Annotated in this window: 100 protein-coding genes, 5 tRNA genes and 1 other annotated feature (2 of these 106 cut by a window edge); of the genes, 5 read left to right on the top strand and 100 right to left on the bottom strand. The window is 50.0% G+C overall.

What is annotated here, in order from left to right:
- The 3 genes from argB to argC all read right to left on the bottom strand — a co-directional run.
- A protein-coding gene (gene argB / locus ACX4JR_RS15030; RefSeq protein ID WP_476058818.1) for an acetylglutamate kinase crosses the window boundary here: on the bottom strand, positions 1–723 show its 5' portion. It extends 162 nt beyond the left edge of the window; the window shows 723 of its 885 coding nt (coding positions 1–723); its start codon is at positions 721–723; its stop codon lies off the left edge, out of view.
- 12 nt (positions 724–735) lie between these two features.
- Positions 736–1,956 (bottom strand): bifunctional glutamate N-acetyltransferase/amino-acid acetyltransferase ArgJ, encoded by a 1,221-nt coding sequence (gene argJ / locus ACX4JR_RS15035; protein ID WP_476058819.1) that lies wholly within the window; start codon positions 1,954–1,956, stop codon positions 736–738.
- A 153-nt stretch (positions 1,957–2,109) separates the two neighbouring features.
- Complete coding sequence (gene argC / locus ACX4JR_RS15040) at positions 2,110–3,150, bottom strand: N-acetyl-gamma-glutamyl-phosphate reductase (RefSeq protein ID WP_476058820.1); 1,041 nt, start codon at positions 3,148–3,150, stop codon at positions 2,110–2,112.
- A 151-nt stretch (positions 3,151–3,301) separates the two neighbouring features.
- On the opposite strand from argC, the gene ACX4JR_RS15045 reads away from it, so the two are divergent.
- Positions 3,302–3,511, top strand: coding sequence for a hypothetical protein (locus tag ACX4JR_RS15045; protein WP_476058821.1), 210 nt, complete (start codon positions 3,302–3,304; stop codon positions 3,509–3,511).
- Positions 3,512–3,541: 30 nt separating this feature from the next.
- Here the strand turns inward: ACX4JR_RS15045 and sfsA are convergent, their stop codons facing one another.
- The 20 genes from sfsA to amrA all read right to left on the bottom strand — a co-directional run bounded on the left by sfsA (position 3,542) and on the right by amrA (position 26,787).
- Positions 3,542–4,243: a DNA/RNA nuclease SfsA gene (gene sfsA / locus ACX4JR_RS15050; protein ID WP_476058822.1), complete on the bottom strand. Its 702-nt coding sequence runs from the start codon at positions 4,241–4,243 to the stop codon at positions 3,542–3,544.
- Between the two features lie 20 nt (positions 4,244–4,263).
- Positions 4,264–5,007: an SIR2 family NAD-dependent protein deacylase gene (locus ACX4JR_RS15055; RefSeq protein ID WP_476058823.1), complete on the bottom strand. Its 744-nt coding sequence runs from the start codon at positions 5,005–5,007 to the stop codon at positions 4,264–4,266.
- Between the two features lie 178 nt (positions 5,008–5,185).
- Positions 5,186–5,515 carry a hypothetical protein gene (locus ACX4JR_RS15060; protein ID WP_476058824.1) on the bottom strand — a complete coding sequence of 110 codons (330 nt, stop codon included), beginning with the start codon at positions 5,513–5,515 and terminating at the stop codon, positions 5,186–5,188.
- 44 nt (positions 5,516–5,559) lie between these two features.
- On the bottom strand, positions 5,560–6,324 hold the full coding sequence (locus ACX4JR_RS15065) for an ABC transporter permease (protein ID WP_476060585.1): 765 nt from the start codon (positions 6,322–6,324) through the stop codon (positions 5,560–5,562).
- On the bottom strand, positions 6,314–7,087 hold the full coding sequence (locus tag ACX4JR_RS15070; RefSeq protein ID WP_476058825.1) for an ABC transporter ATP-binding protein: 774 nt from the start codon (positions 7,085–7,087) through the stop codon (positions 6,314–6,316). The genes ACX4JR_RS15065 and ACX4JR_RS15070 overlap by 11 nt, the downstream gene beginning before the upstream one ends.
- Before the next feature lie 6 nt (positions 7,088–7,093).
- A complete protein-coding gene (locus ACX4JR_RS15075) occupies positions 7,094–8,068 on the bottom strand; it encodes an ABC transporter substrate-binding protein (protein WP_476058826.1) in 975 nt (324 codons plus the stop codon).
- Positions 8,069–8,249: 181 nt separating this feature from the next.
- A complete protein-coding gene (locus ACX4JR_RS15080) occupies positions 8,250–9,809 on the bottom strand; it encodes an L-aspartate oxidase (protein ID WP_476058827.1) in 1,560 nt (519 codons plus the stop codon).
- 21 nt (positions 9,810–9,830) lie between these two features.
- On the bottom strand, positions 9,831–11,750 hold the full coding sequence (locus ACX4JR_RS15085; protein ID WP_476058828.1) for a sigma 54-interacting transcriptional regulator: 1,920 nt from the start codon (positions 11,748–11,750) through the stop codon (positions 9,831–9,833).
- Between the two features lie 56 nt (positions 11,751–11,806).
- Entirely contained in the window at positions 11,807–12,397 is a 591-nt protein-coding gene (locus ACX4JR_RS15090) for a DUF1847 domain-containing protein (RefSeq protein ID WP_476058829.1), read from the bottom strand.
- 6 nt (positions 12,398–12,403) lie between these two features.
- Positions 12,404–13,054: a succinate dehydrogenase/fumarate reductase iron-sulfur subunit gene (locus ACX4JR_RS15095; protein WP_476058830.1), complete on the bottom strand. Its 651-nt coding sequence runs from the start codon at positions 13,052–13,054 to the stop codon at positions 12,404–12,406.
- Positions 13,055–13,057: 3 nt separating this feature from the next.
- Positions 13,058–14,740 (bottom strand): FAD-dependent oxidoreductase, encoded by a 1,683-nt coding sequence (locus ACX4JR_RS15100; RefSeq protein WP_476058831.1) that lies wholly within the window; start codon positions 14,738–14,740, stop codon positions 13,058–13,060.
- 26 nt (positions 14,741–14,766) lie between these two features.
- Positions 14,767–16,131 (bottom strand): MmgE/PrpD family protein, encoded by a 1,365-nt coding sequence (locus ACX4JR_RS15105; RefSeq protein ID WP_476058832.1) that lies wholly within the window; start codon positions 16,129–16,131, stop codon positions 14,767–14,769.
- Positions 16,132–16,137: 6 nt separating this feature from the next.
- A complete protein-coding gene (locus tag ACX4JR_RS15110) occupies positions 16,138–17,034 on the bottom strand; it encodes a succinate--CoA ligase subunit alpha (protein ID WP_476058833.1) in 897 nt (298 codons plus the stop codon).
- Positions 17,035–17,039: 5 nt separating this feature from the next.
- On the bottom strand, positions 17,040–18,269 hold the full coding sequence (locus ACX4JR_RS15115; protein WP_476058834.1) for an ATP-grasp domain-containing protein: 1,230 nt from the start codon (positions 18,267–18,269) through the stop codon (positions 17,040–17,042).
- A 91-nt stretch (positions 18,270–18,360) separates the two neighbouring features.
- Complete coding sequence (locus ACX4JR_RS15120; protein WP_476058835.1) at positions 18,361–19,242, bottom strand: HpcH/HpaI aldolase/citrate lyase family protein; 882 nt, start codon at positions 19,240–19,242, stop codon at positions 18,361–18,363.
- A 237-nt stretch (positions 19,243–19,479) separates the two neighbouring features.
- Positions 19,480–21,024, bottom strand: a complete 1,545-nt coding sequence (locus tag ACX4JR_RS15125) for a helicase-related protein (protein WP_476058836.1) — start codon at positions 21,022–21,024, stop codon at positions 19,480–19,482.
- Positions 21,025–21,133: 109 nt separating this feature from the next.
- Entirely contained in the window at positions 21,134–23,383 is a 2,250-nt protein-coding gene (locus tag ACX4JR_RS15130) for a DEAD/DEAH box helicase (protein WP_476058837.1), read from the bottom strand.
- An 87-nt stretch (positions 23,384–23,470) separates the two neighbouring features.
- The gene (locus ACX4JR_RS15135; RefSeq protein WP_476058838.1) at positions 23,471–24,232 is read right to left on the bottom strand and encodes an SIR2 family NAD-dependent protein deacylase; all 762 of its coding nucleotides are present in this window, start codon (positions 24,230–24,232) and stop codon (positions 23,471–23,473) included.
- Positions 24,233–24,379: 147 nt separating this feature from the next.
- A complete protein-coding gene (gene amrS / locus ACX4JR_RS15140; protein ID WP_476058839.1) occupies positions 24,380–25,375 on the bottom strand; it encodes an AmmeMemoRadiSam system radical SAM enzyme in 996 nt (331 codons plus the stop codon).
- 11 nt (positions 25,376–25,386) lie between these two features.
- Positions 25,387–26,787: an AmmeMemoRadiSam system protein A gene (gene amrA, locus ACX4JR_RS15145; protein ID WP_476058840.1), complete on the bottom strand. Its 1,401-nt coding sequence runs from the start codon at positions 26,785–26,787 to the stop codon at positions 25,387–25,389.
- A 228-nt stretch (positions 26,788–27,015) separates the two neighbouring features.
- Between amrA and fliK the strand changes: the two genes are divergently transcribed.
- Complete coding sequence (gene fliK, locus ACX4JR_RS15150) at positions 27,016–27,648, top strand: flagellar hook-length control protein FliK (protein WP_476058841.1); 633 nt, start codon at positions 27,016–27,018, stop codon at positions 27,646–27,648.
- Positions 27,649–27,712: 64 nt separating this feature from the next.
- On the opposite strand, the gene ACX4JR_RS15155 is transcribed toward fliK, so the two are convergent.
- Positions 27,713–28,990, bottom strand: coding sequence for an MFS transporter (locus ACX4JR_RS15155; RefSeq protein WP_476058842.1), 1,278 nt, complete (start codon positions 28,988–28,990; stop codon positions 27,713–27,715).
- A gap of 166 nt (positions 28,991–29,156) precedes the next feature.
- Between ACX4JR_RS15155 and ACX4JR_RS15160 the strand changes: the two genes are divergently transcribed.
- Together ACX4JR_RS15160 and ACX4JR_RS15165 are read left to right on the top strand one after the other, a co-directional pair.
- Positions 29,157–29,468, top strand: coding sequence for an EscU/YscU/HrcU family type III secretion system export apparatus switch protein (locus ACX4JR_RS15160; protein WP_476058843.1), 312 nt, complete (start codon positions 29,157–29,159; stop codon positions 29,466–29,468).
- Between the two features lie 201 nt (positions 29,469–29,669).
- Positions 29,670–29,909 (top strand): hypothetical protein, encoded by a 240-nt coding sequence (locus ACX4JR_RS15165; protein WP_476058844.1) that lies wholly within the window; start codon positions 29,670–29,672, stop codon positions 29,907–29,909.
- 53 nt (positions 29,910–29,962) lie between these two features.
- Here ACX4JR_RS15165 and ACX4JR_RS15170 read toward each other — a convergent pair whose 3' ends face one another.
- From ACX4JR_RS15170 to ACX4JR_RS15515, 70 genes are all read right to left on the bottom strand, one after another.
- On the bottom strand, positions 29,963–30,094 hold the full coding sequence (locus ACX4JR_RS15170; RefSeq protein ID WP_476058845.1) for a DUF5678 domain-containing protein: 132 nt from the start codon (positions 30,092–30,094) through the stop codon (positions 29,963–29,965).
- Positions 30,095–30,401: 307 nt separating this feature from the next.
- Complete coding sequence (locus tag ACX4JR_RS15175) at positions 30,402–31,211, bottom strand: N-acetylmuramoyl-L-alanine amidase (protein ID WP_476058846.1); 810 nt, start codon at positions 31,209–31,211, stop codon at positions 30,402–30,404.
- A gap of 97 nt (positions 31,212–31,308) precedes the next feature.
- Positions 31,309–31,701 carry a 30S ribosomal protein S9 gene (rpsI, locus tag ACX4JR_RS15180; protein ID WP_476058847.1) on the bottom strand — a complete coding sequence of 131 codons (393 nt, stop codon included), beginning with the start codon at positions 31,699–31,701 and terminating at the stop codon, positions 31,309–31,311.
- Positions 31,702–31,715: 14 nt separating this feature from the next.
- Positions 31,716–32,147 carry a 50S ribosomal protein L13 gene (gene rplM / locus ACX4JR_RS15185; protein WP_476058848.1) on the bottom strand — a complete coding sequence of 144 codons (432 nt, stop codon included), beginning with the start codon at positions 32,145–32,147 and terminating at the stop codon, positions 31,716–31,718.
- Between the two features lie 128 nt (positions 32,148–32,275).
- Complete coding sequence (gene truA, locus ACX4JR_RS15190; protein WP_476058849.1) at positions 32,276–33,034, bottom strand: tRNA pseudouridine(38-40) synthase TruA; 759 nt, start codon at positions 33,032–33,034, stop codon at positions 32,276–32,278.
- A 100-nt stretch (positions 33,035–33,134) separates the two neighbouring features.
- Complete coding sequence (locus tag ACX4JR_RS15195) at positions 33,135–33,950, bottom strand: energy-coupling factor transporter transmembrane component T family protein (RefSeq protein WP_476058850.1); 816 nt, start codon at positions 33,948–33,950, stop codon at positions 33,135–33,137.
- Positions 33,943–34,779 (bottom strand): energy-coupling factor transporter ATPase, encoded by an 837-nt coding sequence (locus ACX4JR_RS15200; RefSeq protein ID WP_476058851.1) that lies wholly within the window; start codon positions 34,777–34,779, stop codon positions 33,943–33,945. The genes ACX4JR_RS15195 and ACX4JR_RS15200 overlap by 8 nt, the downstream gene beginning before the upstream one ends.
- A 5-nt stretch (positions 34,780–34,784) precedes the next feature.
- Positions 34,785–35,657: an energy-coupling factor transporter ATPase gene (locus ACX4JR_RS15205; protein ID WP_476058852.1), complete on the bottom strand. Its 873-nt coding sequence runs from the start codon at positions 35,655–35,657 to the stop codon at positions 34,785–34,787.
- A 70-nt stretch (positions 35,658–35,727) separates the two neighbouring features.
- Positions 35,728–36,066, bottom strand: coding sequence for a 50S ribosomal protein L17 (gene rplQ, locus ACX4JR_RS15210; RefSeq protein ID WP_476058853.1), 339 nt, complete (start codon positions 36,064–36,066; stop codon positions 35,728–35,730).
- Between the two features lie 14 nt (positions 36,067–36,080).
- Positions 36,081–37,028, bottom strand: a complete 948-nt coding sequence (locus tag ACX4JR_RS15215) for a DNA-directed RNA polymerase subunit alpha (protein WP_476058854.1) — start codon at positions 37,026–37,028, stop codon at positions 36,081–36,083.
- Positions 37,029–37,073: 45 nt separating this feature from the next.
- The gene (gene rpsD / locus ACX4JR_RS15220) at positions 37,074–37,700 is read right to left on the bottom strand and encodes a 30S ribosomal protein S4 (RefSeq protein WP_476058855.1); all 627 of its coding nucleotides are present in this window, start codon (positions 37,698–37,700) and stop codon (positions 37,074–37,076) included.
- A 21-nt stretch (positions 37,701–37,721) separates the two neighbouring features.
- The gene (gene rpsK / locus ACX4JR_RS15225; RefSeq protein ID WP_476058856.1) at positions 37,722–38,117 is read right to left on the bottom strand and encodes a 30S ribosomal protein S11; all 396 of its coding nucleotides are present in this window, start codon (positions 38,115–38,117) and stop codon (positions 37,722–37,724) included.
- A gap of 16 nt (positions 38,118–38,133) precedes the next feature.
- On the bottom strand, positions 38,134–38,505 hold the full coding sequence (rpsM, locus tag ACX4JR_RS15230; RefSeq protein ID WP_476058857.1) for a 30S ribosomal protein S13: 372 nt from the start codon (positions 38,503–38,505) through the stop codon (positions 38,134–38,136).
- A gap of 20 nt (positions 38,506–38,525) precedes the next feature.
- A complete protein-coding gene (rpmJ, locus tag ACX4JR_RS15235; RefSeq protein ID WP_476058858.1) occupies positions 38,526–38,639 on the bottom strand; it encodes a 50S ribosomal protein L36 in 114 nt (37 codons plus the stop codon).
- A gap of 35 nt (positions 38,640–38,674) precedes the next feature.
- On the bottom strand, positions 38,675–38,893 hold the full coding sequence (infA, locus tag ACX4JR_RS15240; protein ID WP_476058859.1) for a translation initiation factor IF-1: 219 nt from the start codon (positions 38,891–38,893) through the stop codon (positions 38,675–38,677).
- A gap of 28 nt (positions 38,894–38,921) precedes the next feature.
- Positions 38,922–39,200, bottom strand: a complete 279-nt coding sequence (locus ACX4JR_RS15245; RefSeq protein ID WP_476058860.1) for a KOW domain-containing RNA-binding protein — start codon at positions 39,198–39,200, stop codon at positions 38,922–38,924.
- A gap of 31 nt (positions 39,201–39,231) precedes the next feature.
- On the bottom strand, positions 39,232–39,978 hold the full coding sequence (gene map, locus ACX4JR_RS15250; protein WP_476058861.1) for a type I methionyl aminopeptidase: 747 nt from the start codon (positions 39,976–39,978) through the stop codon (positions 39,232–39,234).
- Positions 39,979–39,999: 21 nt separating this feature from the next.
- The gene (gene secY, locus ACX4JR_RS15255) at positions 40,000–41,265 is read right to left on the bottom strand and encodes a preprotein translocase subunit SecY (RefSeq protein ID WP_476058862.1); all 1,266 of its coding nucleotides are present in this window, start codon (positions 41,263–41,265) and stop codon (positions 40,000–40,002) included.
- Positions 41,266–41,709 carry a 50S ribosomal protein L15 gene (gene rplO, locus ACX4JR_RS15260; RefSeq protein ID WP_476058863.1) on the bottom strand — a complete coding sequence of 148 codons (444 nt, stop codon included), beginning with the start codon at positions 41,707–41,709 and terminating at the stop codon, positions 41,266–41,268.
- Positions 41,710–41,721: 12 nt separating this feature from the next.
- Positions 41,722–41,901 carry a 50S ribosomal protein L30 gene (gene rpmD / locus ACX4JR_RS15265; RefSeq protein ID WP_476058864.1) on the bottom strand — a complete coding sequence of 60 codons (180 nt, stop codon included), beginning with the start codon at positions 41,899–41,901 and terminating at the stop codon, positions 41,722–41,724.
- An 11-nt stretch (positions 41,902–41,912) separates the two neighbouring features.
- On the bottom strand, positions 41,913–42,404 hold the full coding sequence (gene rpsE / locus ACX4JR_RS15270; protein WP_476060586.1) for a 30S ribosomal protein S5: 492 nt from the start codon (positions 42,402–42,404) through the stop codon (positions 41,913–41,915).
- Between the two features lie 35 nt (positions 42,405–42,439).
- Complete coding sequence (gene rplR / locus ACX4JR_RS15275) at positions 42,440–42,808, bottom strand: 50S ribosomal protein L18 (protein ID WP_476058865.1); 369 nt, start codon at positions 42,806–42,808, stop codon at positions 42,440–42,442.
- A gap of 34 nt (positions 42,809–42,842) precedes the next feature.
- Positions 42,843–43,382 (bottom strand): 50S ribosomal protein L6, encoded by a 540-nt coding sequence (rplF, locus tag ACX4JR_RS15280; RefSeq protein WP_476058866.1) that lies wholly within the window; start codon positions 43,380–43,382, stop codon positions 42,843–42,845.
- 22 nt (positions 43,383–43,404) lie between these two features.
- Positions 43,405–43,800: a 30S ribosomal protein S8 gene (gene rpsH, locus ACX4JR_RS15285; protein ID WP_476058867.1), complete on the bottom strand. Its 396-nt coding sequence runs from the start codon at positions 43,798–43,800 to the stop codon at positions 43,405–43,407.
- 21 nt (positions 43,801–43,821) lie between these two features.
- Positions 43,822–44,007 carry a type Z 30S ribosomal protein S14 gene (locus tag ACX4JR_RS15290; protein WP_476058868.1) on the bottom strand — a complete coding sequence of 62 codons (186 nt, stop codon included), beginning with the start codon at positions 44,005–44,007 and terminating at the stop codon, positions 43,822–43,824.
- 42 nt (positions 44,008–44,049) lie between these two features.
- Positions 44,050–44,592: a 50S ribosomal protein L5 gene (gene rplE / locus ACX4JR_RS15295; protein ID WP_476058869.1), complete on the bottom strand. Its 543-nt coding sequence runs from the start codon at positions 44,590–44,592 to the stop codon at positions 44,050–44,052.
- Between the two features lie 26 nt (positions 44,593–44,618).
- Positions 44,619–44,945: a 50S ribosomal protein L24 gene (rplX, locus tag ACX4JR_RS15300; RefSeq protein ID WP_476058870.1), complete on the bottom strand. Its 327-nt coding sequence runs from the start codon at positions 44,943–44,945 to the stop codon at positions 44,619–44,621.
- 67 nt (positions 44,946–45,012) lie between these two features.
- Positions 45,013–45,381 (bottom strand): 50S ribosomal protein L14, encoded by a 369-nt coding sequence (rplN, locus tag ACX4JR_RS15305; RefSeq protein WP_476058871.1) that lies wholly within the window; start codon positions 45,379–45,381, stop codon positions 45,013–45,015.
- A 42-nt stretch (positions 45,382–45,423) separates the two neighbouring features.
- Entirely contained in the window at positions 45,424–45,687 is a 264-nt protein-coding gene (gene rpsQ / locus ACX4JR_RS15310) for a 30S ribosomal protein S17 (protein ID WP_476058872.1), read from the bottom strand.
- A 35-nt stretch (positions 45,688–45,722) separates the two neighbouring features.
- Complete coding sequence (gene rpmC, locus ACX4JR_RS15315) at positions 45,723–45,932, bottom strand: 50S ribosomal protein L29 (RefSeq protein ID WP_476058873.1); 210 nt, start codon at positions 45,930–45,932, stop codon at positions 45,723–45,725.
- Complete coding sequence (rplP, locus tag ACX4JR_RS15320; RefSeq protein WP_476058874.1) at positions 45,922–46,356, bottom strand: 50S ribosomal protein L16; 435 nt, start codon at positions 46,354–46,356, stop codon at positions 45,922–45,924. The genes rpmC and rplP overlap by 11 nt, the downstream gene beginning before the upstream one ends.
- 3 nt (positions 46,357–46,359) lie before the next feature.
- Complete coding sequence (gene rpsC / locus ACX4JR_RS15325) at positions 46,360–47,022, bottom strand: 30S ribosomal protein S3 (RefSeq protein WP_476058875.1); 663 nt, start codon at positions 47,020–47,022, stop codon at positions 46,360–46,362.
- 1 nt (position 47,023) lies between these two features.
- Positions 47,024–47,365: a 50S ribosomal protein L22 gene (rplV, locus tag ACX4JR_RS15330; RefSeq protein ID WP_476058876.1), complete on the bottom strand. Its 342-nt coding sequence runs from the start codon at positions 47,363–47,365 to the stop codon at positions 47,024–47,026.
- A gap of 34 nt (positions 47,366–47,399) precedes the next feature.
- On the bottom strand, positions 47,400–47,684 hold the full coding sequence (rpsS, locus tag ACX4JR_RS15335; protein WP_476058877.1) for a 30S ribosomal protein S19: 285 nt from the start codon (positions 47,682–47,684) through the stop codon (positions 47,400–47,402).
- Positions 47,685–47,742: 58 nt separating this feature from the next.
- Complete coding sequence (rplB, locus tag ACX4JR_RS15340; protein WP_476058878.1) at positions 47,743–48,564, bottom strand: 50S ribosomal protein L2; 822 nt, start codon at positions 48,562–48,564, stop codon at positions 47,743–47,745.
- A 41-nt stretch (positions 48,565–48,605) separates the two neighbouring features.
- The gene (rplW, locus tag ACX4JR_RS15345) at positions 48,606–48,890 is read right to left on the bottom strand and encodes a 50S ribosomal protein L23 (RefSeq protein WP_476058879.1); all 285 of its coding nucleotides are present in this window, start codon (positions 48,888–48,890) and stop codon (positions 48,606–48,608) included.
- Positions 48,887–49,513: a 50S ribosomal protein L4 gene (gene rplD, locus ACX4JR_RS15350; RefSeq protein ID WP_476058880.1), complete on the bottom strand. Its 627-nt coding sequence runs from the start codon at positions 49,511–49,513 to the stop codon at positions 48,887–48,889. The genes rplW and rplD overlap by 4 nt, the downstream gene beginning before the upstream one ends.
- A gap of 26 nt (positions 49,514–49,539) precedes the next feature.
- A complete protein-coding gene (rplC, locus tag ACX4JR_RS15355; RefSeq protein ID WP_476058881.1) occupies positions 49,540–50,169 on the bottom strand; it encodes a 50S ribosomal protein L3 in 630 nt (209 codons plus the stop codon).
- 114 nt (positions 50,170–50,283) lie between these two features.
- A complete protein-coding gene (rpsJ, locus tag ACX4JR_RS15360; protein ID WP_476058882.1) occupies positions 50,284–50,592 on the bottom strand; it encodes a 30S ribosomal protein S10 in 309 nt (102 codons plus the stop codon).
- 139 nt (positions 50,593–50,731) lie between these two features.
- Positions 50,732–51,934 (bottom strand): elongation factor Tu, encoded by a 1,203-nt coding sequence (gene tuf, locus ACX4JR_RS15365; RefSeq protein WP_476058883.1) that lies wholly within the window; start codon positions 51,932–51,934, stop codon positions 50,732–50,734.
- 38 nt (positions 51,935–51,972) lie between these two features.
- Positions 51,973–54,042, bottom strand: a complete 2,070-nt coding sequence (fusA, locus tag ACX4JR_RS15370) for an elongation factor G (protein ID WP_476058884.1) — start codon at positions 54,040–54,042, stop codon at positions 51,973–51,975.
- A 15-nt stretch (positions 54,043–54,057) separates the two neighbouring features.
- Complete coding sequence (gene rpsG / locus ACX4JR_RS15375; protein ID WP_476058885.1) at positions 54,058–54,528, bottom strand: 30S ribosomal protein S7; 471 nt, start codon at positions 54,526–54,528, stop codon at positions 54,058–54,060.
- Between the two features lie 39 nt (positions 54,529–54,567).
- Positions 54,568–54,942 (bottom strand): 30S ribosomal protein S12, encoded by a 375-nt coding sequence (gene rpsL, locus ACX4JR_RS15380; RefSeq protein ID WP_476058886.1) that lies wholly within the window; start codon positions 54,940–54,942, stop codon positions 54,568–54,570.
- 45 nt (positions 54,943–54,987) lie between these two features.
- Positions 54,988–55,239 (bottom strand): ribosomal L7Ae/L30e/S12e/Gadd45 family protein, encoded by a 252-nt coding sequence (locus tag ACX4JR_RS15385; RefSeq protein ID WP_476058887.1) that lies wholly within the window; start codon positions 55,237–55,239, stop codon positions 54,988–54,990.
- Between the two features lie 229 nt (positions 55,240–55,468).
- A complete protein-coding gene (rpoC, locus tag ACX4JR_RS15390; protein ID WP_476060587.1) occupies positions 55,469–59,035 on the bottom strand; it encodes a DNA-directed RNA polymerase subunit beta' in 3,567 nt (1,188 codons plus the stop codon).
- A gap of 64 nt (positions 59,036–59,099) precedes the next feature.
- On the bottom strand, positions 59,100–62,495 hold the full coding sequence (gene rpoB, locus ACX4JR_RS15395) for a DNA-directed RNA polymerase subunit beta (RefSeq protein ID WP_476058888.1): 3,396 nt from the start codon (positions 62,493–62,495) through the stop codon (positions 59,100–59,102).
- A gap of 545 nt (positions 62,496–63,040) precedes the next feature.
- Positions 63,041–63,427: a 50S ribosomal protein L7/L12 gene (gene rplL, locus ACX4JR_RS15400; protein ID WP_476058889.1), complete on the bottom strand. Its 387-nt coding sequence runs from the start codon at positions 63,425–63,427 to the stop codon at positions 63,041–63,043.
- Positions 63,428–63,493: 66 nt separating this feature from the next.
- Positions 63,494–64,030, bottom strand: a complete 537-nt coding sequence (gene rplJ, locus ACX4JR_RS15405; protein ID WP_476058890.1) for a 50S ribosomal protein L10 — start codon at positions 64,028–64,030, stop codon at positions 63,494–63,496.
- Positions 64,031–64,091: 61 nt separating this feature from the next.
- Positions 64,092–64,234, bottom strand: a sequence feature (ribosomal protein L10 leader region).
- 76 nt (positions 64,235–64,310) lie between these two features.
- Positions 64,311–65,009: a 50S ribosomal protein L1 gene (rplA, locus tag ACX4JR_RS15410; protein ID WP_476058891.1), complete on the bottom strand. Its 699-nt coding sequence runs from the start codon at positions 65,007–65,009 to the stop codon at positions 64,311–64,313.
- A gap of 202 nt (positions 65,010–65,211) precedes the next feature.
- A complete protein-coding gene (rplK, locus tag ACX4JR_RS15415; protein ID WP_476058892.1) occupies positions 65,212–65,634 on the bottom strand; it encodes a 50S ribosomal protein L11 in 423 nt (140 codons plus the stop codon).
- Between the two features lie 50 nt (positions 65,635–65,684).
- Positions 65,685–66,212 (bottom strand): transcription termination/antitermination protein NusG, encoded by a 528-nt coding sequence (gene nusG / locus ACX4JR_RS15420; RefSeq protein ID WP_476058893.1) that lies wholly within the window; start codon positions 66,210–66,212, stop codon positions 65,685–65,687.
- Between the two features lie 50 nt (positions 66,213–66,262).
- Positions 66,263–66,592 (bottom strand): preprotein translocase subunit SecE, encoded by a 330-nt coding sequence (gene secE, locus ACX4JR_RS15425; protein WP_476058894.1) that lies wholly within the window; start codon positions 66,590–66,592, stop codon positions 66,263–66,265.
- Between the two features lie 96 nt (positions 66,593–66,688).
- Positions 66,689–66,838, bottom strand: coding sequence for a 50S ribosomal protein L33 (rpmG, locus tag ACX4JR_RS15430; protein WP_476058895.1), 150 nt, complete (start codon positions 66,836–66,838; stop codon positions 66,689–66,691).
- A gap of 320 nt (positions 66,839–67,158) precedes the next feature.
- Positions 67,159–68,361, bottom strand: a complete 1,203-nt coding sequence (tuf, locus tag ACX4JR_RS15435) for an elongation factor Tu (protein ID WP_476058883.1) — start codon at positions 68,359–68,361, stop codon at positions 67,159–67,161.
- Between the two features lie 192 nt (positions 68,362–68,553).
- Positions 68,554–68,630: transfer RNA gene (locus ACX4JR_RS15440), tRNA-Met, on the bottom strand.
- Between the two features lie 110 nt (positions 68,631–68,740).
- Positions 68,741–68,816: transfer RNA gene (locus tag ACX4JR_RS15445), tRNA-Thr, on the bottom strand.
- Positions 68,817–68,819: 3 nt separating this feature from the next.
- Positions 68,820–68,895 (bottom strand) — tRNA-Met (locus tag ACX4JR_RS15450).
- Between the two features lie 66 nt (positions 68,896–68,961).
- Positions 68,962–69,047 (bottom strand) — tRNA-Tyr (locus tag ACX4JR_RS15455).
- A gap of 147 nt (positions 69,048–69,194) precedes the next feature.
- Positions 69,195–69,270: transfer RNA gene (locus ACX4JR_RS15460), tRNA-Thr, on the bottom strand.
- A 179-nt stretch (positions 69,271–69,449) separates the two neighbouring features.
- Complete coding sequence (gene sigH, locus ACX4JR_RS15465) at positions 69,450–70,094, bottom strand: RNA polymerase sporulation sigma factor SigH (protein ID WP_476058896.1); 645 nt, start codon at positions 70,092–70,094, stop codon at positions 69,450–69,452.
- Between the two features lie 118 nt (positions 70,095–70,212).
- Positions 70,213–70,722: an NYN domain-containing protein gene (locus tag ACX4JR_RS15470; RefSeq protein ID WP_476058897.1), complete on the bottom strand. Its 510-nt coding sequence runs from the start codon at positions 70,720–70,722 to the stop codon at positions 70,213–70,215.
- A gap of 1 nt (position 70,723) precedes the next feature.
- A complete protein-coding gene (gene rlmB, locus ACX4JR_RS15475) occupies positions 70,724–71,458 on the bottom strand; it encodes a 23S rRNA (guanosine(2251)-2'-O)-methyltransferase RlmB (protein WP_476058898.1) in 735 nt (244 codons plus the stop codon).
- An 84-nt stretch (positions 71,459–71,542) separates the two neighbouring features.
- Positions 71,543–71,944, bottom strand: a complete 402-nt coding sequence (locus ACX4JR_RS15480; protein ID WP_476058899.1) for a Mini-ribonuclease 3 — start codon at positions 71,942–71,944, stop codon at positions 71,543–71,545.
- 2 nt (positions 71,945–71,946) lie between these two features.
- Positions 71,947–73,377 carry a cysteine--tRNA ligase gene (gene cysS / locus ACX4JR_RS15485; RefSeq protein WP_476058900.1) on the bottom strand — a complete coding sequence of 477 codons (1,431 nt, stop codon included), beginning with the start codon at positions 73,375–73,377 and terminating at the stop codon, positions 71,947–71,949.
- A gap of 17 nt (positions 73,378–73,394) precedes the next feature.
- Positions 73,395–74,060 (bottom strand): serine O-acetyltransferase, encoded by a 666-nt coding sequence (gene cysE / locus ACX4JR_RS15490; protein ID WP_476058901.1) that lies wholly within the window; start codon positions 74,058–74,060, stop codon positions 73,395–73,397.
- Between the two features lie 39 nt (positions 74,061–74,099).
- Entirely contained in the window at positions 74,100–75,569 is a 1,470-nt protein-coding gene (gene gltX / locus ACX4JR_RS15495; RefSeq protein WP_476058902.1) for a glutamate--tRNA ligase, read from the bottom strand.
- Positions 75,570–75,649: 80 nt separating this feature from the next.
- Positions 75,650–76,123, bottom strand: coding sequence for a 2-C-methyl-D-erythritol 2,4-cyclodiphosphate synthase (gene ispF, locus ACX4JR_RS15500; RefSeq protein WP_476058903.1), 474 nt, complete (start codon positions 76,121–76,123; stop codon positions 75,650–75,652).
- 2 nt (positions 76,124–76,125) lie between these two features.
- Positions 76,126–76,824 (bottom strand): 2-C-methyl-D-erythritol 4-phosphate cytidylyltransferase, encoded by a 699-nt coding sequence (gene ispD / locus ACX4JR_RS15505; RefSeq protein WP_476058904.1) that lies wholly within the window; start codon positions 76,822–76,824, stop codon positions 76,126–76,128.
- A complete protein-coding gene (locus ACX4JR_RS15510; RefSeq protein WP_476058905.1) occupies positions 76,817–77,956 on the bottom strand; it encodes a PIN/TRAM domain-containing protein in 1,140 nt (379 codons plus the stop codon). Before ACX4JR_RS15510 ends, ispD begins: the two co-directional genes overlap by 8 nt.
- 130 nt (positions 77,957–78,086) lie before the next feature.
- Positions 78,087–78,557, bottom strand: coding sequence for a CarD family transcriptional regulator (locus tag ACX4JR_RS15515; protein ID WP_476058906.1), 471 nt, complete (start codon positions 78,555–78,557; stop codon positions 78,087–78,089).
- A 205-nt stretch (positions 78,558–78,762) separates the two neighbouring features.
- Between ACX4JR_RS15515 and ACX4JR_RS15520 the strand changes: the two genes are divergently transcribed.
- Positions 78,763–79,161 (top strand): nucleoside triphosphate pyrophosphohydrolase family protein, encoded by a 399-nt coding sequence (locus ACX4JR_RS15520; RefSeq protein ID WP_476058907.1) that lies wholly within the window; start codon positions 78,763–78,765, stop codon positions 79,159–79,161.
- Positions 79,162–79,283: 122 nt separating this feature from the next.
- Here the strand turns inward: ACX4JR_RS15520 and disA are convergent, their stop codons facing one another.
- The 6 genes from disA to ACX4JR_RS15550 all read right to left on the bottom strand — a co-directional run.
- Positions 79,284–80,360 (bottom strand): DNA integrity scanning diadenylate cyclase DisA, encoded by a 1,077-nt coding sequence (gene disA, locus ACX4JR_RS15525; protein WP_476060588.1) that lies wholly within the window; start codon positions 80,358–80,360, stop codon positions 79,284–79,286.
- Between the two features lie 10 nt (positions 80,361–80,370).
- Positions 80,371–81,729: a DNA repair protein RadA gene (gene radA / locus ACX4JR_RS15530; protein WP_476058908.1), complete on the bottom strand. Its 1,359-nt coding sequence runs from the start codon at positions 81,727–81,729 to the stop codon at positions 80,371–80,373.
- Between the two features lie 179 nt (positions 81,730–81,908).
- Complete coding sequence (locus ACX4JR_RS15535; RefSeq protein ID WP_476058909.1) at positions 81,909–84,359, bottom strand: ATP-dependent Clp protease ATP-binding subunit; 2,451 nt, start codon at positions 84,357–84,359, stop codon at positions 81,909–81,911.
- 44 nt (positions 84,360–84,403) lie between these two features.
- On the bottom strand, positions 84,404–85,474 hold the full coding sequence (locus ACX4JR_RS15540) for a protein arginine kinase (RefSeq protein WP_476058910.1): 1,071 nt from the start codon (positions 85,472–85,474) through the stop codon (positions 84,404–84,406).
- Positions 85,475–85,477: 3 nt separating this feature from the next.
- Positions 85,478–85,999: a UvrB/UvrC motif-containing protein gene (locus ACX4JR_RS15545; protein WP_476058911.1), complete on the bottom strand. Its 522-nt coding sequence runs from the start codon at positions 85,997–85,999 to the stop codon at positions 85,478–85,480.
- A 15-nt stretch (positions 86,000–86,014) separates the two neighbouring features.
- Positions 86,015–86,302 carry the 3' portion of a CtsR family transcriptional regulator gene (locus ACX4JR_RS15550; RefSeq protein ID WP_476058912.1) on the bottom strand. The gene runs 183 nt beyond the window's last position, so the window shows 288 of its 471 coding nt (coding positions 184–471); its start codon lies off the right edge, out of view; the stop codon is at positions 86,015–86,017.

Here is an 86,302-nt window from a genome sequence, read left to right on the forward strand (position 1 = left end):
TATTAGTTCCGGAACCTGATCCACCTTTATGGTGGAAATTAAAGAATTGGGGTCGTTTTTATCTTCCAGGATTCCTTCCACGTCGGTAAGGATAATCAATTTATCCGCCCGCAGGGCCTCCGCCAGGGCCCCGGCAGCGCTGTCGGCGTTGACGTTATAACTTTCGCCGCCTTCCCCCACTGCCACCGGCGCCACCACCGGTATATAGCCCTCCCGGATGACGGTGTTTATTATCTCGGGGTTTACCCGCTCAATTTCCCCGACCCGGCCTATGTCCACTTTCTTCTCTTCTCCGTTTTCCCCCGTCACCCGGCCGTACTTCTTGCGGGCCACCAGTAAATCCGCATCCTTTCCGGAAAGGCCCACCGCCCTTCCTCCAATACTGTTGATCATGCTCACAATTCCCTTGTTTATTTTGCCCACCAGCACCATTTCCACTATTTCCATGGTTTCTTCATCGGTTACCCGCAGGCCCCCCACAAACTCGCTTTTTTTACCCAGCCGCCGGAGCATGCCCGTTATATCGGGGCCGCCGCCGTGCACTATAACCGGGTGCATCCCCACATATTTCATTAAAACGGCATCGGTAAGAACGGCCTGCTTTAGCTGGCAGTTAATCATGGCATTTCCGCCGTACTTTATAACCACCGTTTTACCGTAAAACTTTTTTATGTAAGGCAGGGCCTCCACCAGGATGGCAGCCTTTTCCTGAGCGCTGAGCACCGTCTCTCCCCCTCATGTGCGGTAACTGGCGTTAATCTTTACGTAATCGTAAGTAAGGTCGCAGCCCCAGGCCGTTGCCCCGTACTGCCCGGCTTTCATGTCCACCAGTACCGTAACGTGACCGGCGGACAATATTTCAGCGGCCTTTTCTTCACTGAAATCAAGGGCCCCGCCGTCTCTTGCCACCTGTTCATCACCGATAAATATATCTACCCTTTCCGGATCGAAATCAGCCCCTGAATAGCCTATTGCGCAAAGAATACGTCCCCAATTGGCGTCCTCTCCAAATACGGCGGACTTCACCAGGCTGGAGGCGGCCACGGCCCGGGCGGCCAGGCGGGCATCCTTCTCCGTGGGCGCATTTATTACTTTCACTTCCAAAAGTTTGGTAGCCCCTTCACCATCCCTGGCGATCATAACGGCCAGCCTGGTGCAAACTTGCAGCAGAGCTTCCCGGAAAACAGGAAATTCCTTATCCCCCTCATTTATCTCCCTGCCGCCCGCCGCGCCGTTGGCCATTACCAGTACCATATCATTGGTACTGGTGTCCCCGTCAACGGTAATCATATTGAAACTCCGGTCCACAGCGTAACGCAGCGCCGGCTGCAGCGCTCCGGGGGAAACGGCGGCATCGGTGGTGATAAATGCAAGCATAGTGGCCATATTGGGGTGAATCATTCCCGACCCCTTGGCCATCCCGCCCACGGTAACGGAAATACCCCCCAACTCCAGGGAGACCGCCGCCTCCTTGGTCACCGTGTCAGTGGTCATAATGGCCTCGGCAGCATCCCTTCCCCCGCCGGAACTTAATTCCGCCACTGCCCGGCCAATTCCGGGAATAATTTTGTCCACGGGCAGGGGCTGGCCGATAACACCGGTGGAGGACACCAGCACCCCGTCCTCCGGGATATCCAAGAGTTTGCTTACTTCCGCCGTCATTCTTCGGGCATCCTCCACGCCCCTGGCGCCGGTACAGGCATTGGCATTACCGGAATTGATTACCACAGCCCGTGCCCTTCCCCCTCTGACCCGCTCCCTGGTTAAAACTACGGGGGCGGCTTTAACTTTATTCTGCGTAAAAACTCCCGCCACGCTGGCCGGCTTTTCGGAATATAAAAGGGCCAGGTCCCGCTTGCCGTTTTTCAAGCCGCACCTGACTCCGGATGCTAGAAATCCCGCCGGGGCCGTAACGCCCCCGGCCACACCCGTTAATTTAAGCTCTGCTTTATTCAAAAATAACACCCTCCAAAATATCAACAAATTTTTAGACGGGATTTACAGGATAAAACGGAATTTTAAAATAACCTGTCTTCCGACATAAAAATCAAGTTTAATGAAAAAATTTATCCTGAATAATCCCGTTAATCCTGTCAAATATTTTTTGCCTTACGGGTACATGCCGGGCCTGTCGAGGCCCGCGGTTTCATCCAGGCCGAACATGATGTTCATGTTTTGTACGGCCTGCCCCGCCGCCCCTTTGATTAAGTTATCTATGGCTGAGAGCACCACTACCCGCCCGGTGCGCGGATCCGCCGTAACCGCCAGGTCACAGCAGTTCGAGCCCGTTACCGCCTTGGTTTGCGGCAGCATCCCGGGGGGCAGAATCCTGACAAAGGGCTCATTTTCGTAAAACTTAACATATAAATCCCTGAGAGTACCGGTATCCATACTCTCATTCAACTTGCCGTACATGGTACTTAAAATGCCCCTGGTCATGGGGGTGAGATGGGGAGTAAAGGATATCTTCAAGTCCTGCCCGCAAAGAGCCCCCAGTTCTTGTTCTATTTCCGGAGTATGCCTGTGGGCCGCCACATTATAGGCCCTGATGTTTTCGTTAACCTCGCAGTAGTGGGTGCCCAGGGAAAGTCCCCTGCCGGCCCCGGAAACCCCGGACTTGCTGTCAATAACCAGGGTTCCCGGGTCTAAAAGCCCTTCGGCCATTAGAGGCGCCAGGCCTAAAATGGCACTGGTGGGATAGCACCCCGGATTTCCCACAATGGATGCCTCCTTAATTTTCCCCCGGTGCAGTTCCGGAAGGCCGTAAACGGCTTGTTCCAGCAGTTCCCGGGCAGTATGTTCCACCTTGTACCAGGTTTCATATTCCTCATAATTCTTAAACCTGAAGTCGGCCCCCAGGTCTATCAGCCTTTTACCCTGCCGGGCCACCTCAATCCCCACCGGCATGGCATGACCGTGGGGAAGGGCAGTAAAGACCACGTCCACCTTCTCAACCAGGGCAGGCAGATCCAATTCTTCACAGGTCAGCCCTACATATTTATACAGGTACGGGTAAACCTCCCAGAAGGATTTGCCCGCGTAGCTCTGGGTGGTTAACACAGTTAGCCTTGCTTCGGGGTGGCCGGATATAAGCCTTACCAATTCTGAGCCGGCATACCCGGTAGCCCCAATTATGCCAACTTTGATCAAGTTGTCACCTCCGGCTATGACTTCAACTAACGAATACGATAATTATACAATTCTATGCATAAAAATACAATAATTGATTTCTAAAACCCAGTAACAGACCGGCATATAAAAACATATTCTGGATAAAAACATTTTTTAAGGAGGATAGCCAATGCCCGAAAAACCCGAATTTCTTAAAAACCCTCTGGCCGCCATAGTTTTATTGATGGCCGCCCATACCCCGGACCCCGTAGAAAGGATTAATAATTTCAACCAGGCAATCAACAGCATGAAGGAAGCCATCAATCAAATAAATGCAGGCCTGACGGCCTTTAATACGGAGGTCCTCCCTATGTTCGTGCGGCCTAAAGAACAAAAATAAACCGGGGTCTTCCCGGTTTTTATCCTTTTCTCAGATACAGACCGGAATCCTGCGATCCAATTTTACTTTCTCCCTGGAAACTTTGCAAATATAGGCATACACATCCACCCCGGCATAAGCGGCCTGTCTGAGGGCCGCGGCAAAAGCCGGGTCACAGCCTTCATTAGGGGCGAAATAACGCCCGTCATCCCGCTGAATTACAAAAATTACCGCTGCCCTGAATCCTTCTTCCCGGGCCTTTTGCAATTCTTCCAGGTGTTTTACTCCTCGCGGGGAAGGGGCATCGGGAAACATAGCTATACCCTTATCAACCAGGGTAACGGACTTCACCTCAACCAGGCAATTTCCCCGGGCCCCGGTCAAAAGGAAATCAAAGCGGCTATTGTTATAGTTATATTCCCGGCAAACCCCGGTATATTGTTCCAGCCCCTCCAACATGCCCTTTTCCAGCGCCGCCCCTATCAACCTGTTGGGCAGCAGTGAATCTACTGATACCAGGGTATCCCCAAAACAGGCCAGAAGCAAACTGTAGCGGGTCTTTCTTTGGCTTTGCCGGGCAGGGGCCAGAAAAACAGCTGCACCGGGTACCAGCAATTCACGCATGCGCCCCGAGCTGGGCACATGGGCAAGTTCTTCCCTGTTATCCACCTTTACCCGGGCCACAAACCTGTTAAGCCTCTCAAGAAAAATGCCCGGCAGCAAGTTATTTGGAAGCTGCTCAAAAACAGCCAAAACAACACCTGCTCGTAATTTCACTCTTCTAAGTATTTTATCAAATCGCTTAAGGTTTTGCTTATGGAATCATTGATAACAACCGCTGCTTTACTGTCCCACGGTGTGGGCTGTTTATTTATAATAGCAACTTTATTCACCAGGGACGGCAAGGAAGCTGCCGGCTGCACCCTTAAACTGCTGCCTGCCACAATTAACAAATCGGCGCCCTTCAATTCTGTGCGGCATTCGAAAAAATCCGGGCTCATTAAATCTTCAAAAAGAACCACACTGGGCCTGACAATACCCTTGCATTTCTCACACAGGGGAGGATTTTCCCCCTGTTCAACACTTTTCATGATGTCGGCAAAGAAGTAACTGGAATTACATTTCATACAATATCCCGTACGCAAATGCCCGTGTACTTCCCAAACCCTTTTAGACCCGGCCATTTGGTGCAAGTTGTCTATATTTTGCGTAATCACGCCCTCCAGGTAGCCCTTTTCTTCCATGCGGGCCAGGGCAATGTGCCCGGCATTGGGGCGGACACCGGTAAAGGCCTTCCAAAAATCAAGAAAGTTTTCGTAAAATGCTGCCGGGTCCCTGCAAAAGGCAGTAAGGCTCAACACCTTCATGGGATCCATCTTTTCCCATAATCCCGTTCCAGGACTCCGGAAATCGGGAATGCCGCTTTCCGTACTGATACCGGCCCCGGTCAGGGCATACACTCTCCTGCACCCTTTGACCAGGTCAGCTAATTCTTTAACCTTTTTTGAATAAGACATGACTCCCCTCCCCTTTTTAACAATATGACCAATACCATATTATTGCCTTAAAATTTTGCGAATTATGGAAGTTGTTCTACGTATCGTTATGTTTTTCCTTCCTGTTCCTTAATAAAAGCCCGACTTTAAAAATAAAAATACCCGGATCGCCTAGGCAACCCGGGCAAGGAAACATGAATCACGTAATGTATTCAAAAAAATTGACCAGTTGTTCCCCCTTCTTCGCCAAAAATTCTTCCAGCTGCGGTTCAGTCAAACTTCTGGCAATCTCCGGATCTTCCTCATCTGTCATGGCAAAGATGACTCTTTGTATTTTCCCCAGCTCCGTGGCAACCGTAATTATAATATTGTTTTGCCCGCCGAAATCCGTCCTGAACTCAAACTCATCAAACTCTTCCGGCGGGTCCGGCAAATAGGTGCAGGTAACTCCAAAAACATTTAATTGGTTAGAATTTTTTACTTTATCTAAAATGATTTCTTTGCCGATAAATTGGCGGAATCGCTTCACGGACCTCCCTCCTTTCCTTAAGATTAATTCAGGCAGCTGAGCACTTAAACATACATCCAGGGGCAAAGTTTCCTTTCCAAAAAATCAAGAACACTGTAAATTATAAAACCCAAAAGCCCCATACCGATAATGCCGGCAAACATTTTACCGTACATAAAACTGGACCACGCGTTGAGAAGGTAATACCCCAATCCTGCCTGGCTGCTCCAGGTTTCGGCAATAAAAAGTATGGCAATGGCCGTTCCGGAACCGATACGCAGGGCCGTCAGCACCTTGGGAAGACAGGCCGGCCAAACCACATGCAGGTATATCTGCCAGCGGCTTGCCCCCAGGGACTGCATAGAATGAATAGCAGCCTTGTTCACACCCTTAGCGGCGTCCCGGGTAGTCATGAAAATTTGGAAAAATACCACCAGGGTAATTAAAAATATCTTGGATAAGTCTCCCAATCCAAATAATACCATGACTATGGGCAGGAAAACCACTTTAGGAATGGGATAAATAAGGTATATAAAGGGGGAAAAGAATTTATCCAGTTTTTCTTCCCGCCCCAGTATCAGCCCGAGGGGCACCCCCACCACAAAAGATACCGCTATGGCAGTAAGCACCCGGTAGGTGCTGATTAGAAAATGAATCCCCAGCTCCCTTTTAAATTCCGCAAAGAAAATGCGAAAGGCTTCCACCGGGCCGGGTAGGGCTGCAATTTGAAGGTGCACCGCCAGTAATTGCCAGAGAATCAGCAGCACCGCAACGGACCCTGCCCGGGGAAATATATTTTTACAGCTTTCCAGGGAAAAATTAATCATCATTATACTCATCACTCATCCCCCATCCCCCGGCCAGGGTCCCCCTTATTTCGGTGGCCATTGAATGGAATTCAGCCGTTTTCCTCGCGTTAACATCCCCGGCCAGGGGATTGTTAATTAGACTAACCACCTGCCCCGGGCGCGGGGAAAGTATTATTACCTGCTGCCCCAAGAAAACGGCCTCCTCTATGTTGTGGGTGACCAGGACCATGGTCAGGGATTTTTTCTTCCATATCTCCAGTACCAGGTCCTGCAACTTTTCCCGGGTCAGGGCATCCAGGGAGGAAAAAGGCTCGTCCATCAACAGAAGTTCAGGCTCCAGGCTCAAGGAGCGGGCAATGGCCACCCTCTGCCGCTGCCCGCCGCTGAGCTGGGCGGGGTAAAGGTGGCGCAACTCCCACAGTCCCATTTGCTTTAAAACTTCTTCCCCGCGCGCCCGCATTTTTCTGGGGGAAACGCCCCTGATTTTAAGACCGAGCACGGTATTTTGCCAAACCGTCTTCCAGGGTAGAAGGCCGTAATCCTGAAGAATCAGGGAAATTTCCCTTCTTCCCGCGGCGGGCGGGCGCCCGCCCACGGACACCCGCCCGCTCCACTGTCTGATGAGGCCGGCCAGCACATACAGGAGAGTTGATTTTCCGCACCCGGAGGGGCCGATTATGGCACAGCTCTCCCCTTTTTTTATGTGCATTGAAACCTCCCGAAGGGCCTCTACCTCCCCGTTATCCCCACGGTAAGTTACACTTAACCTTTCTATTTTCACCATATTAAATTACCGCAGCACCTCTTCGGACACCAATTCCTGATAATTTAACTCCCTGTCCAGGAGGTCACGCCCCCGCATCCATTCCATTACTTCCCGCACATCTTTTTCAGCAGGAAGTTCCGGCTTGGAGAATATTACTTTCATCCCGGTTTTCCCGGGTTGTTCCAGGACCTCCCGGGGCACCCGGGCCTTTTCAACCAGTAAATCGTTGAAAGCGCCAGGCTGATTTTGAATATCCTCTACGGCGTGTGCATAAGCCTTCATCAGTCCCTTTACTTCTTCCAGCTTATTTTCCAGGGTATCCTGGCGGAAATAAATTACTGTCTGGGATATATTCTTAGAAGTGTCATCCAAAACCACTTTGGCCCCTTTCAGCTCCGCTACCGCCGCAGGGGGATCTGGAAGTACCGCCGCCTGTACCTGCCCGCTTAAAAGGGCCTCCAGGCGGGCCGGTATTTTAGAAATGGCGGTTTTCTTAATCTCCTCCGGCCTGAACCCCTGTTCCAGCAAAAGTTTATCCGTTACGTACTCAACTATGGAATTTAAAGATACCGCTATTTTTATATTTTTCAGTTGTTCGGGCCGGCTTATACCCGAACCGGGCGCGGATAAAAGGGCGAAGCGGCCTTCTTCCGCCGTAACCCCTTGCCCGACGGCCACTATTTTTACGGGCGTTCCCCCGTTGTTCAGAGACGCCACGGCCAGAATGTCACCCAGCGCGCCGTCCACCTGCTTTGAAGATATGGCGCTGTCCCTTATCATGGCGCTGTCAAAGGGCACCAATTCCACATCAACGCCCTCTTCGGCAAAGTAACCCTTTTCCGCGGCCACCCAGAACGGAAGGTTGTCCACAATGGGAAGGACGCCGAATCTTATCCTGGCATTTTGTTCTTTGGACCGCCCGGTGCAGCCGGCGGCAAGCCCTGCCATCAGGATTAAAACCAGGACCATGGTAAATAAAGTACACTTTCTTTCCCTCAATGTTTTCCCCTCTTTCCCCAATAAATTACCCCCTTTTTTATATAATTCAACCGGTTCCCCGGTTTTCCTCGTTGATTTGGCTTTTTCACTCGTTTAAAAAATGAACCTATACCAATAAAAAGCAGAATCCGGGCAACAAAAATCCCGTGCTTAAAAGCGCGGGACTGCGGTAGATGTATTTTTAAGTATCTTCCCTGTAATGCGCACCCAGGCTCTCTTTTCTCGCCAGGGCGGCTTCGGCAATTGCCTCCCCCGTCTCAAGCATCAGTAGCACCTGGTGATATTCTATGAGCTCGTGCCAATCTTCGATTTTTAAACAGGAAAGCTGTCTCTTCAGATCCTTTATTGCCTGCACGGCATCTTCCAATTCAGCACCCCGGCGCACCAAGGCCACTTTTTCACCCATTATTTTTCTTAAAGTCTTCCTTATCGCGCCTGCGGTAAGGGCCTCACCATCACTGTTGTTAACGTTCCCGGGCAAAACCGGCTCCAAAGGTATCTCCGGCATGCTTCCGGCCCTTTTTGCCTCCAGGGCGGCCTCCCTGCCGGCAATCATCCCAAATACGGCTGCCTCCGTTAGGGCGTTACCTGCCAGGCGGTTGGCGCCGTGAAGGCCCCCGGCCGTCTCTCCCGCCGCGTACAGGCCGGCAAGGGTGGTGCGGCCCGCCTCATCCACTGCCACGCCCCCCATCATAAAATGCATGGCGGGGGCCACTTCAATCACCTGTCTGTCCTCAAGATAATCCTTTAAATCACCGTACTTTTTCCGCATAACCTCCGCCGGAATAGAGGTAAAATCCATGAATACGCCCCCGCGTTCAGTACCCCTTCCCGCATTTATTTCGACAAAACTTGCCCTGGCCACGACGTCCCTGGTGACCATCTCCATGTGTGGGGAATAGCGGGCCATATATCTTTCCCCGTTTTTATTCCGCAAAACGGCACCGTCTGCAAAGGGGGCGGTAGACATTACCATCCTCGGCGGCCCCAGGGCCACAGCCGGATGAAACTGGACGAATTCCATATCCCTGAGCCGGGCCCCGGCCATACGGGCCAGGGCATAACCGTCACCGGTCACATCAGCGGTGTTGGTGGTCAGGGGATAAAGCCCTCCTGCACCGCCACAGGCAAGGATTACGGCAGGGGCCCGGAATACCCATACTTTTCTTTCTTTTCTATCCAAACCCCGGGCACCGGCAACCCTGCCCCCATATTTTACCAGGTCAGTTATAATTACCCCTTCAACGGGACGAACCCCCAGCCTGACAACCTCCCGGGCAAGGGGAAGGGTCAGGGCCAGCCCCCGTATTTGGGGAGACTTGATTGAACTGCCGTCAACGGTAAGAAATCGCCTGCAGGAATGCCCCGGCGAACCCTTCCTGAGCAGGCTCCCGTTTTCCCGCAAAAAAGGTACCCCGAGGTCCAGCAGGCGCCTGACGGCCTCACCTGCCTTTTCGGCAAAAACTTTAACCATGCCCGGATTATTTATATATCCCCCTGCCGCAAGGGTATCTGCCGCGTGCCGCTGCGCGGAATCCCCGTCAAAACCCTCTTCCAGTACGGCGGCCATTCCATTGCGGGCCATAATGGTGTTCCCGCTTTTTCCCACTCTCCCCTTTGTCACCACTACAACCCTTCTGGCTGTGCGCGCCGCCTCAATGGCAGACATCAAGCCCGCCAGGCCCCCTCCTATAACCAGCACATCGGCATCCACTTCCACCTGCTGTACTGAAAAACCCACCTAAATCTCCTCCAGGGTAAATCAAACTTCCGGATTAAAGTCCAGGTCGTTTAACTTTTTCCACAGGGTGGTTCTGCTGATTCCCAGCCTCTTGGCCAGCTTATTTTTCTTAAAGCCCATTTTTTTATCCATCTTTTTGATAATTTCCCTTTCCATTTCTTCCAGTGTGCCAACCTGTACGGTAATAAAATCTTCCGAACTGGATAACAAAATCCCTTCATCTGCATCTTCTATGAGCTTACAAGCGAGTTCACGATTTATAGACTGGCCATCTGAAAGTATAACCAGCCTTTCTATAAAATTTTCCAGCTCACGCACGTTTCCCGGCCAGTGATATGAATTTATCCAGTTTCTTATTTCACGGGGAATGCTCTTCAGTTTTTTTCTAAATTTTCGGTTAAAGCGCATTATAAAATAATCCGTTAACAGATCGACATCGCCGTCCCTTTCCCGGAGCGGCGGCAGCTTGAGCTTTAACACATTTAGCCGGTAATAAAGGTCCGCGCGGAAATCCCCCTTTTGCACGGCATCACGCAGGTCCAGGTTGGTGGCGGCAATCACTCTGACATCCACCGGTATTACCCTGCTCCCACCGAGCCGCATAACCTCCTTTTCCTGAAGAACACGCAGCAGCCTGCCCTGCAGGGAAATCGGTATTTTGCCTATCTCATCGAGAAAAATGGTCCCCCTGTGGGCCAGCTCAAACAACCCCGGCTTGCCACCCTTTCTGGCACCGGTAAAAGCACCCTCTTCATAGCCGAACAACTCGCTCTCCAGCAGGTTCTCGGGCAGGGCGGCACAGTTTACGGCAACAAAGGGCCCGTCCTTGCGCGGGCTTATCCGGTGGATACCCTGAGCGAATAACTCTTTGCCGGTTCCGCTTTCACCGGTAATTAAAACGGTGGAATCGGTACAACCGTACTTTTTTGCGGTTTCCAGCGCTTCCTTTATTGCCCTGCTCTCACCTATAATATCTTGAAAGGATAACCTGGCCACCAGGCCCTTGTGGTATATCTCCCGGCGCATTTTCTGTTCAAGCTGCTGCAGCCGGCTCAGTTCCTGAAAAGTAACCACAACTCCAAAATTTTCCCTTTCGGACTTGACAGGAATGCGGTTGACAACCACTTTCAAACCGTCCAATTCCTGCAGGTCCCCGTCACAGGTATTCCCGTCGCCGTACACCTTCTCCAGCCGCAAATTTTTTAGATCCTTTACCTTTTTATTAACCACGCTGCTGCCGTCGAGGCCTAAAATTCTCCCGGCCACCTCGTTTACAAACATTACCCGTTCCTGCTCATCCACCAAAACCACAGCTTCTTCCACGGAATTTACCACCGTCCGCAAGCGCTGGGTATATTCCCGGTCGTGCCTGCGAATTCTGATTACTTCCTTGGCCCTTTCAATAGCCTGAATAATGCTGCGCCGGCTGGAATATATGAGCACCCCGCGCATGCCCATGGCCTGAGCCAGGTTTACGCCGGGCTGGCCCCCTCCCACCACAACATCCATGCCGTCCTCATAGGCGCGCAAAACCTGGCTCTCAAGTTCTTTGAAGTTGCGGTAAAGATACTGCCCGACACTTACGCCCAGAATATTCTCAAGGCTCTCAAAATCATATCCTCCCTGGTGGTAATAAGAACCTAAAAAGGCAATCCTGGAGCTTATTTTTTTTGCTTCCCACAGGGCCTGTAAAATATCAAAGTCGCTTGCCTCGGCTGTTATTACGGGAACGGGCGCTGTGCTCTTGAGAGCAGCAGCGGTGCCGCCGCGGCTTACCACAACTTCGATATCCTCCCGCTCAACCACTTCCAGCACCCGCCGCACAGCATCCTCAAGCACGGCTTCTATTATAACGGGTTCCACTGAAAGTTCGTGACAGATATTTTCTGCCAGCCTGGTAAAGCCGGGGTAAGGCGAAGTGATAAGAACACGCGGCAGCACAGAATCACCCTCCCAATTAGTAAATATTTTTTATAATTGGCCAGGCACAAATTCAGTTATATAATGCCCGGCACTTTGAATTTATTTTTTAAATAATAACGGGAGTAAATTGCCCCCAGGGGATTGTGGGCCAAAACACGGTCCTTGACCACCAGCGTGGTAACCGGGGCCTCGGAATATTTAGTAAACAAAATGTCGTGCCCCACGCAGAGGCCCACAAGTAAATTTAAGTCCGTTTTTTGCTTATTGAGGTAAACAGCCTGCCCCACCGGATTGCACATGGATTCATAGCGGTCTTCTTTAATTTGGGGCAGCTCCATTTCTTTCTTATTTTTGCCGCATATCTTGCAACATACCACCTTAACCTCAAACCATTCTTCTAATATGCCGGCAATAACCGCGGCCTCCCCGGCCAGCCCGATGCAGTGAGCGATACCGATGGTACCGTAGCCCATTTCCTGCGCAAATTTGATAACTTCCTCCACCCTGGTAAGCTGCATGTAATGATTGGCTTCCAGTGCCGTGGCAGTGGATAACAATTTTTTGTTCACCGGATCGCTGTAAGCTTTTTCCATTTCTTCAGTCCATGGAAAGCAACGTTTACCCTCAGTATAGCACTTTCTGTCCTTGCAATCTTTACAATCCATCTACCTTCATACCTCCTTTAACTCCGGCAGCTCAATCTTTTTAGGACAGCACTTTTTCAATTTTTCCCGGAAAGCAGCTATTTCCCGAGAGTGTTTTTGATTTAACCGCAGGCGTAAAAGGCCCAGCATGTCCCTGGTATCCAGGGCCAGCCGGATATTTTTGACTACGGCTGCAGGGCCTATCCCCCGACCGTCACCCAGCTGGGAATCACACAGCCCGCACAAAATGCACGTAGCCGGGTTTTCAATTTTGGCAGCATCTTCAGGCGACATGAGGCCGTTATAATCGGCCCTGGTTAACACCCAGGGTATTATATCCTTCAGGGAGTTAAAAAAAGGCTGGAGGTCAACCACCAAATCCTTTATGCGCCGGAACCCGGGCATGGGTTCCAGGGACAAACTGTCGTCAGGACCAACTACGTCCTTAAGTAAGGTCTGGCAGGCCAGCCGGGGCTCGCCGTTAATCAGCATGGCACAGGACCCGCATATGGCACTGCGGCACGAGCGGCGAAAGGAAATGCCGGGATCCTGCTGCCAGGCCTTGATTAAAGCATCCAGAACGGTTCCGCTTTCCTCGATCTCAACCTTAAGCTGTTGCTTATAACCGGTCCGGTCACGGTTGGGGTCAAAACGGTCTATTAATAAATTAATTAGCATAAATCAATACCCCCTCTCAACAGGCTGGTATTTGGTTATGGAAACGGGTTCCGAACTGAATTCCGGGCCTGCTTCCCCGCGCCGGATAATGGTGTGGTGCAGCCACTCCCGGTCGTTACGGGCGGGGTAGTCCGTGCGGTAGTGCGCCCCCCGGCTCTCAGTCCGGCGCAGGGCGGCCCGGGCAATTATTTCACTCAGGTCAAGCAGGTAACCTACTTCAATAAATTCAATCAACCCGTAGTTAAACGGGCCTTCCCCGTGACCCGCCCTCAGGGTGCTATAGCGCTCCTTCAAGCCGGCAATAATATCCACCGCCTGCTTCAATTCGGTCCCCGTGCGGAAAACCCCTACAAATTCAGTCATGGTCCGGGTCAATTCCTCCCTGACCTTAAATACATTATCTCCCGGTATAAGGGGCTTGTTGGTGCCAAAATGATTTCTCCAGTTTTCCCGGGCCTGCTCCAGTGCCGCGCGGGGAATTTCCGGCCATTCCGTTCCCCGTACCGTCTCCACCACCCGGCGTCCAGCCCTCCGCCCGAACACCACTGTTTCCAGCAGCGAATTACCTCCAAGGCGGTTTGCGCCGTGTACGCTTACATTGGCCGCCTCCCCTGCGGCCAGCAGGCCTTTTATGTTGGTTTCGCAGTTCAAGTCGGTGCGGATACCGCCCATGCTGTAGTGCTGGGCCGGCTCAATGGGTATAGGTTTGTCCACCGGGTCCACCCCGGCATACCGCCGGGAGAGGTCGCGTACCTGGGGCAAGCGCTCCTTGATTTTGGCTTCCCCCAGGTGGGTCAAATCCAGGTGCACGTATTTACCCTCAATTCCCCGGCCTTCCTTGATTTCATTGAAAATGGCCCGAGAAACCACGTCCCGGGGGGCAAGTTCCATTTTTTGGGGAGCATAGCGGGCCATAAATCTCTCGCCCAGGTTGTTAAACAGGTAACCTCCCTCACCCCGTGCCGCTTCGGATATTAAGATATTTGTCCCGTACAAGGTGGTGGGATGAAACTGCACGAATTCCATATCTGCCAGTTTCGCCCCGGCCCGGTAGGCAATGGCCATGCCGTCGCCGGTACTGGCAAAGGCATTGGTGGTTTTGGCAAAAGCCCGCCCGTACCCGCCGGTGGCCAAAATGGCGGCTTTACATCTAATGACTTCCGTCCGACCCGAGGCCAGGTCGTAAACAAAAAGGCCCCTTAGCTGCCCGTCTTCTACCAGCAGTTCCAGCAAGTACCACTCGGGATATATTTTTACTCCCAGCTGCAGCACGCGCTCGTAAAGGGTATGCAAAACCACGTGACCGGAGAGATCCGCGGCAAAACACGCCCTGGGAAAGCCCGCTCCGCCCAGGGAACGCTGGGCCACCCTGCCGTCTTCGGTGCGGGACCAGGGTACACCCATCCACTCCAGCTCCCTGATCACTTCCGGGCCCTCGGAACAAAGAACCTCTATGGCATCCTGGTCGCCCAGGTAATCACTGCCTTTTACCGTATCAAAAACGTGTGCCCCTACACTGTCGTCTTTACCGAGGGCAGCGTTAAATCCCCCCTGCGCCGCCCCGCTGTGAGAGCGGGTGGGATAGAGTTTGCTCAAAACAGCCACATCCAGGCTGCCTGCCGCCGTGGCTGCGGCCATAAGGCCGGCCAGGCCGCCGCCCACCACTACCACGTCGTGGGTAATCATGTTATTCCCCTCCTAAATAATCTTAATTAAATAAGCCACTTCATTACTTCCTCCGGAGAACGGATCCCCGGCAGACCAGCGACAGCGCTAATAATGCCCCTAGCCCTTTTATCGCCCAGTACCGGTTGTACCAGTGTATAAAACTTCTTTTCCAGTTCCTCCCTGGAAACCGGGTTTTCCGGGTCACCCCTGGGATAATCCGTCTCTCCTTTAAAAATACCCCTGCTGGTTTCTATGGTTACCCTTGCCGGCCAGCGGTCCGGGTGCATTGCATCCAGCTCCGGGTCAACGTAAACTTGTATTTTTTTCATAACCTCCCTGACAACCGGGTCGTTCAAAGTTTCCGGGCTGAAATCTTTCAGCCCGGCGCTGCGCCTGACCAGCCCCAGCGCCACGCAGAAGGGCAAGCTGAATTTGGCGGCATATACGGTTTCAGGGTCGGGGTTGCCCGCAATATCAAGAGCTACACGATAAACTCCCACCTTTACCGAGACAATCTCCTCCGGTGTTATATCTTCTACTTCGGCTAGACCGGTGACTACATCCAGGGACGAGTGCGTGTGGCGGCAGGAGGAATGAATTTTAAAACAATTTTCCTCAATTTTAAACCTGCCTCCAAGGTCTGCCGTAACCTTACCGGCATCGTATTCCGGCGCCATGCTTTTGAAAAATCCCCTGTCCCCTTCCAAAATGCGCTTTGCTCCCGTAAACCCCCTTAAAGCCAAAAGCGCCGCCAGCAACCCGTTCATGGCCGCCTTTCCGGGATGCAGGTGCTTGGTCATGGCCCCGTCCACGATAAATTCCCACAGCCCGGCAGCCTGGGAGCCCGCATTGCCCAGAGCATTAACCATTTCCCCAACACCCAGGTCCAGTATTTTGCCGGCAGCCGCGGCGGCCCCGAAAGTACCGCACGTACCGGTAGTATGCCAGTACCTGTAGTGGCTTGGGGTTACAGCTTCGCCTATGCGAATCCCCACTTCGTAGCCGGCAACGATCCCTTCTATCAGTTTTTTCCCGCCCGCCTTGACCAGTTCGGCCGCAGCCAGGGCCGCCGGCATAACAGCTGCGGCAGGGTGCAGGATAGATGCTTTATGAACATCGTCCAGCTCGAGAATGTGGGAACTTATACCGTTGACCAGGGCGGCCCCCAGGGCAGACGTCTTCTCTCCCGTTGTAAGCAGGGTGGCCTGGGGCCTGCCGCCCGCTTCATCAACCACTTCCCCTGCAATCTGTCCCGGCAGTTCCCTTCCGCCGGCTATTCCCGACCCCAGCCAGTCAAGAAAACTTAAAACAGCCAGCCGTACCGTACTTGCAGGTAAACTTTCATATTCCAGATTTACCGTAAATTCAGCCAGTTGACGGGATAATGTTGTTTCCTTTCCCATAGGCATCCCCTTTTAACCCAGTACCTTTTGCAGCAAAGGTATTATGTCGTCAAATTCATCGGCAACCAGAGCCCCGGCTTCCCTGAGCCTTTCAATTTTTTGCGACGGCTTTCCGGCCCCGCCGGAGATAATTGCCCCTGCATGCCCGAACACAGTTTCCTCGGGCAGGCTTTCGGTGAACCGCCCGGCCACAAAGGAGATTAAAGGCTTGGTAAATTTACCGCTCTTTATGAAGTCGGCCATGTCTTCTTCAAAAGTGGTACCCGGCTCGGAGAAAGTAACCACGGCGCGGGTTTCGGGATCGGCCTCAAATAACTTCAATAAGTCAACGGGGGGTGAGCCAATCAGCGGGTCCCCGCCGATGCTGACGGCGGTACTGATGCCGTAACCGGCGCGCTTTACCATCCACGACGTCTCCGCTGTCATACCGCCGCTCCTGGAGATAACGCCCACGCTTCCGGGTATAAAACACCGCTCCACGTTATCGCCGCCGATTGCCCCCACTTTCACCCTTTCCGCCGGGCTGATTATGCCCACCGAATTTGGTCCCACAATCCTGACACCCTTCTGTCTGGCAAGGTAAAGAAACTTAATTACGTCTTTCTGGGGCACATTTTCCGTGGCGATAAAGATGAATTTAATACCGTTATCCACGGCCTCAACCACGGCATCGTAAACAAAAGCGGGCGGTACATATACCACGGCCGTATTGATATCGTGCCTTTTTAAAGCTTCCCTGACGGTATTATAAACGGGAACACCATGAACGTCAGTGCCGCCTTTGCCCGGGGTAACCCCCGCAATTACCGGAGAACCGTAATCCAAGGTATGCCTGGTAACCATGGACGCCTCGCGCCCGGTTATGCCCTGAATTAAAATCTTTGAATTTCTGTCGATAAGAATGGCCATTTAACCTACCTCCTGTCTCCGTATCCCGGATAAAACTCCCGCATTTTTTCCACCATGCGCTTGGCCGCCTGGGTCATGGTAATTTCATCTCCATAATACTCAATACCGGCCCTGGCAAATATTTCCCTGGCTTCGGCTTCATTAACCCCCGCTTCCCTTACTACAACCGGGAATTTTTGCGGGTCTATGTTCATTTCTTTTAATGCCCTTGTTACCCCCAGGGCCACTAGGTCCACCTGGGTATTGTTGGTGATATTTTGCGCCACAAATAGTCCCTTAACCCCGGGCTTGGAGAGAATTCCCTTGGTTAGCCCGCAAACCTTTTCGGCCGAAGGATTTCCCCCAAACTCCGAATAATTGGCCGGTCTGCCCCCTGCCCTGACCAGGGCGTCAAACAACAGCAGGCTGCCGCCCCCGCCGCCGCACATGAAGCCTATGTCGCCCCCGTCCATTTCCGTATACCGGGCCGTGCCCCGGTATGGCTCGGATTCATTTACGGCCACCATTTGCTTCTCCAGTTCCGTAAGGGGGCGCCATGCCCTTTCAGTGCCCATTTGGACTTTCCCGGAAAGTTCCGGGTGCCTGTACAGCGCGCTGTCGTCAACCGCCATGACCGCCGCGGCGGCCACCACATCACCGGACTTGGTAATCACCAGCGGGTTAATCTCCAAGAGGTAGGCATCAAACCGGTCGAATATATTGTAAAGCCGGAAAGTTATTCCTCCCAGGCTCTGTATTCCTTTTCCCTTAATGCCCAGTTCCGCCCATATTTCCCTGGCCTGGTAATTTTCAAGGCCGCGAATGGGATCCACCGGGTAGGTCTTCAATTTTTCAGGGTACTGCCTGCTGATTTCCTTCACATCAATACCGCCCTCAGTACCGGCGATAACAACCGGCTGCCCGCATGCCTTGTCTACGGTAACGGAAAGGTAAAGCTCCCTGGCTATATCGAGCTTTTCTTCCACCAGCACCGCTTCCACGGGATAATTGTGCACCGTCATGCCCAGGAGTTCCGCGGCCTGTTCTTCGGCCTCCCGGGCTGTGGCGGCAAATTTTACAGCACCTGCTTTACCCCTCTTACCTGCTGGGACCAGGGCCTTTAATACCACTTCCCCGCTGAATTCGCCGAATAACCGCCCGGCTTCTTCCGGTGTTTTGGCTACCGCGAACCGGGGAACAGCCACGCCCCCTTCCTTTAACAATTCCTTGCTGAGATTTTCCAACAACCTTGCCATCTAGCTCCCTCCCTTTCCTTTAAAACTCAATATTTGTTATTATTTTTTCGGTTTGAGGTAATTTTTCCACGGAAAAATTACCTTTTCCAAGCTACACTTGGCTTGGAAAATTTCCCCCAAATTGTTCGCCGGCCTGGCTTAAAATTCTCCTGGCCCTGTCAGCCACCGGGTAATCAACCATCTTGCCGTCAACCTGGACAACCCCCTGCCCGGCGGCCTCTGCCTCCTCAAAGGCCGACAGGACGCGGCGCGCCCATGCAATCTCTTCTTCCGAAGGGGTAAATGCCCGGTTGGCCGGTTCAATCTGGCTGGGGTGTATTACCAGTTTGCCAAACATGCCCAGCTGCTTGGCCAGGGAAAGATCCCTTTCAAACCCCTCTATATCCTTGATGCCCGGGTAGACGGTATCCACCGGGGGCAGGATTCCCGCGGCCCGCGAGGCATTCACCAGGTGCGACCTGGCGTAAAATAATTCGGTGCCTTCGCCAGAAAAGGAAGTACCGATGTCCACGGTATAATCCAGGGCCCCGAAGGCCAGCCTGGATACCCTTTTTGCCGCGCAGGCAATGTTAAAAGCAAATATTACCCCCCGCGCGCTCTCTACCAGTGGAATAAGGTCAAGGACGAGCTTCCCCGATTTAGCCTCAAGGCTGGCAAGAAACTTATCAATGAACTTGATTTGTTCTTCACTTTCCGCTTTAGGCAGCATAACGCCGTCCGCGCCGCCTTCAACCGCCGTTATTAAATCCTCGTGCCAGAGGTCTGTATCAAGGCCGTTGATCCGCACATAAACATTACATTTCCGGGGCAACTTCAAGGAATTGGCAATATTACTGCGCGCATTTGCCTTTTCGGAAAGAGCCACACCGTCCTCCAGGTCGAATATTACGGCATCCGCCCCGGCCGAAAGGGCCTTCTCCATGCGCCCGGAATTACTGCCGGGCGTAAAAAGCATTGTCCTGTAGGGAACCAACGTTTATTCCTCCTTTCATTAAATTGCAAATAATCAGATAAATCTAATCTATAATTTTTTGCGAGCAATTTTTATGCCAGGCAAAAAGGCAGAAAAAAACAGGCCTTATCTCGCTGGCCCGTTCAATAATTAAACAAGTGTTTAATTTTTAAAGCCCGGATTCCTGAAAGCCCTGCGGGTTCTTCCGGGGAAAAGCCCCGGGCGGGCAGGCGCCCGGGGCATTCAATACGTTAACCATTACAGCAGTACCGCCACCTCGTCCCTGTCCAGGGCCCGGCGAATGTTGCGCAGCTTTTCTTTCAACTCCCTGTCTTCCCCGGCGGCCCGCTCCATTTGGCGCAGCAGGTCTATTTCCCGCCGCAGGAGGGAAAATATATCCCCTTCGTGCAGATTGCACTTCTCCATGAGCTGTTCAAAGGTGGCGCCGTTGTACCACGCTTCAGCCAGGGGCCCGGGAACCGGCGACCACACGCGCAAGTACTCCGGGACACCCATTTCTTCCAGTTCGCTCAGTAAAACCCCCACCTCTTCCATTTCATACTCTCCCGGCAGCACCACTTCATCCCGGCCGGGATAATAATCCACCCCGGCCAGAATGGCGGCCGCCTCCGCCGGCGACGCTTCGTGAATAATGCCCGTAAAAACCAGTTCCGTTACCAGGATCTCCTGCACATGCACAAAAAGGGCGAACTTGCCCCGGGGCAAAAGCTCCCTTCCCTCAATGTAGCCCAGCCTGTTGAGCAACCGGACCATTTTGTCAAATTCCTTGGGATAATCCGTGGTCATTCGCTCCAATGTTTTATTGCGCCGCATTAGGTAGGATTTCTGCTCTTTAAGCGCCCTTATCTCCTCCCGGGCATCGCTGCATACATGATGCATGCAGTTTCTGGCCTTTTCCGCCAGCATGGACTTTATCTGCCCTATCCTGCCGGGAAATTCATTTTCTTTTTTATTTTTTTTCCGGCGCAATTTTCTTAACTCCTTTTTAAGCTGCTTGCGAAACATGGGGCAGGTGGGAGTATCTCTATCCCGGCAAAAACGTTCATTAAGTTCCTTCACACGGGAATCTATAGCTTCAATATCCTTTTTCAATTTCTGGATTTCTCTGCGGTTCTGATATACCGCAAGGTTTTTGGATAAAAACTTTTGTATTTCCTCGCCGGTTTTCCAACATAAAAGACTTAAAACCGTATTGGGAGAAATGATAAGCCTTCCCCGTACCGGCTCCACCCGGCTTTCATCAAAAAAGCCCGTCTGCTCGGGGAACTTATCATCTATATGTATGTATACCCTGCCTACTTTGTCATAACCCCGGCGGCCAGCTCTTCCCGCCATCTGGAAAAATTCTCTGTTCATAAGATTGCGGTGATTCTCGCCGTCCCACTTCCGGCACGAATCAAAGACCGTGCTGGCAGCGGGAAAGTTAATACCCACGGCAAAGGTTTCGGTACAGAAGAGCACGAATATCAGGCGGGACTCGTAAAGGTTTTCCACTACCTCCTTTAAGGCCGGGGAAAGCCCGGCATGGTGGTATCCTATCCCCTGAAGTAACAGCCGGCGCAAGCCTCTGCGCCGGCCGCCGAACAGGTTTTGATTCTCTTGCTCGGCCTCGCGGAGTATTTGTTCCACCCTCTGCTTTTCTCCGGGCAGCAAAAAATCCCACTCCCGGCCCAGTTCCTCGGCAAGCCCTTCGGCTTTACCCCTGCTGAAGACAAAATACAGGGTGGGTAAATTTTCTTGTATGGCATCTATTATTTCAACACAAGGTGCAGTATCCTTCAAATGGGGTCTCTCCTTTGTCCTGAAAATAGGTTGCCAGCTGACCGGTACTTACTTACCACAGCACTCAGGTCGTTTCGCACCGCCGGGAAGCGGCATAGTCGGTATACTTTTATCGTATACAATAGTTTTTCTTAAAGCCCTTTTCGTCGTTCTCCAGCCTTATTTCTATTTCCTCCCGGGCCTCCCTCTCATTTAGTATTTCACCGTCGGAAGTAATCCACCGCACCGATAGGGGAACCGCCCTTTCCCTTTCTTCCACCACAACCACCGGATATTGCCTTACCTCGGACATCCAGGCGGCCAATTCATGGACATTGGGTACGGTGGCCGACAGCCCCAGTATTTTAATGTGCGGAGGCGCGAAAATGATACTTTCCTCCCAGGCCGTTCCCCGGTGCGGGTCATCCAGGTAATGTACTTCATCAAAAATTACAAAGGAAATGTTGGACATCCACTCCGGATTGGAAAAGCACCAGTTCCTGAAAATTTCCGTAGTCATTACCAGCAAGGGGGCTCTCTCGTTAATGGACACGTCTCCGGTTATCAAGCCCACCTTTTCCCGGCCGTAAAGCCTGGAAAAATCCCTGAACTTCTGGTTGGAAAGGGCTTTGATGGGAGAGGTGTAAATGACCTCCCGCCCCTCGGCCAGTACTTTTTCCACAATTTTTTCTGCAATCACGGTTTTACCGGTACCGGTGGGAGCGGCCACCAGCACGGAGTTGCCGGCCTCCAGTGCCTCAATGGCCTCCACCTGGAACCTGTCAAGGGTAATTGGCCCCCCTTCAGGGCAGGCAGGCTCTTCTTTTCTGCGATAGGGTTTTCTCTTCTCCCCCACTCCCCTGGTGCGGCGGGCCCGGGCAGCATCCCACTTCTCTTTGAGGCGGGGCACCACCCCCAGCAAATCTTCCACGTCACCCCGCCGGAATACCAGCCCCGGGCGCCTCCCCGCCCCGGCCCTCTGTACAGGGGTAAGATACCCTTCACGCGCGAGCCTGCGCACCATTTCCGGGGGAATGCCCAGCAGCCGGGCGGCATCCGGCAATCCTATTTCCTCCGTTCTTCTGAGGGCCCTCTCCAGGCCGGCCCCCGCCTGCAGAAATTTTAAGGGAGGCTCCCAGATCCTAAAAGCGCCTTCCAGGTGAAACCCGGGCAAATATCCCGAATGATATAAATTGATAACCTGGTTGGGTTTTATGTTAAGTTTCCGGGCCACTTCACCGGGCTTTAAAGAATTTTCCATAAGATAGATAACGGGTACTGCAGGGTTGCCCTTAGCGGGAAATTCTATTCCGGTTAAGGCTTCCAATTCCCGGGCCATCTGCCCGGGTGTAAATTCACGGGGAGAACACCAAAAAATCCGCCCCTCGCACTCAATCCAGGGACAACCTTCTTTCGTCGCCTCCTCTCCGGCCATTTCCCTCTGATCAGCGGTAAAATCATCCAGGGTAAAAAATGCCTGATTCTGCATTAAGTTACCCAATTTACGCTGTATTTCAGCTGCGGCTTTCCGGCGGCGCAGTTCCTTTTGCCCCGCGGGGTGTTGCTCCACGGTTATCCGCCCGTCGGGCAATATCAAAAAGGGCTCTGTTTCTTCGCCCCTGCGAATTGCAGAAACCAGCTTTTTATGGGACTTGAACATCCGGATAAATTCCTTACGGCCCACGGGCCCCCGCCTGGCAATATAAGAAGCTATATCTTCCAGGGCGGCAGGGCTGTCCGGCAGGGCATACCTTCCCCCTGCAAGGAGTACCAGATTGCGGGCGACCTCAGGTTCCAGGGGCTCATTAAGGGCCTTTTGCAGCTCCTCTTCGGAAACCGGCCCGCCGTCCTTTAACAAGTCATCCAACACTTCCTTTTGCCGGCGTATTTTTTCAGCCTTCAGGGCGGCTTCCCTGTTCCTGCGCTCCAGCTCTGCCTTTCCCGCCTCCACGGTTCGCAGGGTGTACCTTTCGCCGGGCAAAACAATCACATCCGGCACAGATTCAGGTTTTACCCCGTGCAAGGGGACAATTTCCGCCAGCTCTTCTTCCGAGCGGGGCACCCCGTCGGAAAGAACTTCCCTGATTTTTTCGCGAACCTCCTGGCGCAGGTGCGACCTGCAGGCCGCCACCCGCAAAGCCACAAACCGCCCGTCAGGTAACTGGCTTTTATCTGTCTCCCCGCCGGCCAGCTCAATTAGTTCTTTTCCCCCTTCCCGGCCAATTTTTATTTCACCCTTCGCCGACATGGACTGAAGGGCACCAGTTAAAAGCTCGGTAGGGGCATCAAGCCGGTAACATAGCTCGTACAGACTGACAGGCCCGCTTTCCAAAAGATTATATATTTGTTTTTTGACTCTTTTGGTTTTTGCACTGGCCAAAAATAACTACTCCCCCGGCAAAAAAGTTTGGTATATGCATAGTATTATACAATTATATCTTTAAAACAAGCAAATACCGTGCAAGTATCAATTCCAGGTGGCAGCCAATAAGCCGCGGGACTCCAGTTCCTTCTCCAAAGCAGTAAAAACTTCCCCGCTTCTGCCGTAAATAACCAGTTCCGCCAGGTCATCCAGTTCCGTAGGTTCCAGGTTAATTATTGCCACCCGGCCGCAAAGCTGGGGCAAAAGATTGGCCGGGGCCACCTCCAGGCTGGAACCGATAACCAGCATGAGTTCACTTCCCCTGGCTTCCCGAATTGCCTTTTCAAAATCCGGGGTCAGGTCATCACCGAAAAATACCGCATCGGGCTTGTATACCCCACCGCACTCCCCGCACCGGGCAGGCACCTGCCCGGCATTTACTGCTTTAATCAGGGTTTCCCAATTTATCTGGTTTCCGCAGGCCATACAGCTGGCTGAACGAAGATGCCCGTGCACTTCCAGGACGCCGGTAGAGCCCGCCTTTTGGTGCAAGCTGTCCACATTCTGGGTTATTATGCCGTGCAAGAGGCCGCTTTTTTCCAACCGGGCCAGTACATAATGGGCCTTATTGGGCTCGGCATTAGTCATACTTTCCAGATAAGGCAGCCCTATCCGGTAAAATACCTCGGGCCGGTAAATAAAAGTTTCACTGGAAAAAGCATACATGGGATCTATCTTTGACCACAATCCTCCGGGACTGCGAAAATCCGGAATGCCGCTTTCCGTTGAAATACCGGCGCCGGTAAGGGCAACGGTTTTTTTACTGCTAACCAGCATGTCAGCCAATTGTTTAATTTTTTGTTCCATTATATCCCCCTTTCAATCATAAAAAGGTAGTAAATTACCGAATATGGTAAATATTAAAAAGTTCTTCCCGGGTGGTCATCACTCCTTTTTTGTAAACATTCCCCAGCAACAAATTTACGGCACCCGTGCTTCCGGGTGCCGCCGCTGTCAGACCACCAAATTGATATTTTTGCCGCAATTGGCGCAAGTTTCCCCTTCCAGGGCCCCAATGCGCGTATGGTAGCCCGTGCGTTCTATAAGTACCTCACCGCACTCGGGGCAAAGGGTATCGGCCCCTTCCAGTTGGGGAGCGTTGCCTATATATACGTAATCCAGCTTTTCCAAAGCTATTTCCCGGGCCCTTTGCAGGGCGCGCAGGGGTGTCGGCTCCCGGTCCATTTTATAATTGGGAAAATACCTGGAAAAGTGCAGGGGTATGGAAGGATCAAGGCCGGCCACCCAGTCCACCAGCCGTTTAATTTCAGCTTCGGAATCGTTTAAACCGGTGACCAAAAGGGTGGTTAATTCCACGTGGCACCGGGATACGGACAGCTCCACGGTACGCAAAACCGGTTTTAGCGTGCCGGCGCAAGTGGTTTTATAAAAATCATCGGTAAAAGCCTTAACATCAATATTCATGGCATCAATGTAGGGTAACAATTCCTCCAGGGGCTCCGGGCTGACGTACCCGTTGGTAACCAGTACATTCTTCAGCCCCCTGTCCCGAACCGCCCGGGCCGATTCATAAACAAACTCGTACCATACAAAGGGCTCGGAATAGGTATAGGCAACTCCAACGCAATCCCCGGCAGCGGAATATTTAGCCGCCAAACCGGCAACCTGCTCCGGCGAAAGATAGCGGGCCTCAGGCTCTCCATGAGCTATCTGCCAGTTCTGGCAAAAACCGCAGTGCAGGTTACAGCCGAAAGTCCCCAGGGAGAGTATATCGTGGCCGGGACAAAAATGATATAAAGGCTTTTTCTCCACGGGATCCAGGGCCAGGGCGGTACACTTTCCGAAATTCAGGGTATAAAGGGTGCCGCCCTCATTCCTGCGCACCCGGCAGAAACCCGTCTTACCCTCCCTTATATTGCACATTTTGGGACACAGCCGGCAGAAGGCTTTACCGCCGTCGTCCTTTTCATAAAACATAGCCTCGCGCACGGAGCTCACCCCTATTTGTAGCGTTCAACCTTAAAGCGTTCTATTTTCACGTCCTCCCCCGGAGCAATGCCGGCCTTTTGCATGGCTATGGATATCTGTTCTTCAACGGTATCTATACCCTCCAGATCGGGCAGCAACACCCCCCTGCGCGGCCCGGAACTGACGATGACCCCGTAGGCCTTGGGATCCAATTGGTCCAAACTTTCCACAGGTTCCGGCTCTCCCAAAATATCCACGCTGTATTCCAATTCGTCCAGCTCCTCCGGCGAAACCGGGCTGAAACGGGGGTCCCTGGTACCCGCGCTGATGGCATTTTCTATTATTTCTTCGGCAATGTTTTCGCGCACCGGCTGAATGGTACCGATACATCCCCTCAGCCGGCCGTGCTTTTTAATAGAAACAAAAACTCCCGCCCGCTTGTTTAATAATTCTTCCGGAATATCCAGGTCCTTTTTATCCAGTTCCCCGCGACAATATTTCTCCAGGGTCTCCCGGGCCAGCCTGACCGGGGAACTCTCCCCCTCCCTGTGCTTGTTTATCTTTTCTCTTTGCGCCTCCCGCAGGGCCTCGAACAACTGCCGCTCCGGCGCGGGCTCGCCGGGCCTGAAGTCGGCAACCATGTAACCCACCCCGAAGGGGCCCTGGTATGAGAGCACCTGTGGCTCGAGCTCCAGCCCGTCCACCGCCCCCAGGGCCATTATAATCGGCCGCAGGCCGCACTCCCCGGCCCTTTCCACCAAGTCCGGGTCCAGGGCAGCCAGCCCCCGGGCATCGCCCTTTTCCACCAGGCTGACAACCTCCCGGTCGAACCGGGCCCCGTCAGGGTCGTACCCGGCAGGGGCATCCGGAGTAAGCCGGTGGGAGAGGTCGCCGCTGGCAACCACCGCCACCCCTCCGTCAATTTCCATGGCGGCCTCCTTTATTGACATCCCCAGCCGGTATAAATCATGATAGGGTAAAAGCCCCATGGAAATAACCACCATGGGCAGTTCAACTCCGGCCTTTTTCAAAAAATACAGCGGCACCATAACCCCGTGATCCAGCCGGGCATCCATATTTACCCGCTTAATAATGCTTTCGTTGATCTCCGCCACCGGTATGCCGGCCCGGGATGCTTTTTCCAGTATTACCCGGCTCAGCCGGTGACCTTCCTCATTGAAGCTCACCGAAAAAGCACCAAACCGCCCCAAATTACCGTCATAGTTTTTGAAGGTATATACTCCTACCGCGTCGGAAAACACCACCCCGTGGGGCGTTATGAACACCAGTACTTCCGGTGCCTTATCCTTTAGCCGCCGCCCCAATTCCAACATGGCCTTCTGGGTTTCCTTTATTTCCCTGTCACGGCCCCGGCCCACCTCCGGAACTGCAATGGGAGGGTGGGGGGCTATGCCGCAAAATACTATGGCCATGGATTACACCCCTTTCTCCGCCTTCTAATTATATTGTGACCTGTTTATCTTATATTCATGTGGTTTCTTTTTCCACGGCCCAATTCCTTCCACATTCCTCCATATTTTCAGGAGCCAGCAATTTCCCGGGAAAACAAAAAAATCAAATGTATTGAAGAGCTACCGGTTTCCGTTTATACTTGACTTAGCAGTGCATGTGGATATACCGGAAAAAAGAAGGGATCCCTTTTGCAAATCAACACTTTGTTGCCCGTACTGTTGCAGTTGCTCCTTTCCGGTGAAGCAAACCGGGGAAATAAATCAAATCATTTCCAGCTACCGGCCAGCGAAAAGCAAGAAAGCCGGGTTCAGCCCAACCCCGCTGCTCCCGCCCATTACCCTCAAAGCCATTCTGCCGGCCGGAGGAACACCCAGCCTGTAAGGATCAGCTACTCTTCCCCGAGCCAGTTAACTACCGGTAAAGAAAGTATAGACCCGCAGAGTGAATTTATTTTTCTACCGCTGCCCCTAAAATCCGAAATTTTCCCCGAAGCTAAATTTTACAAGCAAATAATTGACAGGAATGAGTACCAGCGAGACAAGGGCGATAACGAAGAACAGTACCGAATCGTTTTAGGTCTTAATACCACGGAACTCGGAGAGCTCTGCTTCCTGGTTTGGCAAAAGGGAAATTATTTATCCGTAAAATGTGCGGCATCCAGGAGCCAAACCGTGCAAATTATACGAGAAAAGTTCCCGGAATTGAAGGAGTCCCTGGCCCGCCTGGGATGGGATAATGTGAATCTTTCCTGTATCTATGTAAAAAATCCCGGGGAACTGCCCAAAACAAATCTTTCCGGGTTCGTTGACAAAAAGATATGAATCACCCTTCCCTTACGGAAGGGGGTTTTCTGTTTCATCGTGGATCCCGAGAGATAAGAACCACTTATCTACGCATTTTTTCACCCATAGCCCGGCTTACCGGCAAAATGGAAAGGCAAAACATTAGCGCCGCTCCAACCAGCACTCCTGCACCAAGGCTGGAAAAGGCCAGGATCCAGCTGATCGGACCGGGATAAAAATCAAGAATCAACCCAAAAACTGCTGGAGACGCGGTGGCGACAATATAACCTACAAAGGTTTGCCAGGCCATAATGCGGCCCAGTTTTTCCCGGGGGGCGATTTCCGCCAGCCCCGCGGAAAATATGGGTGAATCTGCCGTAACAGTAAAGCTGTAAACCAGGCCCACCACCAGTAAAATCCATAACGGTGCCGCAAGCAACCACCCAAAGACAAAAGAACAGGCGGCGCTGGTGAGCATGATGGCCAAGGCGGTGCGGGTGCGCCCCAGGCGGTCCGACAACCATCCCGCGACCAGGGTGGAAGGAGCCCCCAACACTACCGAAAAGGCGGTGAGGGTAGCCGCCAGCGAGGTGGGCTGGGCATAACGATCCTGGAATACAGCAGTTAAAAAAGGGGCCAGCCAGGAACGCAGGCCGTACATCTCCCACATGTGGCTGGTATAACCCAGGATAACCAGGGCCATGGCCAGGTTGTGTTGGCCTCTTCCGACCTGCGACATTGCAGAATCGGACTCTGCAATTTTCCCGGAATTATTCGCCGGGGCTTTTTCGCGTCTGTGGGATGGGAAAAAGGCGGTGCCGGGTTGGTACCACAACCAGAAAGAAAGGACAATGGCCCCAAAGCTGATCCCGGCCAGAATGAAATAGGCCTCCCGCCAGGTTAAAAAAGTGGTAAGTGCCCCGGTAAGGGCAAAGGAAAGGGAGGTGCCCACCAGATAGGAAGAAACATAAAAACCCACTGCCCGGCCGCGGGAACTGGAGACCAGGGAAATTACTTTTATCCCGGGCATGTAGATGCCTCCCAGGCCCGCACCTGTCAATGCCCGTAACAAAGTGCCCGATAAGGCTCCCTGGGCCAGCAGGGGAAAAAGAAAATGGGCAGCCGCCGATAAAATGGCCCCTCCGGTAAAGACATAACGGGCGTCGATACGATCGGTCAGGGGGAGGGCTACCAGAGCTGCCGCAATGTATCCGGCCTGGAAAGCAGCGACCATTATCCCGGCCTCCGCATGGCTGATCCCCCACTGTTTCTCCACCAGGGGGAGGACGGCCGGCAGACAATAGGACGGTACCAATACCAGCAATTGAATTAAAGCCAGTTGCACCAGAGGGATGTGTTCCCGCTCCCGAATTTCGCGCATTTTTTTCATTCCCACCTGCAAAGATTTCCAGTCAAACAATTCTTTTTCTCACCGCTGAACCCCTGCCTGGTAACGCGCTAAAAGTATGTTTTTACAGTGTGTCCGGACCAATTACTGTAAGGGGAGGAACCTTTCGTATATAATTGTGAATTAAAGGGTGATTCCCGTGAAAAAAGACCGCAAGGAAAAGGTAGAAAAGGAAGTGGCAGCAGCCCTGCGCTATCACCCGGAAGAGAATAACGCGCCGGTGGTGGTGGCTGGGGGAACCGGTTACATGGCCAGGTACATCAAAGACCTGGCCAAACAGCACAATGTTCCGGTGTATAAAGACGAAGAACTTGCCCGCACCCTGGTCCAGCTGGGGGTGGGAACTGAGATCCCGGAATCGCTCTATAAAGTAGTTGCCGAAATCCTTATTTTCGTAGCCCGTATAGATAAAAAGTATAATCTCCGGAACATGAAAAGCGAGCGTAAATAACCCACAGCGCCCCATATTGTTAAATCTGATAATTTCCGGAGGGATCTTCTGCCATTTCGAAGAAGGCTGTTACACCTGCTAAATTTTAATTATAATATTATTGTGGGGTATAACATGCAGAAAAAAACAATTATACACATATTCGGGTGGGCCGGGTGAAAGCCGCCCGGCTCCCCGGAGGGTTGTGCCGAATATGTTCCCTTGGATATCATTATTAATCTCTTTGCCAAAAGAATAGAGAAGTTATACGGAAACCTGGTAAAGGTTGAATTTGTAAATATTTTTACCGAAAAGGCTCAGGCAAGGTTTCCTGAAATATGGGAACAAATAAAGAATGGAATTATTTCAGTACCGGTTGTTACTGTTAACCTGGAAATGGCAGTTCAAGGTAATATTGCAATCTCTCCAGTTATAGAAAAGTTGTCCAAAGTGCTCAAATGATAGGCATCTTTCAAAGTATAGACCTGGAAGTATATAATTGAAAATTCCAGGTCTTATTTTTTGTTTTCCGGCACAAAGGCCTCATCCAACACATCCTCATAAGTCTCCCCTATTGCGATCACTTCCCCGTCTGATAAAACCAGCCACTGCCCTTCGGCCTGAACAAAACTTGGATTTTCCCACATCCAAGTCACCCCCTTTCAAGATAAAAAATAAAAGCTGCCCCATTAGGGCAGCTTTATATTTAAATCACCTTTACGGTTGTATTAAAGGTATATAAAAGCAACACCTTGGAAAAGCCCTCATGGGGATAAGGCAGTATTATCTATTTTTGGACAGCACGAAAAGCCGTACATGCACATGTACGGCATAATGTTGAACATTCGTGTTGTCCGGGCAGATAATACAGCCACCTTATTCCCCTCCTGTATAAGGGTATTGTATACTTATTGACATCAAAAGGCAAGGGAAAATTTTGCCTGCGGCCGGCAGCTAAGGCGCCTCAACTGGTGAAGGGGAGTGGGAAAAAACTTCTGTGGGCTCTTCTTTATCAATCGAGCCTGTTGAAGTGCCGGAATATTCCCCGAAATATTTAACAATGCCCGCATAAATGGCGTAAGCCACCTTGCTCTGGTACTCCGGGTCTTGTAACAGTTTGCCTTCCCTGGGATTTGTAATAAACCCCACCTCCACGATGGCTGCGGGCATTTTGGCATTTCTTAATATGTAATAATCCACCTGCTTGGCTTTCCTGCGATTATTGCCCAGTATCCGGACCAGTTCCCCCTGGATGACTTCGGCCAGTTTTCTGCTCTCTTCAGAGCCGGGCTGGGAAAATGTCTGTGCACCGTGCTCACCCGGACCGGGCCGGAAACTGTTTACATGAATACTGAGAAACAAATCAGCATTTCGCTCGTTGGCCATAGAAATGCGCGTGTTGAGGTCTTCTCTCTTCCAGGAAGAAAATTTTCTTCCCCCGGGACTTGTTAATTCTTCATCGGTTTCTCTGGTAAGGAGAACTACTGCCCCTGCCTGTCCCAGTATCACAGCCAGTTTCTTCGCAATTGCCAGGGTAATTTCTTTTTCCACAGCCTCGCCTTCCACCACCCCGGGGTCTTTGCCGCCATGGCCGGGATCTATTACGATCACTTTATTTGTCACTGACCAGGACAGGGCATCTATATTCCGGTTTTCCAGCCGGGAAATAATAAACGTGGCCCCGTAGGCCAGGATACATAGAATAAAAATTGTTTTTACGATTAACTTTTTATTTAACTTTATGGTTTTTAAAAATAAAGGCATTAAAAAAACCCCCATTTGTGGTTCCGGTCTCCCATATTTAGCTTATGCTCGTTGGGGGGCTTAATAATACAAAAAAGGAAGGGTGACCCTTCCTTTTTTAACGCTTGGAGAATTGAGGTGCCCGGCGGGCTTTCTTTAAACCGTACTTTCTACGCTCTTTCATTCTAGGATCTCTGGTTAAAAATCCAGCCTTTTTCAACGTGGGGCGCAAATTGGGGTCGGCTTCTACCAGGGCCCTGGCAATGCCCATTAAAAGGGCCCCCGCTTGCCCGCTTTTCCCGCCGCCGGTAACCTTGGCCTTGACATCAAAACGATCCTCCGCACCTACTGCCTTCAACGGCTGGCGTACCATCACTTCCAAGGTCTTACGCCCAAAGTATTCTTCCAGCGGTTTATTATTAACCAGCACCTTGCCTTCCCCGGGGACCAGGTATACCCGGGCAATAGCATTTTTCCTGCGGCCGGTGCCATAAAATTGTACTTGGGCCACTTATCAATACCTCCTTACATTTCCCATACTTCTGGCTTTTGAGCCTCATGCGGGTGTGCAGAACCGCGGTAAACTTTTAATTTTTTAGCCAGCCTGCTTCCAAGCCGGTTATGGGGAAGCATACCTTCAACGGCCTTACGCACTGCCTTCTCAGGATTTTTTTGCAACAAAGTTTTATAGTCGATGGCTTTAATTCCACCGGGGTAACCGGTGTGCCTGTAATATTTTTTTTGTCTTAATTTTTTACCTGTAAGCCTGACTTTGTCGGCATTAATAATTATAACAAAATCACCGGTATCCACATGGGGTGTAAATTGCGGTTTATGCTTGCCGCGCAAGATGCGGGCGGCTTCAGCAGCCAAGCGGCCGAGGACTTTGTCCTTGGCATCTATTACATACCACTTGCGTTCCACTTCACCTGGTTTGGCCATGTAAGTGGTTTTCATAGGTTGATTTCCCTCCCGTTGCTATAAGCTGCGGCCCTTGCGGCTGGGGGCTCGGCAGCCGTAAAAGGCCACACGGTTAGTGTATTATATGGACTTTCCGGTGTCAAGAATTAGGTAAAAAAGCTACGTTATTCCGGTAGCTGGTTGTAATAAACTCTCTCCAGGAAAAGCCCGCGGGCAGGAACCGTTGGCCCTGCCGCGTTTCTGTCCTTGGAATCAATAATCTCGGGCATGACAGAGGGATGCCTTTTTCTCAGCCCAATTTCTAACAGTGTACCTACCATTATGCGAACCATATTGTATAAGAACCCGTTACCACTGAAAGAAAAGAAAACCTTATTTCCTTCCTGCCAAACCCTGCTCTGAATGATCGTACGTATGGTATTCTTTACCGGTGAATTGGCTGCCTGAAAGGCCTTAAAATCATGGGTGCCCACTAAAAAGGAAGCAGCCTTTTGCATGGCTTTAATGTCCAGGGGGCGGGGCATAAAATAGCTGTAACGGGACTCAAAGGGTGAAGGCACACGGCTGTTATAAACCACATAAAGGTAAGTTTTCCCCAGGGCCGAAAAGCGGGCGTGAAAATTGGGAGAAACATCTTCGGCCGCCAGCACCGCAATATCATTGGGAAGGGCGCCGTTTAAGGCCGGTACCATTCTTTCGGTAGGTATGGGCCAGCTGCTGGAGTCAAAATTCACCACTTGCCCCCGGGCGTGAACCCCGGAATCGGTGCGCCCCGCGCCGTATACCTGTATGCGGCTGCCTGCCATTTTGCTGAGGGTTGATTCAAGCACTTCCTGGATGGTGGGAAGCCCGGTTCCCCTCTGCTCCTGGAAGCCGTAGTAATTGGTCCCGTCATAGGCTATGGTCAGCTTAATATTTCGCAAGGGGCTCACCCCATTTTACCCAGTACTCAGGCATCAATTCACGTCACTTAAGATCATATCAGTTTGTAATATCACTTAAATGTTATAAGGTGATTAAATGTTACAGGCTGAGTGCTGGGCCGTACTCAATTAAAATAACACCGGCCAGCAGGGTAAAACTTGCGGCCAGGGCCGCCCAGTCCCTGCGCAAAAGGTGCAATTCCTTCATTCTGGTTCTGTTGGCACCCGGCCTGTAACACCTGGCCTCCATAGCCTCGGAAAGCTCATCAGCACGCCTGAGGATGCCGGCGATAACGGGAAGTAAAAGGGGCAATAAATTCCTGAACTGCCTTAAAGGATTTCGGCCGCCGAATCCCGCCCCTCTGGACTGCTGGGCTATTATAACGGATTGGACTTCCCTTGCCATAACAGGAATAAAGCTAATGGCCATGCCCATCATCATGGCCAGCTGGCCAACAGGCAGTCCAAATAGCCGTTCCAAAGGCGCCAATAATTTTTCCAGCCCTGCACTTAAATTAAAGGAAGTGGTAGTATAAGTAACAAGAAAACTTATAACTGCAATTATCGCCAGGCGCCAACATGTAACGGCACCTGATTTAATGCCCTCGAGGGTCATAGTTAATTCCCCGGCCTTGAATACCGGTTCCCCGGGAATAGTAAAGGATTGAACCAAAAAACTTAAAAGCAGTAATATATTGATAAACTTAAAATCCTTTAAAAGCTGCCGCCAGGGTAAGCCCGAATACCAAAACAGCAATACCCCTGTGAAACTGTAAGCTATATAGGTCTCGGGGGATCCGGCAACCAGTGTACCAATTATCAAAAAAAGGGCACCTATTATTTTTGTCCGGGGATCCAGACTATGCAAAAGAGAATCCCCGTGAATATAACTTCCGAGGGAAAGCCCTTCAAGCATGGCGCCCACTCCGCCGGTTACGGTAAATCCTTAATATTTCCGCCACCGCCCCTTCCAGCGTACAAGCCTCACGTACGGGATAACCCAACCTCTGTAAACGGTGTATGACTTTAGTGGCAAAGGGGACTTCCAGGCCAATCTCTCCCAGTTCCCGGGATGGTGAAAAAACCTCCTCCGGTTTTCCCTGCATTTTAATGCTCCCATGCTCCATCACAATTACCCTGTCCGATACAGCTGCAGCATCATCCATACTGTGGGTAATTAATATCACTGTAATACCCTGCTTCCGGTGAAGGGCTGATAAGTGCTCAAGAAGCATTTTCCTGCCCGAAGGGTCCAGCCCTGCCAGCGGCTCATCAAGCACCAGCACAGAAGGGGAAAAGGCAAGAACACCGGCAATAGCGACCCGCCGCCTCTCCCCGCCGCTCAGGGCAAAGGGCGGTAGTCTCCCCACTTTTTTAACATCCAGGCCAACCCAGTCCAGTGCCCGGGCAACGGCCTTTTCTACCTCTTTTCCGGACATGCGCAAATTTTTGGGGCCAAAAGCTACATCATCAAATACAGTTGCCTCAAAAAGCTGCTGCTCCGGGTTTTGAAGTACCAGGCCAACTTCCTGCCATAGCCGGGCCCTCTTTTTTCGCTCCCTGGTATCCTTGCCGTTTACCATAACCCTGCCTTCCGTAGGGATTAAAATACCGTTACAATGCTTGGCAAGGGTGGACTTACCGCTGCCGGAGGCGCCTACTACGGAAACAAACTCTCCCCTATATATCTCCAAGGCTATGTTTTTAAGGGCTTGTACCTGGTTGGAGGTTCTAAAATTATACACATAACTTACCTTTTGGAATTCAATATACTTGTAAGGCATGATATTAATTTACCCATGGAAAAAATACTTTCGCTTTCGGGTAAATAGAGTCCTTCCTTCTGCAGTCGGGAAGTTAATTGCCGCACAGGAGGGAGTTCCAGTCCGAGACTGTCGATATAACTCGATTGGGAAAAAACCTCTTTCGCATTCCCCTCCAGGACCAATGCTCCCCTGTCCATCACCCATATCCGGCGGGACTGAATTGCCTCTTCCACAAAGTGGGTTATTAATATAATGGCAATACCGGCCTCACGGTTAAGCCGGGCTAACAGGTCCATGATTCTATACCGGCTTTGAGGGTCCAGCATGGACGTAGGTTCGTCCAGGACAATACACCGCGGGCGCATGGCCAGAATACCGGCAATGGCCAGAAGTTGTTTTTGCCCCCCGGAAAGGGCATGGGGTGGGCGGTGTACCATATCCTCCAACCCCACCCAGGCCAGGGACTCTGCAACTCGCATCCGTACTTCCTCCGGATGGAGGCCTAGATTTTCCGGCCCAAAGGCAACATCCTCTTCCACCGTTGCCGCCACAGCCTGGTTATCCGGATTTTGAAAAACCATTCCGACCCGGCGGCGAATTTCCCAAATATTTTCCGGCAGGGAGGTATCCAGATTATCCACCCATACTTTCCCCGCTGTGGGTACCAACATGGCATTTAAATGGCGTGCCAGTGTTGATTTCCCCGACCCGTTGGGACCAATAACGGCCACAAAATCGCCGGCAAAAATATCCGCGGATAGTCCCTGCAGGGCCGGGCGCAAGTTATGGTTACTCCCGTAAGCATAATAAAGATTTCGTATGCAAATATAAGGCTTATCTTTTTCCCTTCCGTCCACAAGGTATGCACTCTCCGGCTGTTAGGCCTGATATCAAAGAGGAAATCCCCGGGGGATTTCCCTTAAGTGATTATACAAGCTCCAAAATGGCCATTTTTGCCGCGTCACCCCGGCGATGTCCCAATTTTATAATACGGGTATACCCACCGGGACGGTCCATGTATTTGGGTCCTACGGTATTAAAAAGCTTGCGCACAACATCTTCGTCATATATATACTGAAGTACCTGCCGCCGTGCTGCCAAATCACCCCGTTTGGCCAGGGTAATCATTTTATCGGCAATGCTCTTTACTTCCTTAGCCCGGGCTTCCGTGGTTTCAATCCGTTCGTCTTTAAATAGGGAAGTTACCAGGTTGCGTAACATTGCTTTCCTGTGACTGGATGTTCGCCCCAATTTTCTATAGCCCATGGCCACCCCTCCTTTTACTCATCATCTTTGCGCAGAGACAACCCCAGTTCGGCCAGCTTATTGACAACTTCCTCCAGGGATTTCTTCCCCAGATTGCGAACTTTCATCATATCCTCTTCATTGCGCTGGATAAGCTCTCCTACCGTATTGATACCTGCACGCTTCAAGCAGTTATACGATCTTACGCTCAGGTCCAATTCCTCTATAGTCATCTCCAAGAGCTTATCCTTCTGTTCTTCTTCCTTTTCCACCATTATCTCCATATCGCCGGTGTTTTCAGTAAGGCCAATAAAGAGCTGCAGGTGTTCGGACATAATATGGGCACTCAAACTTACTGCCTCATCCGGCCGGATACTCCCGTCCGTCCATACTTCCAAGGTCAGCTTGTCGTAATCGGTGCGCTGGCCCACCCTGGTGTGCTCAACCTGGTAATTAACTTTGATCACAGGGGTGAATACGGAATCCACTGGTATCACCCCTATGACATGATCTCCTCTTTTATTTTTTTCTGCGGGAACATAACCACGGCCTTTACCAACCTGCATTTCCATGGACAGGCGCCCGTTTTCCTCCAGGGTGGCTATGACTAAATCCGGGTTAAGGATTTCCACGTCAGCATCGGCTATAATATCGGCTGCGGTTACGGTTTTTTCACCGCTGGCCTCTATACGCAGGGTTTTTTCCTCATCGGTATGCATCTTGAGGGAAAGGTTCTTTAAATTAAGAATTATATCTGTTACATCCTCCCTCACACCGGGAATGGTAGAAAACTCATGTAAAACCCCGTCTATTTTAACTGAAGTTACGGCAGCCCCTGGAAGGGATGACAGTAAAATTCTGCGCAGAGAATTACCCAGGGTTATGCCATAACCCCGCTCTAAAGGCTCAACCACAAACTTGCCATAGTCTCCTTTTTCATTGATTTCCACAACTTCAATTTTAGGTTTTTCAATTTCAAGCATATTAAGGTAATCCCCTCCTTGGGCCGGAATGGGTTCCTTACCCCGTTACTTGGAATACAGCTCCACGATGAGGTGCTCCTGTACGGGAGCATCTATCTGTTCCCGGGTAGGAAAGGCTAAAACCCGCCCTTTGACCTCCTCAGGGTCATATTCCAGCCAGGCCGGTGGAGTTTTTTCAGCCGCCCGCTCCATCAATTCCTTAAAGCGGGGAGACTCTTTGCTCCGCTCCTTAACGGCTATTTCATCGCCCACCTTTACCAAATAGGAAGGAATGTTGGTTTTACGCCCGTTCACCATAAAATGGCCGTGCCGAACCAACTGGCGCGCCTCAGCGCGGGAAGTGGCCAGTCCCAACCTGTAAACAACGTTGTCCAATCTTCTTTCCAAAAGCCGGAGCAGGTTCTCACCGGTTACCCCCGGCTGCCTGCTTGCCCGGTCATAGTAACGGGAAAACTGCCGTTCCAAAACTCCGTAAAAACGCTTGGCCTTTTGCTTTTCCCTTAACTGCAATCCATATTCGGAAATCTTTTTACGCCTCATGCCGTGCTGTCCCGGAGCATAGTTTCGGCGATCAATGGCGCACTTGCTGGTATAGCACCGGTCACCTTTCAAATATAACTTTATACCTTCACGGCGACATTTTCTGCACTTAGGACCCGTATCCCTAGCCATACCTTCTTAACTGCACCTCCTTTAAACTCTACGCCGCTTTGGCGGGCGGCAACCATTATGGGGTATTGGGGTAACGTCCCTGATTACACTTACTTCCAGGCCCGCTGCCTGCAGGGCGCGTATAGCCGCCTCACGGCCGGCGCCGGGCCCCTTTACCGCAACCTCAACCTGCTTCATCCCGTGACCCATGGCCTCTTTAGCCGCCCTCTCAGCCGCCATTTGGGCAGCAAAAGGCGTACTCTTCCTGGAACCCTTAAACCCTACCACCCCGGCACTTGCCCAGGATATAGTATTGCCCTTGGGATCTGTAATGGTAATTATTGTATTGTTAAAGGTGGACTTGATGTGGGCCACACCCTGTTCAATATTTTTACGCTCACGCTTTTTGGTTCTGGTTCTGGCACTCCTGCGAGCCAAGATTTACCCTCCTTTCTTACTTCTTCCTGCGTACACCGACCGTCTTTCTGGGACCTTTCCGGGTGCGGGCGTTGGTTTTGGTACGCTGTCCCCGTACAGGCAAACCCCGGCGGTGCCTAAGGCCCCTGTAGCAGCCAATTTCAATCAGCCGCTTAATATTCATGGCAACTTCTCTGCGCAGATCGCCTTCAACGGTGTAATTCTTTTCAATTGTTTCCCGCAGTTTGTTAATTTCTTCTTCAGTGAGATCCTTAACCCGGGTATCGGGGTCAACGCCAACCTGGCTTAAAATCTTTTTTGAGGTCGGGCGCCCCACACCGTAGATATATGTCAGGGCTATTTCCACTCGCTTATCCCGGGGTAGTTCAACCCCAGCAATACGTGCCATTTCCTTTTACACCTCCAGTATTACCCCTGCCTTTGTTTATGCTTTGGATTCACGCAAATGACCATTATTCTTCCCTTACGCTTAATTACTTTACACTTTTCACATATGGGCTTTACCGAAGGCTTTACCTTCATCAGTGAAACCCTCCTTAGCTAGTCCGGGTAGCGCTTTATTTATAGCGATAAACAATGCGGCCCCGGCTCAAATCATAGGGAGACAACTCTACCAATACCCTGTCTCCGGGGAGTATACGGATAAAATTCATGCGTATTTTACCACTTACGTGGGCCAATACCTTGTGGCCGTTATCCAATTCCACCCGAAACATGGCATTCGGCAAAGGCTCAACCACGGTACCCTCAACTTCTATAACATCCTGCTTTGCCATCAGGTTAAAGAAACCCCCTTAAACATGGTTAATCTTCCAGCCCGGCTACAAGATTCTCAATGGCTTTACTAACCTCTTCGTTGGTTACCCTTTTACCAGCATTGAGCTTTTGGGCTATTTCCCTGGCCACCAAGTTATATTTCCTCAGGTGCTTTACATTCTTTTTTTTGGGAGCCTGCAACTTTCGCATTTTCCCATCGGCCACTTTAACTATACCCTCACCGCTTTCAATTACCAGAAAATATTTGCCATTGTCCCTTCCTGCAATGGACTGAACTAATTGCCCGGGAATAAGATTTTTTTTCACCGGGCAATACACCTCCGTGATTACCCGTAATTTAAAGTCGCGTAAAGATTTCCGGCCCGTTTTTGGTTATACCTATGGTATGTTCGAAATGAGCCGACTTGGAATTATCTTTGGTAACTACCGTCCAATTATCCGGCAAAGTGCGCACCTGATAGGTACCCATATTTACCATAGGTTCTATGGCCAGTGTCATACCAACCTTTAACCTGGGGCCCCGCCCCGGCCTACCGAAGTTGGGCACCTGTGGCTCCTCATGCATACTCCTGCCAATGCCATGCCCCACATAATCCCTTACCACTGAAAAACCGTGACTTTCTACGTAGGTTTGAATGGCATGGGATATATCGGACAACCTGTTTCCTTCAACAGCTTTCTTTATTCCCTCGTACAGAGCCTGTTCGGTAACTTGTAAGAGTCTTTGCGTCTCCGGGTCAACTTCTCCTACCGGCAATGTTACCGCACAGTCTCCAAAATATCCATTTATTTCCGCACCAACATCAATACTGATAATATCCCCACTTTTTAACTTTCTTAAACCCGGGATACCGTGTACCACCTGCTCGTTAACAGACGCGCAGATGGTAGCGGGGAACCCGTACAGCCCCTTAAAAGCAGGCCTTGCCCCCCGGGACAAAATATATTCCTCGGCAATCCTGTCCAGTTCTCCGGTAGTAACTCCCACATCCACTGCCTTCGCCACTGCAGCAAGAGCTCCGGCTACTATTTTGCCGGCCTCCCTCATGTAACTAAGCTCCTGCTCGGATTTACAAATTATCATTAACCCGGCACTCCAGTCTCATTATTTAATGAAACCCTGGTAACTCCGCATCAGGAGGTGGGATTCAATTTGCTTCATAGTATCCAGAGCCACTCCCACCACAATCAGGAGTGCTGTACCGCCAAAGTATACGTTTGGAATCTTAGTGATCAGCAATACAAAATTAGGCAGTATGGCAATCAGTGCAAGAAATACAGCCCCGGCCAGGGTTATCCTGTTCATTATTCTGGCAATAAACTCTGCCGTAGGACGGCCCGGCCTGATACCGGGTATAAACCCGCCGTATTTCTTTATATTGTCGGCCACATCCACGGGGTTCATGATTACTGCAGTATAGAAGTAGGTAAATCCGATAATCAGTAATGCGTACAATATGGTATGCAAGGGTTTACCCCAGGAGAATAGCCTGAGCCACCAGTCGGCAATGGCCGAACCCTGAAACCATGATGCTATCTGATTAGGGAAAAGCAGTATCGACGAGGCAAAAATTACAGGAATAACGCCTGCCTGGTTTACCTTAAGGGGCAGGTGAGTGGTCTGCCCTCCGTAAACCCGGCGGCCAACCACCCTCTTTGCGTATTGCACCGGAATACGCCGCTGCCCCTGGTGCACGGCAACAACTGCCGCAATAATAACAATCCCAATAATAACCAGGAGCAGTACACTAAATATATTGATGGTGCCTGCTTGGAGCTGCAGGGCTAAGTTATTGACTCCTGCAGGAAGACGGCTGACGATTCCGGCAAAAATTAGTAACGAAATCCCGTTTCCGATACCCTTGTCGGTTATTTGCTCCCCTAACCACATCAAAAAAGCCGTGCCGGCGGTAAGCGTAATGGCAACTACCAGGTAAGAAACTGTACCGGGGTTGTTCAGCACCCCGTACCTGCCTATAATAACGGTCATTCCTATGGCCTGTAAAAAGGCCAAGATAACGGTAAAATAACGGGTGTACTGGGTAATCTTCTTGCGGCCTTCTTCCCCTTCCTTGGAAAGGCGCTCCAAATGGGGAATAACTACTGTTAACAATTGCATAATAATGGAAGCATTAATATACGGGATTATGCTCATTGCAAAAACGGAGAAACTCTTAAAGGCTCCCCCGGAAATCACATTAAAAAAACTGAAGAAAACCCCTGAGCCAAGGAGTTGCCTGAAGGCTTCCACATCCACACCGGGAACGGGAATATGGGCGCCAACCCGGAAAATAAAAATCATAAGCAAGGTGAATAAAATTTTTGAGCGCAATTCCGAAACCTTGAGGGCGCCCTGTAAGCTGTCCAGCACTTAAATCACCTCTGCTTTACCGCCGGCAGCTTCAATCTTTTCCACCGCCGATTTGGTAAAGGCGTGCGCCTTTACAGTTAACGACTTCTCCAGTTTGCCGTCACCTAAAATTTTTACCCCGTCGCCAATCTTTTTGATAATCTTATGTTCTTTAAGGATTTCCGGGGTCACTTCGGTACCGTCATCAAATTTATTTAGACGTTCCACGTTGACTGCTACAATTTCTTTTTTAAAGGGAGCATTGGAGAAACCCCGCTTCGGCAGCCTGCGCACCAGAGGCATTTGGCCGCCTTCGAAACCGGGCCGCACTCCACCACCGCTGCGGGCATTCTGCCCCTTGTGCCCCCTTCCGGCGGTTTTCCCCAGACCGGAGCCCGGGCCCCGTCCTTTACGGGTGGGTTTTCTCCTCGCCCCGGGATTAGGCTTCAATTCATGCAGCTTCACGGTGACACCTCCTTATGCTTCCTCTACCTTAACCAAATGGGACACCTTGTTGATCATTCCTCTGATTTGCGGGTTATCCTCCTGTATTACCGTACTGTTCACTTTCTTCAATCCTAAAGCCCTTACGGTAGCTCTTTGATCTTTAGGTCTGCCGATACAACTACGAACCAGGGTAATTTTCAACTTGGCCACAGCCTTCCCTCCTAACCGAGCAATTCTTCCACCGATTTACCTCTCAGCCGGGCCACCTCTTCCGGTGTTTTAAGTTTCTTGAGGCCATCTAAGGTAGCGTTCACCATATTAAAGGGATTATTTGACCCCAGTGACTTGGTTAAAATATCCCGCACGCCGGCCAGCTCAAGAATCGCCCTTACCGGGCCGCCGGCAATGACACCAGTACCGGGAGCTGCCGGTTTTAATAACACTTTGCCGGCACCAAATTTACCCACAATTTCATGGGGCAGAGTGGTTCCTGCCAGGGGCACTTTTATTAAATTCTTTTTCGCATCTTCAATGGCTTTACGAATTGCTTCGGGAACTTCCTGGGCTTTTCCGGTGCCGGCACCGACACGGCCGTTCCCGTCACCCACAACCACCAGGGCGGAAAAACTGAACCTGCGGCCACCTTTAACCACTTTAGCCACGCGATTGATGAACACTACCTTTTCGGAAAACTCGCCTTTACCTGCATCCATTTTTGACACCGTTTCCCTCCTTCCTAAAATACTTATTAAAACTCCAGGCCGTTTTCCCTTGCCGCATCGGCTAAGGCCTTGACTCGCCCGTGATAAAGATAGCCGGCCCGGTCAAAAACCACTTTTTTAATGCCCTTTTCCAGGGCCTTTTTGGCAATTAATTCTCCCACTGCCGCGGCCGCCTCGACATTACCGCCACGGGCTAGCTTTCCTTTTAACTCCGGGGATAAGGTGGAAGCAGCAGCCAAAGTAACCCCTTCATCATCATCAATGACCTGGGCATAAATATGATTCAAGCTCCGGTAAACATTCAGGCGAGGCCTTTCCTTGGTTCCATGTATTTTATTCCGTATCCTCCGGTGACGCTTTTTGCGCAATTCATTTCGGCTAGGCTTTTTAATCATTTCGGCTCACTCCTTTTCCCCCGAAAACTGTTAATTAAGCGCCGGCCTTACCAACCTTACGGCGAATGTATTCGCCTTCATATCTAATACCCTTGCCCTTGTAAGGCTCAGGCTCACGCACCGCCCTGATATCGGCGGCAAGGGCACCGACCTTTTCCTTGTCTATACCCTTAACAATAATTTTATTGGGAGACGGCACTTCAATCTCCAGGCCTTTGGGGGGGACAATCTCCACAGGATGTGAATAGCCAACTGCCAGTACCAGCTTTTGTCCTTGCTTGGTGGCGCGGTAACCAACACCCTCTAACTCCAAACTTTTTTGAAAGCCCTGAGTTACTCCCTCAATCATATTTTTAATAAGAGTTCTGGTTAACCCGTGCAGTGACTTGTGTTTTTTGCTATCGGACGGGCGCTGGACAATCACTTTACCGTCCTCTATTTTAATTATCATATCCTGGTGCAACTGGCGTTCCAGCTCACCCTTTGGCCCTTTTACCTTAATATGGTTATCATCACCCAACTGGACATCCACACCGTCCGGTATAGGCACGGGTAGTTTTCCTATTCTACTCATAACAATCCCTCCTGCGCCTGGATTACCACACGTAACAGATTACCTCGCCGCCCACGCCCTCCTTGCGGGCCTGCTTATCGGTCATAATGCCACGGGATGTGGAAAGTATGGCAATGCCCAGGCCACCAAGCACTCTAGGAATGGAATCCTTCTTCGCATATACCCTGAGACCCGGTTTGGAAATGCGCTTGATGCCGGTAATCACCCGCTCTTTACCTTCTCCGTACTTCATATAAATACGCAGGATACCCTGTTTGCCGTCTTCGATATATTCATAATCCTTAATGTAACCTTCCTGCTTTAAAATCTCGGCAATGGCCTTTTTTATTTTCGAGGCCGGCGCCTCCACTACACTGTGATAAACCATATTTCCATTACGAATGCGGGTGAGGAAATCGGCAATAGGATCGGTCATCATGCAACGTATCCCCCTTCCTCTTTACCAACTTGCCTTTCTCAGGCCGGGAATTTCTCCGCGGTATGCCAGCTCACGGAAACATATACGGCATACTCCAAACTTGCGCATATAAGCCCGCGGGCGGCCGCACAATTTGCAGCGATTATATTGGCGAACCTTGAACTTTTGAGGCCGCTTGGCCTTTTCAATCAAGGCTTTTCTGGCCACCGGCACCCCTCCTTTTTATGAAATTAAACCCCGTTACATTACTCAGGCTGCCCTAAAGGGCATCCCCAGCAAGCGCAACAACTCCCTGGCCTCTTCATCGGTTTTGGCAGTGGTTACAAAGTTAATATCCATTCCCCTGACTTTATCTATTTTGTCATAATCAATTTCAGGAAAAATCAGCTGTTCTCTAATACCCAGGTTATAATTGCCGCGGCCGTCAAAGGACTTGGGGGATATTCCCCGGAAATCCCGCACCCTGGGCAGCGCCACATTAATAAAGCGGTCCACGAATTCCCACATTCTATCGCCCCGCAGGGTAACTTTGCAGCCAATTTTCATCCCCGCGCGAAGCTTAAAGCCGGCAATGGATTTCTTGGCCTTGGTAACCACCGGGCGCTGTCCCGTAATAGCCATAAGGTCTTCAACGGCAGCATCGATGGCCTTTGTATTTTGAGTGGCCTCACCAACACCCATATTTATAACTACCTTTTCCAGCCGGGGTACCTCCATGATATTTTTATAGCCAAATTTATCCATCATGGCCTTTACAATTTCATTTTTATATTTATCCTTAAGCCTGGGCACCTGTCATTCCCTCCTTTCCGCCGCTGCTAATCAACAACTTCACCGCATTTTTTGCAATAACGAACTTTTTTTCCGTCTTCCAAAAAGCGCTTGCCCAGCCTGGTAGGTCTGTTGCATTTCCCGCAAACCAACAACACGTTGGAAGCGTGTATCGGGGCTTCTTTTTCTATAATACCGCCCTGGGGCGCACTTTGAGTAGGCCTTGTATGGCGCTTGACCTTATTTACATTTTCCACGATTACCCGGTTGCGCTTCGGCTGCACCTCAAGGACTTTACCCTTTTTTCCTGCGTCCTTTCCCCTCATCACCTGAACTATGTCGCCTTTACGCACATGCACCTTCGGCCTGGTCATTTCAGCACACCTCCTTACTGCGGCCCTCAGGCCTTACTCCGGCCCAAGCGAAACTTTCGGCCAGCTTTTATAAAACTTCCGGGGCCAGGGATATAATTTTCATGAAGTCCCGGTCCCTTAATTCCCTGCCCACCGGGCCAAAAATACGGGTGCCCCGCGGGCTGTTATCATCTTTAATTATGACAGCAGCGTTTTCATCAAACTTTATATAAGAGCCGTCCTCGCGCCTGACTTCTTTCTTGGTACGTACCACAACGGCCTTAACTACATCGCCTTTTGAAACAACGCCGCCGGGCGTGGCTTCCTTTACAGATGCTACTATGACGTCTCCCAGGCTGGCATAACGGCGCTTTGCACCACCAAGTACGCGGATGCACATTAGCTTGCGGGCACCGGTGTTGTCGGCAACATTAAGCACCGATTGCACCTGAATCATATGACAACCTCCTTTACATGCATACCTTCAGCCGGCGGCCAGTTAACTTTCTTCGGCCCTCTCCAGAATTTCCGTCACTCTCCACCTTTTCTCCTTGGAAAGAGGCCGGGTTTCCATAATCCTAACCTTATCGCCGACCCGGCACTGGTTATTTTCATCGTGTGCCTTAAATTTCTTGGTATATCGCACGGCCCGGCCGTATAATTTATGTCTTTTGAAAGTTTCAACGGCCACAACCACGGTTTTATCCATTTTATCGCTGACTACTCTTCCGATACGGACCTTACGCTGATTTCGTTCCGCCACCTGCCCATTGCCCCCCTTTCAATGAATTACTCATTTTAACTTTTAACTTTATTTAACTTTAATTCCCGTTCTCTGAGAATGGTTTTAGCCCTGGCAATACTGCGGCGAACCTCTTTCAGTCTCATGGGATTGTCCAGTTGCCCGGTTGCTGCCTGAAATCTCAACCTAAACAATTCATCCTTTAAATCACGTATTTTTCTTACCAGTTCATCGTCAGTGAGTTGCCGCAATTCTTTAGCCTTCACGTACCTCACCTACTTCCGTGCGCTTAACAAACTTGGTCTTAATCGGTAACTTATGGCTGGCCAATCTTAATGCCTCCCGGGCTTCTTCTTCAGGCACTCCGGCTACTTCAAACATTATGCGGCCCGGCTTAACTACGGCCACCCACCATTCCGGCGTGCCCTTACCTTTTCCCATACGGGTTTCCGCCGGCTTCTTAGTTATGGGCTTGTCGGGGAAAATGCGAATCCATACCTTGCCCCCTCTTTTGATGTAACGGGTTATGGCAATACGGGCGGCCTCAATCTGGCGGTTGGTGATCCAGCTTGCCTCCAGGGCCTGCAGTCCATATTCCCCAAAATGCACCTCAGTTCCGCCCTTGGCCTTTCCGCGAACATTAGGCCCACGACGCTGCTTACGGTATTTCACCCTTTTCGGTACGAGCATAGCCTATTCGCCTCCTTCGCCAGTGGCGACTTTAGCTTCCGGTAAAACTTCTCCCTTATATATCCAAACTTTAACGCCAATTTTTCCGTAAGTGGTGTCCGCCTCCGCAAATCCGTAATCAATATCCGCCCTGAGGGTATGAAGGGGTACTTTACCTTCACTGTACCATTCAGTGCGGGCAATTTCCGCCCCGGCAAGGCGCCCGGAACAGGCAACCCTGATGCCCTTTGCTCCCATTTTCATGGCCCGGCCGACAGCCTGCTTCATGGCCCGGCGGAAAGCAACCCTTCTTTCCAACTGTGAGGCAATATTCTCTGCCACCAGCTGGGCATCAAGTTCAGGCACCTTAACTTCCACAATGTTTACGTTTACCTGCTTGCCGGTCATCCCTTCCAATCTCTTGCGCAGGGCCTCTACTTCGGCACCGCCGCGACCAATAACAATTCCGGGCTTGGCGGTATGGATGGTAACTTTTATTCTGTTGGCCGCCCGCTCAATTTGCACCCGGGAAATACCGGCACTATAAAATGTATTTTTAATATGTTTACGGATTTTATGGTCTTCCAGCAAAAATTTGGCAAAATTTTTCTTATCGGCATACCACTTGGCATCCCAGTCTTTTATAATACCGAGGCGCAGCCCCTTGGGATTGACCTTCTGACCCACATTAGTCCTCCTCTCTCTCCTTAACTATGACGGTTATGTGACTGGTCCGGCTGCGTACTATATCTGCGCGTCCCATACCCCTGGCCTGCCAGCGCTTCAAGGTGGGTCCCTGGTCCACATAGGCTTTGGCCACATAAAGGTTATCTCTGTTCATATCGTAGTTGTGCTCCGCATTGGCCGCCGCCGACTTTATCACTTTGGCCACGGGGATTGACGCGCGCTTAGGAATAAACCGGAGGATGGCAAGGGCTTCGTCCACGTCTTTACCCCGAATAAGGTCGACCACCTGCCGTACCTTCCGGGGTGAAATACGGATATACCTGGCTACTGCTTTTGCCTCCATTGCTTTTTGCCCCCCTATCTCACACTGACTTCTTTTACTTTAGTGCCGTCGACCTCTCAGTGTGGGCACCGTGGCCCCTGAACGTTCTGGTAGGTGCAAATTCACCCAATTTGTGCCCGATCATCTCCTCAGTTATATATACCGGAACGTGCTTACGCCCGTCGTGAACCGCAATGGTATGGCCGACCATTTCCGGAAAAATTGTGGAACGCCGGGACCAGGTTTTTATAACCCTTTTCTTACCGGTTTTATTCATTTCCTGAATTTTCTTGAGCAATTTAGGATCGCAATAGGGCCCTTTCTTAAGTGAACGTCCCACATGCCTACCTCCTTTCAGCTGAAAATCAATGCATACACGCTCTTATAGTAATAAAAAATTACTTGCGTCTCTTGATAATAAATTTATCGCTGGGCTTCTTCTTCCGCGTTTTTACTCCCAGTGCCGGCTTACCCCAGGGCGTTACGGGATTTCTTCCGATGGGTGATTTACCTTCACCGCCGCCGTGCGGGTGATCCACCGGGTTCATGACAACACCGCGAACCGTTGGCCGTCTTCCCAGCCAGCGGGAGCGGCCGGCCTTACCTATGGTGATATTTTCATGCTCCACATTGCCAACCTGCCCTATGGTGGCCCGGCAGTCCTGTAAAATCAGGCGCACTTCACCAGAAGGCATTCTAACGTGGGCATACCTGCCTTCCTTGGCCAACAGCTGAGCGGCGGTTCCCGCAGCCCTTACCAGCTGCCCGCCTGCGCCCGGATAAAGTTCAATGTTATGAATCATGGTGCCGACGGGAATATTGCGCAGCGGCAGGGCGTTACCCACCTTAATGTCCGCATCCGGCCCGGAAATCACTTCCTGGCCGACCTTTAAGCCAAGAGGCGCCAGAATATATCTTTTTTCACCGTCGACATAATGAAGCAGGGCAATACGGGCCGACCGGTTGGGGTCATATTCTATCGTGGCAACCCTGGCCGGAATTCCGTCCTTATCTCTTTTAAAATCAATTATGCGGTACTTGCGCTTGTGCCCGCCGCCCCTGTGCCGGACGGTCAGCCGCCCCTGGTTATTACGCCCCGCCTTTTTTTTCAAAGGCACGGTCAGAGATTTTTCCGGCTTGGTGGAAGTAATCTCCTCGAAGGTGGAGACGGTAACAAACCTGCGTCCGGGAGAAGTCGGCTTAAACTTTTTGATTCCCACCTGTTTCCCTCCTTTTAATCCGGCGCATCTTCACGAATGTTTTACATGCCTTCAAAAAGCTCTATTTTATCTCCCTCTTGTAAAGTGACAATGGCTTTTTTAACTTCCGGCGTCCTCCCAACGGTATTGCGGACCCTTTTTGTTTTTCCCTTAACACGCATGGTGTTAACCTTTTTAACCTTAACATTGAAAAGCTCTTCCACGGCCTTGCGAATCTCCGGCTTGTTGGCCCTCTTATCCACGATAAAAGTATACTTGTTATCTTCCATTAAGCGCATACTTTTTTCGGTAATCACCGGCTTTTTAATAATATCCCGGGCGTTCATCGGGCCAGCACCTCCTCCACCATGTTCACCGCATCCCTGGTGATAACCAGTGTCCCAAAGGCCAGGACGTCATAAACATTCAGGCTGCCGGCAGGAAGGGATTTCACCCCCGGGATATTACGGGCCGATTTATATACGTTTTGATCTTGCCCGGCAGTGACAACCAGCGCTTTGTTGTCAATATCCAGATTTTTAAGTATATTTATCATTTCCTTGGTTTTCGGCTTTTCTAAGGTTAATTTGTCCAGCACCTTTATTTCACCCGACTGTACTTTGGAAGAAAGAGCGGACTTTAATGCCAGCCTGCGCACTTTCTTGGGTAACTTGTAGCCATAATCCCTGGGGTGGGGCCCGAAAACCACACCGCCTCCGCGCCAGATGGGCGAGCGTATGCTCCCATGCCTTGCCCGACCGGTACCCTTCTGGCGCCATGGCTTCCTGCCGCCGCCCCTTACTTCACCCCTGGTTTTAGTGTCATGGGTTCCCCGGCGGCGCCTGGCTAAATGACATACAACTGCATCATGCAGGACCTGGCGGTGAACAGGCACGCCAAAAACATCGTCACGCAGGTCAATTTCGCCCACCTGTTCGCCGGCCATATTATATAAAGCAACCTTAGGCATGTTTAATTCCTCCTTTCGCCGCCACGTTACTTGGCCTTAACGCTATCTTTGATTAATACCAACCCGCCCCTGGGCCCCGGAACGGCACCCTTGACGGCCAGTAAGTTCTTTTCTGCATCAACCTTCACTACTTCCAGGTTCTGGACGGTGACACGCTCTCCCCCAAGATGCCCGGGCATCTTCCGGCCTTTGAACACTCTTCCAGGCCCCTTTGCCGCTGCGGCGCCCGGCCTGCGGTGATACTTGGACCCGTGAGACATTGGACCGCGGCGGAAGCCGTGGCGCTTAATCCCGCCTGCAAAACCCTTGCCCTTGGAAGTACCTGTCACATCCACCCTGTCACCGACAGCGAAGATGTCTGCCTTAATCTCCTGGCCAATCTCGTAGGAATCTACATCCTCTACCCTAATTTCCCTTAAAAACCTCGTTGGCTTGACGTTGGCCCTGGCAAAATGTCCTTTAAGTGGCTTGTTGAAAAGACGCTCCCGCTTTTCGCCGTACCCAATCTGAATGGCACTGTACCCGTCAACCTCAGGCGTCTTTTTTTGCACAACCACACAGGGACCGGCCTCTATAACGGTAACGGGGACTGCTTCCCCGGTATCAGTAAATATTTGGGTCATGCCCACTTTTTTCCCGAGAATACCTTTTGGCATTTAGTACTGCACCTCCTGCACCTATTCCGCCCGGCTGCCTACCGGGCAGATTTTTGCCAGCGGTTCGCCCTCATTTATTTTTACAGCGAATTTACGAGCATGGCCAAGTGCCGGCTAAAGTTTAATCTCTATATCAACTCCTGCGGGGAGATCAAGCCGCATAAGGGCATCCACAGTCTTTGACGTGGGTTCTTCTATATCAATCAAGCGCTTATGAGTCCTCATTTCAAATTGCTCCCGGGAGTCCTTATTAACATGGGGAGACCGTAAAATAGTATAGATATTCTTTTCCGTGGGCAGGGGTATGGGCCCGGCCACTTTGGAACCGGTCCGCCTGGCTGTTTCAACGATTTTTTGCGCCGACTGATCCAGCATTTTATGGTCATAAGCCTTGAGCCGGATACGAATTTTTTGGCTTTTCATCAAAACCGACCTCCTTTCGAGCCTTCGCGGGCAGGCTGTCCCTGAAACTTATGGGAAGCCTGCCCGCCGGCAATAACCGGGGATAACATACTCCCACCTAAAGAAACGTCCCTTTAGGCGGAATATTACCTGCCCGGTATTATTCAATTATCCTGGTAACTACACCGGCACCTACGGTACGCCCGCCTTCACGGATAGCAAAGCGCAGTCCTTCTTCAATGGCAATGGGAGTAATCAGTTCAATGTCCATCTCAACGTTATCCCCGGGCATTACCATTTCCGTCCCTTCCGGCAGCCTTACCGTCCCCGTTACATCGGTGGTGCGGAAATAAAACTGCGGGCGATAGCCGTTAAAGAAGGGAGTGTGCCGGCCGCCCTCGTCCTTGGTCAGCACGTATACCTCGGCGTGGAATTTGGTGTGCGGCTTAATGGTGCCGGGCTTTGCCAAAACTTGCCCGCGCTCTATTTCTTTCCGCTCCACGCCGCGCAAAAGGCAGCCAATGTTGTCTCCCGCTTCCCCGCGGTCCAGTACTTTGCGGAACATTTCTACTCCGGTTACCACTGTCTTGCGCGGCTTATCCATAAGACCTACTATCTCTACTTCTTCGCCGGTGGTGATGGTTCCCCTCTCTACACGCCCCGTGGCCACGGTGCCCCGGCCGGTTATGCTGAATACGTCTTCCACCGGCATGAGGAAGGGTTTGTCAACATCCCGCTCCGGGGTGGGTATATATTCGTCCACTGCGTCCATAAGTTCCCAAATGCTCTTGCACCACTCGCAGTCCCGCTTGCCGCAGCCGCACTCCAGCGCCTTAAGGGCGGAACCGCTGATTACCGGCACGTCGTCTCCGGGAAATTCATATGTGCTCAAAAGTTCCCTCACTTCCATCTCTACCAGTTCCAATAGCTCCGGGTCGTCCACCTGGTCAACTTTGTTCAGGTATACCACTATGTATGGCACTCCTACTTGCCTGGCCAGCAAGATGTGCTCCCGGGTCTGGGGCATGGGACCGTCTGCAGCCGATACCACCAGTATGGAACCGTCCATCTGGGCCGCCCCGGTAATCATGTTCTTTACGTAGTCGGCGTGCCCCGGACAGTCTACGTGCGCATAGTGCCTCTTTGCAGTCTCATATTCCACGTGGGCGGTGTTAATGGTGATGCCGCGCTCTTTTTCTTCCGGAGCGTTGTCAATTTCATCGTACTTTTTAACCTGAGTCCTACCTTCTTTGGACAGGCACAAGGTGATTGCCGCCGTAAGGGTGGTCTTGCCGTGGTCAACGTGACCTATGGTTCCAACATTTACGTGGGGTTTCGTACGCTCAAACTTTTCTTTGGCCATCTGATTTTCCTCCTTCTCCTCCTAAATTGGTGTATTTATTAACTTTTAGAAATTATATTTTGGGCAATGTTTTGCGGCACTTCTTCATAATGGCTGAACTGCATGGTATAAGTACCCCTGCCCTGGGTGCGGGAACGAAGTTCAGTGGCATAGCCAAACATTTCAGCCAAAGGAACGTAGCCGTGAATAACTTGGGTATTACCCCTGGGCTCCATTTCCTCAATCCGCCCCCGCCGGGCATTGATATCACCGATAACATCCCCCATGTATTCTTCATGTACCACTACTTCAATCTTCATGATGGGCTCCAAAAGAACGGGCTTAGCCTTCTTTGCAGCATCACGAAACGCCATACTGCCCGCAATCTTGAAGGCCATTTCCGATGAGTCAACATCGTGGTAGGAGCCGTCAATCAGGTTCACCCGGACATCAATCACGGGGTAACCGGCAAGGATGCCGTTTTCCATGGCCTCCCGCACTCCCATATCCACGGCGGGTATAAATTCCTTTGGAATAACTCCGCCAACGATGCTATTAACAAACTCGTAGCCGCTTCCCGGCTCCCGGGGTTCCAACTCAATAACCGCATGCCCGTATTGCCCCCGACCACCGGTCTGACGCACAAACTTCCCTTCGCCCCTCGCCTTTTGGCGAATGGTTTCCTTATAAGCCACCTGGGGACGGCCGACATTGGCTTCCACCTTGAATTCCCGGAATAAGCGGTCAACAATAACTTCCAGGTGCAACTCGCCCATACCGCTGATTATGGTTTGGCCGGTTTCTTCGTCCACATTGACCTTGAATGTGGGGTCTTCTTCACCCAACTTCTGCAGGGCAATTGTCATTTTATCGTGATCGGCCTTGGTCTTGGGCTCTATGGCGACGGATATAACCGGTTCCGGAAATTCCATGGACTCAAGAATTATCGGCTCGTTTTCACTGCAAAGGGTATCCCCGGTGCCGGTGAATTTCAAGCCTATGGCAGCTGCTATATCACCGGCGTAAACCTCATCTATTTCTTCCCGGTGGTTGGCATGCATGCGCAGAATGCGGCCCAACCGCTCCCGCCTACCTTTGGCGGAATTATAAACGTGTGACCCTGCCTTCAGTGTTCCGGAATAAACACGGAAAAAGGTCAGGCGCCCCACATAAGGGTCGGTCATTATTTTAAAAGCCAGTGCAGAAAAGGGACTGTCATCGCTGGCAATACGACAATCTTCTTCCCCCGTCTCGGGATTAATGCCCTGAACCGAAGCAATATCGGTGGGAGCCGGCAAGTAATCAACAATAGCATCCAGGAGAGGCTGAACACCTTTATTTTTAAAGGAAGACCCGCATAAAACCGGAATCATTTGCACGGCTATGGTGGCCTTGCGAATTCCTCTTTTTATTTCTTCCGGCGTAAGCTCCTCGCCTTCCAGATACTTCATCATCAACTCATCGTCAGTTTCAGCAACATTTTCCAAAAGGATATCCCGATATTTAGCAGCTATTTCCACCATATCCTCCGGGATATCAACTTCCTTGTATTCCTTACCCAGATCATCGAGGTATAAAATTGCCTTGTTATGAACCAGGTCCACCAATCCCCGGAAATTTTCCTCGCTGCCAATGGGTAACTGAACAGCCACCGGGTTTGCACCCAGGCGCTTCTTAATCATCTCAATAACACGGTAAAAATCTGCTCCCACGCGATCCATTTTATTTACATAAGCAATACGCGGCACTCCATATTTATCGGCCTGCCGCCATACCGTTTCAGACTGGGGCTCCACCCCGCCAACGGCACAGAATATGGCAACCGCACCATCAAGCACTCTAAGGGAGCGCTCTACTTCCACCGTAAAATCCACGTGCCCTGGCGTGTCAATAATATTGATACAATAACCCCGCCATTGGCATGTGGTAGCGGCCGAGGTTATGGTAATTCCCCGTTCCTGTTCCTGGACCATCCAGTCCATGGTTGCCGCACCATCATGCACTTCACCCATCTTATGCACTCTACCGGTGTAAAACAAAATGCGTTCGGTGGTGGTGGTCTTACCGGCGTCGATATGAGCCATGATTCCTATATTGCGTGTTTTTTGGAGCGGATACTGGCGCGCCATGAAGACCCCCCTTTATTACCACCTGTAGTGGGCAAAAGCCTTATTAGCTTCTGCCATTTTATGTGTATCTTCTTTCTTTTTAACAGCTCCACCGGTATTATTGGCGGCATCCATAATTTCCTCAGCCAATTTTTCACGCATACTCTTTCCGGTGCGCTCCCGGGCATATTGAACCAGCCAGCGGATAGCCAGTGTCTGCCTGCGGTCCGGCCGAACTTCCACGGGAACCTGGTAGTTGGCGCCACCTACCCGGCGGGCCTTAACTTCCAGCACCGGCATAACATTCTGCATTGCCTGCTCCAATACTTCCAGCGGATCTTTTCCAGTCTTTTCCCTGATAACATCAAAGGCTCCGTAACAAATCTTTTCCGCGATACTTTTCTTGCCATCTTTCATTACTTTATTTATTAGCTTGGTAACAAGGGTGCTGTCATAAACCGGATCCGGAGGAACCTCACGCTTGGGTACAGGTCCTCTTCTAGGCATGAACCCCCCCCCTTTCCTGAGTTAATTTCTGAAAGTCACCTATTTTTTCGGACGTTTTGTGCCGTATTTGGAGCGACCGCGGTTCCGGTTCTGAACACCGGCACAATCCAGGGCACCGCGTACCACATGGTACCTTACCCCCGGCAAGTCCTTAACCCGGCCACCCCGTACCAAAACCACCGAGTGCTCTTGCAAATTATGACCAATCCCCGGAATATAGGCTGTAACCTCTATCCCATTAGTTAATCTTACCCTGGCCACCTTGCGCAGGGCGGAATTTGGTTTTTTAGGCGTGGTTGTATAAACCCTGGTACATACACCCCGTTTTTGGGGAGAACCCTTAAGGGCCGGCGCGTCCGACTTCTTTACTGCTGCCTTTCTGCCCTTGCGGATTAACTGGTGGATGGTAGGCAACAAGCACACCTCCTTTTTGGGGGAAAATTTTCCAATTATGTCATTTTACTCTTCCAACAACGCTGCGGCGGAACACCCTACCCCAATACCACAGGCTTTGCCTAGCTCCTTCATGGACTTAACGGTTTCCACCGGGATACCTTTCTCAAGGCAGGCCTGTTTTACGGGATCGGTTATGCGCCTCTCCGCATCTTCAGCCAAAAATACAATCCTGGCCTCATTTCTTTGCACTGCCTTTAAGGTTTGTTTGGCCCCCACCGTAGTCTTCTTTGCATTGCGCAACTTCTTATAAGACATGGCGGCCTCCACAATGAAAATTTTTTGTTAAACAGGAAATTTTATTCCCATGACCTTATACACAGAACTACACAAGCGGACACTTAATCTACACACGCACTTGTTAATGATATCACCGGCATAAGGAATTTGTCAATATATTTTAAACCGCTCCTCCTTTTGTTTGATGAAAGGATAAATTTTACACCCGCCGGGTGAATAAATAACTTCCCGGCGGGTGACAGGCGGTTTATGAAGTTTGCTTCTGGCGCAAGTCAGAGTTTGCTTCCACACCGCCCGGCTGGGCAGGCACACCAATCTTGCCGCCCGGCAAAGCGGTAACACTGGTTTCCTCTTTAGCACTCTCTTCCGGCGATACCTGTTCATCGTTTTTTGTTAATTCTATCGAACGGTACCTGCTCATTCCCGTACCTGCCGGTATCAGTTTGCCGATAATCACATTTTCCTTCAAACCCAGCAGCGGGTCCAATTTACCCTTTATGGCGGCCTCAGTTAACACCCTGGTGGTTTCCTGGAACGAAGCCGCGGACAGGAAGGAATCCGTGGCCAGGGATGCCTTGGTTATACCAAGAAGCACATCTGTTCCTTTGGCCTCTTGCCCGCCCCGGGCCCGGACTCGCTCATTTTCCTTTTCAAATTCAAATTTATCAACCAGGCTGCCGGGAAGCAGTGTGGTATCGCCGGGGTCTTCCACCCTTTTCTTGCGCATCATTTGCCTGATCATTACTTCAATATGTTTGTCGTTAATGTCCACGCCCTGCATCTTGTAAACTTTCTGTACCTCTTGGAGAAGATATACCTGAACTTTCCGGGGGCCCAGGATTCTCAAAAGGTCATGGGGATTTATAGAGCCCTCTGTCAGTTCCTGGCCCATAGTTACCCTATCTCCGTCTGCAACTTTAAGGCGTGCACCGTAGGGGATCTGGTAGGCAACCGACTCACCGTCATCCCCCACCACTTCTACCTCACGGCGCCCTTTAACTTCCCTGATTTGAACTTTTCCTTCTTTTTCCGTGATTATTGCCTGCCCCTTCGGCTTGCGGGCCTCGAAAAGCTCTTCTACCCGGGGCAGGCCCTGGGTGATATCTTCTCCGGCAACTCCACCGGTATGGAATGTGCGCATGGTAAGCTGGGTTCCCGGCTCACCAATGGACTGAGCGGCTATAATTCCCACCGCCTCGCCTATATCCACCAGGCTGCCGGTGGCCAAATTTCTGCCATAACATTTTATACAAACACCGGAGCGCGTGCGGCAGGTGAATACCGAGCGGATTTTAACGCTCTTGATGCCTGCTTCAATAATCCTTGCCGCATCGTCTTCTTTAATTTCTTCATCTTTCTTAACCAAAACTTCCCCGGTTTCCGGGTGAACTATATCCTCCAGCGCCACCCGGCCAATTATACGGTCCTCAAACTTTTCTATAACCTCTGTGCCATCTCTGATTTCCGTTACCTCAATACCTTCATCGGTACCGCAATCTTCTTCCCGCACAATAACATCCTGGGACACATCCACCAGGCGCCGGGTGAGATATCCCGAATCCGCTGTGCGTAACGCGGTATCAGCGAGACCTTTACGGGCACCGTGGGTGGAAATAAAGTATTCCAAAACAGTAAGGCCCTCGCGGAAATTGGCTTTGATGGGCAAGTCAATAATCCGCCCGGACGGATCGGCCATAAGGCCCCGCATGCCGGCCAACTGCCGAATTTGCTGGATATTACCGCGGGCCCCGGAATTAGCCATCATGTAAACCGGATTGAACTTATCCAAAGTTTCCACCAGAGCTTTGGTAACATCCTCGGTGGTTTTCCTCCAAATCCCCGTAACCTTGCGATACCGTTCTTCTTCAGTAATCAAGCCCCGCCGGAATTGGTTTTCAACTTTTTCCACCTGGGCCTCGGCCTCGGCCAGGAGTTCTTTCTTTTTCTCCGGAATTTTAATATCGGAAACGCCTATGGTAACGCCGGCCTGAGTGGCATAGCGGAAGCCGACAAATTTTATCCCGTCCAGGAGAACGCTGGTAGCCGCGTATCCCAGTTTCCGGTAACATTGATCTACAATCTTGCTCAGGGCCTTTTTATCCGCCACATCGTTAAAGAATCTTAATTCCTTGGGCAAAACCTGGTTAAAAATAATCCTTCCCACAGTGGTTTCCAGCAGCTGCCCGTCCGGCTGGCGCACCTTGACCCGCGCGTGCAACTCCACTACCTTGTTTTCATAGGCCATTATCGCCTCACTATCATCCTTGAAGTACTTACCCTCTCCTTTGACACCTTTCTTTTCCATAGTCAAGTAATAACATCCCAACACCATATCTTGGGTCGGTATGGCTACCGGCCTGCCGTCCTTCGGATTCAATATGTTATGGGACGAAAGCATTAAAAGCCGCGCCTCGGCCTGCGCCTCCGCAGAAAGGGGCACGTGCACCGCCATCTGGTCGCCGTCAAAGTCGGCATTATAGGCGGTACAAACCATGGGGTGGATTTGAATTGCCCGCCCCTCAACCAGTACCGGCTCAAAGGCCTGAATGCCCAGCCGGTGAAGGGTGGGCGCGCGGTTAAGAAGTACCGGGTGTTCACGGATAACATCTTCAAGAACATCCCATACCTCGGGTTTTATCCTCTCCACCATGCGCTTGGCGCTCTTGATGTTGTGGGCGTACCCTTCATTTACAAGTTTCTTCATTACAAAAGGCTTGAACAGTTCCAGGGCCATCTCCTTGGGCAGCCCGCACTGGTGAAGTTTAAGGTGGGGGCCCACAACAATTACCGACCGGCCGGAATAATCCACCCGCTTACCCAGTAAATTTTGGCGGAACCGGCCCTGTTTGCCCTTTAACATATCACTTAAAGACTTTAAGGGGCGGTTCCCCGAACCGGTAACGGGGCGGCCCCGCCGCCCGTTATCGATGAGTGCATCCACCGCTTCCTGCAACATCCTCTTTTCGTTGCGAACAATTATATCCGGGGCTCCCAGATCCAAAAGCCTCTTCAGCCGGTTATTGCGGTTAATAACCCGGCGATAAAGATCATTTAAATCGGAAGTAGCAAAACGCCCGCCATCCAATTGAACCATGGGACGCAGTTCAGGGGGGATCACTGGAATTACATCTAAAATCATCCATTCAGGGCGATTCCCGCTTTTTATAAAGGCCTCCACCACTTCCAGTCGCCTTATGGTCCTAATCCTTCGCTGGCCGCTGACTTCCTTTAATTCCTGCCGCAGCTCCTTGTACATTTCATGCAGGTCTATTTCCGCCAGCAATTCTTTAATGGCTTCCGCTCCCATGCCGGCCTTGAAAGAATTCCCGTATTTTTCCCTATATTCCCGGTATTCATTTTCAGTTAACAGCTGTTTTTTTATCAGGGGGGTATCGCCCGGATCAGTTACAATATAAGAAACAAAATATAATACCTTCTCCAGTGCCCGTGGGGACATATCCAACAGCAGGCCCATACGGCTGGGAATACCCTTAAAGTACCATATGTGGGAAACGGGGGCAGCCAATTTTATATGGCCCAGCCGCTCCCGGCGCACTTTGGAACGGGTGACCTCCACTCCACACCGGTCACAAACAACCCCTTTATACCGGACACGCTTGTATTTCCCGCAATGACATTCCCAGTCCCTGGTGGGACCGAAAATGCGCTCACAAAATAAACCGTCTCGTTCAGGCTTTAATGTCCTGTAGTTAATGGTTTCAGGTTTCTTTACTTCTCCATGGGACCACTTGAGAATTTGTTCCGGGGAAGCCAGACCAATGCGGATGCGGTCAAAGTTATTCAAGTCCAGCAAGAAACTCTCTCCCTTCAAGGGTATTTTTACTTTTCCTTAATTTCTCCGCCAGCACTTTACTTACCTAAAGCTTTTCCGCCAGGCCCTCCCTCACTTCGTCTTCATCACTTTCACCGCCGGAATCCGCATCATCCTCGCTACTCTCTCCATCCTGCAATTCTTTTTTACCTTTACCTTGGGCTTTTTTACGGCCGCGGGAATGTTCATGCAGATCTACGCCCAGTTCCTTTGCGGTTTCAACCACATCCTCATCAACTTCCTTAATTTCTATCTCCTCGTCGTCCTCCGAAAGCACCTTTACATCCAAACCGAGGCTCTGCAGCTCTTTAATTAAAACTTTAAAGGATTCCGGAACTCCCGGCTCCGGCACATTTTCGCCCTTAACAATTGCCTCATAGGTTTTTACACGGCCAACCACGTCGTCTGACTTAACGGTAAGAATTTCCTGCAAAGTATATGCTGCGCCATAGGCCTCCAAAGCCCAAACTTCCATTTCTCCGAAACGCTGCCCGCCGAACTGAGCTTTTCCGCCCAGAGGTTGTTGCGTAACAAGGGAATAGGGCCCCGTGGAACGGGCATGAATTTTGTCGTCTACCAGGTGAGCCAGTTTTAACATATAGACATAGCCCACTGTAATTTTATTATCGAAAGGCTCACCGGTTCTGCCGTCATACAGGGTTATTTTACCGTCTTCCGGCAGCCCGGCCTCTCGCAAGAAATTCCTTATATCCTCTTCCGAAGCACCGTTAAATACCGGGGTGGCAACGTGGTAGCCCAGGGCTCTTGCCGCCCAGCCCAGGTGACATTCCAGGACTTGCCCGATATTCATACGGGACGGAACACCCAGCGGGTTTAAAACTATTTCTATGGAAGTTCCATCAGGCAGGAAGGGCATATCCTCTTCAGGAAGAATGCGGGCAATAACCCCTTTGTTACCATGGCGCCCGGCCATTTTATCTCCCTCGGAGATCTTCCGCTTCTGGGCCACGTAAACGCGTACCAGCTGATTTACCCCCGGCGGCAATTCATCGCCATTATCCCGGGAAAATACTTTAACATCCACAACCTTGCCGGATTCCCCGTGGGGCACCCGCAAAGAGGTATCACGCACTTCCCTGGCCTTTTCGCCAAAAATGGCCCTAAGCAATCTTTCTTCGGCAGTCAATTCAGTTTCGCCCTTGGGGGTAACTTTACCCACAAGAATATCTCCGGGCCTTACTTCAGCGCCAATACGAATAATTCCCCGCTCATCAAGATCCTTTAAAATATCTTCCCCTACGTTAGGTATATCACGGGTAATTTCCTCCGGCCCCAACTTGGTGTCCCTGGCATCACACTCATATTCTTCAATGTGTATGGAGGTAAAATAGTCATTTTTAACCAGTTTCTCACTAACCAAAATTGCATCTTCGTAGTTATAACCTTCCCAGGGCATAAAAGCAACCAATACGTTTCTGCCCAGGGCCAATTCTCCCCGGTCGGTGGAAGGACCGTCAGCAATTACATCTCCGGCTTCAACCCGCATGCCCGTTTTAACTATGGGCTTCTGATTAATACAAGTTCCCTGGTTGGACCTGGCAAATTTTAATAATTTATAAGTATCCAACTTGCCTTCATCGGTTCTTATGATTACTTCGTTGGCAGTTACCCTTTCAACCACGCCCGAATTCCGGGCAATTACCACAACCCCTGAATCCAGGGCAGCCTTATATTCTATTCCGGTACCAACGATGGGGGCCTCCGTTTTGATAAGGGGAACGGCCTGCCTCTGCATGTTGGCACCCATCAGCGCCCGGTTCGCGTCGTCGTGCTCAAGGAAGGGAATCAAAGATGTGGCAACACTAAACACCTGTTTGGGCGAAACATCCATGTAATCTACTTTATCGGCAGGAACTTTTAAAATTTCACGCCCGTGACGGGCATTAACCTGATCCGTGGCGAAATAGCCATTTTCATCCACGGGTACGTTAGCCTGGGCAATAATGTATTGATCTTCCTCATCGGCGGTAAGATATACGATTTCATCGGTTACTCTCTTGTTTTCTTTGTCAACCTTTCTATAGGGAGTTTCTATAAAACCGTAACTGTTAATCCTGGCATAACAACTTAAAGAGCCTATAAGGCCGATATTGGGCCCCTCCGGGGTTTCTATAGGGCACATGCGGCCGTAGTGGGAATGGTGCACGTCGCGCACTTCAAAGCCGGCCCTTTCCCTGCTGAGCCCCCCCGGCCCCAGGGCGGACAGGCGGCGTTTATGGGTAAGCTCGGACAAGGGATTTGTCTGGTCCATAAACTGGCTGAGCTGGCTGGAACCGAAAAATTCCTTAATGGCGGCCACGACCGGCCTGATGTTTATTAATACCTGGGGGGTAATTACATCCACGTTTTGAATAGTCATACGCTCCCGAACCACACGTTCCATGCGGGAAAGGCCAATCCGGAACTGGTTCTGCAACAGTTCCCCCACAGAACGCAGCCTTCTGTTACCCAGGTGGTCTATATCATCCACCTCTTCGTCTCCATCCATCAAGCGAAGGAGATATTTAACCGTTTCTATAATATCCGCAGGGGTCAATTCCCTAATGTATTTTTTTTTCCCGTTTTCGTTCTCGCGGTAAAGAACACCGTGGTTGAGTTTCTTGTGGATCTTATATCTTCCAACGTTGGCCAGGTCATACCGCTTGGGATCGAAGAATAATGTATCTAAAAGACTTTTAGCGCTTTCTACAGTGGGAGGTTCCCCCGGACGCAGCCTCTTGTAGATTTCAACAAGGGCTTCTTCCTCACTTTCCGTATTATCCCTTGTAAGGGTATCTTGTATATGCCTGTTTCCTTCAAAAAGATCCATAATTATACTGTTAGAACCATAACCCAGGGCACGTATTAGAACAGTTACCGGTACTTTCCTGGTGCGGTCTATACGGACAAAAACATGATCATTTACATCGGTTTCAAACTCCAGCCATGCACCGCGGTTGGGAATTATGGTAGCAGTGTATATTTTTTTCCCGCCAGGGTCAACCTGCTCCGCAAAATAAACCCCCGGTGAACGAACCAGCTGACTTACAATAACCCGCTCAGCTCCGTTGATGATAAAGGTGCCCTTCTCAGTCATCAAGGGGAAATCTCCCATGAAAACATCCTGTTCCTTTACTTCCCCCGTTTCTTTATTAATAAGGCGCACCTTGACACGAAGCGGGGCAGCGTAGGTGACATCCCTTTCCTTGCATTCCTGCACGCTATACTTTGGCTTTCCCAGGGTATAATCAAGAAACTCCAAAACTAAATTGCCAGTGAAGTCGTGAATAGGGGAAATGTCATGGAAAACCTCGCGCAATCCTTCTTTTAAAAACCAATCATAAGATTTCCGCTGCACTTCAATAAGGTTGGGAAGAGCGAGAACTTCCTTAAACTTACTAAGATCCCGCCGTGTCCTGGCACCCGGCTTATTAGGATACATATTTACAGACCACACCCCTTAATAGAGATAAAAAGAACTAAAAGCAAGGTAAATACCTCGCTTTAAATAACGTACATAATATTATCTAAGTTATTATTTCCCAAAATTCCTATCCAGATACCCTTTCTAAAATTGCCCGTAAAACACATATAATTATAATACGGCAAAGTAACATTTTTAAATATTAGCATATAAATAACAGGTTGTCAATAAATTTTTCATACTTATAAGCAAATTTTTCTAAAGTTAGGCAAAAAATATTCCGGGGATTTCCCCGGAATGCTAAAGAAATTAGCCGGCACGCGGCTTAACAACTTCTTCACGTTTGGAGGAATTTTTCCGCCAAATCTGGCTTGGTAAAGGGAATTTTTCCAAGCCAGGTCTAGCTTGGTAAAGGTAATTTTTCCGTGGAAAAATTCCCCCAAAATTTTGGGGGAAATTTTCCAAGCCAGGTCTAGCTTGGTAAAGGTAATTTTTCCGTGGAAAAATTCCCCCAAAAGGCCCGCAGTAAGAATGCAAGCCCAATATCACCGGTAGCAAGTGGTTTACTTCAGCTCCACAGTGGCGCCTGCCTCTTCCAGCTTGGCCTTGATAGATTCCGCCTCTTCCTTGCTTACCTTCTCTTTTACCGGCTTTGGAGCGTTATCAACCAACTCTTTGGCATCTTTCAGGCCGAGGCCGGTAATTTCACGTACCACTTTAATAACATTGATTTTCTTATCGCCGACAGCAGTAAGAACTACATCAAATTCAGTTTGTTCTTCTGCTTCTTCTGCAGCACCGGCTGCAGCACCGGCTGCAGGAGCAGCAACGGCGGCCACCGGAGCGGCAGCACTTACACCAAACTCTTCTTCAAAGGCCTTGACCAATTCAGCCAATTCCAGTACCGAAAGCTTTTTAACAGCATCAAGAATCTCTTGAACCTTGGACATTATTAACAATACCTCCTGTTATTATAATATTTAATATTTTAAAATATGTTCAACCTTTTTTTAACCTTAACCGGCGCTTTCACCGGCTTTTTGCTTGCGAATTGCCTCAAGGGCATAAACAAAGTTGCGCAACAGCCCTTGCAATACACCGGCAAACCCGTAAAGAGGCGCCTGCATTCTGCCTACCACCTGTGCCAATAAGGTTTCCCGCGGAGGCAGGTCGGCCAGCGCCTTTATAGCGGCCACATCAACCACTTTACCTTCCAGAACTCCCGCCTTTATTTCCAGTTCCTTATGCTCCTTGGCAATTTCCTTGAGGACCTTGGCCGGGGCCACAGGATCAGTGGCACTGATGGCCAGGGCAGTGGGCCCTTCCAGGTAAGGATCCAGGCCTTCCAGCCCCAGTTCACCGGCAGCCCGCTTGGCTAGCGTATTTTTGACCACCTTAAACTCGCTATTGGCTTCCCGCATTTTTTTGCGCAACTTGTTCATGGCTGCCACATTTAACCCCCGGTAGTCCGTCAATATAACTACCTGGGCATCCCGCAATTTATTCCGCAACATTTCCACTATAGCCTCTTTTTCCTTCCTCTTAACAGACACCCGCTACACCTCCTTTCTTCACGATAACAATTACTCAGGCCGGTGTTCCCCGCTGTGCCAAAGTACTACAAATAAAGGCCCCCGGCAGACAGTGAACCAGGGGCCTGTAAATGCACACAGGTTACCTCTCCCGGCCTCGGATGGCGGCTGGTGAGCCTTTAAGCCTAAAGCACCATCTGTCTGCAGCTAGGAAAAAGCATATAATTTTAATTATTAACTTTTTAAATGTATGTGATAAAAATCCCAACTCCCTGAAATTGCAGCCAAAATGCTTTTATTTTTATTTACCTGTAAATCTCTGAGCATTGACCCGTATCCCGGGTCCCATGGTGGAAGATAAGGTCACACTGCGAATATACTGTCCTTTAGCAGCTGCAGGCTTTGCCCTGATCAGCTGCTCCATGAGGGTGCGAAGATTTTCCAGCAATTTATCGGCATCAAAAGATACCTTGCCTATGGGGGCATGGATAATGCCCGCCTTATCCACACGGTATTCTATTTTGCCGGCCTTTGCTTCCTGGACTGCCCGCCCTACATCAAATGTCACCGTTCCTGTTTTCGGATTGGGCATAAGGCCCCGGGGGCCCAAAATACGGCCCAGCTTACCAACAGTCCCCATCATGTCCGGTGTGGCTATGGCAACATCAAAATCCAGCCACCCACCTTGTATTTTTTCCACCAAATCCACGTCACCTACATAATCGGCGCCTGCTTCTTCAGCTTCCTTGGCTTTATCCCCCTTGGCAAATACCAGTACGGTACGGGTTTTACCGGTACCGTGAGGAAGCACAACGGCTCCGCGCACCTGTTGGTCCGCATGCCTGGGGTCAACACCCAATCTGACGGCTACCTCCACAGTTTCGTCAAAATTGGCCCTGGCAATTTTCTTAACCAGCTCACAGGCTTCAGCGGGATCATATTGCTTGGTCCGGTCTATTTCCTTTAACGCATCCCGGTATTTCTTTCCGTGCTTGGGCATGAAATTACCTCCTTGTGGTGTTTCAGGGGAATTTTCCCACGGGAAAATTACCTCTTCCAAGCCAAACATAGCTTGGAAAATTTCCCCCAAAATTTGGGGGAATTTTTCCACGGGAAAATTACCTCTTCCAAGCCAAACATAGCTTGGAAAATTTCCCCCAAATCGGAAATTAAAATTTCCTCCCACGTACAGTCTTATATTTTTATACAACCTCGATTCCCATGCTGCGGGCAGTACCTTCTATCATGCGCATGGCGGCCTCAATGGAAGCTGCATTGAGGTCTTGCATTTTAAGTTCGGCAATTTCCTTGATCTGGTCCCTGGTTACCTTACCAACCTTGTTTTTGTTGGGCTCTCCGGAGCCCTTTTCCAGGCCGGCAGCCTTTTTTAACAGATCGGCAGCAGGAGGAGTTTTGGTTATAAAACTAAAGGACCTGTCTTCATATACGGTAATTTCCACTGGTATTATCATACCGGCGTGTTTAGCGGTACGTTCGTTATACTCCTTTACAAACTGCATAATGTTTACCCCGTGCTGTCCTAAAGCCGGTCCTACCGGGGGAGCAGGAGTGGCCTTTCCTGCTGGCACCTGTAGTTTGATAACTGCTGCCACCTTTTTAGCCATTTCTCACACCTCCTTTAAAAATGCAGGAAGCATATGCACGGAATGCACTTCTAGTCTATTTTTTCTATCTGGTCAAATTCCAATTCCACCGGAGTTTCCCGGCCGAACATGGAAATGCTGACTTTAACCTTACCCTTTTCCGGATAAATTTCTTCAATTTCACCGCTGAAGTTCTCAAAGGGCCCGCCGATTACCCGAACCTGTTCGCCCGGGCTGAAGTCCACCTTGGGTACTGCATCATCCATACCCATTCTCTTCATAATGCTCTGGGCCTCTTCATCACTTAAAGGGATAGGCTTGGTGCCGCTTCCAACAAACCCGGTTACACCAGGGGTATTACGAACCACATACCAAGAATCATCATCCATAATCATCTCCACCAGCACATACCCGGGAAACACTTTTTTCTTACTTATCTTACGCTTACCGTTTTTTATCTCTACTTCATCTTCCATGGGTATAACTATTCTAAAAACCTTATCCTCCATGTTCATGGACTCTATGCGCTTCTCCAGGTTGGCCTTCACTTTGTTTTCATATCCGGAGTAGGTATGTATCACATACCACATCTTACTCATAAATTCAAGGGACCCAGCTTAATCCAGGCCCCTCACCCCCTTGAAACATTTTAATAAATTAACTGCACGACCCTGCTGAGAAGCAAATCAAACACCCAGATTAATACGCCCACTATACCCACGGCTACCAAAACCACTGCAGTATAAATGGCAGTCTCTCTACGATTCGGCCAGTGTACCTTTTTTAACTCATTAAGTACGCCGCTCAAGTAGCTTCGGACCGCACTCAATTTACCCGGGCGTTTTTTTGCTTGAAGACTTTTTTTACTATCCTTTTTCACCAATGCCTTTCCCGAGGTGGCCTGCTTTTCAGACCCCTTGCCGCCTTTTTTTGCCGGGCTGATATTTTTTTCAGCTGTCTGTTTTTTGGTAACTGCCATAAACGCCACATCCTTAACTAGAAGTGAAAGCCACAGTACCTCTCGGCACCGGCAACCGGGCAATATAATCTATTTATCTCAAATCCAAACCACTTTCTATCTGGTCTCTTTATGCAAGGTGTGGGCATTGCAAAAACGACAATACTTTTTAAGTTCAATGCGGTTGGGGTCATTCCTCTTATTCTTGGTAGTGGTATAATTTCTCTGCTTGCATTGCGTGCATGCTAAAGTAATCCCTACTCGCAATTTTGCCACCTCCCAAAACTAAAAAAACAAACATATCACCTTTAAAATTACCTTACCGAATATATCACAACTAAATTTTAAAGTCAATACTTTACCCCATACCTGAGCCTTATGCTCATTATTCTGATAGTGGAATCCCCGCCCCCTTTGGGGCGGGGAAATTTTCCAGGCCAGGTTTGGCTTGGTAAAGATAAAGTGTAACTTGGCAAGGTAATTTTCCCGCGGGAAAATTACCCCAAAATTTTGGGGGAATTTTTCCAAGCCAAGTGCGGCTTGGCAAAGATAATTTTTTCGTGGAAAAATTCCCCCAAAACAGTAACCTATTCAATTATCCTGGTAACTACACCGGCACCCACGGTACGCCCGCCTTCACGGATAGCAAAGCGCAGTCCTTCTTCAATGGCAATGGGAGTAATCAGTTCAATGTCCATCTCAACGTTATCCCCGGGCATTACCATTTCCGTCCCTTCCGGCAGCCTTACCGTCCCCGTTACATCGGTGGTGCGGAAATAAAACTGCGGGCGATAGCCGTTAAAGAAGGGAGTGTGCCGGCCGCCCTCGTCCTTGGTCAGCACGTATACCTCGGCGTGGAATTTGGTGTGCGGCTTAATGGTGCCGGGCTTTGCCAAAACTTGCCCGCGCTCTATTTCTTTCCGCTCCACGCCGCGCAAAAGGCAGCCAATGTTGTCTCCCGCTTCCCCGCGGTCCAGTACTTTGCGGAACATTTCTACTCCGGTTACCACTGTCTTGCGCGGCTTATCCATAAGACCTACTATCTCTACTTCTTCGCCGGTGGTGATGGTTCCCCTCTCTACACGCCCCGTGGCCACGGTGCCCCGGCCGGTTATGCTGAATACGTCTTCCACCGGCATGAGGAAGGGTTTGTCAACATCCCGCTCCGGGGTGGGTATATATTCGTCCACTGCGTCCATAAGTTCCCAAATGCTCTTGCACCACTCGCAGTCCCGCTTGCCGCAGCCGCACTCCAGCGCCTTAAGGGCGGAACCGCTGATTACCGGCACGTCGTCTCCGGGAAATTCATATGTGCTCAAAAGTTCCCTCACTTCCATCTCTACCAGTTCCAATAGCTCCGGGTCGTCCACCTGGTCAACTTTGTTCAGGTATACCACTATGTATGGCACTCCTACTTGCCTGGCCAGCAAGATGTGCTCCCGGGTCTGGGGCATGGGACCGTCTGCAGCCGATACCACCAGTATGGAACCGTCCATCTGGGCCGCCCCGGTAATCATGTTCTTTACGTAGTCGGCGTGCCCCGGACAGTCTACGTGCGCATAGTGCCTCTTTGCAGTCTCATATTCCACGTGGGCGGTGTTAATGGTGATGCCGCGCTCTTTTTCTTCCGGAGCGTTGTCAATTTCATCGTACTTTTTAACCTGAGTCCTACCTTCTTTGGACAGGCACAAGGTGATTGCCGCCGTAAGGGTGGTCTTGCCGTGGTCAACGTGACCTATGGTTCCAACATTTACGTGGGGTTTCGTACGCTCAAACTTTTCTTTGGCCATTGAACTTTCTCCTCCTCATAATTTACTTGATTAAGCTCCATAAACTTACACACTTTTAATTTATTTCCACATTTATACACTTTCATGCATTTTTCAAAATCCCATTGGATATTCTATAAGCATGTCCAAATTCCCTTCTTGCTTAAAAAAATAAAACCAGCTACATGCAACTTTTACATGTAGCTGGCTTACTGGTAGCGGCGCAGGGATTCGAACCCCGGACACTACGGGTATGAACCGTATGCTCTAACCAACTGAGCTACGCCGCCGCAACTTTGGGGAATTTTCCTATGGAAAATTCCCCAAAATTTTCGAGGAATTTTTCTAAGCCAAGCACAGCTTGATAAGGTAACTTTTCCGTAGAAAAACTCCTCGAAAATGGAGCCACTAACCGGGCTTGAACCGGTGACCTCATCCTTACCAAGGATGCGCTCTACCTCCTGAGCTATAGTGGCACCTGGTTGCGGGGGTGGGATTTGAACCCACGACCTTCGGGTTATGAGCCCGACGAGCTACCGGCTGCTCCACCCCGCGTCAGCACTTTCTATTTTATCATATTGCAAATAAATTTTCAACTCTCAACTTATTACAAATTTATGTTGGTGGAGGGGGCAGGATTCGAACCTGCGAAGGCGACAGCCGGCAGATTTACAGTCTGCTCCCTTTGACCACTCGGGAACCCCTCCACTATTTGGGGGAAATTTTCCAAGCCAGGTCTAGCTTGGTAAAGGTAATTTTTCCGTGGAAAAATTCCCCCAAAATTTTGGGGGAAATTTTCCAAGCCCAGTCTAGCTTGGTAAAGGTAATTTTTCCGTGGAAAAATTCCCCCAAAATGGAGCCGGCGATGGGACTCGAACCCGCAACCTGCTGATTACAAGTCAGCTGCTCTACCAATTGAGCTACGCCGGCACGGCGCAAGTTATATTATAAAATAGCAGCAGGCGATTGTCAATAATCACTCCCAATATAATTTTTGACAATCTGCCCGCAATTAAAAAGGCCTGAATTTCCTCAGATGAATTCAGGCCTTTAAACTCCAAGAAACAACTTTTATATTTCTAGTTATTTATTTGTATTTACATCATTCATCATTCTTCTCTTTTTTCTAAATAACGCTCTAACTTTCGTTTTACACGCTGCAGGGCATTATCGATGGATTTTACATGCCGGTCAAGATCCTTGGCTATCTCCTGGTAGGACTTGCCTTCAAGGTAAGACATAAGCACCTGCCATTCCAGGGAACTTAAAATTTCGCTCATCTTTTCTTCTATATTATCAAACTCTTCCTGGCTTACGATTAACTCCTCCGGATCGGTAACCTTCGAGCCGGATATTACGTCCAGGAGAGTTCTATCGGAATCTTCATCATAAATGGGCTTGTTCAAAGATACATAAGAATTAAGCGGTATATGTTTCTGCCTGGTTGCTGTTTTAATGGCCGTTATAATTTGCCGGGTAATACAAAGCTCTGCAAAAGCCCGGAATGATGATAACTTGTCCATGCGAAAGTCCCTTATAGCTTTATAAAGACCAATCATTCCTTCCTGTATTATGTCTTCCCGGTCCGCCCCAATTAAGAAATAAGAGCGAGCTTTGGCGCGAACAAAGTTCTTATACTTATTAATTAAATACTCCTGTGCTGCGTTGTCCCCTGCACGGGCAAACTCCACCACTTCTTCGTCCATCATCACATTAAAGTCGTGAGAAACGTCCCTTTGGGCGTTTAGACTCAACAATCTCCCCCCCGCCATTTTTCCCTGACCCGGTAACTTTTCAACCAACTGATTACCGAGTTTACATGCCTTATTATAAATGAGTTTAAAAAGACTAGTCAAGCATAAAAGGAAACGCCTACTTTTTGCGCCGCCATTCTTCCAATACTCTCCGGGTCGAATAGCCAAGCCGGTTTTCCAGATAAGTATCAGTAGGATAGTCACTTTTTGTCCACTTTTCTTCCTTTGCCCTGGACTGTTTTATCCGCTCTTGCAAGTCCCTGGGCGTAAGGCGATAGGCGCCCCGGCCAAAAATGACCTTCTGCTCGTCGTAATCCGACGTTACCACATACACCCTCCCCCGGGTAATCAATTCTCCAATCATCTTTTCGATAGCGGCATCAGCTGTTTCTCCTTCCCGGGTATATATTATACGCACACCATTCCTTTCTTCCACGCGCTCAATGCCTTGTCCCACCTGGTGGGCGTCAAAAACCACAAATATATTAGTGCCGCTGAGAGCAGCGTAATTGGCTAATATATCCACCAGTTTGTCTCTGGCGTGCTCCAAATTCTCATTTTTCACCTTATCTAAAGAGGGCCAAGCATAAATAACATTATACCCGTCCACCACCAAATATTCATCCATTTTAACCCCTTCTTCTTTGCCGCAACACCTCATACAATAACAAAGCTGCGGCAACTGACGCATTTAGTGACCCTACCCGGCCGGTCATGGGCAGCCGAACCAGGAAGTCACACTTGCTCCGTACAAGCCTCCCCAGCCCCTTATCTTCCCCACCAATTACAAGAGCCAGCGGGCCCGTTAAATCAACATCCCAATAAATTTCTTCCGCCTGGCCATGGGCCCCAACAACCCATAGCCCGCAATCTTTCAGATAATCAATGGTCCGGGCAAGGTTCGTTACCCGGGCCACCGGCACGTATTCTATGGCCCCGGCGGATGTCTTGGCAGCGGCGGGGGTAAGGGCCGCCGACCGGCGCCGGGGTATAATGACGCCGTTTACTCCCGCAGCATCGGCTGTGCGCAATATTGCGCCCAAGTTACGGGGGTCATTAATTTCATCAAGTATAACCAATAAGGGAGGCTGGCCGTCCGCCCTGTTTTCCAAAAGGTCTTCCACTTCTACATATTCCTTAGAGGCCATAACGGCAGCCAGGCCCTGGTGATTGGCCCCCTCTGCAAGCCTGTCGAGGCGGTGCTGTTCAACCGTTTGCACAGGTATACCCCTTTCTTTGGCCAGGGCCCTAATTTCACCCGCCAATCGGGGTGTCATGTTAGGGGACATGAATATCTTATTTATGGGGCGGCCCAAGCGCAAGGCCTCCCGCACGGGATTCCTCCCAACCAATATCCTGCCCACTGGTAAAATTCCCCCTAAAACGGTGATTGGCGGCCGGCGCGAAATATATCGGCAAAAAGCCTTTGCGGGCTGAGGAAGATAAGGTCACCCCCTGACTATACGGTCGGCCAGATTTATTATTTCCTGTAATCGCTTTTTATTACCGGCAAGGTACAGATACCCCACCAGGCTTTCAAAGCCGGTACTGTAGCGGTAATCAATCATGCTGGCATTTGGGGGCAAGTGACCGGTCTTGGCATTCCGTCCCCGCCGGACAATATCCCGTTCCTCCGGGCTTAAACTTTCCTCCAGGGCATGCAGTACCCTGGCCTGAGTATCGGCCCGCACATATTTAACTGCCTCTTTATGTATTTTGTGTATTTTATCCGGCCCTTGCCTCACCAGATATTGCCTCACCAGCAACTCATACACGGCGTCCCCCAAATATGCTAGAACCCTGGGGGGGAGTTTTTCGGGATTGATATCGGGCTTAAATATCTCTTGCATTTTTACTCCTGCATCTTCCAGCGGGGCCCTTGAGGAGTATCTTCTACGATAATCCCCATTTCCTTTAAAGAGTCCCGGATCCTATCGGCAGTTTTAAAGTCCTTGTTTTTGCGGGCCTCCTGGCGAATATCCAGCACCAGCTTAATCAGTTTCTCCGACAGGTTGTTTTTATCCGTCCTCTTCTCTAACAATAATTTCCCCGAACCACCGATTTTAAATATACCCAGAACATCGTTAAAAAAATGGAATAATTCCTTCGCCTTTTCCAATTCCCCGCGGGAACAGGTTCCTTCCCGCAGGCAAGAATTCACTTCCCGGGCCAGGTCAAAAAGGACCCCAATGGCCAAAGCCGTATTAAAATCGTCATCCATGGCCGAGCAAAAAGCTTCTTTAATCTCCTCCAGGTGGGCCGTCATGCCGGTTTCCCTGCCGCCTCCGGCACCCTTTTCCAGAGCTTCATAAAGCAGCCGAATACTGGTTTTTATCCGCTCAAGCCCCCTGCTGCTGGACGCAAGCTTGTCATAGTCAAAATCCAGGGGCCTGCGGTAATGGGTACTTAACAAATAAAACCGTACCAGCTCCGGGGGAAACTTATCCAGCACCTCCCTTACCAAAAAGAAGTTTCCCAGGGATTTACTCATTTTCTCTTCATTTACGGTTATAAAGCCGTTATGCATCCAGTACCGGGCAAAGGTTTTTCCCGTGGCGGCCTCGGACTGGGCTATCTCGTTTTCATGATGGGGAAAAATCAGGTCATAGCCGCCCCCGTGAATGTCAAATTCCGGGCCCAGGTATTTCAGGGACATTGCCGAGCATTCAATGTGCCACCCTGGACGGCCCTTGCCCCACGGGCTCTCCCATGCCGGCTCGCCCGGCTTGGCCGCCTTCCAAAGGGCAAAGTCCATAGGATTTATTTTCCTGTGATCCACCTCCACCCGCGCCCCGGCCTGCATGTCCTCCAGGGAACGCCCGGAAAGCTTGCCGTAATCTTTAAATTTGCTTACATCAAAATACACATTACCTTCTATAACATATGCAAAACCCTTTTCCACCAATGTCTGGATCATGCTTACAATATCTTCCATATGCTCGGAAACCCTGGGGTGCACGTCTGCCCGCTTCACATTTAGCGCATCGGCATCTTTATAGTATTCATCAATAAACCGCGCAGCCAGGGCCAGGGCATCTTCCCCCTCTTCCCTGGCCCGGTTAATTATTTTATCGTCAATGTCAGTAAAGTTTTGGATATAGTAAACTTCATAGCCCTTATGAATAAAATAACGCCTCACGGTATCAAAAAACACCAAAGGGCGGGCATTACCCATATGGATGTAATTGTAAGTGGTGGGCCCGCAAACGTATATGTATACTTTACTGGCTTCCCTTGGCTTAAACTCTTCCTTACGCCTGGTAAGGGTATTATATATAAGCAAAGCCCAATCCCCCCTGTTTATTTTTCCCGGGAATTTTCCAATTCCTTAATCCGGTTTTCCAGTTCTTCTATTTTCCGCTGCATGGCCAGCATCATTTCTGCCACCGGGTCCGGCAGCTGATCATGACGAAGGTCAATTAAGGGCTGTTCAGCCTTATCTACCCTAACGCCGTCTCTTGTTACAACCTTTCCCGGAACACCTACAACCGTACTGTTGGGGGGAACCGGCTTTAAAACCACCGAGCCGGCCCCAATCTTGCTGTTATCTCCTACTTTAAATGAGCCCAGTATCTTGGCGCCGGCACTGATAACCACATTATTGCCGATGGTAGGATGACGTTTACCCTTTTCCTTACCCGTACCGCCAAGGGTCACTCCCTGGTAAATGGTAACATTATCCCCTATTTCCGCAGTTTCTCCTATCACCACGCCGGCACCATGGTCAATAAACAAGCCTTCTCCGATTTTAGCCCCGGGATGAATTTCGATACCAGTTAAAAACCTTGAAATTTGTGAAATTATCCTGGCAATTAAATACATTTTATGTCTATAAAAAAAATGGGCCACCCGGTGCATCATTATGGCGTGTAAGCCGGGATAGCACAGCAAAACTTCCAGCAGTGACTTGGCTGCCGGGTCCCGGTCAAAAACAGCCTGAATCTCTTTGCGAATACGCTTAAGCACCGTTTTAAGCCCCTCCAATCGGATTAAGAAACTACACCTTTATTCCTGCAGCGCCAACGCCGCGGCCATGGCTTTTTCCAGACGGCTTACTGCCCTGTCCCTGCCCAGGGCGGGTATTACCTGGTACAGTTCCGGTCCCTGGGTACGGCCAGTAAGGGCAGCCCGCAGGGGCATGAACACCTTTTTCCCTCCGAAGCCCAGTTCCTTGGGCAGTTCCTTAATTATAGCCCTGGCCCTCTGCTCGTCTAAAGGTTCTGCTTCAGCTATTTTCTTCCGGGCGGCGTCAAGCACTTTTAATACCTGGCCCTGCTTTAACACGTCCTGAATTTCCTTTTGCTCATATAACGGCTCTTTAAAGAAAATTTCCACGTGGCCGGTTATCTCCGAAACGTTGTTCAAATAATCCCGTACCGCAGACACCACTGCCCGGATCCTGGTATAATCCTCTTCGGAAACCTCAGCAGGTAAATACCCTTCTTCTCGAAGGTACGGCAGGGCAAGCTCCACAATTTTATCCAGGGGACTCTGCCTGATGTAATACCCGTTAAGCCAGTTTAATTTATCCAGGTCAAATATGGCGGGACTCTTTGCCACCCTGTCCAAAGAAAATTGCTCTATAAGTTCCTCCCTGGAAAAAATTTCGTTTTCACCGCCGGGGGACCAGCCCAAAAGGGCCAGGAAGTTTACCATTGCCTCCGGCAGGTATCCCGCCTTCCTGTATTGTTCCAGGGATGTAGCCCCGTGGCGTTTACTCATTTTCGCCCTGTCCTTACCTAAAATCAGGGAAATATGGGCAAAGGAAGGAGGCTCCCAGCCCAGAGCTTCAGCAACCAGAATCTGGCGCGGGGTGTTGGACAGGTGTTCCTCGGCCCGGATCACATGGGTTATTTCCATATAATGGTCATCAATTACCACTGCGAAATTATAAGTGGGAATACCATCGGACTTTACAATGATAAAGTCCCCAATACCGGCACAATCAAAGTCCACTTGCCCGTGGACCAGGTCATTAACCACGATTTTACGGTCCTGGGGCACTTTAAACCTTATAACAGGCTTACGGCCTTCAGCCTCAAGCCTTTTCCGGTCATCTTCACAAAGTTCCCGGCACCGACCGCTGTATCTCGGCATTTCTCCCTTGGCCAGAAAAGCCTCCCTTTCGGCGGCCAGTTCTTCTTCAGTACAATAACAATAATAAGCTTGTCCTGTTTTTAACAGTTTTTGGGCATGCTCCCGGTATAAATCCAGTCTCTCCGTCTGCCGGTAGGGCCCGTTATCTCCCCCGACTTCTATCCCTTCATCCCAGTCAAGACCGAGCCAGCGCAAAGATAACAGGATCTCTTTTTCAAATTCCCGGCTCGACCTTTCCAGGTCGGTATCCTCAATGCGCACAATAAATTTCCCGCCGTGATGACGGGCGTAAAGCCAGTTAAACAGGGCGGAACGGGCCCCGCCAATATGTAAAGGTCCCGTAGGACTCGGTGCAAAGCGAACTTTTACGGTTTTCAATCTCTATTCCCCCTAAAAATATACGGCATTACGACTAATTATAACATTTGGCCACAAAAGGTGGCAACTTTTAACTTACCCTACCCGTGAAGAAGCAATGCTACGGCATAGGCGGCAATCCCCTTCCCCAGGCCGGTAAAACCCAGCCCTTCGGTGGTGGTAGACTTTACACTTATTACTTTTTCCTCCACCCCGAGCACCCGGGCGATATTCTTTCTCATGGAAGTGACATATTTAGACATCCTTGGGGCCTGGGCCACGATAACGGAGTCGATATTACCCACCCGCCAGCCGTCCCTTTCGATTATGGAGCGCACTTCACCCAGCAGCAATAAGCTGGATATGTCCTTAAACTTAGGGTCAGAAGGGGGGAAATGCCTGCCGATATCCCCCTTTCCCGCCGCACCGAGAAGGGCATCCATAATGGCGTGCACCAAAACGTCGGCGTCGGAATGCCCCTCTAGCCCCTTTGCAAAGGGAATTTTTACGCCCCCCAGAATAAGGGGACGGCCTTTCACCAATTTATGTACATCATAGCCAAATCCTATACGCAAAATTAACTCCCCTTAAGCCTTGTTCTCATTAGCGCCTCAGCAATAATCATATCCTCCGGCGTGGTAATTTTAATATTGGCGTAAGAACCCCGTACCATGGCAACCGAGTGGCCCATAGCCTCCACCAGCGAAGCATCGTCGGTACCGTAAAAGCCCCGGGAGGACGCCCACTTATGGGCCTCATAAATTATATGATACCGGAAAGCCTGGGGAGTCTGCACCAGCCAAAGCTTGTCCCTCGGGATGGTTTTAATTACACTGTTATCTTCACCCATCATTTTAACGGTATCTTTAACGGGAACACCCAGAGTCGCTGCACCTTCGGCCTTTGCAGTTTCTACCACTTTTTCCACCAGCGATGGCTCTACCAGGGGCCTTGCCCCGTCGTGAATGAGCACAATCTCCGTGTCAGCGGGCACCACCTCAAGACAATTACCTACCGATTCCTGTCTTTCCGCCCCTCCGGGAACAACTGCCCTGATAATCTCCCCAAACAATTGGTTCAACCAGTTTTTAAAATAACTTTCTTCTCCCGGTTTTACTGCCAAGATAATTCCGGTAATACAGTTGGCAGCGGATATGGCCCTTATGGTGTGCTCCAGTACCGCTCTACCGTTAAGGGACAGGAGTTGTTTGTTAACCCCTGTCCCCATACGCTTACTGGCACCAGCGGCAGGGATTATGGCCATTATCCTATCCAAGCATATTCACCTCTTTATATTGCCCCGGGCCACCGGAAGCATTTTTCTTATCTGAACCTTTTGGTTTGGCAAAAATCATTCTGCCGGCAGATGTTTGCAAAACACTGGTAACCAGCACCGCAACAGTTTGCCCGATATGCTTCTTGCCGCCATCCACCACAATCATGGTACCGTCATCCAGATAGGCAATACCTTGTCCCGCCTCTTTGCCGTCCTTTACTATCTGGACGGTCATTTCCTCTCCGGGTAACACTACGGGCTTTAAGGCATTGGCAAGTTCATTAATGTTTAAAACCTTTACGCCGTGCAATTCGGCCACCTTATTAAGGTTAAAATCGTTGGTAACAATTTTGGCCCCCAAGCGCTGGGCAAGTTTTACCAGCTTGGTATCCACTTCGGCAATACCCTCGAGCCCCCGTACATTTTCATAAATCTGTACATTAATATCCATTTCTTTGCGCATTTTATTTAAAATATCCAGACCCCGCCGTCCCCGATTTCTCTTTAAGAGGTCTGGTGAATCAGCTATATGCCTCAACTCCTCAAGCACAAAGGCCGGAACGATTAATGTTCCTTCCAAAAAACCGCTGGCACACAAATCCGCTATTCTACCGTCTATAATCACACTGGTATCAATAACTTTACTAAGATTTTCGCCTTTTGTTGACTTATCCTTACCAACAAACTTAGGGAAATTGCTAAATATGCCCCAAATTTCTTCCCGCTTTTTAACACTTACACTCAGGCCGAGATAACCCAATAAAATAGTCAATAAAATCCATAACCCCTTACCCGGCCAGCCAAAATCAGAAAGTATGGAACCTAATAAATTAGCAATTATGAGTCCGATAATCAAACCAATGGAACCGGTTAATAAATCCTGGGAAGGAGTTTTTTGTAACGTTTGCTCCAACTTAACAGTAATCCAAACAGCTCCACGTATAATCCATGGAGATAAAAAAATACCCAGAATAACTCCTGTAATGGCCGCAATTCCCACAATTCCGAGCCGCAATTGGGGTACGGTCTCAACCATGGGTATAAAATTAAGATTTAATAGCAATAAACCGGTATAGGTTCCGCCAAGGGCAAAAAGAAGCACTAAAATAAAAAAAGAAATTTTTCTGACCACATGGCCACCTCCTTTCCAAATCCTCACATCTTACGAACTCTATTATATGCCCTAACGAAACCCCCTTCAACAGATAACATGACGAAATTTGTTTAGCAAAAACAAAAAATACGTCAGGCAACCTGACGCATTACGCAAGAACTTTATCCAACATTGATTGGGCTTTTTCTTCTTCCATTTCAGTTGCCAACACCAATTCACTAATTAAAATTTGGCGGGCATTTTCCAACATTTTTTTCTCTCCCGAAGATAAACCCTTTTCTTTATCCCTTTGAATTAAATTCCGAACGACTTCAGCTACTTCGAAAATATTTCCGCTCTTAATCTTTTCAAGGTTGGCACGGTAGCGGCGATTCCAGTTGGAAGACATGGTACTGCCCCGGCTTTTAAGTATTTTAAATACTTTTTTTATTTCATCACGGCCAACTACTGCCCTCAGTCCCACTTCTTTGCAATTGGAAATGGGTATCATAACCTTCATGTCATTTACATTGAGGACATAGTACTGGCGTTTTTCACCCAGCACTTCTTTTTCCTCTATGGCCTCAATGATTCCTGCACCGTGCATTGGATAAACCACTTTGTCTCCAACATTAAACAATTACAGGCCCCTCCTTAAACTATTACATATACAGTATATCACAACTCCCTAAACCTGTCAAAGAAACAGAATATTTTAGCATAGCAACAGAACACTGTCAATACATATTTTCCTCCCCTTCGGTTTGACAGGACAAGCATTACATTTGTATAATTACAGGCAAAGTATTGCGACTTTAATCGGTCTGTAAAGGAGTGGAACCGTTTTGCTAAAAGATATTGCTTACCGTGACTTCCAGGAGACGGTTTCCGATCTACTGTTATACCATCGCAGTATCCTGGACATCCTATCGAAAAACCAAGAATGTAATGCAAGATTGAACCGCTCCATAATTAAAGCTGTCACTTCTTGCGGGTGTATTAAAATAAATGCCCAAAAAAAAGAAATACCGCGGGAGGCCACTTTAGCTGACTTAAAAAAGTTGTTGGAATCCCATATTAGCGGTAAAATGTGTCCTGCATGCAGAGATATGGTTGAAATGGAAATGGGGAAAACTCTTTTTTACCTTACCGCTCTTTGCAACGCATTGGACATTGATTTATATGACGTGATTATAAAGGAGCAAAAACAATTACGGACATTAGGCATTTATAATCTTGCATAAATTTCATATGAAATTATTTTTTCTTCAGAACGGCAAACTCCTTCTGACTAAGGGGATACAGGAAACTTAAAAAACTTTAAATAGTAAAGCGTGGCTTTTACAAGCCACGCTTTTTAAAGAAGTTAGGTATGTCTTTCTTGCAAAAGCTGGTCTCTATATCTTAAAAGCCCTTCCTTAATTGAACGGGCCCGGACTTCGCCAATGCCCTCCACTGCATCCAGTTCCTCAATGGAAGCGTTCAGGATTTTTTGCAAACTGCCAAATTCCTGAACCAAGTTCTCAATAACCGGTAAGGGGAGCCGGGGAATTTTTTCCAGTACACGATAGCCCCTGGGTGAAACATTTTGATCCAGAACATTGGCGCTGCCGGGATATCCCAGAGCCCTGGCAATCAGGGAAAGGTCTAACAGGTCTTCAGCCGGCCAGCTATTAATCATTTTCATTATGCTTTCAGGTGTTTTCTCGTCAACCATTGTATAATAGTCCCGAATAATAAGAAGCCCCTCATCTTCCACATTAGCTACCAGTTCTTCCAGCTGCATGCTGATTAACCTGCCCTCTACCCCCAGCTCGCTTATGTAGAGCTCAATCTCTTTTACCACCCGTAATACCATTTCCATCCTTTGAATGGCCTTAGCCACATCATATAATACTACAGCGTCATCAAACTCCAAGATACATAGTTGCGTTACAACCCGGTCCAAAACGGACCTATATTTTTCCAGAGTTTGTATTGCCTGGTTAGCCTTTGCCAAAATGACCCCTAAATCCCCCAAAACATATTTAAAGTTACCCTTATAAATAGTAATAATTCCCCGCCGCTGTGATATGGCAATCACCATGGCATCCGTTTGCCTGGCAACCCTCTCCGCGGTTCGGTGCCGGATACCGGTCTCACTGGAAGGAATACTAAGGTTGGGTATTAACTGGGTATTGGCGGCAATTATACGCTTGGCGTCGTTATTTAGAATAATGGCTCCGTCCATTTTTGCCAGCTCGTAAAGATTGGCCGGGGTAAATTCCGCGTTGACTTCAAATCCACCCTCAGCAATTTCCATAACTTCAGGGCCATCACCAATTACAATTAAAGCACCGGTCTTGGCACGCAATATATTCTCTAGGCCATCCCGAAGGGCAGTTCCCGGCGCCACCATTTTTAGTATTTTTGATAATTTATCTTCTTTCTTTTCTTCCTTCAAATGTTTCACCTCACACCTTTAACGCCCGCTCAATTGCACCAGCAACAGTCCGCACACCCTCAACCCTTATACCGCTGATTTTCACCAAACCGGCATCGGCAGACGGGACCAGGCAATAGCGAAAACCCAACTGCCGTGCCTCGCTAACCCGCCTTTCAACACCGGGAACGGAACGAATTTCTCCTGTTAAACCTATTTCCCCCATAACAGCCAGACCCCATTCCACAGGACGATCTCTAAAACTGGAGGCCAGGGAAATAGCTATACCTAAATCCACTGCCGGCTCATAGACTTTTACACCGCCGACAACATTTACATAGGCATCATGGGTACCCATTTGCATGCCCAGGCGCTTTTCAAGAACGGCCATAATAAGGGCTGCTCTCCCGGGATCCACACCTGTAGTCATGCGCCTTGGCACACCAAAGGCACTGGGACATACAAGGGCTTGAATTTCCACAAGCAGAGGCCTGCTTCCCTCCATGGTAGGTACTACAACCGCACCGGGAACCTCCTCAGAATGAGTCATCATAAACAAGGAGGAAGGGTTGGAAACCTGGGCCAGCCCGGAACTTCGCATTTCAAACACTCCCACTTCATTTGTGGAGCCAAAGCGGTTTTTTACCCCCCGCAGCAGCCGGTAACCCTGGTGTCTCTCTCCTTCCAAGTACAATACCACATCCACCATGTGCTCGAGAACCTTCGGCCCCGCCAGCATTCCCTCTTTTGTAACATGCCCCACAATAACAACGGAAATTAAGCTGCTTTTAGCAATTCTCATCAAACGGGAAGTACATTCCCTTACCTGGGTAACGCTGCCCGGCGCAGAAGATACTTCCGGGTGAAACATGGTTTGGATGGAATCGATAATTACCAGCCGGGGGGCCAGTTCCCGGATATAACGTTCTACTACTGTTATTTCTGTTTCCGCCACTAAATAAACCCTTTCCTCCCAAACACCCAGCCTATCGGCCCTTAGTTTTATTTGGGACAGGGACTCTTCTCCGGAAACGTAAAGAACCTTTCCAGCCCGGGCGCCTATGTTGCCGGCAACTTGCAACAGAATGGTGGATTTCCCGATTCCGGGATCACCTCCAAGCAATATAAGGGAGCCGGGTACAATACCGCCTCCCATAACCCTGTCCAATTCCGGCAGGCCCGCGGAAAACCGTTCTTCCTGCAAAGGAACGATTTCGGTAATCGGCCGGGGGGCCTCCCGCCCGGAACCGGAATCCATCATTATGCAGCCTCTGACATTTACCTCTTCCTCGACAAAGCTGTTCCAACTACCGCACCCGGGACATCTGCCCATCCAGCGGGGTGCCTTGTGCCCGCATTCCTGGCAAAAAAATACTCGCTTTTGGCCCATACAAATACTCCAAAAAACAATAGTGATTACATTATAACACTTACAGTAGCGGACCACAAGGGTACCCCCCGGGCCTTACCAAAGCCATAAGAATCAGTGGGAAACAGACCCACTGATTCTTATTTAATGCATTCAGTTTCGGTATCAGCGTTTTCGCCCTGCCCGTCACCCGGCGGCACTTACCGGGTACCAGCGGGCCGGACCACTATTTTATCATTTTCCGCGTCTACAATCACCTTATCCGTCAATTTAAAGGTTCCCTTAATCAACTCTTCAGACAACTTATCTTCAATCTGTTTCTGTATAACCCGTCGCAGCGGCCGGGCACCGTAGACGTCATCAAAACCTTCTTTGGCCAGCCAGTCTCTGGCCGCATCAGTAACCTCGATTTTTATATCATGCTGGGCCATTCTCTCTTCTACTTCTTTTATCATCAAATCAACGATCTTCCTGATCTCTTCCTTACTGAGCTGGTGGAAGACGATAATTTCATCGATCCGGTTCAAGAATTCGGGCCGGAAGGTTTTGCGTAATTCATCGAAAACATTTTTCTTCATTCGCTCATACTCATTTTCTTTATCCTCTGCCGCTTTGAATCCCAGAGTGCCGGCCCTCCTGATTGTTTGAACCCCGATATTGCTGGTCATAATGATTACGGTATTGCGGAAGTCAACAGTACGGCCTTTGGCTTCGGTCAGCCGGCCGTCTTCCAGTACCTGTAGCAATATATTGAATACATCAGGGTGGGCCTTTTCGATTTCATCCAAGAGCACAACTGAATAAGGTTTCCTGCGTACGGCTTCCGTCAATTGCCCTCCTTCCTCATACCCTACGTAACCCGGAGGTGCCCCGACAAGACGGCTAACGGTATGTTTTTCCATATATTCACTCATATCGATGCGAACCATGGCATCTTCATCACCGAACAATACCTCTGCCAGTGCCCGGGCCAGTTCTGTTTTACCTACTCCTGTAGGTCCTAAGAAGATGAAGGAACCAATTGGCCTGGAAGGATCCTTCAAGCCGGCCCTGGCCCTGCGTATGGCCCGGGCAACGGCACTTACTGCCTCATCCTGGCCCACCACCCGCTCATGGAGTATTTCCTCCATCTTCAAGAGCCTTTCAGATTCCTCTTGGGCCAACTTCTGCACGGGTATGCCGGTCCAGCTGGAAACAACCTGGGCAACGTCTTCCTCGCCCACCACCAGCTCTTCTCCGTTATTAGTCTCTTGCCATTCTTTCCGCTTGGATTCCAACTCCGACTTAAGCTTTTTCTCCTGGTCCCTTAATTTTGCAGCCATTTCAAATTCCTGGTTATTAACAGCTGCTTCCTTTTCTTTGGTTATCTCCTCCAGTTTTTTCTCCAATTCCTTTATATCGGGCGGTGTGGTAAAGGCCTGTAACCTAACCCGTGAACTGGCCTCGTCAATAAGGTCAATGGCTTTGTCAGGCAAATACCGGTCGGTAATATAACGATCGCTCAATCTAGCCGCTGCCTTCAAGGCCTCATCGGTAATCCTTACCCGGTGGTGAGCCTCATACTTGTCCCTGAGCCCCTTGAGAATTCGGATAGTTTCTTCCACGGTGGGCTCTTCTACGGTTATTGGCTGGAAACGTCTTTCCAGAGCGGCATCACGCTCTATATGTTTCCGGTACTCATCCAGCGTGGTAGCACCGATACACTGAAGTTCCCCCCTGGCCAGTGCGGGCTTTAATATGTTGGCCGCATCTATGGCTCCTTCCGCAGCACCGGCACCAATTAAGGTATGCAATTCATCAATAAACAAAATTATATTGTTGGCGGCAATGATTTCCTGAACTACTTTTTTCAGCCTGTCTTCAAATTCACCCCGGTATTTGGTCCCGGCAACAAGGGAAGCCAGGTCCAGGGTAACCAAACGCTTATTACTTAAAACCTCCGGAACATTACCGGCAACTATGCGCTGCGCAAGTCCCTCGGCAATGGCCGTTTTCCCTACCCCGGGTTCACCGAGAAGTACGGGATTATTCTTGGTACGGCGGCTTAAAATCTGTATTACCCGCTCAATTTCCTTGTCCCTGCCTATCACCGGGTCAAGCTTATCTTCCCTGGCCAAGGCAGTTAAATCACGCCCGAACTGGTCCAGGGTAGCTGTTCTACCTCCCCCGGCATAATGTCCCCGTGCCTGGCCGTCGGGCTGCTGAACAGAGCCGAAACCGCCAAGCATCTGCATCACCATCTGGCGCACCTTGTTATGATCGGCACCCAGGGAAGTCAAAACCCGGGCGGCTATACCTTCACCTTCCCTAATTAATCCCAAAAGCAGGTGCTCGGTACCTACATAATTGGTACCCATGCGACGTGCCTCATCTACCGCCAATTCCAAAACCTTCTTGGCCCTGGGAGTAAGGGTCACTTCTCCCGTGGGATTACCCTGCCCTTTTTCAACGATCTGCTCCACCTTACTCCGCACGGTATCGGCATCGATTCCCATTGAACTTAGAACTTTCGCGGCAACTCCCTCACCTTCTCGAAGAAGTCCCAACAATATATGTTCCGTCCCTACATAAGGGTAATTAAGTCCCCGGGCTTCTTCTTGCGCCAGAAACAACACCTTCTGCGCTCTTTGAGTAAACCTGCCGAATAACATGGATCATGCACCTCCTCAATTGAATATAACCCAGATTTTCAATTTTAATCTTGGGCTTTATTAAGCTTTTCCCTGATTAATTTCGCGCGGCTGACATCCCGCTCATAAGCAGAAATATCTTTACCTGCCATTTTTATCAAAAATGCGGGGCGGGTTAAAACCATTAGTTCCGTTATCAGCTGTGGCTTTACATTCTTAATTATCTTAAGGTCTATTCCCAGCCGCACATCGGAGAACCGCTTCATGGCCTCATCAGACGATATTAACCGGGCGTGCTTGAGAATTCCGTATGACCGCCCTATCCGGTCTTCAAGCTGCTCCCGGCGATCTCTGTATAAGGCTTCCCTGGCGGCCCTCTCCTGCTCCAGTAACTGCTTGGTCACAGACACAAGATTTTGAATTATTTCCATTTCCGTATGCCCTAAGGTAACCTGGTTGCTTATCTGGAACAGGTTGCCTGCAGCCTCTGTCCCTTCCCCATACAGCCCTCGTACAGTAAGACCCAACTTGGATACCGTTGCCAGTACGTTCTTTATCTGGTCCGTATGAACCAACCCCGGCAGGTGCACCATTACCGAAGCCCTTAATCCGGTACCCACGTTGGTGGGACAGGCAGTCAAATAGCCGAGTTGCTCTGAAAAAGCGTAATCCAAAGTTTTTTCCAGGCCATCATCCAGCTTATCAACCTGCTCCCAAGCTGATTCCAGCTGCAGGCCGGGCAGAATACACTGTACTCTGAGGTGGTCCTCCTCATTTATCATTATGCTCATGACTTCATCATCCCTTAAGGCAACAGCCTTTTTTTCATAATCTTGAAGCAAATCAGGACTTATAAGATGCTTTTCTACTAATATTTGCCTTTCTACCGGACTTAATTCACTCATTCTGCTTACCTCGAGGCGCCCGGAAGTAAATTTTAATTCTTTGTTTTCCAAGGCCAAACTTACTGCATGAATAACCTCATCGGCTTTATCTACTGACAACATATGAGGAAAGGCAAAATGGGATAAATTACGCGCCACCCTTATACGACTGCTAATTACTATGTCATTTTCCGGTCCCGAACCCGTCATCCAGTTGCTATAAGCCCTGTTCACCGTATCTTTGAGAGCCATTTTTTATCCCTCCTGCTCCAGCTGTTTTTCCAGTTCCCTTATGGAATCACGCAACTGTGCCGCCCTTTCAAACTCTTCTGCTTCCACCGCTTGCTTCAACTGGGCGCGCAATGACTCGATCTTTCTATTTAATTTAATCTTATCACTGGTTCTCTCCGGCACTTTACCATTATGATAACTGGTGCCGTGAATGCGCCGAACCAAGGATTCCAGGGTGTTACCAAAAGTGTTATAACAATTCCCACAACCCAAAAGTCCTCTTTGGGCAAACTGGCTTTCGGACAGCCCGCAAACTTCACACCTGTTAACCCTTGGTGATGTTTTAGTAAAGTCACCGACTCCAAAGGAGTGCCCCATCAATCCACCTAAGAAATTATGGAAATTTAACTGGGGCATAAAACTGAACCCCTGTGGCTGCAGTTCACTGGCACAGGATTTACAAAGATTTAATTCTTTCTTTTGCCCGTTTATAATTTCCGTGTAATGTACCGTGGCCTGGTTTTTCCCACATTTTTCACAAAGCATTGCTTTTCACCTCCATTACTTTTCACCATTTTGTAAAACCGTTATTAATATGCTTTTTAAAATATTTGCCCTTAGCTGGTCTCTGGCCGGCAAGCCTAAGCGCAATACCTGCCGGCTCAAGGCAGCCTTAATTATTTCAGCCTCCCGCCTAGTAAGAAGACCTTCTCTAAGAATTCTCTCCACAATTCCGAAGGAAGGACGCTCGGCTATGGCATCGCCAATTAGATCGCATAATTCTTGTACCAAATTTAATTCCTGCGAAGCAGGTACTTTAGTTATACGAACATAACCACCACCACCCCG

The organism is Desulfofundulus sp. JL263-se, assembly GCF_056316025.1.

Excerpts from the sequence above, each read along its gene's own strand:
- ACX4JR_RS15045 (WP_476058821.1), top strand. The coding sequence starts at position 3,302 with ATGCCCGAAAAACCCGAATTTCTTAAAAACCCTCTGGCCGCCATAGTT.
- ACX4JR_RS15055 (WP_476058823.1), bottom strand. The coding sequence starts at position 5,007 with ATGTCTTATTCAAAAAAGGTTAAAGAATTAGCTGACCTGGTCAAAGGG.
- ACX4JR_RS15065 (WP_476060585.1), bottom strand. The coding sequence starts at position 6,324 with ATGATGATTAATTTTTCCCTGGAAAGCTGTAAAAATATATTTCCCCGG.
- ACX4JR_RS15070 (WP_476058825.1), bottom strand. The coding sequence starts at position 7,087 with ATGGTGAAAATAGAAAGGTTAAGTGTAACTTACCGTGGGGATAACGGG.
- ACX4JR_RS15090 (WP_476058829.1), bottom strand. The coding sequence starts at position 12,397 with ATGGATTGTAAAGATTGCAAGGACAGAAAGTGCTATACTGAGGGTAAA.
- ACX4JR_RS15095 (WP_476058830.1), bottom strand. The coding sequence starts at position 13,054 with ATGCTAATTAATTTATTAATAGACCGTTTTGACCCCAACCGTGACCGG.
- ACX4JR_RS15100 (WP_476058831.1), bottom strand. The coding sequence starts at position 14,740 with ATGATTACCCACGACGTGGTAGTGGTGGGCGGCGGCCTGGCCGGCCTT.
- ACX4JR_RS15105 (WP_476058832.1), bottom strand. The coding sequence starts at position 16,131 with ATGCCTATGGGAAAGGAAACAACATTATCCCGTCAACTGGCTGAATTT.
- ACX4JR_RS15110 (WP_476058833.1), bottom strand. The coding sequence starts at position 17,034 with ATGGCCATTCTTATCGACAGAAATTCAAAGATTTTAATTCAGGGCATA.
- ACX4JR_RS15115 (WP_476058834.1), bottom strand. The coding sequence starts at position 18,269 with ATGGCAAGGTTGTTGGAAAATCTCAGCAAGGAATTGTTAAAGGAAGGG.
- ACX4JR_RS15135 (WP_476058838.1), bottom strand. The coding sequence starts at position 24,232 with ATGGAACAAAAAATTAAACAATTGGCTGACATGCTGGTTAGCAGTAAA.
- amrA (WP_476058840.1), bottom strand. The coding sequence starts at position 26,787 with ATGGCCATAGTATTTTGCGGCATAGCCCCCCACCCTCCCATTGCAGTT.
- ACX4JR_RS15155 (WP_476058842.1), bottom strand. The coding sequence starts at position 28,990 with ATGCGCGAAATTCGGGAGCGGGAACACATCCCTCTGGTGCAACTGGCT.
- ACX4JR_RS15170 (WP_476058845.1), bottom strand. The coding sequence starts at position 30,094 with ATGTGGGAAAATCCAAGTTTTGTTCAGGCCGAAGGGCAGTGGCTGGTT.
- ACX4JR_RS15175 (WP_476058846.1), bottom strand. The coding sequence starts at position 31,211 with ATGCCTTTATTTTTAAAAACCATAAAGTTAAATAAAAAGTTAATCGTA.
- rplM (WP_476058848.1), bottom strand. The coding sequence starts at position 32,147 with ATGAAAACCACTTACATGGCCAAACCAGGTGAAGTGGAACGCAAGTGG.
- ACX4JR_RS15195 (WP_476058850.1), bottom strand. The coding sequence starts at position 33,950 with ATGCTTGAAGGGCTTTCCCTCGGAAGTTATATTCACGGGGATTCTCTT.
- rplQ (WP_476058853.1), bottom strand. The coding sequence starts at position 36,066 with ATGGGCTATAGAAAATTGGGGCGAACATCCAGTCACAGGAAAGCAATG.
- ACX4JR_RS15215 (WP_476058854.1), bottom strand. The coding sequence starts at position 37,028 with ATGCTTGAAATTGAAAAACCTAAAATTGAAGTTGTGGAAATCAATGAA.
- rpsD (WP_476058855.1), bottom strand. The coding sequence starts at position 37,700 with ATGGCTAGGGATACGGGTCCTAAGTGCAGAAAATGTCGCCGTGAAGGT.
- rpsM (WP_476058857.1), bottom strand. The coding sequence starts at position 38,505 with ATGGCACGTATTGCTGGGGTTGAACTACCCCGGGATAAGCGAGTGGAA.
- rpmJ (WP_476058858.1), bottom strand. The coding sequence starts at position 38,639 with ATGAAGGTAAAGCCTTCGGTAAAGCCCATATGTGAAAAGTGTAAAGTA.
- infA (WP_476058859.1), bottom strand. The coding sequence starts at position 38,893 with ATGGCAAAGCAGGATGTTATAGAAGTTGAGGGTACCGTGGTTGAGCCT.
- map (WP_476058861.1), bottom strand. The coding sequence starts at position 39,978 with ATGATAATTTGTAAATCCGAGCAGGAGCTTAGTTACATGAGGGAGGCC.
- rpsE (WP_476060586.1), bottom strand. The coding sequence starts at position 42,404 with ATGGATGCAGGTAAAGGCGAGTTTTCCGAAAAGGTAGTGTTCATCAAT.
- rplR (WP_476058865.1), bottom strand. The coding sequence starts at position 42,808 with ATGATTAAAAAGCCTAGCCGAAATGAATTGCGCAAAAAGCGTCACCGG.
- rplF (WP_476058866.1), bottom strand. The coding sequence starts at position 43,382 with ATGAGTAGAATAGGAAAACTACCCGTGCCTATACCGGACGGTGTGGAT.
- rpsH (WP_476058867.1), bottom strand. The coding sequence starts at position 43,800 with ATGATGACCGATCCTATTGCCGATTTCCTCACCCGCATTCGTAATGGA.
- rplX (WP_476058870.1), bottom strand. The coding sequence starts at position 44,945 with ATGACCAGGCCGAAGGTGCATGTGCGTAAAGGCGACATAGTTCAGGTG.
- rplN (WP_476058871.1), bottom strand. The coding sequence starts at position 45,381 with ATGATTCAGGTGCAATCGGTGCTTAATGTTGCCGACAACACCGGTGCC.
- rplP (WP_476058874.1), bottom strand. The coding sequence starts at position 46,356 with ATGCTCGTACCGAAAAGGGTGAAATACCGTAAGCAGCGTCGTGGGCCT.
- rplV (WP_476058876.1), bottom strand. The coding sequence starts at position 47,365 with ATGGAGGCAAAAGCAGTAGCCAGGTATATCCGTATTTCACCCCGGAAG.
- rplW (WP_476058879.1), bottom strand. The coding sequence starts at position 48,890 with ATGAACGCCCGGGATATTATTAAAAAGCCGGTGATTACCGAAAAAAGT.
- rplD (WP_476058880.1), bottom strand. The coding sequence starts at position 49,513 with ATGCCTAAGGTTGCTTTATATAATATGGCCGGCGAACAGGTGGGCGAA.
- rplC (WP_476058881.1), bottom strand. The coding sequence starts at position 50,169 with ATGCCAAAAGGTATTCTCGGGAAAAAAGTGGGCATGACCCAAATATTT.
- rpsJ (WP_476058882.1), bottom strand. The coding sequence starts at position 50,592 with ATGAAAAGCCAAAAAATTCGTATCCGGCTCAAGGCTTATGACCATAAA.
- tuf (WP_476058883.1), bottom strand. The coding sequence starts at position 51,934 with ATGGCCAAAGAAAAGTTTGAGCGTACGAAACCCCACGTAAATGTTGGA.
- fusA (WP_476058884.1), bottom strand. The coding sequence starts at position 54,042 with ATGGCGCGCCAGTATCCGCTCCAAAAAACACGCAATATAGGAATCATG.
- rpsG (WP_476058885.1), bottom strand. The coding sequence starts at position 54,528 with ATGCCTAGAAGAGGACCTGTACCCAAGCGTGAGGTTCCTCCGGATCCG.
- ACX4JR_RS15385 (WP_476058887.1), bottom strand. The coding sequence starts at position 55,239 with ATGTCTTATAAGAAGTTGCGCAATGCAAAGAAGACTACGGTGGGGGCC.
- rpoB (WP_476058888.1), bottom strand. The coding sequence starts at position 62,495 with ATGTATCCTAATAAGCCGGGTGCCAGGACACGGCGGGATCTTAGTAAG.
- rplL (WP_476058889.1), bottom strand. The coding sequence starts at position 63,427 with ATGTCCAAGGTTCAAGAGATTCTTGATGCTGTTAAAAAGCTTTCGGTA.
- rplA (WP_476058891.1), bottom strand. The coding sequence starts at position 65,009 with ATGCCCAAGCACGGAAAGAAATACCGGGATGCGTTAAAGGAAATAGAC.
- rplK (WP_476058892.1), bottom strand. The coding sequence starts at position 65,634 with ATGGCTAAAAAGGTGGCAGCAGTTATCAAACTACAGGTGCCAGCAGGA.
- nusG (WP_476058893.1), bottom strand. The coding sequence starts at position 66,212 with ATGAGTAAGATGTGGTATGTGATACATACCTACTCCGGATATGAAAAC.
- secE (WP_476058894.1), bottom strand. The coding sequence starts at position 66,592 with ATGGCAGTTACCAAAAAACAGACAGCTGAAAAAAATATCAGCCCGGCA.
- tuf (WP_476058883.1), bottom strand. The coding sequence starts at position 68,361 with ATGGCCAAAGAAAAGTTTGAGCGTACGAAACCCCACGTAAATGTTGGA.
- ACX4JR_RS15470 (WP_476058897.1), bottom strand. The coding sequence starts at position 70,722 with ATGGATGAATATTTGGTGGTGGACGGGTATAATGTTATTTATGCTTGG.
- ACX4JR_RS15480 (WP_476058899.1), bottom strand. The coding sequence starts at position 71,944 with ATGCAAGAGATATTTAAGCCCGATATCAATCCCGAAAAACTCCCCCCC.
- radA (WP_476058908.1), bottom strand. The coding sequence starts at position 81,729 with ATGGGCCAAAAGCGAGTATTTTTTTGCCAGGAATGCGGGCACAAGGCA.
- ACX4JR_RS15535 (WP_476058909.1), bottom strand. The coding sequence starts at position 84,359 with ATGTTATTCGGCAGGTTTACTCAAAGAGCGCAGAAGGTGTTGTTTCTG.
- ACX4JR_RS15540 (WP_476058910.1), bottom strand. The coding sequence starts at position 85,474 with ATGGCTCTCAAAGATACGGTGAACAGGGCTTATAGCAACTGGATGACG.
- ACX4JR_RS15545 (WP_476058911.1), bottom strand. The coding sequence starts at position 85,999 with ATGCTTTGTGAAAAATGTGGGAAAAACCAGGCCACGGTACATTACACG.